Genomic DNA, 115343 nt, shown 5'->3' with positions numbered 1-115343 from the left:
CAGCCATCAAATCAGCAAAAAAACACGCCGGTCTGTTCATGATTTGTCACAAAAGGGCATCCCTTTTATTTTAGTTTCCGCGCGCATGCCGGACGGAATACTTCCTCTGCAGCATGAACTTGCCATTTCCGATCCGATCATTTGTTACGGCGGAGCGCTGATTCTCGGTTGCGAAAAATCGGACGGTCTGAGAAATGTGATGCTCAGCAGGCCCATCGAGCCGAATATAATCTTTTCTATTTATGACTTGGTCCATAAGCATTTCCCCGCTATCAGCGTGTCCGCCTACAGCCCGGATAAATGGTTTGTTCCGGAACCGGATAATGCCTGGATTACACAGGAACAGGCGATCACAGGTACCCGGACCCATCTTTTGCATTTTGCGGACGACGGCATGAATAAAGATTTCCCCGCAATCAACAAAGTCCTGTGCATGGGACCTCCCGCGGCCATCGATTCTCTTGAAACGGTGCTGACGGAAAACGGGATTAGTGCTTCGTTCTATAAATCGAAACCTTCTTATCTGGAGATCATTGCGAAAAGAGCCGGCAAGTCGGCAGCCGCGGCTCTGCTGATGGAATCCTGCCATGTTAAAAGGGAAGAAACCATGGCGTTCGGCGACAACTTCAACGATCTGGACCTGCTGCGTTTTGCCGGCGCCGGCATCGCAATGGGCAATGCCCCGGATCAAGTCAAAGCAGGCGCCGATGCGACGACGCTGTCCAATGACGAGGACGGCATTCCGGCCGCACTCGAAGCATACGGTTTAATCTAACCGGCACTTATTGCTATTGCGGTCCGCCGGCCGATGCTCCCTTTAAAAATTCATCGAGGAAGCGGAATAACAGTGTCTTATTTCTTTCAATTTTATCCGGCCGGCCGGTCATCTCCCGCTTCTTCTGAATAAAACGCCCGCCTTCCGGCTCATCTTGAGACTGAGCGATCAGACGGCTGATAGTTTCCTCGTTCATTTCGATGTGGAACTGCAGGCCGGCGGCGCGATCGCCGTAGATAAAGGCCTGATTTCTGCAGGCAGCGCTGGAAGCCGTCCGCACCGCGCCTTCAGGGAGCGTGAAGGTATCGCCGTGCCAGTGGAACACATCCAGTGTGCCGGGGAAAAGCCGAAACGGGCCCTTCCTGTTTTCCGGGAAAAAGACCGGAAACCAGCCGATCTCTTTTTCTTCCCCCGGATAAATTTTCCCGCCAAGACAATCGGCAAGCAGCTGGGCACCCAGGCAAATACCGAGAACCGGCAGCCCGCGCTCCAGAACGTCCCGGATAAATTTTTTCTCTTTGCGGAGCCAGGGATACTTTTCTTCCTCATAAATATTCATCGGCCCGCCCATAATCACCAGCAAATCGATATTTTCTGCATCCGGAAGCTTATGCGATTCAAAAAAATGCGTCCCGATGAACGAATAATGCCTTTCTGCCGCCCAGACGGCAATGTTCCCGGGCGACTCAAACGGAACATGCTGAAAGTAATGAATATGCATTTTGCGGACAACTTCCTTTCATTCTGTTTTATACCCTCGGATCTGCCGATAAATTCTCGAATGCGCCGTTTCCGGCACAAAGAGCATGTACTATCATTATATAGGATCAACGAATAAGGCCGTGCGTCTGCCGGGCTTTTCTCAAAAAAATACGCTATTAAAAGCGAACAGACAGGTTAATAAAAACAATCTCTTTAACTTGCCCGGGACGCCATCAGCTCTGCTGCGGAAGCTGGCCGCACGATCGTGCACCGGAAAAATTCCGTATCATCACGGACGGAACAAAAAAAGATTGATCATCAACGTCGGGCAGCGGTTGCCGTTTAGGACAGGGGGGAACGGCGTCCCGATGCCGGGCAATCGCAACGCCTGAATCGCCCGCCGATAAAAAAATCCGCTCATTTTCTTACTTTATACAAAAAAATCCGTTCGAAGAGAATCCGGACGGATTTTATATTGTCAAAGCATTTATCAAAGAATCATTCAATCAAACATGTCCCCCAGCATATCCAGTACGGATTTCTTCTTTTTCTTCCGGGGATACTCCGAATGTCTGTCATCGTCCCGATCATGATGCTCGTGATCGTCATGTCTGCGGTCGTGCCAATCTTCATATTCCCTGTCGTCTTGTTCGTACCATTGATTAAACGGCTGTCGGATTTCTCTTACTCGCTCCGTAATTTTTTCCAGCTCTCCGCGGTCCAGCCAGACTCCCTTGCAGCTCGGGCAGATATCGATGATCACGCCGTCCCGCTCCATTTCTTTCATTCGCACATCTTCGCATGCCGGACAATTCATCTTCATCGCTCCCCTTCTGTATAATTCCCCTTATTTTATTATAACAAATTTTTTTTAGCGGTGATGATTTAGACCAAATGCCGGTGATGGATGCGCCCCATTTCCGGAAAACGCTTAAGATACTTCTGAAAAAGCCGGGTTCAACTATTGTGAACAAATTGTCACAGATGGAATGAAAGCGTTTTCTAATATTGAGCTATAATGATGGGAGAGTAGATACATTTACTCTACACGAAGGAGGATGAAAAACCATGGAAGCCGTAATGGAGAGAAATAGCGCAGCGTGGGACGGATTTGTCGACGGGAACTGGAAAAGAGAAATAGACGTCCGTGATTTTATCATGAAAAATCTGACCTCCTATGACGGTGACGAATCCTTTCTCGCAGGGCCGACCCCAAATACGGAACGGCTTTGGAAACAAGTGATGCAGCTGTCCGAAGAAGAAAGAAAAAAAGGCGGCGTGCTGGATCTGGATACTGAAGTCGTATCCACGATGACATCGCACAAACCCGGTTATTTGAATAAAGACATTGAAAAGATAGTCGGCGTCCAGACCGATCAGCCGTTCAAACGTGCGCTGATGCCTTTCGGCGGCATCCGCGTGGCAAAGCTGGCCTGCGAATCATACGGTTATAAGGTCAGCGACGAAATGGAAAAAATTTTTACCGATTACCGAAAAACGCATAATCAGGGTGTGTTCGACGCCTATACGGATGAAATGAAACTGGCCCGTCACGTCGGTATTATCACCGGCCTCCCCGACGCGTACGGACGCGGAAGGATCATCGGCGACTACCGCCGCGTCGCACTTTACGGAGTCGATTACCTTATTGAACAGAAGAAAATCGATAAAAAGAATACAGGCAGCAAAATGACGGAGGACGTCATTCGGCTCAGAGAAGAACTGACGGAACAGATCCGTGCGCTGAGGGATATGAAAACGATGGCGGCTGATTACGGCTTCGATATTTCCAAACCGGCAAAGAATGCGAGAGAAGCTTTTCAGTGGCTGTATTTCGGATATCTCGCTTCGGTAAAAGAACAGAACGGGGCCGCTATGAGCCTTGGCCGTACCTCGACATTCCTTGACATCTATATTGAGAGAGATCTGGCCAAACATCTTTTGACAGAATCGGAAGTCCAGGAACTGGTCGACCACTTTGTCATGAAACTTCGTCTTGTGAAATTCGCCCGCACACCGGACTATAATGAATTGTTTAGCGGCGACCCGACATGGGTAACAGAATCACTGGGGGGCATGGCTGTCGACGGCCGTTCGCTGGTGACCAGGAATTCATTCCGTTTCCTGCATACTCTTGAAAATCTCGGGCCCGCGCCGGAACCGAACCTGACCGTTCTCTGGTCCAAACAGCTGCCCGAAGCATTCAAGAAATACTGCGCCAGGATTTCGATCAAAACAAGTGCGATTCAATATGAGAACGACGATCTGATGCGTGTCGAATACGGCGACGACTACGGCATTGCCTGCTGCGTGTCGGCGATGCGCATCGGCAAACAGATGCAATTCTTCGGCGCCCGGGCAAATCTGGCCAAGACGCTGCTTTATGCGATCAACGGCGGTGTCGATGAAATTCAGAAGGTTCAGGTTGCGCCTCCTTACGCCCCGGTGACAGACGACGTGCTGGATTATGACGATGTGATGGCTAAATTCGACCGGATGATGGATTGGCTTGCCGATCTTTATATCAACACGCTCAATGTGATTCATTACATGCACGATAGATACTGCTACGAACGCAGCGAGATGGCGCTTCATGACACGCATATCCTGCGTACGATGGCGACGGGTATCGCGGGACTGAGCGTCGCCGCGGATTCCCTGAGCGCGATCAAGTACGCGAAGGTTCATGTTGTTCGCGACGAAAACGGCCTGGCCGTAGATTTTAATACGGAGGGCGATTTCCCGAAATACGGCAACAACGACGATCGTGTCGACTCTATTGCCGTTGATCTGGTGAAACGGTTCATGACGAAGCTGAAAAAGACCGAAACCTATCGCGAGTCGGTACCGACTCTGTCGGTTCTGACGATCACGTCCAATGTCGTTTACGGAAAGAAAACGGGAAACACGCCGGACAGCCGCAAAAAGGGCGAACCTTTTGCTCCGGGCGCCAATCCGATGCACGGACGCGACACAAAAGGAGCGCTTGCCTCGCTGACTTCTGTCGCCAAGCTCCCGTACCGCTATGCACTGGACGGCATTTCAAACACATTTTCGATCGTGCCTCAGGCACTCGGAAAAGGAAAAGAAACGAGAGTTGCAAACTTAATAGCCATGCTTGACGGCTATGCCGAGAAAGGGGGTCATCACATTAATATCAACGTGTTTAACCGCGAAACGCTGCTTGATGCCATGGATCACCCTGAAAAGTATCCGCAGCTGACCATCCGTGTGTCCGGTTATGCCGTTAACTTTATTAAACTTACTCGTGAACAGCAGCTTGAAGTCGTGCACCGCACATTCCATGAATCGATATGAGCGGCTGTATCCGGCCAATGAAGATGATGAGCCGGGAGGAGGGATAACATGGTTGCGGGCAATATCCATTCGATTGAATCTTTCGGCACGGTTGACGGACCCGGCATTCGCTTCGTGGTGTTTCTGCAGGGCTGCCCCCTGCGCTGCAAATACTGCCATAATGTCGATACCCGGGAAATCGGCAGCGGAAAATCGATCAGCGTTGAACAGATTGTCGGCGAATTAAAAGATTACCTTCCGTTTATTCGGTCGTCCGGCGGAGGCATAACGGTCAGCGGCGGAGAGCCGCTGCTGCAGATGCCGTTTCTTACGGAGCTGTTCAAAGCGTGCAAAGCAATCGGCATCCATACAGCAATTGACACATCGGGAGGCTGTTATGTCGATGCGCCTTTTTTCCACAGAGCTTTTGATCAATTGGCGAACTACACGGATCTTATTCTGCTGGATCTGAAAGAAATCGATTCCGACAAGCACAAATGGCTGACCGGCCTGCCGAATAAAAACATCCTCGCTTTCGCCCGGCTTCTGGCAGACAAGAACATTCCGGTCTGGATCCGCCATGTCCTCGTCCCCGGAGTGACCGATTCCGAGGACGACCTCGACCGGCTCGGCAAATTCATCAGCACACTCGATAACGTCGAGCGTGTCGAAATTCTGCCCTACCATAAGATGGGTATCTATAAATGGGAGGCACTCGGACTCAATTATGAATTAAAAGAAGTCCAGCCTCCCTCCGACCAGGAACTGAAGAGGGCCTATCAGTTGTTTCGGCGGAATCTTGAGGAAGGTCTTGTTGCTATTCCCGAATGAAGCAGAACATCCTGCCGCTACAGGCAGGATGTTTTATTTTTTTCAGCCGGTAAAATTTTACGAGTATTCCTTTAGCTCATTGTCCTGCTGTGCCGTCAATTGATGGCCGGCGCCTCCTGAAACCATCTATGAAAGGTGGAAAGCGTTTCCACGATCCATAAACTTCTGCAGCAGTCAATAAACGTCCTGCCGCGGTTGATAAACCGGGTGTACCTGCTGAAGACTGATAAAATCAATGGCGACCGATACCCCCCCGGCGATGGTCGATAAGCTGCGCCTAATGACCGATGAACCGGACTCATGACCGATAAACCGTACCTAATGACCGATAAGCCGCTTTTAACGACCGAGAAATCTCAGCAACGATCGATGGAATGTCCGCGACATCCGATAACCCCCCCGGCGATGACCGATAAGCTGCGCCTAATGACCGATAAACCGGACGTCATGACCGATAAAATCCCGGCGACCGATAAAACGTGCCTAATGACCGATAAATCTCAGCAATGATCGATGGAATGTCCGCGACATCCGATAAGCTGCCGATGCAAAAAGACCGGCGCTAAAATCGGTTTCCTGTATTCGTTATCCCCTTTCTGCTTAGCATTTGACAACGATCTCCGCCGCCCGGGCAACGCGGAACTGAACGCCGTTTTCTACTCTTTCGAACGCAACAGGCTTCCCGTCTGCGGCCACTTCGGACGGCCTGATATTATTGAGAATGAATTTAAAAGATCGGTAAGCCTTGTTGTAACCTGAATGTTTTTTATTTAAAGCAATTTTTACCGTCTTTCCCGTTCCGTCCTTTCGAACGGTAATTTGATAGAGATTATAGGCGCCTTGACGATACGCGAATGTCTCGCCGTCGTCCTGATAATGTTCATAATAACTGTCCGCGCCGCCGTCCGGAAGATAGATGTCCAGAGCCAGCTCCTCAATCTCTATCTCACCGACATAATGTTGAACCGGATAATTCGGGATGATGCTTCCCGTTTTTATATAAACCGGACATACGTCAAGGGGCGTCTCTTTGATGACATACCGGCCTCCCTTGAACTCTTCTTTCGTCCAGTAGTCGACCCAGCCGCTGCCCGCGGGCAAATAAACGATCCGCGCCTTTGCGCCCTGTTCCACTATCGGAGCGACCAGGATATTTTCACCGCAGAGGAACTGATCATTGATCTCATAAGTTTTCGGATCGTCCTGATAGTGCAGCAGCAGCGGACGGATCAGCGGCAGGCCGTTTTCTTCCTCGCGATGGAAAATATCATAGAAATACGGAAGCAGCCGATAGCGCAGTTTGATATATTTACGGTTAATGCTCGCCGATTCTTCATCGAATGCCCAGGGCTCCTGATCCCTGGTGAATATGCCGGAATGATTGCGGAAAAGGGGCGTGAAGCAGCCGACCTGAATCCAGCGTGTGAGCAGTTCCGCCGTGCAGTCGAATCCGAATCCGCCGACATCGGCGCCGCAGAAAGCCATGCCGCTTAATCCGAGATTCATCAGCATCGGCAGCGACATTCTCAGGTGCTCCCATATGCTTTGATTGTCGCCGGTCCAGACGGTCGAATATTTCTGTGTCCCGGCGTAGCATGCCCGTGTAACAACAAACGGCCGTTTGCCGGTTGCCTTTTTTATACCTTCATAAGTCGCTTTCGACATGTAGTGTCCGTAGACATTATGAATTTCTCTATGATCGGCAGGCACGCCGTTATCATTGAAAACGACATCGCCGGGAAGAGGCCCGTTGAAGCTTGCCGGTTCATTCATATCATTCCAAATGCCCGCAACGCCGGTGTCTGTCATGATTTTCTGATTGTCCGCCCACCATGCCCGGACCTTTTCATTTGCAAAATCGGGATAGAGCGCGTCTCCCGGCCAAACCCGATTGACGTAGGGAATGCCGTCCTTGTCCGTGGCAAAATAGCCGTTTCTGATTCCCTGATCGTAAATGGTATAACCCTTGTCCTTCTTGATCCCGGGATCGATAATCGTAACGACTTTAAAGCCTCTGCTTCTGAGATCGGCCAGCGTTTTTTTCGGATCGGCAAACTTCGCTTTATCCCAGGTAAAGGCCCGATAGCCGTCCATATAGTCAATATCGAGGTAGAGAACGTCGCACGGAATATCCTTTTCTCTGAAAAGGCCGGCAATTTCGCGCAGCCTTTTCTCCGGTGTGTACGCCCACCGGCACTGCTGGTATCCGAGTGCCCAGAGCGGCGGCAGCGGCGTTGTTCCGGTCAGATAAGTATAGCCGCCGACAACTTCCCCGACCGACGGCCCGTAGATGAAATAATAATCCAGATTGCCGTCGACGGCGCCGAATGAATAGTAGCCGCTGTTCTCTTTGCCCATATCGAAGACAGATTCATACGTATTGTCGAAAAAAATGCCGAAGGCCTGTTTCTCTTTGAGCGCAATAAATAAAGGAATCGATTTGTACATTGCCTCGAAACTCTCAACATGAGGGCTTGCATCATCCGTATTCCACATTTTGTAATGGGTGCCTTTTTTATTCAGATGGCCGGTTTTATCTCCCAGTCCATAGAAGTACATCGCTTTCTCCATCTTTTTAAGCACTTTTATTTTCAGCCGCTGTTTCTCGGCCGCGAACTTGTGCCCTTCTTCAGCCGCAAGATCCAGCCCTTCCCCGGATCCCCTCCTTGCGAACGGCTGATCGCCGCCCCTGTAATCTTCGCATAAAACGGTTCCGTCGGCGTTGAAAATATCAACCTTAAACTCATCGTAGATATTCACGACTAACTTTTCAGTCCTGACAACAATTTTTCGATGCTCATGTCTGACGGAAAGGCTGCCCGGCGCAGCCCTGAGGTTCTCCACAGCCCTGGAAATGCCCTGTTTCGCCGATAAAGGCGCGAAAAAATGAATAATCGAAGGTGTGATCACTTCAGCCAGAACGCTGTTTTGTTCAAATTCAATCATGATTTTATTGTCCTGCTGTTTAAAATGTTTTATCAGGCCGAACATATAATCTCCTCGCTTTTCCGATAGAATATTGAACAGACAGTCGGACATCCGTTTTATCTTTTTCTTAATCCGGCCGGCAGTGACGGGTCAATGCCCCTCAAAGAATTAAACCGCTTACGTAAAAATGCTTCACTCGCGAAGGGCTTCGGCAGTATCAATCATCGTAAGAACCTGCCAGGACAAAGAACCGATACTTTTTCATAATATTCAGCTAAAGATTAGCTTAGCATTGTCATCAAGCATTAACAACGGTCCCCCGGCACAGAACAGACGACGGACTGCGGACGGATAGAAAAAGATCAGCCGCAAAGCCTCAAAAATTTTTTTCTGCCCAGCCGCATGATTTTCATGATAAGTATTTCCAGAGAGTATCCCTTCAGTTTAAATCCGGCCGAACCGCAGCATGAATCGGTGACATCTCTAATAAATATGGATATTCTTTCCCGAAAAACGATATAATTTGAAGGCAGGCGATCGATTTCCATAGGCGGATGATAAATTTTGAAATATTTGATATTTTTCTGCCCCTATTTGCTTATGCACACAGTCCGCAGTTATCGGTCGTTAAGCACAGTTTTTCGGTCATAACGTCCGCTTTTTCGGTCGCCGCCGACGGTTTTTCGGTCATTAAGCGCAGTTTTTCGGTCTTCACTCATTTTACCGGTTGTCGCGGTCGTTAGGCGTAGTTTTTCGATCTTCACTCATTTTATCGGTCGCCGGCAGGATTTTATCGGTCGCTAGGCACGGTTTTTCGGTCATAACGTCCGCTTTTTCGGTCGTTGCCGACGCTTTTTCGGTCATTAAGCGCAGTTTTTCGGTCTTCACTCATTTTATCGATTGTCGGCAGGATTTTATCGGTCGTTAGGCACGGTTTTTCGGTCATAACGTCCGCTTTTTCGGTCGTTGCCGACGCTTTTTCGGTCATTAAGCGCAGTTTTTCGGTCTTCACTCATTTTATCGATTGTCGCCGGGATTTTATCGGTCGCTAGACGCAGTTTTTCGGTCATAACGTTCGGTTTATCGGTCGTCGCCAACGCTTTTTCGGTCATTAAGCGCAGTTTTTCGATCTTCACTCATTTTATCGATTGTCGCCGGGATAATCATTTTATTCTATTATAACGGAAACAGGTGTAAGCGATGACAAATCGCCGCTATGTTATTTTATTCAGCACTTTTTACATTATTTTAATGGCTCTGGTGGCCGTCTTCAATTTCGTCTCCGGAAACGCTTTTTTCGGATCGATCGGACTGGCCGGCATGCTGTGCGGGGCCGTTCCTGCCCTGCTGACTGTTTTTAAACGTTTCATGCCCGATCTGCCGCTCGCCATCACCTATCTCATCTTTTTGTTCGGATCTCAGTTTCTCGGATCGGTTCTAGGCTTTTACCGAATTCACGGATGGGATAAGCTGGTGCATGGACTGAGCGGTGTCGTTCTTGCTTTTGCAGCCATTGCTCTTTACAGGATGTTTGTCGGCCGCCGGGATGCGGGACAAAGGATCTCCCCGTGGTTCCTTTTTCTCTTCATCCTGTCATTCTCAGCGCTTGGCGGGCCCTTTTGGGAAATCTATGAATTCAGCATCGACCAGCTGTTCGGTACAACCATGCAGATCGACAATACAGATACGATGACCGATCTAATAGCAGATGTGGCCGGCGCACTCGTGATCGCTCTGTGGATCAGAATCCGGGCAAAAAGAAATTAAGCGGGCATCGGCAATCTGTCAGACTATGAAAAATGGCCCGGAGCCCGGACCGTGATCGCACGCTCATTCATGGTCCGGCACTTTTCTCAGGATCAGAGCGCCAATAATAAAGAGAATGGTCACACTGAGCACACCGACATTCGTCCGCCCCGACAGCTGAGTCGCCGCAGCGAGCAGAAGAGGACCCAGGACCGTTGAAAATTTGCCGAAGATGCTGTAAAAACCAAAGAATTCATTGGCCGACTCCTTAGGGACCAGCCTCGCAAAATAGGAGCGGCTGATCGCCTGAATGCCGCCCTGCGACGTGGCGACGAGCATGGCCAGTATCCAGAAATCAAGAGCTGTCTTCATGAAATAGGCATAGGCGCATACGACGATGTAGACGGCGATGCCGGCGTAAAGCATTTTTTTGGCACCCAACCGCTCAGAAAGACGGCCGTAGAGCACGGCAAACGGGGCGGCCACCCATTGAGTCACAAGCAGAATCAACAAAAGCTGAGCCGCTCCGATTCCGAGATCGGTCCCGAATGAAGTGGACATTGTGATGACAGTGCCGACACCGTCAATATAGAAAAAGTAGGCCAATAGGAAAAGGAAAACGGCAGGATAGCTTTTTACCGATTGAATAGTATGAAACAGGCGCCGGAAACTCGCTGTGACCGGTCTCGACACGCGCTCAATAAAATAGCGCTGCCGGACGTTTTTTAAAAAAGGAATGGTGAACAGCCCCCACCAAAGTGCCGTCACCGCAAACGACAGTCTGCTCGCCGCTCCGACAGTCATCGGAATTCGGCCGTTCTGGGCAAGCATGACAAGCGCTATGCAAAAAATGAAGGGGATGGAGCCGCCGATATAACCGAGCGCGAATCCCCTGGCAGATACTTGATGCATCCGTCCATTTGACGTGACATCGACAAGAAAGGCATTGTAAAAAACATTCGCCCCGGCAGATCCGATTAAGGCAATAAAATAGAAGACGAGTACCGCCGTCCACTGTGACGCCGGGATCAGGGCGAGAAGAGCGGTGAACAGAACGCCGAGAAAGAAAAAAACTGTAAAAAAACGTTTTTTATATCCCCTGAAGTCGGCAATCGTCCCCAAAATCGGGGCAAGGAGGGCAATGATCAGCGTGGCAAAAGAATTGACATAGCCCCATATAGCGGTCGACTCAGGCCCGCTCATGCCTGCTTCCGCCGCTGCGGATTTGAAATAGATCGGGAGCAGCGCCGTCATCATGACAACAGAAAAGACCGTGGTTGCCCAGTCATAAAATATCCAGCTAGTTTCCTCCCGGGACCATTTTTTCATCGGACACGCTCCGTTCCCTTTTTGGTTAAGTGCAGGAATACTGGAAGGTAATCTTTCAGCTTCTATCGTCTATTCTATAGAACGCACGGCTGTTTTGTCTGAAAATGATCGATTATTTACAATAACTTATCATTGATCCGGGTAAAAAATCCCACTGCCTCTTTCATGCACATTGAGTGCAACATCCGGACCCCGCCGTTATAATGAATACGGATGTTATCATGATATCCGACACAGAATTCAAAATCGGGAGGAACAGAGAATGAAGACAGTCGTTGTCTCAGATTTTGGCGGTCCGTCCGTCTTAAAAGTAGCCGAAACGGACATCCCTTCTATAGATGCAAGGCAAGTGCTGATCCGCATTATCGCAACCAGCGTCAATTTTGCCGACATTATGTCACGGCAGGGCCGCTATCACTCGGGCGGCAAGCCGCCTTTTATTCCCGGCCTGGACGCAGCCGGCATCATTGAAAAGGTCGGGTCTGATGTGCACCGTCTTAAGCCCGGCCAGCGGGTCATTGCGCTTCTTAAAAACGGCTCTTATTCGGAATATACGGTTTCCGATGAAAATCTGACTTTCCCGATTCCGGATAACGTTGATTTTGAGACAGCCGCGGCCTGTCCGACCGTCTCCTTCACCTCGTATAAGCTGCTTGCCGACGTGGCGCGCCTTGCTCCCGGCGAGACGGTGCTGATCCACGCTGCGGCGGGCGGAATCGGCACAACGGCCGTCCAGCTTGCCCGGATCATGGGCGCAAAACAAGTGATCGGCACGGTTGGAAATGATCGGAAGCGCGACGCTGCTCTGGAAGCAGGCGCGGACCATGTCATTAATTATCAGACTGAAGACTTTGCAGCAAAAGTCAAAGAATTGACTGACGGAAAAGGTGCTGACGTCATTCTTGATTCGATTTCCGGTGATGTCGCCGAAAAAAGTCTTACCTGCCTCGCCATGTACGGAAGACTTGTCAATTTCGGCAGTGCAGCAGGAGGAACGGGACATTTCAAGACAACGGATCTGCATTCAAGCTGCCGTGCCGTTCTCGGTTTCAGTCTCGGAACAACAATCAGGAACCGGCCGGATCTTCTGAGCAATGCTTCCGCCGACATTTTCCGTTATTTAAAAGAGGGACGCCTGAAAATGAAAGTCGGGAGACATTATCCTCTGGAAGACGCGGCAAAAGCTCATGAATGGATGGAGAGCCGCAAAAGTACAGGAAAAATCGTTCTGGATGTGGCGAAGTAAAAGGAGGCGGCCGTTAGGCCGTCTCCTTTTATTTTATATGAGTATCCCCTTAGTTCATTTTTCTGCTGTGCCGTCAATTGATGATCGACTCTTCCTGAAACCATCTCTTGAAAGGCGAGAACGTCTTCACGATCCATAAACTTCTGCAAGGGTCGATAAACTTATTGTCACGGTCGATAATCAAGACGTAACAGCCGATAACTCTAATGCCTGCCACGGTCGATAATGGGCTGAAATCCAATCCATACAGCCCGGCCGCCGGCCAACATCGGTCCGAGAATTCTCTCCAAAAAAATTGCTAATCGCCCTGAAAAAGGAATGAATCGCCCTAAAACAGCGAACTATCGCCCTGAAATGGGCTCGATTCGCCCTGTTCCGGCGGAGTATCGCTCCGTTAAGAACTAATCGCCCTGAAAAAAGGATGAATCGCCCTAAAACAGCGAACTATCGCCCTGAAATGGGCTCGATTCGCTCTGTTCCGGCGAAGTATCGCTCCATTAAGAGTTTATCGCCCTGAAAAAAGGAATGAATCGCCCTAAAACAGCGAACTATCGCCCTAAAATGGGCTCGATTCGCCCTGTTCCGGCGGAGTATCGCTCCGTTAAGAGTTTAAACCGAAAGTAACAACCGATAAACTGTCTGCCACGGTTGGTTAAATCAATCGGGTACAATCTTGGTGCTTCGATTATTCACACTTATTGATCCCGGTCTGTTTACTGATACGCCGACGTTTCCCGGCGATTTTCACCACGATTTACATGGGTACGCGGCAGGCCAAAGAAAAAGATCAGGTGTTTCCGCCAGGTTAATGCCTGTCCGTGCCGGATATCCTCCTTTTCAGCGGAATAAACCGTTGTCCGCATAAACATTTGGAGCTATAGACTGCCGCTCGTGCCAGCCGCTCGTTTTTCGGAAGAATCGACGGCGCTTTCACGCCGCGGCCCAACTAGATATATGAGTTGGGGGAATACCCATTTTACTTTATTCTGTTCAACCATGATTACTTGCCGGACGACGCGTTTATTTTTCCCGTCTGCACGCTCTTATTTCTCGTAAACAGGATCATGACAACAACCAGATAAATGAACCACGTCGCGCCCTGCAGATAGGTCGGATGGTCGGAGTAGCCCACCAGGGCATTGAGCACCGCGCCGATCGCATCATGCTGATTCAGAACGCCGCTTAAATTATATATGTAGCCGGTCACCGGCAATATACCGGTCTCTGTTAACGCGGCGACGGCACTCCCAAGCAACCCCGCTGCAACGACAATCAGCAGGGAGCCCATTATTTGAAAGAAATAAGACAGATTCATTCGATAAGTACCGCTGTAGATACCGTAACCGATCAAAACGGCGAGGACAAGCCCGATGGCCGTACCCGATACGATGGGCAGCGGATTTGCAGACCGGCCGTTAAGGATGGCAAGAATAAACATCACAAATTCGGCGCCTTCGCGGATGACGGTGATAAACGCCAGAAAGACGAGCTGAAACACGTTTCCGCCGTGCAGTGCGTTATTGATTTTATCTTTGATGCCGGCGTTCAGCGACGAACCGTTCTTCTTCATCCAGAAAGTCATGTAAGTCAGTATCGTTACAGCCAGGAAAAAAATCGTCGCTTCAAGATAGGCCTGATACGCCCATTCACCGGGGCCGTTAAAGCGATAAATGATCACTGCAAAACCAATGGATACAAGTGCTGCTAAAAAAAGGCCGGCCCAGATATACGGTTTTTTCTCTTTCTCGCCGATTTTACTTAGATAGGCAAAAATGATACCGGCGATGAGTGATATTTCAAGACCTTCCCTTAGAGCAACAAGAAAAGCGGCGTACATAAGGATCGTCCCTTCATATTCGAAATTGATAATCATTATCAATTGTTTTCACAAATATTTTAGCATGTGAGCCCGGTTCGTACAAGAAAAAAATGAAAAAATTCTTCTCTTTTGATTTAAACATTTCTTTTTTGCCATTCGCAAAGATCGCTGCAAAATGGAATATTCATTCAGAACCTATCTTTTCCGATATGAAACGGGAATTAACTTTGTCATCACACTGAAGCATCGGCTGATTGCCGGAACGGTCATGATCGGTCGAAAGCCGGAATTTGTTCAATGATTCATATTTGTTGATTTTCGTTTACTGAGGCGGGTTCGCCATTTACTTGCAATCAACGACCGTTCATTTTTTATTCGCATCTATCGATTCCCGTAACAGAGAATCAGGCAGTTTCCTTTAGAGCAGGAACGGATCGATTTTGAACGCGTCTCCTGCAGATTAAGAGCTGAAAAATACAAAAAAACCGGAAGCATCCTCTCCCGGTCACTCGATTTAAAAATCCGTTTTCGATGGCGGCCGGCCGATCAGAGCGATCCGTGCCGGCACTATTTTTCATAGATGACTAAGATTTAATTCTTATTCACTTTGCCCGGCCGGACCTGTTTGCCTGTCGCCGGGTCAAGAAACAATCTTTGTGCTTTCGGGCCCTGTTTGAAATTGAACATGCTATTGAGCGAACCAGCTATCGCATCAAATGAATGATTGCCGATCTTTCCCAGTTTCCAGTTGTCCTCGATAAAGCGCAGGATTGAAGTCTGGTCAGTCAAGGTATGGTCAACATAATTTGTTTTCGCATAAGACGAAATCACGAGAAGCGGAAGACGCGGGCCGTAGCCGGCGCGGTCGAGATAGTTTCCGAGACTCGGCGTTCCGCTGTTTCCGAGGCCGAACAAGGCATCGTTGCCCGGGTCGTTTGAGCCGTTGACCAGCGGACCCGCCACGTGATCATACCAGCCGTCCGAATCGTCATAGGCAATGACGACAGCCGTATCTTTCCATTGCGGCAGTTTTTGCAGTTTGTTAATCGTAGTCACAATAAAGTTCTGTTCATCAAGCGGATCGGAATAACCCGCATGGCCGTCCTGGTACATTCCCGCCTTCAGAAAGCTGACGGCCGGCAGACTGCCTTTATTTGCCGCGGTCCAGAAATCGGTCAGGTCGTATTGATGATTAGCCCGGTCCGTATAACCGATTTTACGGACGGATGACGGAGCCAGATGATTCGGGTTGGCCGTCGACTGATAATATTGGAAAGGTTCATGATGCGGACTGTAGTCGGTGACCGCAGTGCCCGCGATATTTACATGGGTTGCAGACGGATTGCGAAATCCTCCCTGAAACCAGCCCCAGGTTATTCCTTTGCTGTTAAGCAGATCGCCGATGTTCTTGCCGCTCGCGGAAACGCGCACCGCTGATTTCGAGGCCGAATCATAGTAGGGATCCGGATCGGCAATGACCGTGCCGTTTGCAACCTGGCCGGAAACGCCGGAAACGGCTTGTCCATTCTGATAGGCCGTCATGCCGTGTGTCTGGCCGGATACGAGATTAAGCGCGCCGGGTGTCGAAGGTCCGAAGGTTGTATTGTATGAATTGTCGCTCATTGAGAAGTTCTGCGCGTAGTTCCACAGAGCGGTCACCGTATTGCCGTCATAGTAGTTCATAACAACAGGATTACCGTTCCCGGCATATTGGACAAACTGATCCATTTTGCCTCCGTCATAGGCTTTCTGTTCCGCGCTGTAACTGTGATTCATGTCGGGAGTCATCGCCTGTGAGCGTGACAGCCGCTGCGGGTTGCTGGAATTCGGGTTGTCGGACAAAAGAGCACCCGTTAATCCATTAACGCTCGGCGTATTTGCCTTAGCGCTAAATGTCGGCTCGCCGGGCGTGCTGTTGGCTGCGTTCGGATACGTCCCGAAATAGTGATCAAAAGAAACGTTTTCATCAAAAAGGACGACAATGTGCTTAATTGGCGTTGCTGTCTGTGATTTAGCCGTTTTCACCGTCTGTGTCCGATGGTCAGTACTTTTGCCGAAAACAGAATCAGGAGCCGCCGCACTGAAGACCGCGCTCACGGCCAGCAGCGTGCCGGCAATGCTTGCTGCCATTCTCTTAACTCTCAACTTTTTCAACTCCTCTTAATCAGATTATCTTTTCGGAATAGGTTACTTTTTTAGTATAGCGTGCACAGCGTTAAGCAGATTTTAAGGTTTTATAATAATCAGGCGAAATATGAGTGCATCCGAATAGTTCGAAAGGTTCAAAAAAATGAAAAAGAGCGCACACAAAAAAGGCCTCAAAAGGCCTTTACCGGCAGATGCCGTGTTTTTGCTTTCCTTAAGAACTGCTCTCTTTTCCCTGCCGGATGGCCCCGGCAGAACGGGCACATTTTCCAAAAAAGCAGGCGATCAATCCAGCCTCTTGCGTTTTATCTCATCCTTCTCGAAGCTGAACAGAGTCGGACGGTCCTCAATAACCGTCTGCAGATGAACGGGCCGGCCCCAGAGCCGGACGAGATATTTCAGCACCCCTTCCATGTCCCTGACATCGAGCTCTATGCCTTCATAGCGATGTTTCAGCAGCAGTTCTCCGTTGCTCTGGTAGTCCCCGTCTTCGACAACAATATACGGGAAACCGCCGTTGACTCTCATCGACACGAGCTGATCGCGGACATTTTTCCAGTCTTTATCCGTGATTGTATACTCATTGCCCTTTTTTTCAAACAGAAAGAGATCCTCCCGATAAACCAGTTCTTTAGTCAGATAATTGCGGATAAACGACTGATCGGACTCCAGTTCGCGGACCTCGAATATTTTTTCAGAACCGGATCCTTCTTTAATGCCATGCGCTCTCATCGTCTCGCTCGGATGATTATACCGTTTCTCAATATCCTCGAACAGCTTAAGCCCGAGATAGTAGGGATTGATGCTTTGCTGCGAAGGCTGCACCACCTGGGCATTCAGTTTCGCAAACTCAACTGCTTCGTCGGATGTCAGATCCAGTTCGCGGATGATCCGTGCGTGCCAGTATGAGGCCCATCCTTCATTCATAATCTTTGTCTCGAGCTGCGGCCAGAAATAAAGCATTTCTTCCCTGAGCATCGTTAAAATATCACGCTGCCAGTCTTCAAGGACCCGGCTGTACTCTTCAATGAAAAAGAGAAGATCTTTTTCGGGACGCTTCGGAAATTTGTTCTTTTCTTCTTCTTCGCCGCCCTTTTCTTCGACGTCATCGAGATCAAGCAAATCCTGGTACTGGGACAGCGGACGTTTCTTCTTCCTGGTCGGCTTTCCGGGCTTGCTGTCCAGCCAGTCTCCCTTTCTTATAATACGCGGATCCACATGTTCCTGAATAGCGAGCACCGCATCGATGAACTTTTCCACTTTTTTCCTGCCGTATTTTTCTTCGTAATCATGAATGCGTTCCGCAGTGGCGCTCATGCTCTCGACCATGTCCCGGCGGGTATTGACAAAGCGGACATTGTTTTTAAAGAAATCGCAGTGGGCAAGCACATGGGCAACAATCATTTTATTCTGAATCAGCGTGTTCGTATTGAGCAGAAAGGCGTAGCATGGGTCGGAATTAATCACGAGTTCATAAATTTTACTGAGGCCGAGATCGTACTGCATCTTCATTTTGTAAAACTGTTTGCCGAAACTCCAATGGGAAAAACGTGTCGGCATACCGTAGGCACCGAATGTATAAATAATGTCCGCAGGGCAAATCTCATAACGCATCGGATAAAAGTCAAGACCGAAACCTCTCGCGATTTCCGTTATTTCGTCGATGGAACGGTCAAGGGCTTTGAACTCTTCCTGATTCATTGGAGCGCCAGCCTCCTTTCCAGGCCGATTTCGCCTCAGGCAAATGCTTTTTCTTCATCCTATGAACAAACCCCGTCATAATATACCGGACAATGGTTCAAATCACGCGGCACCCGACGGTTGCATTGCGGCGGAAACGGTCCGGCGGCTATTGCGGACGCCCGGCCGAATTTGCGGCCGGATTCATTTTTTCCACAATGGCCGCGCACAGGTCGTCAAGCAGCGTGCTCTGGCGCTCGGAAACCGTATCTTGATTTCCATAGATAAAGCGTTCGTAGTACTTCGTCAGCTGCAGCATGCCGTTCCCGGAAAAACGGCGATCGACTGTTTCGGCGAACTCCCGCAGTGTCTGCGTATCGCTCCGGTCCAGGCCCTTCAGGCGCAGCAGCCGGAACAGGTTTTTGTAGGCGCGGTTGAAGCTGTCTCTGTCCCTGATTTTGATACGCCGCTGTTTCCGTACGTAAAATGCCGTCAGCCATCTTCTCCACGTTATCAACGCTAACAGGAGCCCGGCCGCAGCCACACCGATGAAAATCCGCCCGACCATGCCCCAGTCGACGGCCGGCCCGTTCTGATTGCCGGAAGAGGCGGCCGCTTTTCCCGTCGCATTGAGGGACCGGTTTGACTGCGGCGCCGGCTTTGACTGCGGTTCTGTTTTCTGCTGCCGATTAGGCTGTGCCGCTTTTTGCGTCTGAGCCGGCAATTTGTTTTGCATGCCCTTTCCCTGAGCGGCGCTGGATGAAAACGGCTCCTTTCCGGAAGAAACGCTGCTAAATTTGTCCGGCCCGCTGAAAGACGGTGTCGGTTCAAAGGCCACCCAGCCGCTGCCGGGGAAATAGACTTCTACCCAGGAATGGGCGTTGGCATTGGTAATCTCGGAAACATATCTCGGCACTTTCTTGCCGCCGATCGTTTCCGTTGTCTGCCCGACATATGTACCGGAAGAAAATCCCTTGACCCAACGGGCGGGAATACCGACAGAGCGCAGAAGAACGGCCATCGCTGTTGAAAAATTATCACAATAACCGATCTTTGAGCGAAACAGAAACTGATCGACATAATCCTGATTTCCTGTCGGCCGCGGCACCCGGTCTGTCGAATAGCTGAATCGGGAGGATTTCAAATAATTGACCACCGCCATCACTTTATCGTACCGATTATTCTGAGAAGCCGTGATCCCGCGCGCAAGCGACCGGACACGGCCGGGCAGCGAATTCGGGAGCTGCAGATCCTTCTCTCTGACCGACAGCGGGTCTTCACCGTTTTGCACCTGCCTGAGCCGATCGATCCGGAACGTCGGCTGCAGATAACTGATTCGCTCCGTCTTCGCCTTTTTACCGCTGCTGCTTTGAATCTGGCCGGTCTCCTGATCCAGTTTCAGCCTTCCGCCCTGTACCTGCACAGCAGTCGGCTGTCCCGAATAGGGGAGTATCGCCGGGCTCTCATTCGTAAATGTAAGCGTAGCGGTCTCTTCAGAAACAGCCGTATTCCCCTCATACGGGTTAAGGATAGAAAAACGTCCGTAAGAACCGGAAAGCGATGCGTAAGAATCACCGCTGCTCTTCCACCCTTTTCCGCTATAAACATCCTTTACGGCTACCTTCCAATAGTCATTGCTTCCGCCGGAACTGGCTGTAAAAAGCACCGTCGTGTCCATCGCAAGCGAGCCGCCGAGGCTGGAATCATCTTCATCGTAACCGATCCGCTGCCCGGCCGAAAAAAAAGAGCCGTTTTTACTTAAAACGGGAACACTGACTTTCTGAAAAAGAGATGAAGGGCTCGGCCATTGAGCGGCAGGCTTAGGGCCGGCAAGTCCCGCGGCAAGCACCAGAACAACGGTCATACCGATGGTGAGGAACCAGGCAGAATACAGCTTTTTACCTCCCGGTTTCACACCGCTTTCCTGTACCCTCATCAATTCCTGGATACCGAGAATCATCAGCCCGGAAACAGCAACAATCACAATGGACCGGCGGGCATCATAAAACGTAAACGTGTTCAGCGCACAAAGCAAGGCAAGCGCCAGGAAGAAAAACAAAAAGAAGCGTCCGGCCCTGATCCAGTGCTGCAGGACCTGGCCAATCAGCCACAGCAGAACGAAAAAGATCAATGTACTGAACAGGTCGGACAGATTCACCAGTCTGCCCTGCCACAGTATTCCGAAATTCTGATAAATGTTCCGGGCCGCCTGCCGGATCCATTCTGCACTAAGCAGCGCCTGATTCGAAAAAAAGAAATAATGCAGGCTGTACAGAAGCATCAACCCGTTCCCGGCGGCCTGCAGCCATCCCGGCAGCCGCAAATAGGAAAGCAGCATCGTCACGGCAATAAAGGCAAGAATGATCGGTTCCGACTGTAAAACGGTCAGTTCGGTAACCGGTCGGGCACATTCCCACAGTATAATGGAACCAAGGAGGTAAAGCACGGCAGTCAGAGACTTTTTTGCGGCCGTCTCCATTTTCATCCACCCGCCTTTAAGAGTCTGTCGAATTTTTCATTGATCGACAGATAAAGTGAAAAATACGGAGACGCAGAAGGTTTTAGCCTGTTTCTTCCGGCGGAATCGGCCACAAGGAACAGGATCTGCAGCTGTCTGGCTGAACGGGCGAATTTGCTCACAAACGGCGCCAGTGCCGGGTCGGTCGTCACTACAAAACCGATTTTTTTCTTGTTGCCGGAGAGCCGCAGATCATCGGCCTTTAAGGCCCCGGCCTTTGATAACCCCGCCATCGCCTCATTGACGCCGGCCATTGCGTGAATGGCACTCCCCTGAAGAAAAAGCGGTTTAGCCGTGCTGCTCCAGGTCAGGTGCACGCTGAAGCCCGTTTCGATAAGCATTCTGACCAGAGAAGCGGTAAAAGCCACTCCGCGTTCAAAAAGGGCATCCGTGTCCCTTCCGCGTGCCACGAAAACGACGGAAGCCTGTCTTTCTCTTTCCGGCTCAAACTGTTTGGCCACAAGCCGGTTCGTCCGCGCCGTTGATTTCCAGTCAAGCCACGACAGACGGTCGGTCGGCTGATAGGGACGGATACCCGCGAACTGCGAAAGATCTCTCTGCCGGATCAGATCGTCCAAAGCGCTTTTCCCGAAACCAGCCCCGGGTATCCCAAGCGGCTGTGTTTTGGGATAGACAAGCCACGTTCCTTCGCACTTCAATCGGACGGTTCTGTGAAAAAAGCCGAAGGAATCTCCGGTTTTCAGCCGAATTTCCCGGACTGTATAGTTCCCCCGCACCATATTCGGAAGCGAGTAGGACAGAGTGGCGGAGCGCCGCAGCCAGAACAGCCTGACCGCATCTCCCTCACGCACCTGTCCGCCGGAGCGCGGTGAAAAAATGTCCTGAACGGTGACCAGAAAAAAAGGGGCCGGCCACCTTCTTTTCAGCATAATCCGGACATGCATCGTGTCGCCGGCAAACAACTCTTTCTCTTGAATCGCTCTTTTCGCTTCAATCGATCGGAATGGGTAGACGAGTAAAAAAAACATGTAAAAAACAAAGGGCATAAAGGCGTAAAAAACAAACCAGCCGGCAAAGCCGCCTTGAAACATGGCGAAAACAAACATGCAGGCAAAAACAAGGAGTATGACCGCACAACGGCAGAACGCACTTTTTCTGAATGCGAGAAGACGATGGAGGCCGGTTTTCATTTAACCGATTCCTCACGCATAACCGGGACTCCGATTTTATCGATGATTTCATCGACAATCGCAAGCGCAGTCATATTTTCATAGGAAGCCTCCTGTTCAAGAACCAGCCGGTGCCCAATGACAAACGGAGCCATCGCCTTGACATCGTCCGGAACGACGAAATCGCGCTGTTCGACAAAAGCATATGCCTGAACGGCTTTCAGCAGACCCAGCGTTCCTCTCGGACTGACTCCAAGATAAACCATCGGATGTTCGCGCGTTGCCGTAACGATATCAAGAATATAATTTTTGATACTGTCCGAAACGAAAACCGAATCTGCACAGCGGCGCAGCTGCAGAATATCGGAAACCGTCAGAATCGAGCGGAGCTCTTTCAGAGGATCGCGGCCGGCCGTGCGGTTCAAAATGGCCAGCTCGTCTTTCCTGCTCGGATAGCCTATGGACAGTTTGATCAGGAAACGGTCCAGCTGAGCTTCGGGCAGGGTATAAGTTCCTTCGTACTCAATCGGATTCTGGGTGGCCATGACAAAAAAGAGATCCGGGAGTTCCCGGGAAACACCGTCTACAGTCACACTGCCTTCCGCCATTCCTTCCAGAAGAGCGGATTGCGTCTTCGGAGACGTCCGGTTTATTTCATCCGCTAAAATGATATTGCCCATCAGCGGTCCCGGTCGGAATTCAAATTGCAGAGTTTTTTGATTATACAGGGAGAGGCCGGTAATATCGGAGGGCAGAAGATCGGGCGTAAACTGAATCCGTTTGAATTCCGCCCCGATTGTCCGGGCGATGGCACGGACGAGGAGCGTTTTGCCCACACCCGGAATATCTTCAATCAGAACATGTCCCCCGGCAAGCATGGCAACCGTGATCAGTTTAATGATTTTCCTCTTGCCGACTACGACGGTTTCAACATGATCGATCATATCAGCGATTAGTTGATGTTCAGCGCCATGGTTCATTTTTTTCCCCGCTTTGTTCTGATTATTTCAACCATTTCAATTCTATTGTACAGACTTTCCGGCCGTAATTCCATTCGGGGCTCCTCAGAACGCCGGCGGGGCACAGACCGGGCGACAGGTTTAAATACTTTATATGGATTCTTCAGCCCATTTTCCTGCTGTATCGCCAAATAATGAGGATCGGCTTTTCCTGAGACTGTCAGTCTCTCGAACGGCAGAGAGCATTTCCGCGATTAATAAACTCGCACAACGATTTGACAGATCAGGTGCCGCGGAATCGGGCGCAATGATCGATAAACGGCTACTGATGACCGATAAACTCCCGATGACGACCGATAAACCCGGCACAACGGACGATAAACTCCCGGCGACGGCCGATAAAATCGGGCCACACCAGTTGATAAGACCCCGGCCGCGGTTGATCCATCAATCAGGGATGATCTTGCCGTTCTGATTATTCGCACTTATTGGTCCGTTTGCTGCTGATTTTTTGACTGTTTCTGTCGATTTTCCGCCGGCTGCTTGATAGGAACGAAACTTTCAATAGCCCCGCTGACCTTTTTGGAAACGCTCCTTTTTGGGCAACTTTAACCGGAAGGACGTTTCCCGGTGATTTTGGCTGCGATTTACAGGAATCCGCGGGCGGTCAGGAGAAAAAGAGCAGACATTTCCGCCATGCAGCGCCTGCCCATGCGGGATCTGCCGCTTTTTCAGCGGAATCAAGCGCCGTTCGCCTGAACCATTCAAAAGAATAAACTGCCGCCTGTGCCAAGCGATCGCTTTTCGGAAAAATCGCCGGTGTTTTCGCGCCGCAGCCCGACTGGATGCATGAGTTGAGAAGATGCCCATTATACTTTATAAAACTGTCACCGCCCGGTCCGTCGGACATAGCCGTTTAAAAAAGCCGATATTCTTTCTTCCAGAAATAAAAGGAGGAAGCACGTCATATTTTTCGCGTGATTTCTCCCTTTTCGGTCCTGCCTGTCCATTGACGGACCAGCCTTTTTTACAGACTGTTTTTTAACTGATCCACCGAAACGGATAATGTATCGGTTCCCGTTCCCAATTTTTTCGTGATGCCGACAAGTTCATCCATACTTTTATTGATATCCTCGGAAAGCTTGCTGTTCCGGTCAACCGATGAAATGATGTCCCGGAATTTGTCGGCAGTCTGCTTCGATTCTTCCATTCCTTTTTCTATGATTCCCGTCGTTGCGTTCAGAGAACCGACAACGCGGGACGTGACGTTTACAGACTTGCCTATAAGATCGGAAATCTGCACCATGGCATGATTGGTTTCTTCAGCCAGTCTTTTTATCTCCTGTGAGACGACGGCAAATCCCTTGCCGTACTCTCCCGCCCTGGCCGCCTCGATTGCCGAATTCAGAGCCAGTATGTTCGTCTGCTCCGAAATTTCTTTAACGAGAACGGTCACGCGGCCGATGGCCTGTGACGATTCTTCCAGTTTTCCGACCATCCTGCCCATTTCTTTAATGGAGTGATTGGCCGCCGTAACCTGAGAAAAAAGCCGTTCCAGCTGGGCCTGTCCCGCGGAAGCCTGTGTTTTGGCAGTCTGTGTCTCCCGGCTGCTTTCGGCCGAAGACTCCCTGACGAGTTGAAAATGTCCGGACAAAGCGCTGACCGTCTCCCCGGTCTGATCCGTCAGAGCCGTCAGACTGTCGCTGACGTGCGCTATGGCCGATCGGAGATCTTCCCGGCCTACTTCATATTCCCTCTTCAGGTTCTGTGAGTATTCCAGATCGTAAGCTTCAAGAACAATCTGCTGCTCAAAGCTGATGATCTTATCAATCGCCCGGACCATTCGCTCGACAGCAGAAATATCGCCGACCGTTCGGAAAACGATCCGGCACAGGCTGCTCTGCAGATTTTGAAAAGCTCCCATGTAGTAAGACGGACTCAGAGCAATCGTATAATGTATTTTTCCGACCCTGAGCCGCCTTTCAAGAAAGGATTCATCAATGATTCCTGAAAAGAGTTCCATAACATGTGCCGCCAGCGTCCGGCTCAGCTTTTCAACGGTGCTGTGCTTGTCGATCATTTGTTTCAGCGGCTCGATTTCATAGACACTGCCGTAGAAATCTTTTGCGATGACATTGATCTCTTTCTGCACAAAAGGCCGCAAGAGCTTCAGCAGCTGCAAATCTTCATTTGTCAGATCAAGCATTCTCAGTTTTTCAAGCACCTTGCCGTCTTTGACCGTGACAGAGACTTTCTCGGACTTTGCCCTCTCCAGCCAGTCATCAACCGCTTCCTCACCTTTTTTAAAAAACACCCGGTCTCCCCCGCTTCCGTTCGCTCTTTAGTCCATGATCGGCACGCTGATCCATTCAGAATAGGCCTCACGATGGATTTATCTACATTATAACAAAACCGGTTATAACGGAACCTGGTGACTTTTAACGGATTTTCAAACATATGTAAGGGTGCATGCTTTCTTTTCGAACAGGCTTTCTTTAAAACGGCCGAAGAAATTTACTCTGGAGATCCATCTGCCGATATCAAACCGTATCGGCCGTTTGCATTTTCAATTGACGCGGGAAATGTTTCGTGCTAAAATTTCTTTAAACTTCATTATGAAAGACTCTTATTGAGAGTGGCGGAGGGACTGGCCCAGTGAAGCCCGGCAACCTTTCAGTGAATTTGAAAAAGGTGCCAATTCCAGCAAAACTTCGATCAGCGGGGTTTTGAGAAATAAGAGGGTGCGGATGATCATTCAGGCCTCTCTGCCAAAGCTGGAGAGGTCTTTAATTTTTCCGCTTTTTTATTTCCCGCTCATAGATAAGGCTTCTTTCAAAGAAAGGAAACGGGAGGATGAGAGTATGGCAGAAGTGCTGAGTTCCAATCTTGGCTATCCGAGAATCGGTGAAAAACGGGAATGGAAAAAGGCTCTGGAGCAATTCTGGGCCGGCAAAATTTCAAAAGACGTCTTTCTTGCGACGGTTAAAAAGCTTCGCCTGAGTTATCTGAAAAAGCAAAAGGACCTGGGTGTAGATCTGATACCGGTCGGTGATTTCAGCCTTTACGATCACGTGCTTGATACGGCCGTATTATTCGGCCTGATTCCCGATCGCTTCAACAAGGGAGATAAAAAGATTCCGCTCGAAACCTATTTTTCTATTGCCCGCGGAGACAAAGAAGCAGAAGCTTCGGAAATGACAAAATGGTTCAATACCAATTATCACTATATTGTCCCTGAAATCAGCAATAAAACACGGCCTTTCATCACCGAAAACCGCCTGCTTACTCTGTTCAACGAAGCAAAAAACGAGCTCGATATTATCGCTAAGCCGGTGATTGTCGGTCCGGTCACTCTGCTCCGGCTGTCCAAGGGTTATGATCGCGATCATTTCAGGCCGCTTCTTGAATCACTGATCCCGCTGTACGTCCGGGTATTTAATGAACTGAAAGATGCCGGAGCCGAATGGGTGCAGATCGATGAACCGGTATTAGTCGGAACGCTGTCTCAGGAAGATCTGGAAGTATTCCGGGAAACGTATCGCTCGATCAGAAACGGTGTCCGCGGATTAAAGCTGCTCCTTCAGACTTATTTTGAAGCCATCGACGGCTACGAAGAAATCATCAAACTGCCGGTCGACGGCATCGGCCTCGATTTTGTTGACGGCAGAGAGGCGAACCTCAGCCTGCTTCAGACTGCCGGATTTCCGAAAGACAAAGTACTCGCGGCCGGCGTGATTGACGGACGCAACGTCTGGAAAACCGATCTGGCCGCGACGTTCGACCTTCTTTCCAAGCTGCTCGGTTATGTCGGCGGAAAAGATAAACTGTTTGTCTCACCGTCATCCAACCTGCTGCATGTTCCTGTGACCGTCAGGAATGAAGCATCGCTCGATCCGCTATTAAAAAATGCGCTTTCGTTCGCCGATGAAAAACTGACGGAAACGGTCACACTTGTCAAAGGACTGAATTCGGGAAAAGCGGCAATCGAAGCAGACATCAGGAAAAGCCGGGACGACCTGCAGGCGCTGCAGCAGTCCGATCACCGCAACAACAAGAATGTACAGAGAGAACTGCGGCATCTCGGATCCGAATTGCCGTCGCGCCCGGGATCGTTCAGGCTGCGCCGGCAGATTCAGAAAGACGCTTTTCAACTTCCGATCCTTCCGACAACGACGATCGGAAGCTTCCCTCAGACCCCGGAGGTCCGACAGGCACGGCGCAATCTGCGCAAGGGCGAGTGGTCGGAAGAACAGTACAATCAATTTATCAAAGACGAAACAGGCAAATGGATTAAAATTCAGGAAAACATCGGCGTCGATGTGCTTGTCCACGGAGAATTCGAACGGAACGACATGGTGGAATATTTCGGAGAGAAACTGGCGGGATTCGCCTTTACACGCTTCGGATGGGTGCAGTCCTACGGCTCGCGCTGCGTCAAGCCGCCGCTGATTTTCGGCGACGTTGCCTGGCAAAAACCGATAACGGTAAAAGAAAGCGCCTATGCCCAGTCGCTCACCAAACTGCCGGTTAAAGGCATGCTTACCGGTCCGGTTACTATCTACAACTGGTCCTTCGTCCGCAACGACATCAGTCAGGCCGATGTCTTCAACCAGATCGCGCTGGCACTGAAGAAAGAAGTGCACGCGCTTGAAGAAGCGGACATCCGCATGATTCAGGTGGATGAACCTGCGCTGCGCGAAGGCCTGCCGCTTAAGGAAAAGAAAAAAGCCGGGTATCTGCACGATGCGGTTTACGCGTTCCGGCTCGCCACTTCGTTCGTCAACAACGATACACAGGTCCACACCCATATGTGTTACTCGGAATTTGACGAAATCATTGAAGCCATTGATGCGCTCGATACCGATGTCATTTCGATCGAGGCCGCGCGCAGCCATGGCGAAATCATCTCGACCTTTGAAGATTTTAAATATGAAAAAGGAATCGGCCTCGGCGTTTACGACATCCACAGCCCGCGCATTCCAAGCGTCGATGAAATAAAATCCTATGCGGAACGCGCACTGCAGGTGCTTGATCCGAAACTGTTCTGGATCAACCCGGACTGCGGCCTTAAGACACGTAAACCGGAAGAAGCGATTCCAGCACTGAAAAACATGGTTGAGGCTGCCCACGAAGTCCGGAAGGAACTGGAGAGCAAAATCGGAAAGTAAACAACACCGTCTTAAAAAAGAACGCCTATGAGGCGTTCTTTTTTTTACGCAATGGGCCGCGATTATTTGAAGAATCCAGCCACGCTTTCCTTTTATAAGCCGGAGAAACGGCAGCAGCCTGGGAAAACCGATATCCTAACCGGTCGGCAGCCGGATTTGGTGGATCTATCCCGCACTCCGGTCGATAGACCTTGCAATTCCGCCGGTACAGCCATGATTTTGGCCGATAGACCCGCGATTTCGGCTGGTAGACCTGCGATTCCCGCCGGTAGACCTCCGATTTCGGCCGGTAAACCCGCAATTTCGGCTGGTAAACGATTCCGTCCGGCAGGCAGCCGGATCGGCCGGACGGCCGCTCTGCGAATCATTTTTTCCGAACAAAAAGCCGGGCTTCTTAATGCCCGGTTCAGCCGCTGAGGCTCCTTTGTTTCCGTTCAGGACTGACTATGATTACATATTATGACTTGAATCCCGCAATTCGATATCGGGATGTTTTTGCTGAAACCAGCGCAGCGAAAAATCATTTTCAAAAATAATAACCGGCCGATCTTTGTAATCGGTCACAATCAAATTGTTTGAGTGGCGGCGCAAGTCTTCGGCATCTTCCCTCTTGGCGATCCATTTCGCCACCTGATGGGGCATGTGTTCAATATCAAGATCGACGCCGTATTCTGCCTGCATTCTGTAGACAAAGACATCGAACTGCAGGGTGCCGACAACGCCGAGAACGGTCTCTTCAAAAGGCGTCTTGTAAACCTGAATGGCGCCTTCCTGAGCCAGTTGGCTGACGCCTTTGAGGAAATGTTTTTGTTTCATTGCATTTTTCGCCCGGACCTTGGCAAAATGCTCCGGCGCAAACTGCGGCAGCGCTCCAAAATTGAACGTTTCCTTGGCTTCGCAGACCGTATCGCCAATCTGGTAAAATCCGGTATCATAAAGGCCGACAATGTCGCCCGGAAAAGCCTCATCGATCAGTTCCCTGCTGTCCGCGAAGAACTGCTGAGGCTGAGCGAGCTTGAGCTGTTTGCCGGTGCGGTCGAGATAGACCGTCATCCCCTTTTCAAATCGTCCCGAACAAATACGCAGGAAGGCGATACGATCACGGTGAGACGGATTCATATTGGCCTGGATTTTAAAAACAAATCCGGAAAATTGCTTGTCGTCCGGATTGACAAGGCCGCCGCTCGACTGCCGCGGCTGCGGATACGGCGCCATTTTAAGATAGTGTTCCAAAAAAGTCGGAATGCCGAAACTTGAGATGGCGCTGCCAAAAAATACAGGCGTCTGTTTCCCTGACCTCACCTTCTCGAAATCGTAGGTGCTTCCCGCCTCGTCCAGCAGCAGAAGATTTTCTTCAAGCTGACTGAGTGTATAGTCATCGACGTTCTCTTTAAGAATGGTGCCCAGTTCCTCCACTTCGCCGAGCTGCTGCACCTGCCGTTCACGTTTGTCGTTATACCACTCGATCCGATGCTCCAGGCGGTCGTACACTCCGCGAAAAGACTGTCCCATACCGATCGGATAATTAATCGGGTACGTTTCAATGCCGAGCACATCTTCAATTTCTTCGAAAAGCTCAAGCGGCTCTTTCCCCTGGCGGTCAAGCTTATTGATAAAGGTGAAGATGGGAATGCCGCGGTCGCGGCAAACCTTAAACAGTTTGATCGTCTGCGGTTCGACCCCCTTCGCCGCATCAATGATCATGACGACGCTGTCGACAGCCATCAACGTCCGGTACGTGTCCTCACTGAAATCCTGGTGCCCCGGTGTATCAAGAATATTGATCTTATAGCCTGCATATTCAAACTGCATCACACTGGAAGTTACCGAAATGCCTCTCTTTTTCTCCAGTTCCATCCAATCGGAGGTCGCGAACTTTTCCGCCTTGCGCGACTTGACGGCTCCTGCCGTTCGAATGGCCCCGCCAAGAACAAGCAGTTTTTCCGTCAGCGTCGTTTTTCCGGCGTCCGGATGGGATATGATGGCAAACGTGCGTCTTCTTCGAATTTCCTGTTGTAACTGATTCATTTTTTCCTCCTAAAAAAACACTGATCGTCTGCAACTGCCCGATTATGATTCACGCCGCGAGTCACCTAAAGAAAACCGGCCGATCGGCAGGCCTTCACGCGAAGACAAAGGCCCGATTGTGACGGACTGATACCGAACACGCTGCAGAGCCTGCGCCTTTGTGCAGCTGACGGCCGGTCCTGATGCCAGCATGCCACAGCGACTATGTCCGGCCGGCGATCCCCATGCCGCAGGACAAGCGCTTGCGTTCGACCGCTTATACGATATTCCGATAAAATTCATACCATCTTATAGTACAAGAAAAAGGCATTCGCCGCCACTCTACGAGTCGGATGCCATTTCCCGGCGGCCCAGAATGGGATGATCCCTTCCGAAAAAGCCATCGTCTCGCCCTGCGAATGCCCTTCTATCATTTTATCCCGGTATGTTCAAATAGTTACATGAAATCTCTCAGCAAAAAACTTTTGTCAAAAAACAAGCGAATCTTATCGCAGACATGCCCCCGGGCCGATCAGGAAACCGTTCCGGCCCGGCGTCAGTGTCTTATTTTTTCACGAGCGCGTGTACACGTTCCATCACGGCCGTTTTCAGAGCGGCAAATTTGCTGTCCCGCGTCTCTTCGTTTTTGCCTTTGACACCGAAATAAAATTTAATCTTCGGTTCCGTTCCGGACGGCCTCAGGCAGAACCATGAACCGTCGTCGAGTTTATACTTCAGTACGTTGGAAACCGGCAGGGCAATCTTTGTTTTGGCAGCCGTTTTCACGTCGATCGCTTCGGATTTTTCATAGTCTTCGATAACAGCAACAGAAACTCCGCCCATTTCCACCGGCGGATGCTTTCTGAAATCGGTCAGAATCGCCTCAATCTCCGCATTGCCCTCAATTCCTTTCAGTGTCAGAGATTCAAGCCCTTCCCTGTAATAACCGTACTTTTTGAAGACATCCTGAAGCGCATCGTAAAACGACTTCCCTTGAGATTTAAAGAAGGCGGCCGCCTCGGCAGCGAACAGGGCGGCCTGAACCGCATCCTTGTCGCGGACAAAAGAACCGATCAGATAGCCGTAACTTTCTTCATAGCCGAAGAGGAACGTGTGCTCGCCGCTCCGTTCATATTCGTGGATTTTTTCACCGATAAATTTAAACCCGGTCAGTGTATCGACAGTCGGGATCCCGAAAGCTGCGGCAATCGCCCGGCCGATCTCAGACGTGACGATGGTCTTAACGACAACGCCGTTGGCCGGCAGTGTGCCTTTTTCCTTCTTCTGGGAAAGCAGATAATCCAGTAAAACCGCTCCGGTCTGGTTGCCGGTCAGAACCACATATTCACCCTGATCATTTTTAACGGCAACACCGAGTCTGTCGGAGTCGGGATCCGTCCCGAGCAGAATATCCGCATCGATTTTCTTTCCGTATTCAATGGCAATTTTAAAGGCCGCATGCTCCTCCGGATTAGGCGACTTGACCGTTGAAAATTCAGGATCGGGATCCGCCTGCTCCTTAACGACCGTTACATTGGTAAAGCCCCAGTTCTTCAGGCCGTTCACAATCGGATGATAGCTGGATCCATGAAGCGGAGTAAAGACAATCTTAAGATCGGACCCGACCTGTTTGATGATTCCGGGATTCAGCGACAAGGTTTTCAGGTTTTCCTGATAGGCCTGATCCACCTTTTCACTAATGACTTCAAGCAGCCCCTTTGTCTTCAGTGCCTGTTCATTCCCGACTTGTACCTTCAGTTCATCCTCAACCGAAGCCACATATTTAATCACGTCATCTGCTTCAGCCGGGGGCAGCTGGCCGCCGAATTCATTGTAGACCTTGTATCCGTTATATTGCGGCGGATTGTGGCTCGCCGTGATCACGATCCCTGCGAAAGCGTGCAGATAACGCACGGCAAACGAGAGTACCGGCGTCGGACGGAGCGTATCGAAGATAAACGTTTTGATGCCGTGGGCACCCAGCGTTTTCGCGGCTTCTACCGTAAATTCCGCGGAGAAGTGGCGCGGATCATGCGCGATCACAACCCCGCGCCTGACGGCATCTCCGCCCGCATTCAGAATATATCTTGCCAAACCTTCCGTTGCTTTTCTGACGGTGTAAATATTCAGCCGGTTTGTTCCCGGGCCGAGTTCTCCGCGCATCCCGCCGGTACCGAATTCCAAATTTTTGTAAAAGCAGTCTTCCAGCTTGACCGGGTCATCTGCGATTGCATCCAGCTGCGTTTTCAGATCCTCATCCAGGCTTTCATCCGCCTGCCATTTTTTATAAACTGTTTCCCAACCCAAACTGACCACCTCGTGTTTATATGGTTCTTCATACCTTTTTGCCGAAGTTTCATTCCTTATTATAGCAAAAAAACGCTGTCATTCACATGTCAATCAAACAGCCGCACATCGTAAATAAGGTGTGCGGCTCCACTTTTTATTCTAAGATTTGCTGACTTTAGGAGCGAAATACCTGATCAATTTCTCGAGAGACACATCCAGGAGAGAATTAAAACAGCCGTCAACGTGTCCGAACGGCATCTGCTTCGTCACAGCGTTCGGGACAACAATACAGTACAGTCCCGCTTTTTTCGCAGCAAGCGAGCCGTTGAACGAATCCTCGATGGCGATGGCTTCCTTCGGCTGCACGCCCAGGCTGTCAATCGATTGAATATAGAGCGCCGGATCGGGTTTCACTTTTTCGACATCGTCACTTGATTTGATGCTGAGAAAATAGTCGGACAGGCCGAGGCGTTTCAGATGCCTGCGCGTCCATTCGCCCCTTGAACTCGTGGCAAGGCCGATTTTCAATCCCAGGTTTTCAGCTTGGGTGAGCAGCGATTTTACGCCCGGGAGCACCTCTTCCTGATCGACAAGTCTGTTAAAAAGTTCGTATCTTTCTTTCTGAAAGGCTTCATGGTTAATTTTGATATGCCCCTGTTCTTCCAGATAGCCGAACGAATCAAAACCGTGCTGCGTCCCGACGGACTGGCTCCACACACTCAGAGGCAGATTCACATGATATCTCTGAAACATTTCCTGCATGACTAGATACATAATTCGTTCACTATCCAAAATCACACCGTCAAAATCAAAAACTATGGCTTTAATCATTTCAAACAACCCTTCTCAGTGGCTTCACGATTCATTTTAACACGATTGCTGCAATTTATTTAAGAAAAAAAACCAAGGCGGCCCTTCTGTCCATTTTTGATAAAACGGCGGCATTGAAAAAATTTAAAAGCAAATCGTTTACGAGGGAGAGCGTCATTTATGAAGCAGCCGGTTATCGTGCCTGAAAAAAATCAAATTTCAGCGGTTGTTCGGGGCTGCATGCGAAGCGCCAATATGTCTGAAGGCACTGCGGAATGATTGGGACGGATCTTGAAAACGGAATCAATTTTTTTGATCACAACAACAGGGTCCATGAAGCCCCATCCGGGCAGGGGCCGGCAAAGCGGCCCGGCTTAAGGAAACAGGATCAGCCTGCAGACAAAATGCGGCCTTATTCACGGCGAAGCTGCACGTATGATGATTTTTTCTGGAGACAGCCCACGGCAGCCTGACGCGCCGGCAGACGAATCAGCTCGATTGGCCTGGATTCTGCGCCATTCGGCAGACGGACAGGTCATCCTCGATACGACCAGCCCCAAACGAAACGGGCCATTGAATCTGCCAAAGGGGCCGGCATCAGCTCACCCGCCGGGAATGGCAGGAAATTTATCCGGCCGCCGGCAGCAAAACGCCATGATCCGCGAAAAATAAGGAGGTTCGAAAGCAGAGGAAGTTTCGAACGAATATGGATTTTAGGAGATATGGAAATGATCCGCTGCCGCCTGACGGCATGCGGATTATTTTTTAATAGGGCGCCGTCTCAAAAGAAGGGAGCGGCCTGTCTCAGGTTCCAAATCCGCTCCGTGCTTTCGACGATCGGCACATTCATGAGCGCCCCGCTGGCAAGCCCACGGCGCGGACAGAGCCTGAGCCGCATGGATACAATCCGCTGAAATTTTATACTTAATAGTATAAAAAGAGTCAAGGTTTCAGGAAGCGCGCATACACTAAATTAATCAACCTCATAAGCGGCCGCACTCTATGGTACCCGGCTCATCTTTAGTAAGGAGGGATTCTTTTATGGCGGACTTTTTGATTTCCGAAGAACAGTGGGACCTTCATCAAAAGGGCTATCAGGACCAGCGCCGGCATGCGGAAAAAGTCAGGGAAGCAATCAAGAACAATCTTCCTGATCTGATCAGCAATGAAAGCATCATTCTTTCGGACGGTCAGAAGATGACCCGGATCCCGATTCGCTCATTGGACGAGTATAAACTGCGTTACAACTTTGAAAAAACAAAGCACGTCGGCCAGGGAAAAGGCGACAGCAAAGTCGGCGATGTCATTGCCAAGGCACCCGGAAGACAGGCGGGCCAGGGAACGGGCAAAGGAAACGGCGCAGGCGACAGACCCGGAATCGACTATTATGAAGCCAATGTCTCGATTATGGAAATTGAAAATCTCTTTTTCAAGGAACTGGAACTTCCCCACCTGAAACGCAAACTGGAAGCGGACGTTGTCGTCGACAGCATCGATTACCGCGATGTCCGAAAAAAAGGACTGATGGGCAACATTGATAAACGGCGGACGATCCTGCAGGCAATCAGGAGAAATGCCCGCTCCGGAAAAACACAGATCTATCCGATCCGCGAAGAAGATCTTCGCTTCAAGACATGGGAGACCGTTATTAAACCGGAGAGCAAGGCCGTCGTGCTTGCGCTGATGGACACCAGCGGATCGATGGGCGTCTGGGAGAAATATATCGCACGCAGCTTCTTTTTCTGGATGGCACGCTTTCTCAGAACCAAGTATGAAAGAGTCAGTATTCAGTTTATCGCCCACCATACTGAAGCGAAAATTGTCACGGAGGAGGATTTCTTTTCCAAGGGTGAAAGCGGCGGCACCATCTGTTCATCAGCCTATGTAAAAGCGCTGGAATTGATCCGGACGTCCTACCCTCCCTCAAAATATAATATTTATCCATTCCATTTTTCAGACGGCGACAACCTCTCATCGGATAATCCGAAATGCATCCGCCTGGTCAATGAAATTATGTCGCTGACCGACTTTTTCGGCTACGGGGAAATCAATCCCTATCACAGATCGAGCACCTTGATGAGTGCCTACCGGACGATTAAAAACGATGCCTTTCGTTCATTTATCTTAAAACAGAAGAGCGATGTCTATCATGCGATGAAATACTTTTTTCATAAAGAGCCCGAAAGCACTGCCATTTGAACGGCCCGGCGGTCTTAGTCTCTCCCCGCAATTTCAGGGGCCCAGCCTTTGATCGGGGCCGGGGCTTGCCGATCTTCTTTAAAAAAGTGCCCGAATGAGGGCTTTTTTAGTTGCCGTGTATGATTCCCAGGCGATTAAGCGGCCAATAGCGAACATCTACTTTCCCGACCAGTTTCTTCTCACTAACAAAGCCGAATATGCGGCTGTCCGCACTGTTCTGCCGATTGTCGCCCATCACCCACAATTCGCCCTTCGGCACGCGCATCTGTCCCGTCAGCCCTTTTAACGAGAAATTCCCGGTCAGCACCCCGCCTGCCAGCTGCTGCTTATAGCGGTCCAGGAAGGGCTCGCTGACCTTTTTATCATTTATGTACAGCCGATCATTTGAATAAGTAATTTTATCTCCGGGCAGGCCGATCACTCTTTTTACATAATCGTCCGTCGCTGTCGCATGGAAAATGACGACATCAAAACGCTTGGGCTGGGTGAACCTGTAATCTATTTTATTCACAACCAGCCTGTCGCCGTCATAAAGCGTCGGCATCATCGAGGGCCCCTGAACGATATAGTTCCCGATAATGAATGACCGCACAATCAGCACAACGAAAACGGCCAGTCCAATTGCCAGAATCCACGTAAATGCTTCATTTTGTTTTTTTTCTTTCTTCATCGGCCAACGACTCCTCTGTCTCTATAAAAATAGTCCCGTCGGCGCAGCTTCAGCCGGCAGATTTTCCTGCGTCCTCTTTAGCGTACACGAAAAGCGCTGTTCCCAACCGGACGCAGCGCTTTTCAAAAATAAGCTCATTGATTTTCCAGTAAATGGATTGTACCGAATTCCGGAAGGGGCCAGTAGCGAACGTCCACTTTGCCGATAATCTGTTTTTCATCTACAAATCCGAAGAAGCGGCTGTCCTCGCTGTTCTGGCGATTGTCTCCCATGACCCAGATTTTTCCTTTCGGAACACGGAGCACCCCGGTTTTTTCTTTAAGATTAAAATCGGGTGTCAGAAGCTCCCCCTTCGGCAGCTTTGCCTTATACTTATCCAGGTAAGGCTCCTGTACCGCTTTCCCGTTCACATAGAGCTGATCATTTTTATAGGCAATCGTGTCGCCGGGCAGCCCGATGATCCGTTTGACATAATCATCCGTCGGCGTTGCATGAAAAACAACAACATCGAAGCGATGCGGCGTCCCGAAAGAATAGCTGATCTTATCAACGATCAGCCGGTTGCCGTCCTGAAGCGACGGCATCATCGATTCGCCTTTGACTACATAATTGTCAAAAATAAAATAGCGGATAAGAAGAGCAATAATTACGGCAATAGCAATTGCTCTTATCCAGCTCCAAAGTTCTTTTGTTGCTGCCTTCATTTGTTTTCCCTGCCCCGATTGACATTCCGTTCCGCGCCCGGAACGACCGCCTGCGGCAGTCCGGATCATGCCGCCGATTTTCAGCGATTGAGCAGACTGCCTACATATCTTAATAATTCGTTCGCCGAAGTGGTATTATAACCGTACTCGTCGACGAGTCTTGCAATTACCTCGTTAATTCGTTTAAGCTGCGTTTCATCCGGTGTTTTGCTGGACGTCGTGATTTTAACGACATCTTTTAAATCAGCAAAAAGTTTTTTCTGTATCGCTTCTTTCAGCCGCTCATGCGACTGATAATTAAATCTTTTTCCCTTGCGTGCATAGGCGGAAATCCGAATCAGTATCTCTTCCCTGAACGCTTTTTTCGCATTCTCGGAAATACCGATCTGCTCTTCGATCGAACGCATCAGTTTTTCATCCGGATCGACTTCATCCCCTGTAATCGGATCAAATATTTTATTGCTATTGCAATAAGCTTCGACATTATCCAGATAATTGTCCATCAAAGTCTTTGCCGATTCTTCAAAAGAATAGACAAATGCTTTCTGAACTTCCCGCTTCGCCAATTCGTCGTATTCCCGGCGCGCGATCGCCAGAAATTCGGTATAGCGCTCACGGTCTTCATCGGAAATCGACGGATGCTGATCAAGTCCTTCCTTGATCGAACGCAGGATATCGAGGGCATTGATCGAAGGGACTCCTTTTTTTATGATCGCCGAAGAAATGCGATTGATCACATAGCGCGGATCAATGCCGCTCATTCCTTCATCCGAAAATTCATGTCTCAATTCTTTAATATCGGCCGTATTGTAACCTTCCACCAGTTCTCCGTCATACAGCCTCATCTTTTTCACCAGATCGATGCCGCGGCTTTTCGAGTCTTTCAGCCGGGTCAGGATAGAAAAGACGGCGGCCGTTCTCAATGCATGCGGAGCAATATGGACATCGGCGACATCGCTCTCGGAAATCAGCTTTTTATAAATTTTTTCCTCTTCGCTGACCTTCAGATTGTAAGGAACGGGCATGACAATCATACGCGAGTGCAGCGCCTCATTTTTTTTGTTGCTGATAAACGCCCGGTACTCAGTTTCATTCGTATGAGCGATGATCAGTTCATCCGCCGAGATCAGAGCAAAACGGCCCGCTTTGAAATTGCCTTCCTGAGTCAGTGAGAGCAGATGCCAGAGAAATTTCTCATCGCATTTCAGCATTTCCTGAAATTCCATGATCCCGCGGTTGGCTTTATTCAGCTCGCCGTCAAACCGGTAAGCACGCGGATCGGATTCCGAGCCGTATTCGGCAATGGTTGAAAAATCAATGCTTCCCGTCAGATCGGCGATGTCCTGAGACTTCGGATCCGAGGGGCTGAACGTGCCGATGCCGATACGCTTGTCTTCCGACAGAAAAATGCGTTCGACCGGCACATTCTCGATTTTCCCCCCGTAATCCTTTTCGAGCCGCATCGCATTGAGCGGTGAAAGATTGCCTTCGATGCGAATGCCCGTCTCCTGATAAAAATCCTCGCGCAGATGAACGGGAATCAGATGCAGCGGATCCTCATGCATCGGGCAGTCTTTAATCGCATAGACGGCCCCCTCATCAGTCCACGAATACTGCTCAAGACCCCGTTTCAGCAGGGTCACAATCGTCGACTTGCCGCCGCTGACCGGCCCCATCAGGAGCAGGATACGTTTTTTTACATCCAGGCGCTTGGCCGCCGGATGAAAGTATTCTTCAACCAGACGCTCAATCGCTTCTTCGAGCCCGTAAATTTGTCCATCGAAAAAACGATAGTTCTTATGCCCGCCCTTCTCGGAAACGCCCGACGAGACGATCATCTGATACACCCTGGAGTGCGCGGACTGTGCAATCACCGGGTTCTTTTTCACCAATTCCAGGTAGTCTGTAAATGTCCCTTCCCACTTCAATTGTTTCTCATAGTCGCGGAATTCTTTTAATTTCTCCAGAAAGTCCATAATATCCCCCCAGAAAAGATTAACCCATGTAATAAAGTGTATGCACAGGTCCCCCAATCTTTCATGAAAACTCCGTTCTCACATTTTTCGTATAGTAAAAATATGATTAGAGAAGACTTTTTCAGGAAAGAAAAAATCGGACACGGGGGAATCTTAGAATCTTTCTGAACGGCGGCCGTCACTTCAGCAGGGGAAAATTCTGCTGACGGAGCGCTTCGTAGACAATGATGGCCACACTGTTCGAAAGATTGAGCGAGCGGATGGCATTCGTCATAGGCAGCCTCAGGCACCTGTCTTTATGTGCGGCAACAAGATCTTTAGGAAGCCCCGTCGTCTCCCGCCCGAAAAAGAAATAATAGCTGCGGCCGGGGTCGCTGAAATCAAAATGGCTGTACGGGCGGCTGCCATCGGTTTCCACAAAATAAAATTCTCCTTCATTATGTTTATTAAAAAAATCATCCAGAGAATCATAGTAATGAATATCCACGGAAGGCCAGTAGTCCAGCCCGGCCCTTTTCAGGTGCCTGTCGTCGGTAGAAAATCCGAGCGGCCGGATCAGATGAAGCGAACTGTGCGTGCCGGCACAGGTTCTGGCGATATTGCCCGTGTTGGGAGGAATTTGCGGCTGGTAGAGAACAACATGAATGGTCATGAAACGTGTACACCTCGAAAAAATCAGGATTCCGAATGCGCTTTCGCGCCCGGCCGCCTGAAGAAAATCCATTTTATTATAACATGATCCGGCTCAGCCCACATCACTTTCCATCGCGGATATGAAAAAATTTATACTGAATCCGATCCGTCCAGGCGGGCGAATCCGTGTACGCCCAGTCGCGATGACGTGCGTCGTACGTGTGAGCACTGACGAGCGGCTGACCGGAAGGAGCAAGAGCCGTAACGAGGGTGTTGTGATTCCAGCGGCCGTCGCCTTCGAAATCGTAGCAAATGACATCGCCGGGTACCAGTTTGTCCGGTTTGTCTGTTTCCACAGCGCCGATCAGATTGCCGCTCCGGCTCAGATACCAGCGCAGATTATTAGCCACCGCCCAGCTGAAACTCCAGTTCGAATACTGCTGCCACCAGCCCCTGTTCCGGATCGGCTGGCCGTTCATTTGAATGCCGCCGGCAAAAAGGCACTGCGAAATGAAGTTGGTACAGTCATTTTCGATTTTCGGAAAAGCGGGGTTGCGCCTGTTCCACCAGACTTCGGCATAGCGGACAGCGTTAAGCCGATTATAAGATCCTCTGAAATGCCCTGCCTTCGGATCTTTTCCCGATGCAGAAGGCGCTGAAGCCGGTGTGCCTTCCTCTTTTTTTAAAGAAGGTGTCCGCAGGCCGTCGGCCACGATGCTGCTTCCGCGCAGAACGGCCTGTCTGTCCTCGATCCTTTCTTCCAGATAGAACCGGCCGCTTTGTTTGATCAGCCATTGCATGTGCAGACGATAGTCGACCACCTGATCCTCTCTTTTTTCTTCGATCCGGGCCACTCTTGTCCGGCCGATTGCTTTTTCAATCTCACAGTTTGTACTTTTCAGCCGTAAGCTCCTTCTCTGCAGCCGCAGCCGTTCGTCGGCGTTCAATACGATATCAAAATCGGCCGGCCGGTTCACCCACCATTCACACAGCTTCCCGACATGTGCCTGAAAAGATGCTTCCCAGTCTATTTCGATCACCCGCCGTTGACGTTTTTACGTCATACCTATGCAGGGGCCATGAAGTTCATGCTCCCCGAAAAAAAAAACGTCAAACGGCCAGACGTTTTAAAATTCCCGCAGCTGCCAGCGAAGCAGCAGGCGCTCTATATCGTTTCGGACTTTTTCATCAGTTTCTTTCTCAAGCAGCGTTTGCAACGTTCCAATCATTTCTTCATACACGCCGCTTTCTAAAAGGTTCCGCATTTTCCCAAGCGACCAGACGGCGGCCCGGCGAATGACCGGACGCGGATCTTTTTCAAGCAGATGAAGCAGCTCCGGTGCGGCAGTCACATCCTTGTAATTGCCGAGCGCAAGAACCGCATTGCGCTGAATCGGTTTCTTCCCCCGCCAGGATCCGGATAATTTCCCGAAAGTCTCTTTAAAACTGCGATTGGAGAGTGTAAGCAGCGGCTTAAGAAGCGGCCGCGCCAGTTCCGGATCAGGCTCCATTTCATCATGAAAGTGGCTGTCCACACCGCAGTTGTAAGGACAGACCTGCTGACAGGTATCGCATCCATAAACCCGGTTGCCGACGGCCCTGCGGTAGTATTCAGGAATATCCTGTTTCGTCTGGGTCAGAAAGGCGATGCATTTGTGACTGTTCAATTGACCGCCCTGAACGATCGCCCCGGTCGGGCAGCGGTCAATGCAGATCGTGCAGTCTCCGCACAGATCTTCGGCAGGCCTGTCCGGCGGAAAAGGAATATTCGTCAGCATTTCACCGAGATAGACGTAGGAACCGAATTCTTTTGTGATCACATTCGTATTCTTTCCGGACCAGCCGATGCCCGCCCTTTCGGCAACCGCCCGATCGGACAGTTCCCCGGTATCCACCATGTTTTTGAATCGGGCACCGGGAATTTCATCGATCAGGAATCTGCCCAGCTTTTCCAGGCACTCACCGACAAGCTGATGATAATCCGTCCCCCATGACGCCCGGCAAAATGCGCCGCGGCGGTTTTCCTTTGTATTTTCAGGGCGGACGGCCATCTTCTTCGGATAGGCGAGAGCGACCGCAACGATCGACTGCACGCCTTCCATCAGCAGCGACGGTTCCGCCCGCTTCTCAATATCTTTTTTCTCAAATCCGGACTGGTAGCCGAGCTCCCGCTGCAAGTAAAGTCTGGCCTTCAGCTCGGTAAACGGTTCCGCTGTCGTAAAGCCGATCTTGTCGGCACCGATTTTTTTGCTGAAAGCAATCAGTTTCTGTTTCAGAATGCTGTAATCCGTCATGCCGCGCACTCCTTTCCAAGGCGGCTTATCTGCCGGAGACCCGCCGGAATTGTGGTAAACTGAAAAAAGAATGATATTCAGGAGGCGTGTCATGGTCGATATCTCTGTTTCCGCAAAGCTTAAAAATCTTATTCCCGATTTCAAAGCCGGTATCATTAGTTATCATCATATCGTGATTGCCGACCTGCCGCAAATTATTTCCGAACGGCTCCCGCTTTTTTATGAAAACATACGCCTTTCTCTGGAAAGCCACCCGATCAGCACTATTGAAGGGGTCGAGGAATGGCATCGGATCTTTAAAAGGACAGGCACCGATCCTTCCAGATACCGGCCTTCGCAGGAAGCGCTGCTTCGCCGTATCCGAAAAGAAGGACGTCTGCACACGATTCACTCGGCTGTCGATCTCAACAATTTTTTCAGTGTCCAGTACAGCATTCCACTGGGGATCTACGACCTTGACCGTTTGGAAGAACCGATCCGGATCACGATCGGCACTGCTGAAGACCGCTATGAAGCTCTGAACGGCAGAACAATGAATATGGAAAACAAAATTGTTTCCGCCGACCGCGAAGGCGCGTTCGGAAGCCCGATCGTCGACTCGCGGCGGACCTGTATCACGGAAAAGACAACCGGTGCGCTGCAGATCGTTTATATCCGGCCTTCGATGACGGCCGAAGAGAGCCGCAGAATGATCAGAAAAATAGCCGCGATGTTCACACAAATTCACGGGGGAGAAAACGAATGGAAGATCATTGAATAGAATATGATTTAATCATTCGAAGCCGGAACAGAGGTTCCCGCCCGGTCTTCACATATACTAATTTCTGGCAAGGAGTGAATCTATTGAACTCAGATCTTTTCAGTATCGATTATTTTAAACAAGCACTGCGCCTTCAGATTGAAAAAAACAGCGACGCATTCACACCCGTTCAGGCAATGAACAGCTATTACCACACGGTTGTTTCGGCAATCATCCAGGACCGGATCAATAAAAATTTTGAACTGATCCGCCGCATCCGCAATCTCGAATCTGCGTATAAAGCCGTTAAAACCGAAATTGTCCAACAGCAGCAGTAAAAATCGCCGAAGTGCAAAAAGCAGAAGACAGACGGTTTCTGCCTTACGGACCGAAACCGTGCACCGATGCGACGCAAAGCCGTCTTAAAAGCTTTCCGAGCTGAAAACGGCGCATGGATTGCCGAAAATGTGACGGGGCTGCCCCAGAGTCGAAAAATCACGATAGGGACAGCCTCTTTTTCGTCTTTTACTTTAATTAATCGATTTTCTCAATTCGACCTGGTGATTGGAGCCTCGGTGTTTCTAAATTGGTTCACGCTTTTTTTGTAGAGCCGTTTTGTCGGCCGGAATCGGTATTTTGAAGCAGGCCTTCGCTTTTGTTTTCTTATAGTGGGGTCCGACGTCATATGATAGATTTTTTTCGAACTCGGATATATCTTCTGACTGCCCCGCAGTTTCCCGATTGTACAATCCAGTTTGATTCTGAGCCTTCGTAAAGTCAAAAGTCACTGTCACACTGTTGCCGCCCTGATTTACTCCTATGTGGGCAGTCAAAAGCAACCTCCGAAACACGAAGTAAAGCGCTGCCTATCTTAAACAATTGTTCAAAGTGTATTTTTTATACTTAAGGGACTATTCATATGGCTCACCCACATACAGGAATGTATGTTTGTGTTTCCTGTATAATAGTGATATATTGACAATAATTAATAAAATATTCCCTTGAAGACGAAGCCAAGACATGCCTTCAGCTAGTGACATAGAAAATGCCCAGTTAAACGCCGCTCAATCATTCATCCAAAAGATTACAAATTTGGAACAATACTTTTCCACGACAGCACTGACGCTAGAACAAAAATTTGTCGTTGCCGATACCCCCTTCTTGGAAGTGGATTTTAATGTTTCCGGCACGATCAAGACTAAAGGATCAAACGCCGTTACAATAACTGTTGAAAATGGAGAAACATTAGCAACAGAATTTGATGTGCTGGGCGGACTCACTTCATTGGGAGCAACTGCTAATGTAGATATGACTAATCCGAAGCAAATGATCTCTTCACTCGCTGCCTCTGTAAAAACTGGCAGTATTCAAGTCGAGATTGAACAGCCAGATTCTCCTGAAGGGGTTCTCACCGTTTCACCCTCAGCTATATGGGAAAATATCCCGGTAACAACTTCATATAACACGGAAGCAGAGGTTAAACTGACCTTTAAGTACCGTAATAGTATCAGTTTTCCCAATGTTGCATTACCAAATACCGAAGAAATTTATGCGTTGAACCAAAATATACAAGAAATTAATGTGCCGTCTGCGATTGCTTATCAAATATTAGGCTCAATACAAAATGTATACGGAACTGTTGCGGATGATGCAGCTACCCTTGGAACAGGAGAAAATGCAGGTAAGGCTATTGCAGCAGTTATAACTGTTCTTTTTATTGTTGTTGCAGCAGCAGCTTTATCAGCAGCGTAAAAATTTGATTCATGATAGTTCTCTATGATTGAATTACATCACTCAAGGGACTATCATGGATATACATATTTGCAAATTAAATAAAGATACCTATTTACAGTTTATATATATTGGAACCTCATATAAAAATCAGACCACAAAATTTAATTAATTCATATATGGACAAACACATTAGAAATAGGGGACAAAGAGAGCAGCACAGCAAGGAAGTGCACAGGCGATGATTGGATATTATATTTTTTGTTTTTTTTGGATTTTTTGTGTAGTTATTTCGGCAGGTGTATTTCAAGCAAATTATAACAATATTCCTCATTTTCTGCAGGCTGTTCCCTATATTGGTACAATCATTTTTTTTATTTTTGATATTGTTCTACTTAAAAAACGAAAGTTAAGGCCCTCCGTTTTTAAATCACTTTTAGTTGCTCTACTAGGTGGAATTGCTGCTGCAATCACAGAAGTTTTTATTAAATGAGTGGGCTGTCTTTATCTTCCTTTGTGGCTATATCCATAATTTACGATTAAAACAGCAATGATAAAAAGCATCCCATAAGGTACAAATACCAGTGCAAATGATGTTAATTTGACAATGTGAAAGCAGGCTTCAATCAAAGCGGGAATGAATCCAGTAATTATAAATACACTGAATATATAAGTTAATAGTTTTTTTTGTTCATATTTTAGTATTCTCCTTAGTTCCTATAAATTGGACTGTGTCACTGTTATGTAAAAATACTTACGAAAATTGTGACTAACACAACAGCTCCATCCAAAAGAAGACTATCTGAATATAAAAAAATGAGCGAGGGTTCTGTGTCGGAGTCTATGATCTCAGTTATAATAAAGCGGACTAAAACCAAATTCTAAAGCAGAGACTCAAGGATGGCTCAATTCCCAATTACTCTAGATGAACAAACTTCTGCATCAATTATTTTTTGGCGGCGCAAAAAATTCAGGCATGAACGCGCTTTCGGAGGCGATTTTAAATCAAGTGATAAACTTAAAAGATGCACAAGTATTCTAATCCCTTGCTGGTTTTGGATTTTTCCCGAATAGTTTGGCTCAGGGCGCTGCATTTGTCAGCTATTTACGATAGCTGACAATCAATTTTTCAGGAAGTCTTTTGACAATCTTATCGATGGCTTTTTCAGACAGAACGGGTCGTCCTCGGATGCTTCTTGAAATAAGCTAATAAGCTGTTGGACCGCTTCGATAAAACTCATATCAGCGAGTTCATCGACCATCAGATAAAATAGCTTGCCCAAGGTTCGATCGTCCTTGTTTTGAGCGGCATTGGCCGTCAAAATTTGTTTGATCAAAAGACTGCCACTGCAATACGAGCATTAAAACCGGACGTCCGTTTTCCAGAACAGGACCGACTATTTCGAGTTCAGTCCATTTTATAGTATCTGTTTGTTCAGTACACCCAGCGATGGTTCAAATCCAGTGGCAAAAAGTAACGAAAAATAGCCAACGACCACTTGAACATTATTAAAATACATGTTCAGAGTCGCACAGGTCAGAAAAAGTGCATGTTTTCTTGCCAATTTGTGATTTTCTAAGCACATATTATCAAAAAAGGTATCAACCGTTGATACAACAAGTTTTTTAAATGAACTGACAAATCCTGAATAACATTTGGGAAGTGACGACTTGACTAAAATTTATGGTTCCTTATTCTTTATTGTATTCTTTCTCGCGCTCCTTGCAGGCATTTTACAACGTTTTTACGCCTCCATTCCTCATTTCTTACAGGCCATTCCGTTCGTACTGTTAAGTGTGATGGTTGGATTGGGTTATCATGCAAAAAGGAAAAAAATTTTAGATTGCCCTTATTAAGATCGCTTCTTGCTGCAGCACTCGGCGGTATTGCTGCATTAATAATCATATTACTCTTTTTTTAATGGCCCTTCTCCCTCTTCTTTTTATTTCTGTGATATCTAATCTTAGGTATAATAAAAGTCAACCAAAAAATTAAGACCAAGAGAAAAAAGATCCATAACCAGACTAGCAGATGAGTAACTACTTCAATAATTCCCGCAATAATCGTAGCCCACAAAATTAAATGAAGAGTCATCCCGGATCTTGGACGTTCTTTATTTTCACGCAATGTGCTGTTTTTCTGTTTATTCATAAGAGATATCCCCTCCTTCGTTCCTATTTTCAAGTTTAGCCCAATGTTGAGTGCCAAAATTTTTATTCTTATAACACTTTTTTAGTATTCTTTGAAGAATTCTCTTTATGCTTTTCCCCGCACCGATGGCCTAAAACTCGTTAGAGCCATCTTCCCCCTCAGGCTAAGAAAGATTTGAATAAGAACGATAAGCTGCAACGGCCGCATAACTGCTGAAACTCTACAAATTTGACTTAATACCCCTTTCAATTGCTTCAGCCAATCCCTGCGGATTCTCCCATGCCATGGAGTGGCCTGCCTGCTTAACAATTTCTATATTGACTCCGCGCGCCGCCAGTACCTCCGAATCTGCATCAGGCAGCGAATATTCTCCGAAGATAAAGGTTCTGGGGCATTCAAGCGAGTATAATATATCTCTCCACGATGGACTGGCTCCGTCTGCAGCTGATTTCGATATAAGATATGCGGCCTTTGGCGACCACAAGGACAGTGACGCTGCCCACATCGTGTTTCCATTTGTTCTGCTTTCCCGGATCAGCTTGTTAAAGCCGTCCCGCAGAAATTCGTTCATATTAAAATCTGCGATATACTTGCTTGTCGAGCCTGCACTGCTTTTATCCAAATTCGATTCACTTAAAATGATCGTTCTAATCCTTTCCCGGCACTTGGCAGCTAAAGAAAGGGCCACAGCCCCGCCTAAACTATGACCGAACAGGATAAATGATTTGAGCCCCATCGCATCAATAAAATCGCGCAGGTATTCCGCGTGCGCATCGACTGAATAGCTAAAATTCTCCGGTCTATCACTGAATCCGGCACCCAAAAGATCGACCAGCAAGCAGCGATGCCTTTCCAATGCTTCCTGTGCGGCCACCTGCGGATAATCAAACGAGCCGGCACATCCAAGCCCATGAATAAATAAAATCGGTACATCTTTTCCCGGAATATCATGATAGCGAAGGATAGCATTCGCTCTCCGGACAAAATATTCGTTCAAAAGACCACATCCTAATGATTTCAATATAATAATTACGGTAATTATAACAGGATGAATAGTAAAAAAACATGTGTACCGTACTATAACATATGTTTTTCGAAATTCTCAGCATGAGAAAAACTGAAACCTTTTTATTAACCCGGAATATGAGAACTCAAGTAATTTGTGCAGTTCCTCGCGCAATATTTTCGCTGCCGTTAATAGAACCGGAATCCCTCAGGCTAACGGAGAGGACAGGTAAGGTTGTTCAAGAACGTCGGACGGTGCATAAAATATCGATAGGAATGAAGTAAAAAGCTGAAAAAAATTGGGAATGGACTTTTGTTGGCTCGCCCGGATTCAACTTGAATTTTCGGCGCGACATTTTGGCGGTTCGGTGCGACTTTGACCTGATTCGGTGCGACCGCTCTGGTTTGGTGCAACTTCCTAACGTTTCGGTGCGACATTTGGGCATTTCGGTGCGACTTAAACCTGATTCGGTGCGACCGCTCAGATTTGGTGCGACTTAAACTCGATTCGGTGCGACTTAAACCTGATTCGGTGCGACCGCTCTGGTTTGGTGCGACTTCCTAACATTTCGGTGCGACATTTGGGCATTTCAGTGCGACTTTGACTTGATTCGGTGCGACCGCTCTGGTTTGGTGCAACTTCCTAACGTTTCGGTGCGACATTTGGGCATTTCGGTGCGACTTAAACTTGATTGGGTGCGACATTTTGGCGGTTCGGTGCGGCTTAGACTTGATTCGGTGCGACCGCTCTGGTTTGGTGCGACTTCCTGACGATTGGGTGCGACATTTGGGCATTTCGGTGCGACTTAAACTTGATTCGGTGCGACCGCTCTGGTTTGGTGCAACTTCCTGACGATTGGGTGCGACATTTGGGCATTTCGGTGCGACTTAAACTCGATTCGGTGCGACCGCTCTGGTTTGGTGCGACTTCCTGACGATTGGGTGCGACATTTTGACATTTCGGTGCGACTTAAACTCGATTCGGTGCCACCGCTCAGATTTGGTGCAACTTCCTAACGTTTCGGTGCGACATTTTGGCATTTTGGTGCGACTTAAACTCGATTCGGTGCGACCGCTCTGGTTTGGTGCAACTTAGGCCGCATTCGGTGCGACTGATCAGGTTCGGCTCAACTATGTTTCAGCGCAATCTTCTCTGGCTTGGTTTCAGCTATTCTAAATCTGATCGGACTGCTGCACAGTATCCGTCAATTGCACTTTTTCTAACAGTTTATCACAGAGCGGGAAAGGACATTTTTTGTCATGAAACGTCAGACTGAATCACGGAACGACCGGAACGGCGAGTCAACGGCTATTTTTTACATGGCAGATTCAACAGAAGCATGCTGCCTGTGCTGCTTCGTGTAAACAACTTTTTTGTATTTATCAGTCTGCACAAAAAAAGAGCGGCTCCCGGACGAGAGCCGCTTCATTAAAATTTTTCATGGATCACAGGCGGCAAATGTTCATTGGACAGCGATCTTCACAATGACAGATCGCTTTAATGTAATTTACATCCTTGATCACAATTGATCCGTGATAATAGCCGATAGCCCCGTCATTTTTCCATGACTGAAGCATACGGTTGACGGTTTCCCGGGTGGAACCGATCAATTGAGCCAGGTCGGAGTTCGTCAGGCCGATGGTGTAGTGAATGCCATCTGCCTCCTTTTTCCCGAACCCATGAGCCATTCGAATCAGTGTAGAGGCCAGTGCCCCGTTTTTCCCGTAAAAAAGCAGGTCGCGCATCTTGATCTCCGTATATTGGTTCATCAGCCCGATCCATTTCATGAACTCAAAGGAGAGGCCGATATTTCCTGTCAGCAGCGCCTCGACTTCTTTCTCGGCAATCACACCGATTGTACAGTCTGTGACACAGTTAGCGGTAAACGAATATTCGTCGTATCCGAAACAGCCGAGTTCTCCGAACAAATCATCCGGAGTAAAATAGTGCAGGACGAGATCTTTTCCATCGTATGCAGATTTAAAAACCTTCACGCGGCCTTTAATGACATAATAGAGCTTGTCGGAAGGATCCCCTTCCCAGTAAATGCTCATGCCCTTTTTGAATTCGGTCTCGACCATTACGTTTTTCAACGCTTCCAGACTCTGTTCCGAAAACATGGCCGTATTGCTCATCTGTTCCTGTAAGGCAAATGCCGCACTTTCCATACGGATCACACCCTTGCCAATCAATGAATTTTCTTGTCTTCATTATACAAGATAAATTCCATTAATTTAACTGCTTGTGTGACAAAAATCATACAAATTTGCTAATTCGGCAAACTTATCCCTCAAGCAGCAATGTTTCGGGATCTTCCAGCAAAGTTTTGACCTTAACAAGGAATTGCACTGCTTCACTTCCGTCGACGATCCGGTGATCATAGGAAAGTGCGATATACATCATCGGCCGAATTTCAATTTTATCTCCTTCCGGCGTTGCGACAGCCACGGGGCGTTTTTTGATTCCGTGCATGCCGAGGATGCCGACCTGCGGAGCATTGATAATCGGAGTGGACATCAGAGAACCGAATGTTCCGCCGTTCGTAATCGTGAACGTCCCTCCCTGAAGATCGCCCAGTGTCAGGCGGTTCGTTCTGGCTCTGGTCGCCAGATCCTTGATCGAGCGTTCGATTTCGGCAAATGTCAGGCGGTCCGCCTCGCGGACAACCGGGACGACAAGCCCCTGATCCGTTGCAACGGCAATGCCTATATCGTAATATTTTTTGACGAGTATGTCCGTTCCGTCGATTTCCGCGTTCAGGAGCGGGAAACTTTTCAATGCGCCGACCACGGCTTTTGTAAAGAAGGACATGAAGCCAAGTTTTACGTCATGTTCTTTGATAAAAACTTCCTTGCGGCGCTTTCTGATTTTCATAATAGCCGTCAGATCCACTTCGTTGAAAGTAGTCAGCATGGCCGCCTCGTGCTGGACAGAGACAAGCCGGGAAGCAATGGTCTGCCTTCTGCGCGACATTTTCACACGGTCAACCGGTTTCGTCGGATCTCCGGCCGGGGATAGTGATTGTTCGGCAGGCTGCCGGACCTTATTTTCGGAAGCGCTCTGCCGTGCGACGTCATCGAGTCTGACACGTCCGAGCGGATCACTGGTCGGAACGGTGTTCAGATCGATTCCTTTCTCCCTGGCCAGTTTCCGCGCAGCCGGAGAAGCCGGACGCAGATCGGCGCCGCTCTTCCGGGCAGGCTGCTGCTCTTCCTTGGCCGGGGCAGGTGTTTCTGCAGGAGCCGGCGTTTCTGTCAGAGTCGGTTTCTCTTCCGGAGCCGGTTTCTCTTCCGGAGCCGGCTTCTCTTCGCTCTTCGCTCCCGAAGCCTGGCCTGCCGGTTTCCCCGTTCCGGAACTTTCATTTTCATCAAGCAGTGCAATGACCTCACCGACTTCAACCGTATCGTCCACGTCCTTCTCAATTTTTTTCAGGACTCCGGAGTGTTCCGCGCTGATCTGTATGTTGACTTTGTCGGTTTCAATCTCAGCGATGTCGTCCCCCTGGTTGACTTTGCTGCCGACATTGACCAGCCACCTCACGATCGTTCCTTCCGTAATGGACTCGGCAAGTTCCGGTACTTTAACTTCGATCAATCTGATCCCCTCCAAATGAGCACAATGTTAATTTAATGTTTTTTGCAAAGTTTCTGAGATGATGCGTCGCTGTTCCTGTTTATGAAATTCGGGTTCGCCGGTCGCCGTGCTGGAACGTTGCGGGCGGCCGATATAGCTTAAATCAATTCCTGCCGGTAAAATGCTGCGCAGCCGCGGTTCAATATAACTCCAGGCGCCCATATTCTTCGGTTCTTCCTGGAGCCAGACAATTTCTCTCAGTCCAGGATATTTGCCGAAAAACTTCTTCAATGTTTCCCCGGGAAACGGATAAAGCTCTTCTACGCGCAAAATGTGGAGCCATTCAAGGTTGGCCGAGCCGGCTGCGATCTCAACCTCAAGATCGACCGCGACCTTTCCGCTGCAAAGCGCCAGCCGCCGCACTTTTGCAGGATCGCCGCCTGTCAGCGGCTCTTCAACGATGCTGCGGAAGTGGCCTTCAGACAGATCTTCCGGAGAAGAAGTGGCTTTCGGATGGCGGAGGAGGCTTTTCGGCGTCATGATCACGAGCGGACGGACCACGTCGCTGTTCAGAATCGAAGCCTGCCGGCGCAGAATGTGAAAGTACTGGGCGGGCGTCGTTAAGTTGGCAACGACCCAGTTATTCTCCGCCGACAGCTGCAGGAATCTTTCCAGACGTCCGCTGGAGTGTTCCGGCCCCATTCCCTCATAGCCGTGAGGCAGCAGGATGACCAGCCCGGATTTCTGGCCCCATTTCGCTCTTCCGGCAGTGACAAACTGGTCGAACATTACCTGCCCGACATTGGCAAAATCTCCGAACTGCGCCTCCCAGATGTCCAGAGTCTCGGGAGCGAACACATTGTAGCCGTATTCGAAACCGATAACGGCCGTTTCCGACAGCGGACTGTTACGAATATCAAACGAGGTGCGGACGCCATTAAGATAATGGTAAGGCGAATAGGAAATGCCTGAATCGACATCGTGAAGCACGGCATGGCGGTGGGCGAACGTGCCGCGTTCAACATCCTGGCCCGTAAACCGGATCGGTGTTCCGTCCTTGAGGATCGAGGCGAAAGCGAGCGATTCACCGAGTCCCCAGTCAATTTTCCGCCCGCCGTTGAGAGCCGTTTCACGGCGCTTCAGGATTCTGGCAAGTTTCGGATAAACGTGCAGTTCTTCCGGCCAGTCAAGCAGCTGCCTGTTCAGATCCTTCAATTCGTCAATCGGCACTTTTGTCTGGATATGGTCGAGCGGCTCCGCCAGTTTTTTCGGAAAAGGCGTTTCCTTCAATCCCTTTTTCTGTTCTTCACGTGATTTGTTGTAAATGAGCTGCAGTTTGTCCACGAGATGTTTTCTGTACTTTTTCAGTTCTTCCCCATTGACGACGTTTTCGTCTTCCAGTCTTTTTTCGTAAAGGCTGCATACGGTCGGATGATTGTGGATCGCATGGTAAAGGAGAGGCTGCGTTGCTTCGGGATCATCGGATTCATTGTGCCCATAGCGTCTGTAGCCGCACAGATCGATCAGAAAATCTTTCCGGAATGTCTTGCGGTACTGATAGGCCAGACGGATCGCGCTCAGGCAGGCTTCCGGATCATCGGCATTGACGTGCACGATCGGTACTTCAAATCCTTTGGCCAGATCGCTGGCATAGGCCGTCGACCGCCCGTCCTCCTGATCCGTCGTGAATCCGAGCTGGTTATTGGCAATAATGTGGATTGTCCCGCCGGTGTTAAAACCTTTCAGCCGGCTCAGATTGAACGTCTCCGCAACGACGCCTTCGCCCGGGAATGCGGCATCGCCATGGATCATAATCGTAAATGCCTTCTCGGTATCCTGATCCGGATACCCCTCTTTCTCGCGATTATCCTGTGCGGCGCGTGCATAGCCTTCGATTACCGGATCGACAACCTCCAGATGGCTCGGATTGTTTGCCAGGGTGACCTTCACCTGAAACGGACCCTGGGCCGCATTTCCATCTCCCGTATACTGAAGCAGGTACTTTTTGTTTCCTTCCTCAATCGACCGGGCCGCACCCAGGTGGTATTTCACGTCGCCGGTCCAGCCGTAGTTGATCCCTTTTGATCCTTCCGAAGGAACCATACTTTTGATCGGCGCATGGACAAATTCCGCCATAATTTTTTCATAAGGTTTGCCGAGAATGTGAGCCAGCACACTCAGGCGTCCGCGGTGCGCCATACTAATCATAATCTGCTTCGTTCCGTCGGCGACGCCGCACTGGATCAGTTTGTCAAGCATCGGTACGAGCACATCCAGCCCTTCAATCGAGAACCGCTTCTGCCCGACGAATGTTTTATGGAGAAAATGTTCAAATGTTTCAACCTTGCCTAATTGCTTCAGTAAAATTCTCTTTTCGATATCGCTCATTTTCGATTGAAAGCGTTTTCTTTCAATGGCTTCATTCAGCCACTTTTTTTCCTTTAAATCCTGAACGTGGCTGAACTCGTAGGCAAGCGAACGGGAATAAAGATCACGCAGATAATTGACGACGTCCAGTGCATTGCGGACTTCATCGGGTGCCTCGGCCCAGACAACGCGAGAGGGAATCGCTTTCAATTTTTTTGGCGATAAATTAAACGCGGCCAGGTCCATCAGGTGCGTTTCGACAATATGATGTTCACCGAGCGGATTGACATGGGCCAGCAAGTGGCCGTAAGTCCGGATCCGTTCGGCAAGCCGGACGGCCCCCACCGCCTGATCTAGATCAAAGCTGTTTTCAGCCGCACCGTATTCAGGGTTGGGATGAACTTTAAACGGGTTCTCAGCGATGCTCTTCGGTCTTCCCCATTTATCGAACAGATCGCGCAGTGTAGGATCGACCGTATCGGGATCTTCGAGAAATTTATCATACTGTTCATCGACATAACCCAGATTGAGACCGGAAAAACTCTGCCACGGGTTTGTCTTGGCTAACGTTTCATTAACGGACACTTTGCATCGCTCCTCATTATGATGATTCCAAATAATTCTTAATTCTGAGATTTTAAAAAAACAACCGATCCTCATCCCAAAGCGTCTGCTGTTCCCTCTAAAAAATACTTGTTCTTTTCTTGCAAACTCATTTTAGCACATTGAATTTGAAGTTTAAATTGTTACGATATAGTGAAATGATGATTTTTTGTAATCGTTTCTATGCATTTTCTCAGTTCGGAGTCTTGACATATTTTATCCTATGTGGGTAAAAATAACCTGAATGGGACAGCCGCCTTGATGCTTTCTTTTTTTGAAACGGCCTGTCATGTTATAATAGATAGTTGAATGCCCCGGCTGTCCGCGTGTGAAAACGGACAGAATACGGTACATGTTTTGAAGAAAGAGGGTCGGGATTTTGGAAGCACTGAAAGCAGGGACGGTCGTCACTCTCGAGATTGCCCACAAATCGCCGTTCGGTTATTTTCTGACCGACGGCGCTCTCCAAGTACTGCTTCACGAAAACGATATAGTTCAGCCGTTTGACGAGCACGTGCCGCAACAAGTTTTTCTCTACCAGGATCATCAGGGGAGACTGGCTGCGACAATGCATATTCCGGATATCCGGCTGGGCGTTTACAACTGGGCAGCGGTTTCCGGCATGCACAAGAAATACGGTGTGTTCGTCGACATCGGCATCAACAAGGATATTCTTCTGTCAAAAGACGACCTGCCGGACGAATGGCAGGACTGGCCCGCCGCAGGCGATCATGTGTACTGCAGCCTGAAGCTCGATAAAAAGGACCGGCTGTTTGCCAAACTTGCCGATGATCCGATCATGCACATGCTGTCCGTTGCTGCTCCCGAGGATCTTTTTAATCAGGAACTCGATGCCGACGTATACCGGCTTCTGCTTGAAGGAGCCCGCGTGATCACGGATAAAGGCTACCTTGGTTTTATTCATAAAAACGAGACAGAAGGCAGGCTACGTCTCGGACAAAACGTCCATTGCCGGGTGATCGATGTCAAGGAAGACGGGACAATCAATCTCTCGATGCGCCAGAGAAGCTATGAATCGATCGACCAGCATGCCGCGGCGATTCTCCGGTACATGGACGGCCGGGGGGGCGCCATGCCCTATTCGGACAAAAGCCTGCCCGAAGATATCCGCAGCAAGTTTTCAATCAGCAAGGGCGACTTTAAAAAAGCGCTCGGTAAATTGATGAAGGAAAATAAGATCTACCAGAAAGAAGGCTGGAGCTACATCCGGGGAGCTGAAAAGGAATGAATCGCTGCGCCTGTGCCAGGCTGAAAGAGGGCGGACAAAAAAAGGCCTGTTCGGAAGATACGAACAGGACCGGACCCGGACGTTGAGGCTATCGATTGAGACAGTTCAAAAATTGCCGGACGATACTTTGCGGATCCGGGCTTCTCGAAATGGCAGAAATGACGGCAACTCCGTCGGCGCCCGCCGATAGGATCGCGGGTACATCGGCCGGAGTAATGCCGCCGATCGCGACAATCGGCAGCGGATAACGAGCAGCGCCGAGCCGCCGGATCAGCGCGGTGCCGATCGGCGATTCAGCGTCCGGCTTCGACTGTGTGGGTTGGTATGGACCGACGCCGATGTAGTCCGCACCTTGCTCACGTGCACGTTCTGCCTCTTCAAACGAATGTGCGGAAACGCCCAGCCACATTTTGCCGCCGATTTCCCGGCGGACGGCCCGAGCGCTTCCGTCTTTCTGCCCAATATGGACACCGTCCGCTTGCAATCGAACGGCCAGATCTACATCGTCATCTACGAAAAAAGGCACATGATGGGAACGGCACAGATTGAGTGCATTTTTTGCGAAATCAATCCGTTCCTGTCCCTTTAACGACCGGGGTCCCTTTTCACGCCACTGAAAGCAGGTAACGCCGGCTTCCAATGCCAGATTGATTGTTTTTAAAGGATCCTCTCCGCACCCGTCCTGAGAACCCATGATGAAGTAAAGAGACAGGGCTCTTCTTAATGCTTCCCGTTCTTTCGTCATGATGACACCCCTTTTCTCTGCGCCGGCCGATATCCTGGTTTCATGGAACCGCGACCTCCTCCAGGTCAGCGTATTTTTGAATTTTTTCTTCGCTAAGCGTGTACAGCTCATCCATCAGCAGCTGGCGGAAAGTTCCCGGCCCCCCGCTTTTTTCACCGGCAATCTGGCCGGCGATCGCATAATTGGCCGAACCGGCAACCGATGCTTCCAGAAAATCGCCTGAAACTGCGGCATAGCCCGCCTGAATCACACCGTTCAGACAGCCTGATCCCGTCATAACGGGAAAGAGCGGATGGCCGTTGTGAACGAGACAGGCCTTTGCCCCGTCCGTGATCGTGTCGGTCTTTCCGGATACGGCAACGACAGTGTGATAGCGCCGGGCCACGCGGACGGCAAGCGGCAGGATATCGCCGCCCGTATCTCCGGCGTCGACGCCCTTCGCTCCCCAGTCTTCCCCGGCAATGGCGGCAATTTCACCGGCATTGCCGCGGAGAATGGCAATGTCCAGCTCATCGAAAAAGTTCCTGACCGTACTCAGGCGAAACGAAGTTGCGCCCGCCCCGACCGGATCAAGGACAATCGGAACGCCGGCCCGGTTCGCTGCATGCCCGGAGATCATCATACTTTCTATTGAATAGGGTGTTAAATTGCCGATGTTCAGTTCAAGTGCATTGCTGCCCGCTGCGATTTCGGCGACCTCCTCATGAGCTTCGGCCATAATCGGCGAAGCGCCGATAGCCAGCGCGCCGTTGGCCGAATCGTTGATCGCCACCCGGTTTGTGATCACATGCAATAACGGATTCTGCCTGCGGACCGCGTTCATTTTTTCAATCAATAAGTCAGGTTCGATCATGAATATCCCCCTCCGTACATCGTTGTTGTTATTTCCGATTCCAATCGTCCATGCCGTAGCTCATATCCCAGAAGTTCAGTTCGTAATAACTGCTCTGATAAAAAATATGAAGCATACGCTCCTTCTCATGATCATCCGCGCCGCGGCTTAACTTGTCCCAGATTTTTCTTTCAACCGCCACATTTTTTTCCAGAGCGTCGGAGCTGTATTCCGCAATCCAGTTTTGAAAAATTTCCCGCTTCGGTGCGGCATTTTTCAATCTCTGTCCGATCTCGGAATAAAGCCAGGGGCAAGGCAGCAGAGCAGCCATGGTGCGGCAAAGCCTGCCCTGGCAGACCACACAGTACAAGTGGGCAATATACGCATAAGCAGCAGGTGCGGGACGAAAAGCCGCCCACTCCTCGCCGCCGACTTGCAGATCCGCAAAGAAGCGGCGATGCATCTGCAGCTCCCCTTCCGCCAATCCGACGGCGATATCGGAAAGCGCCGCCACAATCTTCGGATCATCTGCCTGCGCTGCCGCCAGTCCGTGGATCTTGGCAAATTCCCTGACATAATACGCATCCTGTTTCACATAAAAGCAGAATTTATCAAGCGCCAGCGATCCATCCCGAATCTCCTGGACAAAAGGATGGTTGAAGCTTTGTTCCCACAAAGACTGATTGGCCAGTCTTGCTCTTTCTGAAATCTCCACTCTCTAACCTCCCGACTTCAAAATAAGAAACCTGAGTTTAATTGAACGGCATCGTCCGGAGAAGGGGCCGCTCGGCTTTGCTGTTTCGGTCCCGGCGATTTTCGGGCGCAGAAAAAAACCGCTTTCTGATAAAAGCGGCGGATAGATCTATGTAGTTAAATCAAGCATTCTTTATAGATCAAATCGAAACCACTTTCCTACGCCAGCATCGCCTGGATCAGGTTCAAAGGGTCTTGACATTGTCAATCTCAGCAAAAAGCTCCCCCAGTGGACAACATTATTCAATTAACTTCACCCTATCACAGATGTTTTCACCTGACAAGATTTTAGCTTCCCGCAGGCAGCATAATACATATTTTGTTTCCGGCGGTCAGGCCGCTTCCCTGCGGACCATGAATCTTTGAAATCCCATACCGATAAAATAGACGGCAGATTCAAAGCTTGTGATAAAAAAGCTGACCGGCGCGTTCGTATAGTAACCGAGCACCAGTCCGACCCACACCCCGGCAACGGCAAGCAGCGAGGACAAGAGGATCATGCCGAAAATAGACTGCGTATAAAAACGGGCGGCTGCGGCGGGGACCGTCATCAGTGAAAAAACGAGCAGGGCGCCGACGATCTGAACCGTCACGCTGACGGCAATGGACATCAGCAGAAGAAATCCGATTGAAATCCAGCGGATCGGGAGTCCGGCTGCCTGCGCGCCTGTCTGATCAAAAGAATCAAATTTCAGCCAGCGGTAGCCGGCGGCCATCACAAAAATAACCAGTACGGTCAGAGCGATGATCAGCCATACATCCCGCATGTCGATACCTACGACACTCCCGAATAAAATGGTCTGCAAAAAACCCGATTGCGCATTTGAAAGCGACAGGAACAAAATGCCGATCCCAAGAAAGAAACTGAGCACAACGCTGACAGAAGCGTCGCGCCGAAAGATCCTGACGCCAAGCTGCCCGATGCCGAATGCACTGAGCAGCGTGAAGAGCAGCAGCCCGGCAAGCGGGTCGATACCTGTATATACAGCAAAAGAGGCGCCGGCAAAACCAATATGCGAGAACGTGTGCGCAATGAAGGAGAGGTTCCTCGCAATGACAAAGACACCGATCGTTCCGCACATGATCGCAATCAGAGTTCCCGCTATGAACGCATGCTGCATAAAATCATACTGAAACATCGTCGGACCTCCCGAATACATGACAAATTTTCATAGTACAGTCTTCTCCATCCCTGTTTTTCTGAAAGAGGGCTCCGTTTATACAGGCTGCTTTCCCAACCGTTTTTTCCGGTCTCCGGACGGATGAATACCGGCAGGCAAACGATAGACGGAGTTCAGCGTCTGCGCGTCCGGCAGTTCATCCGCACTCACGATGTCGTAGCTCTCGGGAGAGAGAATCATGATCCGGTCCGCGTATTTCTTCACAAGGTGAAGATCATGGCTGATAAAAATGACGGTCAGCTTTTGATCCCGGTTGATTTTCCTGACAAGCTGCATCATCTTTTCCTGCGCGTACGGATCAAGATTGGCCGTTGATTCATCAAGCAGCAGAAGATCAGGATCGCGGATAAGTGCCTGTGCAAGAAAGGCCCGCTGCCTTTCACCCCCGGACAGCCTGCCGACCGTTTTTCCGGCGATCCGCTGCGTATCTGTCAGCATCATGACCTGCTTCAGGTGCTCCCTTTCTTTTTTCAGAAGCCACGGAAAAATGCCGGACAACTGGCCAAGTGAGATGAAATCCCTTGTTTCGATCGGCGTTTCTTCATCAATGGTCCTGGACTGCGGCACGTAGCCGATCACCGCTTTCCGCCTGTCTGTCTCCAAAACAATCCTGCCGTCCTGAGGCGCGATCAACCCGAGAATCGCCTTAAGCAATGTCGTTTTTCCCGCACCGTTCGGACCGATTATCGCCAGCATTTCCCCGGCGGAAACATTAAAGGACAGATTGTTGAGAACGTGTTGCCCGTTAAAGCTGACTTGCAGATTGCTGATCCGGACATCGCGAAGCACATAGATGACCCCCCGCAGATTATAGATTAATAGTTTCAATGATTCTCAATTTCCTTCAGTTCACCGATTATCCGGCATTTGAACCCTCTCCGTGGGGCGGCTTCACCATAATCCCGACGGCCGGCTGTTTGATCTTTCGGCAGACAGACGATTGCGGAGCTGCACGCCGGAGTCTACTTTCCACTTCTGCCGCAAATAAGTGAATACTTTAAATCGTAATTATTACGGTTTAGGCACTTAAAAAGTGTACCCGCTGTTTATTATTTTGTCAAGTCCTTACCCTGTTGACGCAGGCAAATAAAGTTTGCTTACAAAAAAGGTGCTTACTGAGAATAGGCTGTTGCACAGCCGCAGCGAACCGTTCCTTAAATTGATAGGAATGAAATAAGGAGCCAACAAAATAGCGGATGGAGAATTTTTTTCATGCTGACCTCAGCCAAGTGCAACTTGAATTTAGGAGCGGCCTGGCCCGATTCGGTGCGAGTTTTCAGTGATTCGGTGCATCTTAGGCCTGGTTCGGTGCGACCGCCCAGGTTCGGTGCAACCGCCCGGGTCCGTGCGACTTCTCAACGATTCGGTGCGGCTTAAGCTTGGTTCGGTGCGACTGTTGCTTGATTCGGTGCGACCGCTTTTTTGGGTGCAACTTTTCAACGATTCGGTGCGACTTAGGCTTGGTTCGGTGCGACATTTGGGCGTTTCGGTGCGACTGTTGCTCGATTCGGTGCGACCGCCCAGGTTCGGTGCAACTTCTCAACGATTCGGTGCGGCTTAGGCCTGGTTCGGTGCGACATTTGGGCGTTTCGGTGCGACTGTTGCTCGATTCGGTGCGACCGCCCAGGTTCGGTGCAACTTCTCAACGATTCGGTGCGGCTTAGGCCTGGTTCGGTGCAACATTTGGGCGTTTCGGTGCGACTGTTGCTCGATTCGGTGCGACCGCCCAGGCTTCCAATTCAATCGGATCGGATTGTTTGCGCAATCCGTCAGCTGCACTATAGTCCCTTTCTTAAGCAGAAAAATATTTTCAGATTAAATGCATGAGTAAACAACTTTTCTACACGGAAACGATAATTCAATGAAAATATGCTGCCTGCGTTGCTCCGTATGGACGACTTTATTTTCATTTATCACTGAAATGCATCTTATGATGATTCTTCCATTTATCTAAGCCGGCAGAATACGTCTCTCATTTTTTGAAAATCGCCGGCTGAAGTGCAGCAGCAGCCGAAATAAGGTATTTTTTTGATAAAAAGAGGCACTCGGCACCGTTATGAAATTCATTCACGCATCCAGCGGAGCCGAACATGGCGGAATAAAAGAAGACGTTTCAACAATCGATTTTTCGACCGTGAGACGCCCCTTGCCTTTATAATGAATCCAGAGATTTGAATATGGCGCTGGCGCAATAACGACTCCGCCGGAACAGACGCGCTTTAAACTGTCGGTTTTTTTAATTTCCGAACGGCAAAATTCGAGTGAACATCTGCCGAAGAGCCGACCTTCCGGAACTGTTACCGCGGCAGGCCGGCGCCGATCATCGGCCGGCTGTCTTTTGGCCTAACCTTTATAAACATAGAGCGTCTGTCCGCCCGCCTGCTGCGAGTTCCCCGAAGACCACTCGCTGGCCGGCACCTTGCTGCAGTTTTTCTCAATCCACTGCAGGACACTCTGGTTCGATCCCATGCGATTCCCGCCGGAAATCAGAAAATACTTCACTTCGCCCGCCCTGGCCATTTTGGCAAGTTTGGCAGCATCCACGGCCGGATCGCTGCCCTGAAATCCGCCCATCGCCATAACGGCGTAATTGGTATTCAGCATGATCGAATAAGCGGACTGGGCACTCTGGACGGCCAGAATGAATTTTTCACCCTTATCATGTTTTTCAAGATAACTGAGCAATTTCTTGTCCACTTGTCCGTTCATTCCGCCTCCCTGGGGAGAGCCGAACCGCATCTGCCGCACTCTGTCTGCCGATAAAGCCGGCAGTCCGGACCCGGCAGGCCGTTCGCCATTCTGGAATTGTCCGCCGAACTCGCGGTTCTGCCGGGCAGCGAACTGAGCCGAGCCGCCTCCGTTCCCGCCGAATTGAGATGAACTCGGGCCCGCGACAGGAATCGAACTGTTTGTCTGATTAAAGGTCGACGGCAACGTCCAGTAAATCGGAGCAACAAGCAAAATAATCAGACCCGCCGCAGCGGCATACACCTGGCTGCTCCGTCTGTCCTGGCCGCGGAAAGCGGCGGAGACCGCAAACAGGATCAGGCCTCCTGCAACCGCCAGATAAATCCATTGATTGGGCAGACTGTTCTGATAAAGAATCAAAGCTTCAAAAAGCATCGTCACAAGAAGTGCGGCCGGAAGCAGCCAGCTCGTCCAATTTTCCCGTTCTGCTCTGTAAAATTTCCACAGGACTGTAAAAGCAATGCCCGTCAGCGCGCCGATTGCCGGACCCATTATGCTGAGATAATATTGATGGAAGAAACCGGCCACGCTGAAAAAGGCCATCATCGGAATGAGCCATCCCAGCCAGAAAACGGCAAACTGACCCTGTCTGGTCAGCTTGCGCAGGCGCAGGAACGAGACAACAAGACCGACGATTCCGAAAAGAATAAAGGGCAGCAGCCAACTGGCCTGACTGGAAAGAGCCTGCGAGAATAAGCGAAACAGCCCTGCCTGGCCGGTGTTAAACATTCCGCCGGCCTGCCCGTTCCCTGCCATCTGTGCCGGCCGGTCGGCAGACCCGCCCGTTTGTGCAGACTGGGACCGGCTGTTCTGCGACCCGTTTGCCGTTGTGCCGCTCCGGCTGCCGAACGTACCGGTTCGCTGTGCATCGCTGCCTGTCTGCTGCCCGCCTAAATCAGGCTGCCGGGAACCGCCGGCCTGATTTCCATGTCCCTGCTGGCCCGTGAGACGGGATACACCGTTATATCCAAAAGCCAGTTCAAAAACCGAATTGGTCTGACTGCTGCCGATGTAAGGACGATCGTTTGCGGGAATCAGCTCAACAGCCGTGGCCCAGGAAAAAGAAACGGCAAGAAGAACGACGGTGGCAACCGTCAGATGCAGGAGACGTTTTCGCCAGGTCGTTTTCATTGCAATCCAATAATACAGATAAATGGCCGGAAGCACCATGAAGGCCTCAAGCATTTTCACGTTGAACCCGACTCCGACCAGAATCACGCTGACCACCAGCCAGCGCATCCTGCCTTTGTCAACGGCCCGCATCAATGCCCATGCCGCCGCCAGCAGAACGAAAATCAGGATGCTGTCGACGTTGTTCGTACGCACGATAGCCACGAAGATCGGCGTCGTTGCCAGAACCAGTCCTGAAATAAAAGCAGCCGTTTTTCCGAACTTATCTTTTACAAGGACATACAGCAAAGCCACGGAGGCGACTCCGGCCAGGGCTTCCGGAAACAGCACGCTGAAATTGCTCAGTCCGAAAATTTTCGCGCTTAAGACCTGAATCCATAAAGCAACAGGCGGTTTGTCAACCGTGATAAAGCCGGCCGGGTCAAATGAAGCGAAAAAGAAGTTATGAAAATTTTTCATCATACTCTTTACGGCAACGGTGTAGTATTCATTCGAACTCGCATGGTTCAGAAGATACAGATTCAGAAAAGCCGAGAGAGCCACAACTCCAAGTAATAAGAAATCAAAGTGCCCGGTCTTTTTTTTCAAAGACTATTCCTCCAAATCTTCGCCCCGGACATTCGGGCCGTTCCGGATCGGGCCGCCCTGTCCGCTATCGTCGGCGCTATAAAAATCATAGAATCATTATCATGCTTGATTCTTAATTTTTTCTTAAGCGGCCGGAAGCGAAAATTTTCGGAACTTAGACTTGAGCTTTTTTAATAGTTGGTCACAAGGACCTCATCAATTCTCCCTCTCTTGCTGCCGTCGGCATTGATCAGACGGCTCGTCGAGGAAAAAGTAATATGATAATTATTGTACATCTGCTTAATAAAAGGCGTCGCCGAATTACTCATCAAAACGAGAGTCCCGCGGCGATCCAGATCCGCAAATAAATCATGCAGCCTGATCTGATCTTTTTTGGTAAATCCGTCATTACTGTAGCTTGTGAAGTAAGATGTTGTCGAAAGCGGATCATACGGAGAATCCAGATAGACAAAATCTCCTTCCTCTGCATCTTCCACTGCTTCAGCAAAATCGGTCGCCATTATTTTCACGCGGTTTTCGCGGAAATAGCGGCTGACCCCTCTCAATGTCCTCTCATTGACAATATTGGGCCGGCTGTACTTTCCGAAGGGAACATTAAAATGCCCTTCCTTGTTGACACGAAACAGCCCGTTGAAACAGGTTTTATTCAAATAAATAATACGCGACGCCTTTTCAAGATCGGACATTTTCTGATAATCTTCATTCAGATCCAGATCGCGGATTTTATAGTAGTAGCTCTTTTCATTGCGGTGTTTCTCCAAATCCTTGATCAGGCCCTCGACGTCGCTCTGTATCACCCGATAGACATTCATCAGCTCTTCATTAATATCGTTAATCACTGCATCGGCGGGCTGCAGATCGAATAAAACCGCTCCCGCTCCGACAAAGGGTTCGTAGTACCGGCGAAAATGCTGAGGGACACAGCTGCGGATATCGGCAAGCATTCTCCGTTTGCCGCCCGCCCATTTTAAAAACGGTTTGACACGCTCGCTATTCAATCTCTTTTGCCACCTTAATTTCTCAAACGCAGCCTCGTACATGTCAATGCGACTCCCGCAACATCGGGGCACATGCACGCGGGGAAATCTGAATGCCCGTTCACATATCCATGGCACGCATTGCGGAAAAACAATCGAAAATCGGATTATAAAATAAAAGATCAAAAAAAAGCGTCATCCAGCGCTCTTCCAAAAAGGTATGTATCGGCGGTCGGGGTCGAATCTCCTACATTGGCGGAAGCCGATTTTGAATCCCGATTTTAACCCGCCCGTTCACAAAATCAGCTATATGCCAGCCGTTTCGACCGTTCGGAGAAAAACGTTTCACAAGACTATGACTAATTATGAACATATTGCATACCGCTGTCAATCACCAAATTTTAGCGGCTATTGCCTGCTCTTTCTCCTGTATACCTGTACCGGTGCCCGTTTCCGGGCCGGCAGCGCCGCATAAGATCGAAAAGCCGAGCGCGGTTTCCCGGGTAACCGTACAGACGGAGGAAGCGCAGAATTAAATTCTGTACAGAAAAGCAGCGAATAAAAATGATACGGGCAGGATTTTCGGCTGATCTTGCCGAATCAACAATTAAAAAGGCTCTGAATATAAGGAGGCATAACAGGTGCTTGCTGCTGTGCAAAAAGTTAACGACAGGTATATTGCCCGTTTTGATCGTCTGCTTCATCATCCGCTGCAGGAAGTATGGGCTGCCCTGACACAAAATGAGAAATTAGAGAAATGGATGCCTAATTTGAAAATAGCCGGCCTCCGGAGCGGAGGGATGATTCAATTCAATATGAATGACGGCACGGGAGCTTCTTTCGCAATCAAAATAACGGACTGCCGGGAAAACTCTGTTTTAGAGTTCGAATGGGGCGACGGTCGCGTGCGCTTCGAGCTGTACCCTGAGGCAGACGGCTGCTTACTCGTGCTGAAAGAGTCTCTTCCGGCAATTAACGAGCATACTGCAAAAGATCTGGCCGGATGGCACGTCTGCCTCGACATGCTGATCGATTTGCTGAACGAACACGTCCATGCCGATTTTCCAAAAGAAAACTGGGAGAAACGGCATACGGAATATGCGGCCTTGATTGAACAGGTAAAATAAAAACGAAAAGCAGCCATTGCCGTTAACCTGCGCCGGCGAATGCCGAAAACGCCTCATGCCGATAACTGCCCGCTCATCGGCAAAGCAGAAAGAGAGACCGGCAATCATGTGTTTTTCGCGCCTCTTTGGCACATTTTTCAAAAAAAGCAGGCAGTAAAAAGAGCCCGCCCCAACCATCGGTGCGGGCTCCGTCGCCCCGGCTGATCTGAGTTTCAGCCGTACAGATCACTCAACGGACACCTTCGTTATTTTCAGCCAGCGTATAGACTTTTTCACCTTTGCCGAAAACGGATTCCCAGTCCGCGGTGAAATCGTCGACCGCCTGCCTGATTGCCGGCAGGCCCAGGGCGTTGGCAAGAATATCCGCACCCATCGTCGCGGCCTGAGCGCCGGCTTCAAATGCCGCGTTTACCTGACCGACATTTTTAAAGCTCGCCGCCAGGATTTTGGTGCGGCTGTGCTGCCGTTCAATTGCTTTAGCCAATTCGGCGATGACTGCTTTTGAATCAATGTTCATGTTTTCCATTCGGTTAAAATACGGTGCGATGTAGTCGGCACCGGCTTCAAGCGCCAGATAGCCTTGAAATTTCGAATAAACGGCCGTGGCAGTGACATTTATATTTTCCTTTTTTAACCTTTTTATAGCTGTCAGGCCGGCCTCGGTGACGGGTATTTTAATGAATACACGATCGTCGACATTGTCGAGAATGGCATGAGCATCCCGGACGATGCCGTCGGGATTGTCGGCAACAACCTGAACGTGCAATGTCGCATCGGCTCCGATGAGCGAACGGACTTCATTTAAATGCCTGAATAAGTCGATTTTGCCTTCCTTTTTTACGATCGACGGATTGGAAGTCACGCCGGCCAGCGGAATGATGCCGACGTATTTTTTTATTGAAGCCAGATGAATTGAATCCAACAGAAATTCCATTTGCAACACTCCCTTGTAAGATAATGCACAATTGTGATTTATCAGGTTCAGCCTGCCCACAGCTAAATAGTAGCACGAAAACACAGTTTTTACAGACATATCACTTGAAATAATTTCAGATATCATTCAGAAATGCCGATTTGAAAGGAAAGATAAGCTATAAAAAGAAGCAGAAATTGCACATATGTAGTTCATTTTAATATCTCCCGTACTGTTTCATCGTCCGTAATCAGTGTGTTCATAAAATCGGTTTTTAACAGCGCACGGATGGACGGTGCCTTAACTTTCGAGCGCGCTACACCGACCGAATACGGAACTTTTGCCAGCAATTCCGGTTTAATGCCAATGGTACGGTTATATAATCCTTCTTTTATAAGACGGCCTTCCGAATCAAAAAATTGGCAGCAGCAGTCGCCGATTGCATGACGGTTAATCAGGCTCTTCTGGTCGGCCTGTGTCATAAAATTGCGCCAGCTGCTCGTGCTGCTTTCCAGGGGGCCGCCGATACCGAACATCGCAATGTCCAGGCGATTCCAGTAATCCCTGAATTTCTGAAAATCGCGCGATTTCATGATGCCGTCGCGCAAAAGCCGGGAATCCTGAATCGCCCCCGCATTGATAAATACGCACTCTCCGCCAAAGTGGCGGGACAGATCGTAAATGATGGCGTTGACGTGATAGCGTGAATTAATATGGCTCGGCCCGCCGACCAATGGGACAAACGTCGCGTTTGTTTTTTTATTTCCCTTCAGTTTGCCGATCATGGCTGCCAGATTGGAGCCCCAACTTAAGCCGATAATTTCATCATTCTTGATTAGATGCTTTAAATAATAGGCAGCCTCCTCAGCCAGCTTGTCTTCTTTTTCTTTTTCTGTATCATCGGCACCGGTCGGAATCACAACAGCATCTTTCAAAGCAAATCTTTTCTGCAGCTGAACTTCCAGTTCAAAGGCCTGCGGATCAAAATCGCGGATCTGAATGTCGACAATCCCTTCGGACCGGGCCTTTTTCAACATGCGGCTGATTGTCGTCCGGTAAATACCCAGTTCGCCGGCAATCTCGTTCTGCGTTTTTTCCTTGATATAATAGAGATAAGCCACTTTGGTTAAAAGCCTTCTTTTATCTTTTTCCATAGCGCCCTCCTTTAATCCCCCAAATCAGTCTGCACAATTGTGCTCTCCGTCAAACACTTTAATGCTGGAATATACCTTTATTTAAACGATGTTTCATGATTTTATCGAAAATTAAAGATCGCAGATACCGCCGGTTTAAATCCGGACCGTCAAAGATACGGATGACCGCCGCTTCCCCTGCCAGGCATTTTAAAAATCGGCGGCCGTTCCTGGACTGTAACAACCTCTTTGAAAAAGCGGATCACCCTTCGAAGCGGGGAAAAATATCAGGCAGGAAAAGCGGCAGCCGTTTTTCCTGCCGATACTTTTCACGCCGGGCTTTTTTGGCTTTTTATTAATCGGCCTCATCTTCAGGATCGGTAACGGGAGCCGGACAGCACTTTGCCGCACAGGTCCTCTCCGAATCGAGTCATCTGACTGCCTGGTTCTTTACAAAGTCAGCTCCCGACTTCATTCTGTGTTTCTTTCGAAAGGGCGGCGAAGAACGCCGAATAGCCTGCCGCGCCGACAACCCAATCGCGCTGGTTCCCGGGATGTTCTGCGTGTTGATCAGCTTTTCCCGGGAAGAAAAAATAGTGTACCGGTGTGATCGCTGTTCGTTTTTTATGCAAGATGCAAAGTTACGCCTTTGTCGGCAATAAACCGGTTCGTATCTTCATCCAGCTCACGATCGGTATAAATCTCCTGAATTTCATTCAGGCTGAATTGTTTGACCAGACTTTTTTGATAAAATTTGCTTGAATCCGTGAGAATGATCGTCTTCCTGCTGGATAGGGCCATTGTCTGTACCACTTCGGCCCTCATAATATCGTTTTGGAAAAAGCCGATCTTTCGATCAAAACCGTCTGTCCCGATGAAGAGCTTGTCGACAAAAAATTCTCTTAAATTTTGTTTCGTAATCGGCCCGACTGTCACCTGTGAATCTTCCTGATACGTTCCGCCAAGCAGGATAATACGAACACTTTGATGTCTGCCGATGTAGGAAGCGATAAAGAAAGAATTGGTGATAATAGTTATGTCCTGTTTTGTCGCCGCGATCTCCTCGGCCAGCAGAGCGCAGGTTGATCCGGATTCGATCATGATCGTTTCATTATCATGAATCGATTGGGCGGCAAGCCGGGCAATCCTTTTTTTGACATCGTACTTTTTGGCCAACCGATAACCGACATTATCGGCATTGTTGATCACGGCATATCCGTGTTTCCTTTGAAGCAGTCCTTTTGATTCCAGACGATCCAGGTCTTTTCGAATGGTCACTTTCGATACATTGAGCAGTTCGGCCAGCTCATTGACATCTATTTTGATCCGTTCATTAACAATATTCAGCAAATCGTTTTCGCGTTCCGTTAATCCCAAAGCCAAAATGAAGATCTCTCCTTGCTTCGTTTTTTATATCACTATTTTATCATACAGAGATCAAACAGTCGCGCCGTTTCGCTTCTTTCACAGCTTATTAATGTTTCTAACGAAATTGCTATGTTAAAATTAAGAAGAGGTGGGTTATTTGAAAAGAAACACATTTCCGCAGGATAAAAATAACCGGACACGTTCCGGTCCAAAAGGTCTCATCTTCAATATTCAGAAATTCAGTATCAATGATGGACCCGGAATACGGACCGTCGTTTTTTTTAAAGGCTGTCCGCTGCGCTGCATCTGGTGTGCCAATCCCGAATCTCAGAGGGCCTGCTCCGAACAAATGCGCGACGACGTTCGCGGCGGTTTCACAACCGTCGGAGAATATAAAACCGTTGCGGAAATCATGAAGACGATCATGCAGGATCGGGACTATTACGAGGAATCCGGAGGCGGCGTTACTTTCTCCGGAGGGGAAGTGCTCAATCAGGCCCCGTTTGCAATCGAACTGGCAAAGGCCGTTAAAAAAGAGGGAATCCATCTCGCCTGTGAAACATCCGGCTATGCACGCCCGGAAATATTTAAAGCATTGATTCAGTACATGGACTTTATGTTTTTTGACGTCAAACATTGGAACAGTCAGAAGCATTATGAAGGCACCGGCGTTTATAACGAACTGATTCTTAAGAATCTGCAAATCGCACTGGAAGCCGGCAAAGATCTTCTGGTCAGGATTCCGGTCATCCCTCATTTTAACGACTCACTGGCCGATGCTGCCCAATTCGGCCGGCTGTTCAATCAAATAGGTGTCAAAAAGGTTGAATTGCTGCCGTTTCATCAGTACGGACTAAAAAAATATGCCGAACTCGGCCGTGAATATGCGATGAAAGATACCGCGCAACTGCACACGGAAGATCTTCGGGATTATAAAAAAATACTGAACAGGGCCGGGCTTGCAGTCAAACTGAACGGATCGTTCTGAGCCCGAAAGAATCCGGACCGCCATTCACATAGAGCAGATTCCGCCGTTGGCCATTTATGCTGCTGCGTCCATTTGTTGTGCGGGCGGCGGCCTTATGAATCAGGTTCCTCGGCAATCTGACTGACCGCTTGTCATTCGTTCTCACATAAAGGGTATAAAATAGTTGCTTTTGGCAACAAAATAAAACTTTTTAATATTCTTTTCTATGAGAAGCAATCAATGAATTCATTTATTTTTAAAAAAGGCGTTCTCACAACAGATATAATCATTTCGTATCAATTCGTATCAAATAGAATGAATAGCCTGCAGCTGTACAGTTCCCTGAAATCACAGCCTAAAACATCATTGACAACAAAAGAACGGCAGTCGGATGATTAATAATCAATTTCATCAGGAATAATTCCAGATTCAATGATTTCGATAAAGTTCCCGATTATCATCTGATAGCTCACACTCTCCACACCGGGTAGAAATAATTGAATATTACTTGTCTCTTCATAGTCCGTTTTAAAATAATTATCTTTAATTATTTTTTTGCACGCGTCAAGTAGTCTAAAACCTTTCACTGCTGAATGAGCATGTTCGCTTTTTGATCGTTCTTTAGCTACTTGTATAAATAGTGGCCTGATTAAATCTCGTGTGAACTGCTGCCTGTATGCCTTATAAATCATGTATAGATCATAAAGATGACGAGAATTTCTATTATACTTTCCATCGATAGCATAATCGCAAAGAGCAAAAATTTTATCGATAAATGTGCGCTCAATATCTTGTATATCAAATGCATTTATTTCATATTTTTTTAAAAAAGCAGTTTGTTTCCGCTGTAGCAGGTAATCAAGAATGTAATTTGTGACCTGCATTTTATGAGTCGGAAAAGACTTTAATAAAATATACGTCTCCACATAAGATCAGCTTCTGTTATACTTGAGTACGAAAATTGATACCTGTTAAAATCTCTTCTGCTTTTAATATCGTCTTCGTTTTCCAGATGCATGCCAATTTCGTTGGCTGAATTCATTATGGCTTGCTTCAGTTTACGTTTTTCTGTCCCCGTTTTATTGACATCTTGCTGGAAATTGATATCAATATCTTCAGAAAAACGATTGATCAAATGATAGCATTTGCTTAATGACGTGCCACCCTTAAAAACAATTTCAGGAAAATTCGTCTGCACTTTTCCGAGCAGCAAAGATACATAATAATCTTTTTCAATATTGAACCTTTCAGTCCGCTTTCTTCAGATACAGCATCAATGAGTTCTTTAAAAAGCCGGTTGTTTTGGTGCAAGTTCATAAAGCAAGTCACTCCTGTAAATGGCTAACTGATCCTTCTCTGGATAAAATGACAAACACTTTTTAAAATCTTCCTTAGAGATTCTTACATTCTTTAAATAATCGATCATTTTCTTCATTGATTCATCCAGTGTGAATTCACTATAAAGATCGAAGCTGCTGATTAAATCAAAAACCTGTAAAAGCTTATAATTTGCGTTATTGACCATAACTCTAGGTTTTTTCAAAAAAACGTACGTTTTGCCATAAAGAACCTTTCTGGAATGCATGCTTTCCTTATTCGTAACCAGTTCATAAGCCAATGCATTTTGCGCCGTCAACCCTAATTCGTTTGCAAAAGATAGACCGGTAATATAGCCAATTCGATTATTATTTAGATCAAATAAATATTTTTTCTTGATGACATCATACAGATTTAAGGAAGATCGAAATATTGCCTTTGGATCAGGCCTGTAATAAACGCCATTCTTCAATGCGTAACGAACAATAAAACCGTTATCTGCTGCTTTTTTCAAATACTGGCGAATCGTATTTGGATTGATATCCAGTTTATCCAGGAGTTCTTCAGTGAGAATAGGTTCTTCATATTGGAAATTCCGCTCCAAATATTTTTGAAAATCCATAACCGACACCTCTCCCTAAAGTATAACTTATTATAACGATTTTATACACATTAATTATAAATTTGTTATTATAATAAATTCTGGGATAATTCTAGTAAAAATACAAATTTGATGATTACTATCAAACAGCTATTTGAAAAAGTACACCAAGTGTCCACAACTTGGGTTCCCAAGGTTCGCACTCAAGCTACAAGGATCAGCAACATAAAATGATCCTGCGCTTTAACATAAAACAAATATTGGTTTTGTAACGTATACGTTATAAAATAAAAAGGCAGGGATGTGAAAGGAGTGAGGGAAGCGTAATTGAGCAAATCAAAAGGGCCACCGGACTTGATTCACCATTTTTGGATTTTCATAGCGACCGCCCCTGCGATAATCAAACAGCAGGCAAAAAGCGGCGACGCAATCGGAAACATCCATAATTTCCCAGAGGAAGCAGATTTCCGGCTTTTGTTATGCTCAATCACATGACCATCATGAAAAGAATAAAATCGATTGATTCTGTACTGATCCTGGTTACAATTGTTTGGCTGCTCACCGCCAATTTTAGCCCGCTTTACATGAAAGTAATTGGTCTGTTTGCAGGCAGCACTTGGGTTGTTTTGTTAATTGTCCGCTTTATTGATAAGGACGGATGAAGGCATGGTCAGAAAAACAAGCCATACTCAGGTGAGAGCCTCAAGGAACTGGGAAGCCAAAAACCGCAGAAAGGCAACTATTGATGCGTACAGACGGCAGGCAAGAAACTTTATCCGCAACCATGCCGGCCTGGAAGATCTGATGGAACTGAAAGAATTAATCCGCAAGAAGGAGGAAACTTTAATGCATCACAATGGGTAAATAAGCCCTTCAGCCCCGCTCTGCCGCTAAAGAATGGATTGGAAAACTTTTTATTTATGGTCATTTTTACCCGTCTCAAACAAACAGCGATCGGAACCACTGCTTAAGGTAGAATGGTCAAGTGACGAATTTGCACCTGATGACCATTACAGAATTATTTATTTTTTCAAAGCATTAAGCATTAACAGCTCTCCGTTTAACATGAGGATGGCGTTTTCAACAAAATGACTTTCCTCGTTATGCATCATCCTCATTGCGGGTATATGGATAGCGTTATGAAATCATCATTCATCAAAATTGCATTTTACATGCATGGCAAATGTTCCTTTTGTTTTCAGGCATTTGCAGCCGCTATCATCCTGTCCGGATATTGCTTCGTTAGTGAGTGTTCGTCGTCATCATCCGGCTAGCGCCTTGAAACAGCCTGTTTTAAGAAGGCAAATACTAAAGTTTTGCTGCTTAAATCTATTGTCCTCGGCTGAATAAAAGCTTTGAAACATGGCATCCGCAACACCACCCCTTTTATGCATATACAAAGGACTCCGACTAACGCAGACATGATATAAATTTTTATTTTTCACCTCAGAACACATCCTGCTACAGAGAAAAACTTTCAAACATAAGTCTTTAAAATTATGCGTAATTTCCATTGTAAGCGTTGACAAAATGTTTTTCTCATGCTATTTTCTACTTGAGTACTCAAGTAGTCAAGAGGAGGTATTATGGAATTTAACAGTGTCCAGGCGGTTTATTTGCAGATAAGCCACGATATACAATCTGATATTTTCAGGAATTATGGCATACATGATAAGATACCGAGCGAAGCCCAGCTGAGCAAAAAGTACAACGTTACCCGTTCTACTATCCAGAAATCTCTAAAAGAATTGGAGGAATCCGGTGTTATCTACAAAGTGCATGGAAAAGGCAGTTTTGTAAAAGCTAAGAGCCCTAAGATTAATATGTTCACCTTTAGCGGATTTTCAGATTATGTCCGAAAAATGGGCGGTGATGCCGTTACAAAAGTTCTATCACAGGAGGTGCTGCAGCAAAAAGGAAAAAAAATCTTTAAGCTGCGCAGATTAAGGGGAGTAAAGATTAATGGGGCCATTACCTGGATGACAATCGATCTGTCGTTGCTGGATCTTCATCACTTTCCGAATCTGGATAAAAATGATTTTGCAACTCATTCTCTTTACGATACCATTCGGACAAATTATGATGTCTATCCTTGTACCGCGAACCTAAGCGTGCACGCGTTTCTATCGACCGAAGATGAAAATCGGATTTTTAATATGGAAAATTCTCAGCCGCTGTTAATGGTAGAAAGAATCGTACTTTCCGACCGTGGAACTCTGGTAGAGCAAGTAAAAATCATTTATAGCAATGACGCTAATTTTAAACTTGTAACAGGAATATAGAAATTGGAAGGTGTTCGTTATGGATAAAAGAGACAAAATTTTAGGTGCTTTATATGGGCAGGCAATTGGTGATGCGATGGGAATGCCCTCAGAACTTTGGCCGATTCAGAAAATCCAGGATTATTTTAAAGGAAAGATTACAACTTTTTTAGACGGCCCGAAATCAAACGATATTGCCTTAAATTTTACAAAGGGGCAATACACAGATGATACAAATCAGGCCTTTGTTATTTTAGATGCTTTAATCGAAAACCATTTCGTACCTGACACACAAATCATTGTGAATCATCTCCAAAAATGGGCAAAAGAAATTGGCGCGTTCGAGAATAATATCTTGGGACCAAGTTCTAAAGCTGCCCTCCTTGCTATTGAAGAAGGAAGAGATCCGCTTAATATTACAAAAAAAGCAGAAACAAATGGTGCAGGAATGCGCATTTCGCCGATCGGCAGCCTATTTGACACACTTCATGGCGACCAATTGGTCCAGATGGTATTTGACATTACAAAAGTTACCCATTCATCAGACGTTGCAATTTCCGGAGCTGCGATAGTTGCCGGAGCTGTTAGTGCAGCCGTCGAAGATAAAACATGGGATGAAATCATTAAATATGCACTATCAGTCGGCGATCAGGCTAAAAAACTGGGGGCACCCACTTGGAACGCCTCCTGCAAAGAAAGAGTTAAGCTTGGCATAGAACTCGCCAAGCGGTATCAATACGATGAAGAGGGATTTTCTCAAGCAATTTACGATCTAATCGGCACCGGGACAATGGCTAGTGAATCTATTCCGGCCGCGGTTTCAATTGCCTATTATACACGTAATGTTCATAAATGTGCTTTGTTTTGTGCCAATCTTGGCGGCGACACAGACACAATTGGAGCAATGGCAACAGCTATCTGCGGAGCAAAGCAGGGATTTTCTTTAATACCTCCAGAATGGACAGGATTAATTGATTCAAAAAACCCGCAATATCACATTTCTTATTATGCGGATCAAATCATGAATTTTAGAAACATGACAAACTAACAAATTCTAAAATTAGAGGGGAAAAAATGATGGATAATGAAGAGCAAATCATTGTACCGGAATCTGAACAAACCGTAAAACCATGGGGCCTGTTCTTTAACTGGTTCGCTGCAAATATTGGAATCATGGGAATCGTATACGGAGCCTTAATCGTAAGCTATCATTTAAGTTTCTTCCAGGCATCGCTGGCATCATTAGTAGGGGCATTTTCTTTCTTAATAGTCGGATGGGTCGCTTCGATCGGCAAAAAAACTGGAATTACGACTTTTAAAATGTCACGGGCAGCCTACGGGATTCAGGGAAATAAAATTCCGAATGCCATTGCCTGGGTCAATATGGTAGGCTGGCTGGCTGTAAATGTCGTTACCGGTACTCTGCTGCTGGTCTCTATGTTTAGTGTCCTTCACATTAAATCAAGCGGATTATCTATGACAGTTGCACTCATCATATTTGCAGTTTGCGTCCTACTGTCAGGATTGGTTCAGGAAGATACATTGCAAAAAGTACAAACGTGGATTTCCTACATTTTCGGCATACTGACGATCTTTATTATGATTTTTTTTGTTACCGAAACAAACTGGCATCAAGTATTGACAATGCCCAGCGGAAACTGGATAAGCGGTTTCCTGCCTGCCGTTTCGATCGTCGCTGCAGGCTCCGGAATCAGCTGGTCCATGGCTGCAGCGGATTGGGGAGCTTATGTAACACCGAAAGCAAGCAATCGGGCTGTGTTCTGGAGCACAACTTTAGGAGGAGCTGTCCCTCTATTCGTCCTGATGTTTGCAGGTGTACTATTAAGTTCTGTTGAACCGACTCTTGGAACATCTGCCAATCCAATTGACGTTATGTACCATGCACTTCCTTCATGGCTGGGCGTTGTTTACTTTCTCGTCGCTGCAGGCGGGCTTGTCCCGCAATGTATTGTGAGTCTTCGTTCTGCAAGAATTAATTTAAAAACAATCGGGATCCGTGTTTCACAAAAAACTTCGCTTGTTTTTCATGGGATAATCGTAATATTGATTCCAATCTATATTCTGTTTGTATCTGAAAACTTTCTCACTAATTTTCAATTATTCCTTGGTTTTCTCGGAATCTGTTTAGCAGCCTGGGTTGCGATATTTCTCTGCGATTCTGTGTTTAACCGTGAGAATGGCAGAGCATACGATGTAAACATCCTGAAGCCGGGCTCAAAAAACCAGGTAAACTGGCGCGGCGTTTCTTCATGGATCATTGCAGTTATTATTGGCTTCTTATTCACAAATAATGCAGTCTGGACAGGACCCTTCGCAAAGGGAATTTTTAAAGATAACTCGTTGGGCGTTTTTTTAAGCGGGATACTAGCCATCATCGTGTTCTGGGTTATTAATTCAATTGGCCGGGAGAAGTCAAATCATGAATAAACTTACTTCAGAAAAAAAGATATTAATTATTGGCGCAGCTGTAATTGACGTACTCGTAAATGTACCCGTCCTGCCAAAAAGCGGTGAAGATATATCAGGAGAATTGCAAGGAACTGTTGTTGGCGGATCCGCTTATAATGTCCGTCAGGCAGTCGAAAGTTTAGGCATTAAAAATGTGCTTTTCGTGCCTGTAGGCAATGGAATTTTCGCAGAAATTATAAAAAAAGAGTTTGCAAAAAAGCGGATTCCAATTGTATTAAATGTACAAGACGGTGAAAATGGATGGGATGTATCATTTGTGGAACCAAACGGAGAACGCACATTTCTGACCATTCCCGGAATTGAAACAAAGTGGCAGTCCGATTGGTTTGAACAAATAAATATTAAAGATTATGATTATTTCTATGTATCCGGCTACGAACTTGAAGGAAAATCCGGTGAAGTAATTCTGGATGCGCTGTCTATGAAAAAGGCAGGGAGCAAAATCCTATTTGACGCCAGCCCGAGAGTTCGCTATTTGGAAAAATCAATAGTCCAAAGGTTACTTACAAGGGACACAATCATTCACTGCAATGCTGATGAAATAAAATTATTGGCACCGGAATGCGATAATATTGAAAGCGCCGCCAATAGGCTGCAGAAGAAAACCAATGATATTGTACTGGTTACATTAGGGGCAAACGGCACTTATTTTAATGACGGAGCGAATGGCGGAATTGTTTCCGGAGAAAAAGTAAAAGTTGTTGACACCATTGGTGCAGGAGATTCACATAGCGGAGCTTTCCTATGCGGTTTAGCTGCAGGAATGACAACATTTGAAGCTGTACAATTGGCAAATCGCCTTTCTGCAAAAGTAGTCTCCCAGAGAGGCGGCGCAATTGAACAATAAAATCCGGCTTTTAATCATCATCTCTCATGGTGCATGCTCAGCAATTGCCGGAGAGTGAAAAGCGCTCCGCAAATAAAAGATAACCCTTTATGGGGATCTTATCATATTCTACTTTTTTCATCTGAGTCAGGGGGAAAATGCAAAGTAAGCGTCAAAACAACCACTCCTCTCGCTATTTTGTTTTCGGTTGACGGCCGAACTCCATTATAGCGCTTGAGGAGGTTTTTTCTGGTACAATTCTGGAAACTTCATTTTCACACAGGCAGAGCCTGTGGTTTTTAAGACCATTAATCAAAGCTGCAGCGAGAATTGTGCAGATAGATGATTTCATTAATACCCCTCCCGCAAAAAGCATGAAACGATGGTTGGTGAGGCCGGTTATTCGACGATGAGAGACAGCGAATCTCCATTGCCAGAGCATTTTGCGTCGTCACAGATTCTATTATTGGATGAACCTCTTCAGCACTTGATGCCAATACCGAGCAGGCTATACATCAGTATGTAGAAAAGCTCATCAAAGAGCTAGGCAAACAAAATGGGAAAATAACAACTGATGCATTTGAAAAGATGTTATTGGATTGTGTAAAAAATGTGTAAAATGGCTCGTGATTCTATCGTTTTCTATCGCATTCTCTGAAAAAGAAAAAAGCTCATAAATCCCATTAAATCAAGGATTTACAAGCTCTTTGAAAGTCTATATCTTCACCAAAAACGACCAAAAAATACCGGTGGTCGGGGTCGAACCGACACTCCTTGCGGAACACGATTTTGAGTCCCATTTTTTTCCATATACTTTTCTTACTTTAGACATAGGGTTTCTAATTGTCGCCGTTCTCCGTAATATAACCTACAGAGATCATACAATAATTCAGAATATTTGGCAAGGGGGTTGTTTCTGTTTCTTCTTTCTTTTCTTAAGTAATAATCAAATTTATAGCAATTTTATTAGTAAACATATTGATCTATTGGGATACATGTAATACAATATATTTGTAGAAAAAAGGGGGTATTTAAAATGATATTAATCGACGATGAAAAAGCTTACAGCCAGAACGAAAAAGAAGAGGTAGCCGGACTCGGAAAAGGGTTTCAGATGTTATTTAGCGATCATCAGTTAAATGAAAAAGGAATGGGCATCCTGAAACGGTTTCATAAAATAGAAGATCGGGTTCAGGAAGACGATACGGAATACTTCTTCAAACTAGCAAAGTATTATTATAATGAAATGAGAGTCAGCTAATGGCTTTCTTTTGTTATAATGAAAGTATCTTAGGAGTTGAATATATTGCCTGCAGATAATAGGAAAAACATCAAAATAAACGATCAGACTTTTCAGATGCTGCTTAGCCTGCAAACCGAAATGACCCAGCAAACAGGAAAACGGGTTCCTTATGATGAAATAATACAAAAGGCAGTGACGCTACTTAGAAAAACTATTGGGGGAAAAGATAATGGAAAATGAACTTTTAAAACAAATTATTGACAAACTGAGTGCTATGGATAATCGGTTCGATACTATTGATAAACGACTCGACAACTTTGATAAACGTTTTGACGCTATGGATCAGCGATTCAATGCAATAGATGAACGATTCAATACAATGGATAAGCGATTCGATACGCTTGAACATAAAGTGGATCATATTTCAGAACAAGTAGGGAAAAACTCAGAAGACATAACGCAGATTAAAGAAAATCAGACGTCGCTTATTGCTGGTCAACAAAGACAAGACAAGATTCTTGAATCCTTAGCGATTCGTTCTCTTGAACAGGAGACTGACATTAGAAATCTGAACCGAGTGAATTGGAAATGAATAGAGATGAAAAATAATGGGGTTTCGTTATAGAAGGTCTATTAAGCTATTCCCCGGAGTTAAGATTAACTTTGGCAAGAAAACACATTCATGGACAATAGGCGGTAAAGCAGCACGGACTACATACAATCCGACGACTAAAAAAGTAACCCAGTCTTACTCTACTCCGGTAAAAGGATTATACTGGCAGAAACAATATTCCACTAAGTCTCAGGATAGTCCAAAAACAGCTAGAAAGGTTAATGACTATGATTACACCGATCATAATGCAGAACCGTTTGTGGGGGAATCTGGAACGCCTAAGCACGGCTTTCTGCATAGCGTCTCTCTGTTTTTTGAATCGTTAGGACTTATTGTAAAAATCGGATGGTTATTAATTCAGCTTGCATTTTATGGACTAATCGTCTATTTTTTTATTAGGATAATCATAGCGTTATTTTAATTTATAGACCGGGAGAGATGTCAATATGGCGGAACAATCTAAGAATGAAACTAAGCCTATTAATAATGAAAAAGAAAAGAAAAATGATCTTACCAATGTTCCTGAAGAATTTAAACCTGTTGTTGACATGCTGAATGTCAGAAAAATTGATAAGAAAATGTATGGATTCTATTGTGACCCAACGATTATTCGCCGCTTTGATAAAATGTTAAAAAGAAAAGGATTTAAACGGAATCGGTCAGAAGTTATTTCAGGTCTTATTGAATCGTTTACGAACTTTATGGAAAAGCGCTGATGTATAATTTACTTGAGTAAAGCATACCCCTGTATGTATATTTTATTGAAGTAAAGGATACATAGGGGCGTATATTTTACTGCACTAAAGTATATGTTTTAATTAAATAAAGTATACGGGGTAGTGTATAATTTATTACATTAAACTAATAAAGTTTACCCCATAGTGTATACTTTACTGTGATAAAGACTCTATGTATTAAAAAAGCACTCCGAACATTTTTGCTGCTCAGAGTGCTAATTTTTCATCTTTTTTTAATATAGGCGGCACTGACATAAACCTGGTTATTGTTACTCTTGATCTTAGCCCATCCATTCGTGATGCTTTCGACTTCAACCTGGTCATTCCTATTCAGCGTCCCGAGTATTTTTCCATTCATGCCAGGGCTCTGACGGATAAATAAACGGTCGGCCGTAACGAGATAAGGCGTTAATCCACTGGAATTCTGAACTGGTGCTGGTTTAGCCTGTATCGCTGCTGACGGTTTCGGTGCTTCCGTCGGTGCGACAGACCCGATTCCAATCACACTTAATTTTTGATTCGGGTAAATGGTGTCTGAAGTGAGATGGTTCAATGATTTTAACTGATCAGTAGTCATATGGTAACTATTGGCTATTGCCCATAGGCTGTCTCCGGATTTAACGACGTATTGGCGAACGGTAACCGGTGCGGGCTTAGGGGCAGGAGTTGATTTAACCGAGCTGACTTTAGTGAATAGTCCGGCATAATCAATAGAACAATCAAAAGTTCCGCTGATCCCCCTTAGATGAAGCTTGTCCGTGTACTGCCAGGCACCGCAGGAGCCGACAGACGGATGTTTAAAATCGACATGAGCAGGATAACCGGCCAGCCATTTATTCGGAAACTTTGAAGCGTCCAGATGGGCTTTCATAAACGGAACATAAGTATAAATAGCGACGTTCTTAAATCCACCCTTGTTCACTACGGAAAAGAAAGCCAGGCTATTCGCCGTCATATTCCCAGCTAAAGGAACTTCAATATCTAGAACCATACGGGTGCCTGAACTCAGGCCTAGTTTCCTAGCTTCTGAAACAAAATGGCCGGCTTCCTGCGCTGCTTCTGAAGCATTATTAAACCGTGCGAAATGATAGGCACTGACTACTAGCCCAGCAGATTTAGCATTGCTGACATCACAGCTTGCCGTAGGATTGACATAGCTGGTTCCTTCCGTGAGCTTAACGACAACCCCATAAATGCCGTCCTTCTTAGCTTGAACAAAAGCTGATTTGCTCAGATAGCCTTGAAAACTTGAAACGTCCAAAAATAATTTATCAGAAAAACTCATTCTTTCATTACCTCTGTTCAACCTTTTTGACTAAGTCAGAAACATCTTTTTTGAGTGGTGAACGATCGAATGCAAATTGAACGGCTGCCTGGATCTGTTCAGGTGTGAACTTTGTGTGAAGTTTTCCATTAACCTGACTCGCAACAAAATCAACAGCCTGGCTTAATTTTTCGGCACCAATCACTTTAATGTTTGAGTTGTTGGCGTTTTGCTCAATAAAGGAAACAGCCTGCCCCGCTAATCTGTCCAGCTCCTGTTTCTGTTGTACAGAAAGCCTGCTGTAAACGCCGATAAAGCCAGTCAAAGAAAACACAAGGGCTGCAACAGCCATGACAATGATTGTAACGTTAATTATCATTTTTATCTTCTTCCTTTAATTGTTTAATTTGTTCTTCATGAACGGCAATGCTTTTTTCAGTAAGCTTAATTCGTTGATCATCCATATCCAATTCTTTATGAATGGATTTAAATTCATCTTTTGAACTTGCATTCAGCTGGTCAATGGATTCTTTCAAACTGTTAATTGAATCATTCAACGGGTCAACCATTCGGCTAATGAGCGAGGTCAGAGGGTTATATATCATATATTTAAAAATGAAATAAACAGAAACAATCGCCCCTGCGGTATAGCTGAGTATTTGCCAGTTTATCATCCTTAATCATCCTTAAAAAAGTATAGAAAAAAGGAACCCGCTGTCATTGCAGATCCCTGATTACCAAATTAGATTAGAAAAAGGACGCCCTGTTACTCAGCGTCCTCTTCTTCATCTTTTCCCTTATTTAATTCTTCAATCTGCTGTTTGAGCTGCTCGATCTGCCTTCCCTGAGCCGTATTGACCGCCTTTAATTGGACATTTTCAAGCTCAGAATTGCTTAATTTTTGCTGAAATTCCTTGATAAGATCATTAATATCTATATTCATAGACTGTTTATCCTCCAATTTTGGCCTGTAAAGAAGAAACTTTGGAAACGAGGTCATTATTCGTATTAATTAAAGTAGTGATTGTCTGCTCATCCGCAACAACCTTTTGATACAGCTCCTGCATCCCTTTTGTTATAATTCCGTTCCAGTTATAAAGGTCTACAGCATCATTTTCATAGTTCAAAAGGGAACTCGGTGTTTTATAATCAGGGCCAATAATCACGCCGTATTTTAAATTGGCTTTTCCTTCCTCGACATCGCCGATATAATGAAAGTTATAAATGTCTGTATTATTGACAATATCCAATCCACTAGTAGTCATCGGAGTAATATCCTGTTTCAGATCAACGGAAGATTCAACATTGAATGCGGACGCCGCGATAGCGGCCCATGCACTGTTACTAGAGTTGCGGACGTTTGCTCCCCCAAACAGTCCAAGTGCACCCCCATTTAAACCAGTTATAGATTGAGTATAAAGCCAGTGCGCTACATAAACATTTCCGTCACGAGCACTAACAGAGAATGCCGGTTTCCACTGAGAAACAACCGGATTATTGGGTGAAGACGGACAAACACTAAATCCATTATAGGTATCAATGTTCACATTATTTTTTGCACTCAGACCGTTTGTATTCGATCCATCAACGCTTAATTTATTGTAATCTCCATTCCCACTACTTCCAGGAGCATTTGGAAATCTGACTCCTTTGGTACTACCAACATCAACCGTACTGCCGGATGAAATAATTCCCGATCCATAAATGTTTCCTCCAGAGTCTATGTTAATCGCGTTTTTCCCTTGGCTGTGGCTGTATAGTGTAATGTTTGCTCCCAGTCCAAGAGTATCTCCAGAAATACTAACTGTATCTTTTGTGGTATCCGATTCCCATATTGAAATGGATCCTCCCATAATGTCCGTATAGCTCTTAGTATCCTCAACAGTGACATCATTAGCACTAATTTGTGTTGAATTACTGCCATTATTTAAGTCAAAACTTCCTGCCATAATTGATGTGTTTGCTCCGCCACTTTTATACAGGCCAATATTTGTAGAAGTAGCATTAACACTGACACTTGTGTCAGACTTACTGGTAATAATGAGAGGATCTACAGATGTTCCCTGACCAATTTTAATAATATCGTCACCAGGATTAGACGATGTTCCGCCGGTCGCTGTAATCGTTCCCGTAAACGTGCCGCCTGTCGCGTTAATCGTACCTGTAATGTTCGCGTTGGTTGTGGTCAGGTTTCCGTTGCTATCTATGGTCGTATTGGGTAGATTTAAACTGCCTTTACTGATCGCAATCCCATTGTTATTGATGACAACCCCACTACTTGCTGCTGAAATGGAGCCTGTGACATTCAATGCACCGGATAGATTCAGGTTGTTTCCTGTAAAGTTGACTCCTGAGATATTCCCACCAACGATATTTCCGCTAACAGTTACATTCCCCGACCCGTCGACAACGAAGGTATTAGTTGAACCGTTTTTTACCGTCAGCCCGTTCAACGATTGAATTTTGGAAGCGGTGATGGCTCCGTCTACAATTAAATTGCCCGTCATCATATGCCGAAGGACAATATCATCCAGCCAAATAGAGCCAGCCGTAGCATTATTAGGCAGGCTAACATAGATGTCATCGGTATTACTAAAATATAGAGTTGCTGTAACTTCTTTCCATGTGGTTGAAGCAGGCCCAAAAGCCACAGCATACAATAGACTTCCATTTGTCGCACTATAAAATCTAACTTTTGAATTATCAGACGTTCCATTATAATCAGATGTTGTTATCATCCAAAAATCTAAGTATAATGAATCTCCTGCATTGACGTGAATCTTTGAATTTGTTTGTGCAATATTAGAAGTTGGTACAATTTTTAACGAATGGCTTCCGGAATGATGTTGAGCAGTATCTATTGAATAACCTGTTGGCATATTCCATGGGTTAGCGTTTGGATCTTCAAAATCCGAACCAGCTACAATATTCGTGAAATCGCCAATAGCAATACTGTTTGCGTAAACAGTATTCGTTGCAATCATTCCACCATTGATTTCTGTCGTTCCGCTTTTCCAGCTATTCAATAAGCTGGTTGCTGAGTTCCATGTACCGGAAGAAGCAATCTGAGAATCTGAAATCGTACCATTTAATTTAGATGTGTTCCAAGTACCATTTGCATTAATATTAGAAGCCAGATTCCAAACCGCTTGATTCGCTGTGACCGTTGAATAAGCACTTGTCCAATTTGACTGATTCGAAGAAACGGTATTATTAACGCTTGTCGCCGTACTGTTAGCTGTGTCCGCTGTTTGTTGGGCGTTATAGGCGTCATTATTCAGCAGATCGACCCAAGCAGATCCATTCCACCGATAAGGTTGATAAGAAGTTGTCCCGTCAGCATTATTAAGGGTTTTGTACCATATATCCCCAACTTTTATTCCGGTACCTGTAGGCTGCGCGGTATCATAATAGTTTTTGTTCATCGAGTCTGCAGTACTTTGAGCCTGCTGAACAGCTTCATCTGTAGGGTTTGTCCAAGATGAACCATTGTATACGTAGAGTTTGGTTGTGCCGTCAGAATTAACCTTATACCAAAGGTCATTTGTTGTGCCTGTGGTGGGCTGAGCAGACTGATAATATACGTGGTTCTTTCCATTCGCTGTATTTTGAGCATTCGACGCTGCTTGAATGGCGTTATTCGCCGTACTTTGAGCGGTACCGATTGCCTGATATGAGCTAGGATCAGAGTTTGACAAGGCCAGCGTCCCGTTTACCCAAGCTGTGCCGTTCCATGTTTTAAGGGTTGCCGGGCTTGTTGTAGAATCTAAGTAGGACAGACCGACAGACGGATTAGCCGGAGGATCACTTCTAAACGCAATCCCATCTGACAGATCTGTAATCGTAATCTCGCTACTTGATACAATCGCCATGAAATCATGCGCTCCTTTCTTTTGTATTAATATCCGTGAGAGTCAATTTATAGATTGATTGAGCAGGTGAACGTCGCTTCCCCGTATACATCTGAAGCATTAATCATTACGGTATTTCCGGATTCTGTATGTGCCTGTTCCCAAGCTGTGTCATGCGATCCATCCGCCTGAACTTTATTCCAGACAAAATTACTCGGCTGTAAATCCGACGTGATCGAAGTCTTCCCGTTATAAACCCTAGCAATCAAATCTGTTGTTCCTTGGCTATTCTTGAAGATGCTGCCATTCGATGCGCTGATCTCAACCTTAATATTGGTCATGTCAATTTTGCTCAGAGCATCGCTCACCTGAGCCTGAATTTTGCTAACCAATGTCGGCGTTATATCCTGAATCGGTACATAATCACCCAAAACAACTTTATCCGCTGTGTGATCCGAGTAGGAGACATCCATTTCAATGATGCGAGCCTGTACCGTCAGTGTCGGATTCATATCTTTATCAATGACATTAACGGTATCCCCTAAGCGGACAGCCTCATGTTCAAATCCTGCTATCTGTTCAAGTAGAAGCACCGAGCAGTCATAGGTTGTCTCCGGTTTGCTGACGATGGCGAGCTGTTTTTGGGCATCGGCTAGGAGCGCTCCGGGGGTCGTCATCTTATCGTTGGTGTAAAGTTTATAGATGTACTTGTCCGAAAGCGGATTATAGAGCTGGTTGGCTTCATCGTTCGCAATATAATCAAGCCCGCTATTCACAGAGGTGATATTAATCGGGTTTCCGGCGCTGTCATTAGCCCCTTGGGGAATCAGTGCGGTTGCAAAATTATCGGTTATGTTGATCGTGCGCTGAACGCCTTGCAAATCTTTGCTGTATTCAAAACGCTTGCCGCTGCTCGTCCCTCTTTGCTTCAGGAAGTCAATATACTGATGCGAAATCTGATTCCCCGACAGTTCAATCCGAAACTTCACATTGCCGTTATAAGCATCCACCACCGAATGTAAGGCCGCCTGAGCCGTTGCGTAACTATCTATGGAAGGCGTCTGGCTGTCGATCACGTCACAATAGCCCATTTCCCACCCGGTGTCCTGAAGAATATAGGCAAATTGATCTTTTGCCATCATGCCGCTGAAGTCATGGCCGGGCCGGATAAGTGTTCCATTCAGATCGAAAATAGCAGCATTTTCACAGGTCGCTATAATTGTTTTTCCGTTATTGTCGAAACCATCATCCGTATTTGTGATTCTGAAAAGTTGAATCTCATTGTCTAAATCCAAAATAGCCGCATAATTGCCGACGACAATAGACTGGGTTTGGTCATATTCAGTGGGACTGGTAAAGGTATAAGTAGAATCAAACTCTATTAACTGCTCCACGTGCAGATCATTGTAAAAAGGGCATGACAAACCGCCGTCGTTACTCAAAACCGTCACGACTTTTTTATCAGGTGTTAAAATGTAGATCATGGTTAGGCCCCTTTACATGAACTTTGGCCGGTACGACAAAGCAAGGTTGATTTTATCGGCAGGAGCATAACCAATGACCTCAGTACCCGCGGCAAGATCAAAGAATTTAGATCCGATTAGAAGCTGATCCATAAACTCTTCACCATTTTTAAGAATATTGCAACTTTCACAATCAATCATAATCTCGTCTCCGGCTGACGCAATGACGGGAACTTCTGTTGTCCCCGGAACGCCGCCGTCTAGTATCTGATAGATTCTTATTTCCGCCTGCTGATTGTGCGTCATAACCGGAGCCGTGCCATAAGCTGCATTATAAATAGCGACACCGGAAAGTTTTCCGGTATACTGGTTATTTGAATCCATCCATTTATACGAATACGTCCATTGTGGCATATTGTTGCTATCCCACTTTGTAATCGAAGCTGTCCAAGTGTTTCCGATTCTTTGAAGCGAAAGAATGCCATAGAAATTATTAAAGATGTTGGTTTCTGCAATATTGACCGGCTGTGTGTACCAAACCCAGCGACCCCGGACTTTTTTCTTAAGCGTTTCATTCTTCTTGATCATCTGATCTTTCTGTCCGGTGTAGCAGATATCATGGCCGTTAGATTCCGTCCCGGCTTTAGCTTGAAAGATAGCAAACGGATTCACATTATCATTATCTTTTATACAAATATAACCAATTGAATTATTATTTGCGTCGAGTAAATATATCCGGCAAACACCCATACTTTTATAATCCAGAGAATCAAACCAGACAACAGCGTTCATCCGGAAGTCTTGAAGCTGCTCGGAGCCGGGGATAAATTTCTTTAAGCTCGGACCGTGCCAAGCAGAACCGGATCCATAGTCGGATGAAGTAGTTAAGAATGCTTGTGCACTTACTTCAAACTGACCGGCAACGGTTCCGTTGATATAATTTTCATCCGTGTTCGCTGCCCATGAACTTGAATCGGTCATCGGGTCCATAAACACTAACGGTGTCTTATTCGCTTGACTCTGCCCCTGATCCGGATCAACCGGGTTTCCCAAGAAAATATAATCATTATTAGAATTAGTTAAAGCTAAACTCGTAATATCGGAATTAACTTCAACATTAATAATGGGTTTAGTAGGAACTTGGGAATTGACAGAGAACGTCACCGGAGAAGCTGTAAATGTATTTGTATCCACCTGTTCTTTATAAGCAAACGGATCTGAACAGGTGAAAGTTAAAGTGGTTGATCCCCAATCCATTAAATCAGTCATATTGGAAAATCCGACAAAATGCCCATAATAAGACTTGTCCGGCTCTTCGTCAAAGATCATTTCATATTCCTGATAGTTATCAATCTGAAAGAGCCAATTTGCCACGATGCGGGTATTATTAATTCGTTCCGTTCGCGAATCTCCTATAATCGTTAAATCTATAGAAAAAGAAATAGACGAGTTATGATTTCCCATCCATACGTTGCCGCTCATTCCCTGAACTTCCTGGACAAGTTCACTTGCATTCATCGAAAAAGGCCGTGTAATTGTATTTATAATAACAGGCATATCTTGGGAATGAATGCCAGCAAAAGTTAAACCTAATTCTGCCAACCTTTAAACCCCCAATGCCCGATTAAGGCGTAAATTGATACCAGATTGTTCTTGATTTATATACGGTGTAATCTGTTTGGCAAACTGTGTAGGGTTAACATTGAATTGTTTTCCCTCAAGCACTTGAATCAATGCTTTTGTCAAACTGTTATTCTGCTTCTGAAGAACAACCATTTGATTCATTAAGTTCGTGTTTTCACTAGAAGAAGCTGACGGGTTAGAAACTTTATTTCCATCCTGCTTATTGGTCAGATAGTCTAATGCTTGATACATGAGCTGTATGGATCGGTTCTGATCGGTCAGGGGAATAACAACTTCGGGATTGTTCCCTTCAGCGATCTTGGCTATCTGTTCCGTTGTGACCAGGCCACCGTTTGCATAGCCATGCCCTTGTCCAAGATAAGATAAGCTCTTTCCATAGCGATGCTTGGCATAGTTTAAAGCAGCAAGCAGGTTATCAAATCCGTTTAAGATATTGTTATGCCCCGGAAACTTGTATGCGTTGAAAGTTGGAGGAATCACCTGCATAAGTCCGCGAGCAAGGTTGCCGGTTAAAGTATTGATGTCCGTGTACCCGTGTTGTGTGACACCCGGATTGCCGCCAGATTCAGTTTGGATCTGACGCAGCACTTTATTAACCATGGATGCGGAAGTAGAAAGACCGTTCATCGCAAGCGCCCGAATCACTTCTGGACGCCAACGCTCGACACCTTTTCCCGGAGGATTACCCATAGCACCGAATTGATTAGACAGCCATTTACCGACCCCGTTAATCACGGTTTTAACAATGCCGCTTGCGACTTCCGCAACCGTTCCATTCAGCTTATTAACTGCCGATCCTGCAAACCGATCTATAACCGTCCCTAGCAGCTGTTTCGGATGTGACATCGCGTTCCATATAGCATCCGCCGATGAAGTCAGGGCATTCCATCCACCCTTGATAAAGTCCACAGCCGAACCCAGCCAGGTTCCTAATGAAAACTTAAGTCCGGATTTGAGTAATTGTTCCGTCTTATCGCCGCCTAGTATGGAATCTCCTTTGCGAACGATAACAATCGTATCTCTAGCCGGCGTTTTTTCAATCGTTCCGTTTGCGTGCTTAATTAATTCAGGTTTGTTCCCATCCCCTACATGAACAATCGAGTCCTGAAGGAAACGGCCCATGCTGTCTACCGAACCGTTGGCAAAGTAAGGGACATGACCCAGGCTAACATGGCCGATCGTCGGCATACTCACTTTTTTAAGAATCCAGTTTATGCCATTAATGACTCCGTTTATGACGTTACGGACACCATCAATCAGCTTGTTTCCTATATAAATGCCGGAATTGCCTAACGCTCGGGCACCGTTACGAATGCCGTTTGCCATATTGCCCGGCAAAGCTTTAAAGAAATTAACGACTCTTCCACCCCATGAAGAAATGGAACTCCACATTCTGTTTAAGGTATTTCCCACAGCATTCTTCACATTATTGAGTCCTGAACCAAAATAACTGGAAATATGGCTCCAGGTTCCGGAAACGACTTTTCTTGTATTATTGCCCCATGACCCGAAGGTACTGAGGATATTTCCTAGCCGGCCACCTGTGAGTTTATTCAGCGTATTATATCCGGACTCGAAATAGTCTCCGGCCATTTTCATAGTATCTGAGGAAGTTTTCCGAATGTCTTTCCCCAGATTGCCCCAACGGCCGTTTACAAAGTCGGAAAAGGTTTTCGTCCGGTCCTGAATGACTTTATGTCCGTCTTGATAGGTTTTCTTCAATCCGTTGAACATCGTCCTGGCTGCACCGTTGGTCTGTTTATTCAGCCAGGAATGAGAGTTAGCTACCTGATTGACCATTTTATTCGTAGCGGAAACAGCCCAGTTTCGGGCATTGTTAAAACCAGATTGAACATTCTTTGCCAGTGAATTAAAGGTGGACCTGGCAGAACGAGTCATACTGTTCCATCGGCTGCCGACTCCATTTACAAAGCTTTTCACTCCGCCGGTAATGCCGTTCCAAATTCCGCTGAACCATTTGCCTAACGGTGCAAAGAATTTCTGAACCTGTTTCCAGTGTTCGATCAATAAAGTAGCAGCAATACCAATGCCAACCACGGCAGCCCCAATACCTGTAGAAATGAGAGCCACACGCATGGCCTTAAAGTCAACCGAAGCTAATTTAGCCGCTACAGAAAGCCCGACCATGCCTACACGGATTGCACCAATGCCCGTAGCGACCCCAATTAAAACTTTAGGATTGTCGAGAAAGAAGGTTAACAACGGCTTGGAAAAATTCCAAATACCTTTGACTGTATTGCCGATCGTTCCTAGAAAACTACTGATCTGCTTGGAATGATCCTGAAGATAGCTTACAACTTTAGGAATCTCCTGAGAAATAGCACTGGCCACATTAGCTATGACTTTCCCTAGTGCCGTAGCTCCGTTCTGTATGACCTTGGACTTCATCATGTTTTGCAATGCGCCAAGCCCGGACTTATCCGTGCTGAACAGCGGTTTCATCATTTTGCCGGCCAGTTCGTCCCAGGAAGTTTTCATACTCTGCGAGAATCCGGCCCACGTATGGTCATAATTTTGAAAGGCATTGGAATTAGATTTCCCCATGGCAAGCATCGTATTTTCAAAATCTTTAGCTGTAATCTGGCCTTTCTTGCCCATCTGAATAAGCTGGTCAGAAGAAACACCCATATTCTTAGCCATTGCTTCAGCAAATCCCGGCAACAGCTTGTTCATGCTGGTCACGTTAGCGTACGTAATATGTCCGCTGGTTCCTATCTGTTGCAAACGTTTAGAAATCGTCATCAGCTTGTTTTCGTCCAGGCCCTTGGCCCGTCCTACTTCCATAATCGAAGTCGCTAAATCTTTCATGCCTTTCTGGTTGCCGGTTAATCCGTACATGGCTTTAGAAAGACCGGAAACAGCATTCAAGGAATAGTTGGACTGAACGTGCATTTCTTCAATGGTTTTAGTAATCGCATCGCCCTTGCTTGCGGACTTTGTAATGTTATCCCAAACATTCCGGATTGAATCCAAAGTTTTATTTTCAGCAATGCCGGAATTAATGACTGAATGAGCTGCTGTATCAATTCCTGAACTAATTTTATTGAAGACTGCAGAAACCGCATTGGCAGACAGAGTGCCGAAGAACGAACCCTTGAACACGTCATGGGCTTTCTGAGCTGATTCACCGAAAGACTTCATTCGTGCAGTAGCTGAAAAAGCTGATTTATTCAGGTCATTATACTCATTCTTAGCCTTGGCAATGGAAGAAGAAAGTTCATTGACCCGGATGGATTGTTCCCTATAGGCAGTGGAATCTTTACCTTCGTCGGAAGCAATGCTATTTAAAATGTTCTGCTCTTTACCTTGAACCTGGGTCAGTTTATTAATTTCATCCGTCAGCCCTTTGGCTTTGGCTCGGCTTGCTTCCTGCTCTTTGCCCTGGTCCTGATACATTTTAATAGTCGCTTGCATTTCCCGCTGCAGAAGATTGAGTTCTGACCGATCCTGCCGAATTCCAGATTGTTCAAATTCATAAGAATGTTTAGCCTTTTCCTGCTGGGCATTTAAAGAGGCCAGCTGTTTAACGTTATTGTTAATCTGTGCGGCCAGTTTATCAAAGTCGGAAGCATTCTGTTCGGTCCGCGTTCCCATTTCAGTAAGCTGCCGCTTCTGTGCTTCAATCAAATTTTGCTGGGCTTTGATGGAATTAGACAGCCCTTCATATTTGGCCTTAGTGGCTGAAAGCCTGTCACCTAAAGTATTAAAAATAGAGAACTGCGCCCGCCATTCGCTGGTTGCGGCACGTACAGAATTTTTTACCGCAGAAAGACCCCGTGTCACGTTTGTGTCGTCTAAGCCGACGTGGACAACCAACGAAGCCAGTGCTTTCTGATTTTGAATAGCCAATCGTTATCCCCCCTTTCTTTAGTTCTTTTGCATAGGCAATTTCTTTAAGAAGTCTGCTAATGGAACCATGTTTTCTTTCTTATTGGCGTATAGTTCGCAAAGGTCGAAGTAATTGGTATCGTCAACATGGTCCAGCGTCCATCCGTTCTCTTTCATGAGCCGTCTTCTGAGTTCATTCAAATTCTTTATTGATTTTGCTGGGCTGACTTGCTTTCCGGTTTTTTTTCCTCATTGTCTACATGAAGAATCTTGGTAATCAGTTTGTTGACTAATTTTCCAAACGTGTCATAACTCAGGTTGTCCAGTAAGAAGTCGGTCGTTACTTCCGGATCATCTATACAATCCGCAATATAATTAGCCATTTCATCAATGCCTTCAATATTTGCATTCACGGCAGAAAGAATGTCCTCATTCGTTGCATCTTCCGACTGGCTTTTTGAAACGTCTTGATCCAAATTCATAAACTTTTTCTGCATTTCAAATGTCTTTTTTACAATCCGAACTGTTTCTTTGACAACATATTCTTTGCCGTTTATGTGAATCCGTAATGTCAATTTTTAGCACTTCCCAAAAAAAGAAGGACTACCAGCCGTTTTGCTGATAGCCCCCTATATTTATTTTTTTACTTTCCGAATGGCTTTAACATATTCATAACTGCATTTATTTTTATTAACAAAAGAAAGATTTTCATTAAAAGGATCCTTATTTACGTACTGACCTTTAAAAAATAAATCCTTCTTATCTTTCGTTACCCCGGCATTATGCAGAATCTTCACCTGATGGAATCTTTCTCTGTCATCCGTCGCAAAAGCAAAATCAAGTTCATGAGATATAGCCGGCTGAATGCCAAACCGTTTCATATTCCATAGTTGCGCCCACATCTCCGCTGTCCATTTTTGGATAGGAACGTAATCATTCCCGTGCTTTTGCTTATAGTGGGCTTCAACACGGCTAAACATGCTGTAGAGCTTGCCACAGTCTTCATAAACCTTTTCCCAATAATCAGCGTAAGGATCTTTAATGATCCACTGGGCACCGGCCGAGCAACCCTTGAAACCGTAAGCATCCTCTTCATTGATGCCAATAACGTCAGCCATGAGTTTCATGTAATCCTTATCCTTCGAACAAATGTAATCCGGAGAAAGATAAGGATTACAATCCGACCCGGCCCATAACTTTGAATTAAAATGAATCTTGTGAAAGTCGGGAAGTTCACGGAATATAACATCAGCGTCCAAATAAAAGTAAGTCCCTTTTTCCGCTGATGGGTTAGCCTTTAAAAACTTCATCCAGAGGTAAGGCTTGACGGATGGAATATAGGTTTTGTCTAATCGGCTGTCCAGATAAACGAAACAGTCTGCCTGATATTTCTTCTCAAAATAAACGGGGATTAAAGGGTCATGCTGAGTAAACAACAAGATAATATCATCAATTCCATTCTCTTTAAGGTTAGTCAGGCAGACATCCAATTCCCACTTAAACCTGTTGATGGCCGGCTGACACAGGATAAACTTCAAGATTAACCAGCGACTGTGGTTGTAGTCGTTGTCGAACCAGTCGGAGCAGGGAAAACAAACTGTGTCCAAGACGCTTCCTGGAAACTGCTGTCCGCTTCAAATCCTTCAGCGAATACAAGATCATCTGACTTCCTGTTTAAACAGGTGAAAGTTAATGAATCTGTGAAATCCACTTCAGCAGCATTATTCGTCTGAGGGTTCAAAGCAGGAAAGCCAAAAACGCCCTTCAGCAAGGCCAGGTAAACTTTTTTGGATGGTACGCCGGAATCCCCGCTAATCATTTCCAATGCACAATAAGGCGCTTGTGTATCCCGGCCAATCGTATAGATGCCATTTTCATTTTTAGTCGCACCCGTAATCTGGTAAATAATATCCATCGGAATATCTTCAGTCGTTAAGGTACAAGTAGCCGCACCCGTACCTTTGCCCGATACGCGATAAGCAATATTACTTGCATAGTTAATAGTCGGTGTATAGTTTAGGTTGCTAATGTTCGCCCCGAGCGTCCCGCCTTGCTGTCCATTGATTGTGAATATCTTAGCAGGATCTACCTGTTCATTATCGTCAAGAATCCCAATGCGGGCAGATTCAAAACCGACTAGCATTGCCATTTTTTCATCATTTCCTTTATATTTAAAGATCAAGAAAGACCGTTATCTTCATTATGTGAATTTTTCGTGTACTGCGTTGTAAAATAAAATTCTGACGTGTCGGGATCCATATCAAAATCAGCATCGTAGGAATTATAGTAACCGATGGCTTCGCAGGCTGTGTTAATCAATCTTCTGACCTTATCCGCTCGAGTATCTGCGGGATCAAACCAGCCTTGAATTTGAACGGTTCGATAGGCCCCATAGGCATGGTTACTTGCAAACTTGTTATAGAGCCCGCGAATGGAAGTAACTAAAAGAACCGGATGAACAGGTTCCACGGCTTGTTTGGTTACTTCAAGCGGAAGTGTGAACGCGTAAATGTTTTCAGCGGGGACAATATCCGTGAGCTGTGATAAAGAGCGTAATCCCTGTTGCACTTCCTGAACCTGCAACATTATTGATCGCCGTTCCTTAACGTGTCTTCCATGACTTTCTGCATCTCGTCTTTCGCCTGATCGTAAGAGTGTTCCATGAAATGTTTTCCATGGATATATTTGGTCCCGTTATTTACGAAACGATAATACCAGCCATATTTGTTGAAACCAACATCCACCGAACCGTCCGGGTACTGGTCCTTTTTAAACGTCACGTCATCACGCAAATGATTTTTCTTACTGTCCGGCGACATCGGCGTGTTGGCAATCAATCGGTTGCCATAGACATCGGCCGCAGCGTCGATTGCTTTTCTTTTTATTTCTTCTGAGATTCCCAACTTATCAACAAGTTCACTTAGTTTCTGCTCGCCATCAATAGAAACACTCATTTTGTCACCTTCCTTAACGTCAGCAGATCAAAGCTAACTGGGCTTGGCGATTCGTCCGGCTGATCAGAAATGACCCGATAGGTCACACTGTCAATCTGAGCCAGTAACGATTTATAAACAGCCGTGTTATGCCGGATAATAACTGTTATATCGCTATCATGTTCAGTTCCGGCAACAGCAAACTTTTCAGCCAGTGATTTATTCCAAATTCCGCACCATAAAGAAAAGGACTCCTGAAAGTTAGAGTCCGCTGAATTGACTGCTATTCCGTTTCCGTTTTCCTTCGGTACGGTTGTTCCAAAACTAATCCGTTTATTTAAACGAGAGGGATCTGATGCCAGAGCCATTAAGTACCACTCCCGGTCGTTGTAGTCGTTGTTGTAACGATCATGATTCCTCTCAGTTCACTGATAATTTCATCGACGCCATACGGGATGTTAAGAGGCAGCATCCGTGAAGCTGTATAACTTTGCTGACGGTTAAAATACCAATGTCCGACAAGTAAAGCGCAGGCTCTATCAAACATCGGATGGGTTTCATAAACATCAATAGTTTGCGAAGAATCAACGGAATGCATGACATAATCCTGGGCTTCAGAAAGCAACTCTTGAATAAATATATCGTCTGCAGTGCCATCTATGCGAAGTTGATTCTTCAGATCATCTGTGGTTAGTGGCATAATCCGTCACCTTCTTATTAACCAGCGGTTGTGGTTGTCGTCGTTCCGGCTGTAGTGGTCGTTGTCGTGCTAGTACCTTGAGCTAAAGAATACTGTGTCGTAAAGTCGTCACCGATCAGCATGGAAACACCCGCTTCATCGTCTGCAATCTGAAAATCAGCACGATAGAACGCGTAAAGCTGAACTTCATAATTATAGCCGGCGAACCAGCGAGCGGTCGTATCCGTCTTATAAAAATAAGCGATATAGGATTTCGGATCCCCAAGCCATAAATGCTTCTCGCCAGCTGCTCCCATGGCGACATCCTGAACAATAATCAACGGATACCCGAACAATGAACGTTTCGTTGCATCAACTAAGGAACCCTGAACGATCGGACGGCCCATAGCATCTTTCACCGTATCCAAAATCTGGAATGCAGATTGTGTCGCAACAAAATAACGGCTGGTGTAAGCGATATTCAAAGCCACATTCGACTGAAATTTAATATCATCAATGCTGTGAACGGTCACAGGATTTACAGCATGTGCAGTAGACCCGGCTGCCAGTAAGCTTCCTATGGTGTATTGTTCCGTCAAGTATTTCTGTTCATTAATAAAGTCCGAAATTTTTCCAGTAATATCTACATTCATATCGTCAATAGATTCTTGAGCAATATTAACTTGCTGCCGATAAGTAGCCAGATCATAAATGCAATCAATAATAGAAGGGTTATTGGTCACGGCGTTCGGATCAAGCTGGTTTACTTTAGTCATGCCTAATGTCTGGCGTTTAAAAATCGGATAATGACCTGTACGGAAATTAACAGAAATTTTATTAACAATTGGAGCCAGAGAATTAGGCGGAAGTGGCTGGTCACTTGCATTCAAATATTGTACAGGTACGATCGCTCCAAAGCTGGCGTCCGTGCTGGTAATGCCAGGATCTGCCCGCACTTGTCCTTTCCCACGAATGTAAGATTCAAATGCTTTAACATTAGGAAGGCTGCGTTTTTCATTGACTGTTACATTATGCATTTTATTAATATTAATTCCTCTTTCTTCCGCTGTTAGGACCCTGCTTCTTGCCTTAACATTGGGATCAGCGGCCGGAACTTTGGCAGCCGGAGCCTTCGCACCTTGTGCCGCCGGAGCCTGTGAACCATTGGCCGGGGCAGCTTGTTTACTCTGATCGGCGTTCTGCTCCTGATCTGTGGAACTATCAGAATCCCCGTCGTCCGTTGGATCATTCAGAAGCGGGCTGATCTGTTCGAGAGCATCAATATCTGCAGCACACTGTTTGCAATCATTTTCAATCACACTGATCTGTTTCTGTGCAGCCTGAATTTCATCGGCAGACAGCGTATTTGAACCGTCCGAGCCGTCAGAAGTTACAGAAGCCCGTGTTTCGGTGATTTTTGTTTTAAGTTCGGCACGTTTTTCTGCGAGTTCTTTTTTCTTTCTTGCAATTTTTTCTTCTATCGTCATTGCATTTTGTTCTCCTTTTCTGTTAAATCAAGCCATAATAAAAAGCGTTCCTTTTCTTGCGAACGCTTGTATCTTTCATAGGATCTCTGTGCTGCTACCGATGTTTCCGGATAAGCCGGGATACAGGTCAGGGAAACTTCAGTAATCCTATCAAACTTTAAAATAGTTCTCGTTGTATTGCCTTCTGAATCCTCGCTCCATTGATCTTTTTCCACGGTAAATCCAAAACTCATGCCTTGAACATTTCCATTCCGCACATTCTCAAAAACGTCATTGCCGAGTGTGGTTTCAGGAAGCTGACAGGTGAATGCCAACCCACGTTTATCAATACTCAAAGTCAATGTCTTTGTATCCGTTCGGGCTAACACGTTTGAGAAATCATGATTATACAAGCAGAAGACTTTTGATAAATCCACATCTTCCAAGGCTCCAGGGTCAATGGTTTCAACGAAGCCCATGTATTCGCTCGGCTGATTGAATACAATCGCATATCCTGAAATCACATGGTCGCCGGTATCATCACTCGCTCGTATCTCGAACGTCTGATTAAATGTTCTTTTTTCTTGTTCCTGCAACCTTACCATCCCCCTTTCTGCTGAAGAATGGATAAAGCCGCATCGGAAGTAATAACACCGTTCTTCACGAGATTGGCCATTCTATTTTCAATTGCTGAATTATCAGGATCGGTAATGGTGGATGTATCCATCGTCACGGTTTCATTAGGAAAATCACAAAGTTTGTCTGTAATCTCGGAAGTAAGGGCATTCATATATCGGCTTAAGCATGAAGCATAATAAACTAAAATTTGTTGAATATTCGAATGCTCCGATTCCATTTGCAGTAAATCTGTTGGAACGCCGAATGCCTTGCAGACCTGCTGCCGGGTCCAGTCTGTTCCTTTGAGTAATTCCAAAACATTGGGATCAATTGAAACGGATTTATAAGAGGTCAGGGGATCCAGAATCATAGGACGGCCGGCATTGGTTCCGGTATTGGCTTCTTCAAAGTCTCTTCGAATATTTTCTTTTTCAGATTTTCCAGGAAGCCCTTTGTTAAGTGTTAATATTCCGGATGGATTCACTGATTTCATCAATGACGTTAACGTTAGCTTGTTGGATTGTTTTTCAATTTGATTTTCATCAGCAAGGGCCATTAAAGGACTCACGCCCATAACCATCAGCTGAGTGGTAATATTGGTGGGCATAAGCCGAAAATGAAGCATATCTTTTGAAGAAACCTTCATCTGTGGCCGGTCATCGAAAAAATTAATCTGATAAATTAATTCCTGTGAGTCATCTGTCATCAGGACGTTTGTTTCCATATTGATAAGCAATTCAAGTTTTGTTGCCCGTAGTGTCACAGGATCACGCCAGATTAAAACAAAGCTGTTCCCATTTAAGCAAAGGTTACATAAGACTGTCTGCCAGAATGTATAGGGTGAAAACAAATCGTTAGGGTGCCTGGAAAGAAGGTAACTGAGATTACTGTCCGGAACGTTGATTTTAAAGTTGGCAGAAGCAACATCCGAAGCAATCAGATTTACGACTGAATAAATATCTGAATTCAGAACTGCTTCACTAGCATTAACGCCGGACTGAACCGGCTGAAGCTGACCATTAACCAATGCTAGTTGAATGTTATTAGCCCCGTTGCCAAGATTCAGGTTACGCTCCTCTGTTCGTTTTCTTGATTTAAAAAACAAGGCTCAGTTAACCTCCTCCCTTACCGTCATCCTTTGGGTTAAGTAAAAGTGCAATAATGATTAAAACAATGGATAGAGTAAATAATCCTGCTATTCTATTAACCATGAACATAGAAAACACAAATAGACCTAAACCCAAAATAAATAAGATTGTATGAATATTATTAATAATAAAGTCATTTATTTTATTCAGATTCATGTTTTTATTAATATCCTCTCTGTATATATATAGCGGGAAAATCAAAATTTTGATAAAAAAAGAGCACTGGTAACTTGTATCAGTGCTTAATAGAAACCTAGATAGAAATTAGGGAGGTATGAAAATGTCATCAAATTTTCAAGCAGGGAAGGAAAAAAGAGGTGAATCAAAAAACCTTTACCCTGTATTCTCTTACATACTTATTAAAAGGGAAGATCAATAATTTATGATTAAAAAAAATAGTTATTTATGCTTGTCAAAATATTCTTGGCTGACTTTCAATTGATGTTTTAGAATTTCTTTCCACATTCCTTTGCCATACTCTTTGTAGCTTCTTGATATTTTTGTATAATCATACGTTCCGTCTTCATTTAACTTTCTGTAAAACCAGTGATCTCCGCCCTTGTATAATTTCCATCCATTCTTATCACAAAATCTCTTGTGATCACGGGTATTGCACATCAGTATACTTTAAAAGATTTTCAACGTCATTAATAATTAATGCTTTCATTACAAGGGGGAGTTGTGGTCTAAGGTTTGGAGCGCGATAATTTGAATCAAACTCATTAAAATAGTCTTTTGACCAGTCAATAAAACTCGTTAAATAATTTTTAATTGCTTCTTTTTCTGTCTTTCCAGACTCAACAATCCATATGTCATCAATGGTTGCAATATATTCCTGTGCTTCTTTATCGTGCTCAATATTAATTTCAAAACGGTATTTTTCAAGTAAATCCTTAGCAACATGCAAATTCATCATAAGAAATATATCATTTGATTTATGATTTCTCTGAACAAATTTTGGTGACTTATAAATAACAGCATCAATAAAAGTTGACCATTGATCACGGACATCACTTGATTTTTGAACTATTGCTGCCGGCATTTTTTTCTCCACTCCTTCCACCTCCTTATTATAACACATTCGTACGAACTGTACGTATCGTACGTACAATATTTATATTATGGTGAAAGTTGATTTATGATATACATAAAAAAGCATCTAAGAAAAATCTTAGGTTGATATGTTCAAAAAGAATATTCATTATTAAAGAAATTATTCCATTGTTCGTTGGTCCAGTTAGGCAGTCCATTGTCATCTTCATTGTCTGAATCAAAATAATAAATGGCCCGTGAAAAAGCATCCATAACAGCGTCCGCTGCGTCAATTTTATTATTGTTATGACTCTTATCTAATTTAATTCCATTATTATCTTCTTTAACAATGGCATTCATAAAATTAGATTGTAATATTTTATTATCCGAATGAACGATCTGTTTATTGATTAGTTTTTCTCTGAACTCACGAGTCGGTGTGTTCAAAGAATAGGTCCCCTGACGAACGGCAATCATGGCCCAGTCCTGATGCTTATCGACTTTGGCTAAAAAGGAATTAAAATTCCAGCTATCATAGCAAACGGAAATAACATTCAATTGATGATCGTTAATAAAATTTACAAGCCATTCGTAAACATAGTCGATATCAATAATGCCTGAAGACAGCTGACTTATGGAACACTGCCCTTGCTCTTCCAATTTCCTATAAGGAATTTCGTCCGTTTTTTCCCTTGCTTCAATTCCCCCGCGAGTAGCGATGAAGGAATGTGAGTCAATATACCAGCAGAGATTGCCTTCATTTTTAAAGGGAAAAACAAAAGCTAAAGCCGTGCTGTCATTGGATTTAGACAGGTCAACGCCAATATAAACGGATCGGCCTGTTACATCAAAGTCTGTTTCCAGAGTGTCATTCCACTCATCAATGTTCAGGTAGCTTCCGGATTCTTCTTTACTTCTCCATATATTCATATTTTTAACAAAGACAGAATTAATGGTGCCCTGCTTCAGGGCTATATCCCGATCCTGTTCGATTCTTTCTGTCAATATTTCCTTCTTTTGGGGCATACACATTAGCGGGTTACTTTTTATCCAGGTTTCGGGATAGCTGATCTCTTTTTCATCGTCCTGTTCCCAACAGAGGAATAAAATACGATCCAGTGCCGGATTATCTTTTTCAAGCATTTCAGAAAACAGAGTATAATCTTCATACATCGGGTAGTTTGTATGAAACCCTGCTGTTGAAATAGAGATTAATTGGGCGTCCGGATTCTGGATCATTCCGGATTGAAGCGAATTAATAACACTTCGGTCTTTCATTTCGTGCAGTTCATCAACGACCGCAACAGAAGCATGAATACCGTCCAGTGTACTGGCTTCAGAAGCATAGGCTTTAATCCAGTTGTTATTGCTGTCTCTAATTTCAGTCGATAAAACATCAATTTTTTTCTTTAAAAATGAACTCTTGGCCCTCAGCTTGTTTAAAATCGTCTGAGAATATCGGAAGGAAATACTGGCCTGTTTCATTGCCTTAGCAACAATAACAATCTGTTTGTTGTATTTTGGTTCACCAAAAAGGAGTTCGTATACACAAATATAACTAGCAAGGGCAGTTTTACTGTTGGTTCTCGCCATGGAAATTAAGGCTTTATTGAATCGTACATGATCGCCTTTTCTAGTCCGCCAGCCAAAAAGCATGGACAGGATGAACACCTGGAAGGGTGCGGGCTTTAAAATCTTCCCTGTATTCACGTCCGGCATCATGGAAACAAACTCATTTATTTTCTGTGCTTGCTTCATCGAATAATAAAACGGGTAATTTTTACCTTCTGCTTTTTTCAAATCGTTTAAATGCCGTTTGCAAGCGAGTCTTATTTTTTTACAAGCCAGAAGTTCCCCGCTAACAACATCCTGAGCATATCCTGTAGCAGTGTCAACCATCTTCCATCATCTTCTTGAACGGATCTTCATCTTCGTCGGAATGATCCGGAAGCATTAACCGCATACGACTGTCAAAAGTTAGCCCAATCAGGGCTGCGGATTTCCGCATTTGCTGGCCGGAATCAGAAAGAACGGCATAAGCCGGATTTTTTCTATTTCCTGTTGTAATTCCATTCTTTTTAATCTCTTTAGCGGCTCTTATCCAACAATCGTAAAATTCGCACATTTGTTCCAGCGTTGTCTGATCGAGCTGTTTAATAGACTTCAACGTTTTAAGCTGCGGAACAATCAATTTCCATAGTTTTTTCCCATAAATCGGAAGATAAACAGGCGGTTTTTCAGGTAAATCGTTCAGTTTTTGTAACTCGTCCTCTGCTTTTTCTCGGGCTTCCCGTTCTTCAGTTCCGATATGGCTTTTTACCCGTTCTAATGGCTTAAGTCTTCGCCCACCTCCATTGTTGCTTCCTAAACTTGCTGGCATTCTAATTCACGTCTTTCTTTAATTCGCTTATTAGCCACATCAAAATAATGTTCATCGAGTTCAAAACCAATAAAGTTACGTTTTGTATTGATAGCCGCTATAGCTGTTGTTCCTGAACCTATACAGCTATCCAAGACTAAGTCTCCTGGATTCGTATAAGTCTTTATCAAATATTCAAACAGTTTTACCGGCTTCTGTGTCGGATGCAGTCCTCGTTCTTTGTTAAACCTGATAATAGATCTTGGGTATCGCGTGCCATTATTTAATTTTTTTATCTTTGGAACTTTCCCGGTGACTTCTCCGCTGGTTCCTTTTCCGCTACTAATATAAGGCTTTCCCACAGTCATCTGCGGATTATAAACAGGAAGATGTTTATAAAAAACACAGACATCCTCATGCACTTTTAACGGCTGTTTCTTTGCATTTAAAAAATTGACGCCCTGATCTTTTTCCCAAACCCATGTATAACGGAACATTCTTTTATTTGAGTAAATAAGCTCGGTCGTAAATGGTTGGGAAGCCGTCAAAACAATGGCTCCATCGGGTTTAATTAGCCGATTATACTGACTCCACAGTTTATCAAAAGGAATAACTGTATCCCAGCGGCAGCCAGTTATGCCATAGGGTAAATCCGATAAAATCATATCAACGGAATGATCATCTATCATTGGCATTCCGCGTAAACAGTCCATATTATAAATTTTGTTTCGTTCAAACACTGTATGTCACCCATAAATTGTAAAAAACACTTAGAAAACAGAAAAAACTCAACAGTTACCTCCCGGCTACACGTTCCCCAGAAATAGAAAATAAGGCGGGGGTAAAAAAATAAACAAATATCGCTGTTTTTTTAGGTTTTCTGCAACTTTTTCTATTTTTTTTAACAAAACTTCATTCACTATATTTATAGCGGAAACATCAAAATTTCAACCACCGTCACATTGGAGGTGGTTCATAAATTATTTTTAAAATTTTAGAAATTTTATTTTCAGATTTTCAGAATTTGGAATTTAGATTTTCAAATTTCATTTTGTTTTTCATTTTGATATGATAATGTAACGTTCTTTATTAAACAATCATTCACATTAATTAAGTTATTGTTATTATCAACGATATATTAATGTGTCTCACTGCTATCATATTCTGCTGTTTGCATTTGTATCATTCAGTTCTTCCTTTTCATTAATAACAATCAAACAAATCAATAAACAAAACTCATATAAAGAACAATGATTAATGAATGTGCTTATCACAATCCTATTTAACTGTATATAAACAGACAATAGTAAATACATTCATCAATCTATTAAATCTAATCTGTTTGACTAAACAATTAAACTTAATCATGTTTTGAACAAATCATCTGATTTTATTATCATTCAAATATTAACCGATAAAATTTCATTGCCGCTTATATAAAACTTATGCCTTGCTTTTTGTTGCCCTTGTTTTTCTTGCCGTCAATTTTTTAACCAGCTGTTTTTTAGTCGGCTTATTTTTAAAGTATTCCGCTAATGTTTCAAGCCTTACATTTTCATCAGGTATCAGAATATTATCCACTTTGTGGATCTGTCCATACGCTGAAATATATAGACCGTAAGTTGTTAACTGCTCATAGAGATCTGATAATTCTTCTTCTGTATACTGACGATCAATGGATATTCCGTCCGTAAAATAAATGAATATCATTATTTTATCTTCCATTATTTTCACGCTTCCTTTTCTTTTGTTCTTCTACGGTTTTCAGTGAATGACATCCAGGACATAAACTTTGCAGGTTATCCATATTCCAGAATAGATCCGGACGCTCGACAGCCGGAATGATATGATCGACATGTTTGGCCGGTTTAACATAGCCGTTCTTCAAACATTGCTGGCATAAGTAATGATCTCTGATTAAAACAGCCAATCGGGTTTTCTTCCACGCAGCAATGTGATAGTTGGCCGTCAGCGGATTCTTCTCATAACGTGTTTTATTATATTTTTTTTCATACCCACCTCTACGCTTCTGTGCCTTTAATTCAGCGGGTTTTTGATGTTTCGAACAATAACGCTGATCGATGGGGATTAATTTATGACACGTGCTCCAGGCACAAACTTTCATCTGTTTCATGCGCTAAAATCTTCTTTAAATGTTCATATTCTTCGTATAATGAATTGACAAATAAATAATCAGGCTTTCCGTTATGCCCGAAGTTTTCTAATTGATAGCGAACACGAGTATAAGCATCGGAAGCCATGTTATTAATCAAATCATTGTCCAAATGACTCATAATCAAATCCGAAAATCTGGAATCTGTGTAATCAGGGTCAGACTCAAGATAATGAATCAGTTTCTTCAATAACAGATAATTTTCAAGTTTTTTCTTGTATTGAACGGAAAAAACCCGGACATCGACATGCTTTCTTTTTTCATTCATGATCTTGCCGATATTTTTAATTCGCTGATTCAATTGACGGGTTGAATAACCATAAAATTTCTTTGTTTCCTGTTCACCGTTAAGAAGCAGAAACATGGCAAAAGTAGCTGTATTTTTTCGAAGTGTTTTAAAACAAAAATCAGAAACGTATTCATAGTCTACATTCAAATAATGATTGTCTGGCTGCGTCATATATTCTTCATCGAATTTAACGGTTTGAAGTTTGTAATTGTAACCGTGTTTATTTAAACAATGGTCATCAATGAATGCTATTTCACGCAGCGCAGAATTATATGAATTATAAACTGTATAATTGATGAAATTTCGATGATTGCTATTGTTTTTATTAACAATAATATTTTTTAATTGATCAAGGGTGCAGCATGATTTCTTCTGATATTTGGTTACTAACTTAAATAAAAAGGGTGACATCGTGCCTTCCGCGTCAGAATAGCTTATGTTACGAATAAAGCATAGTTTTTTAACGAGCAGCTTCCATATACCCAGATTCATGATTTCTCTATAAATGTCTTCAAAATTCAACTTCATCAAATCCTTAAAATGCAGCCCGCTATTAGGATTGGCCGCTAATATCCGGCTGGTGTTCACATTTATAATTCAATTCTTTAAGATCTTTTTTATCTTTTTCAATGTCTGTCTTTAATTCTCTTATATCTGTTTCAAGTTTTTCTATTAAGTTTTCATTATCATTATTCATATGTTCATTCTTCCTTCAATAATTCTTGCTTAAAAACAGTAACAGTTAACAATATCCGTCCTATTGATTTTTATTTTATGAATAAACAAATTTATTTTTAAAATTTTCCTTAATTTTTTTACTTACATAATCGACCTGTTGTTTCGTGTATTTCGAATCCACATAAGCATATTTTTTCATGCCGTCGTGATGTGAGATAGATTGAATTAACAAATGAAAAATTTCCTTTTCTTTCTGGTTTCCTAATTGACTATCAATTGAATGAATGATTTTATGCATTTCTATATTATCCAGAGACAATTTCTCTACATCATCAGAAAAATTATTATCCGGAATTTCATTCCATAGATTTTCTGAACCTTCATCATTTACAATAATGTCAGGGTGAATTTCATTGTTGTGATGGTCCATCTTACGATGCCCGGATAATCGAATAGACTTTCGATGAAGAACCCGGTGTAGCGACTTTTTAAAGACGACATCAAATCCCTTTTCGTCATCCTTGAAAAAATAACGGCGATAACAGTCGAACAAAACGTCCATTCCGATCTGATTCAAATCATCGAAAGTAATAGCATAGTCATTCGTCATGCAGCTGCAGGAAAAATTGTAATAACGCCTTGCACACCAAAAAATATAATGCTTATATTTAGCATAAAGATTATTAAATTCATCTTCATTCATATTAATACCCTCTTTATATTAAAAGATATTTTTTTATATTCAGGAGTATATATATGTAACGGCCCGTTTAACGGACCACGGAATCAGGTCATCCTTCTTCAATTTCCTTAAGATCTTGACTGACTTTATTTAAAAAGTAAATTTGACCTTTTCCGGTAATGGCCGGAGTAAATGATGTCCCTGTACGTCCATCCCGTCTTTCAAATTTCTTCATTCGATAAGTCATTAAGCCTAACTTCATAGATTTTCTGGAAGGTTTATTGTGATTCTGGCCTCTCTTCAACAGATAATGGCCGTCTCTTAATAAACGGAACAGGTTGTTCTGGTTAATGTCGAAGTCTTCAAATGTCGAAGTCAGTAAATCAGCTAACTCTTTCACAGAAATTTCATCTTTCTGCATACGCATTTCTTCCATAATCTTTAATTCGGGTATTTGCAATTCGAGTTCTTTTTCTTCTTTTTCAGCCTTCCTGCGCATGACATGTTCAACCCTCTTTTTTGTTCTTTCAGATTCAATCTGTTTATTTTTTATGGTTAACAATAATTTCTGATTTTCTATTACATCATTCTGATCGGCTGCTAATCTCAGAGCTTCGGAAAACGTCTGAGGAACAGGAAACTTTTTATGCTCTTCGCGTAATTCAAAATATCCATCAAGCAATTGATCGTACAATTCCCATGACTTATCATCACCAAAAATTTTAATCAGTTTAGCATATCCTCGCTCAGAAAGCAGATAGATATTTTTGCTTATTGCAACATCTCTCTTAGTAAAGCCTAACTTTTCAAACGGTAAATCAAATTGACCGTTCTTTAAGTCAATAACATCAACACCATTTTTAAATCTTTTCCTGTTCATGTTAATAGTTTGATTTGTTTGTTTTAGCGTTTTTCCATGAATCTCAGCAATCTGTTTTGCCAGCATCGACTTTTTATCTTCACCGAATCCACCGATAATATTCGGAATTTCAACTCCTGCTACTGTGGAAGTTCCACTAATTACTAAATCGTTTTTCATTTTTATTTCACCCTTTTTATTTTTTTCTCTTATCTTTTCTTACCTTATTTGACTAGCCTTATATATTTTGGCCTTCTCTTATATTCCTTCACGGGGACTGAACGGCCGTTTTCATCAATCATAAACTTCTGACCATTGACGCCCTCATGAATCTCAATAGGTTTCAATTCCTTTCCTTCTTTTTCAGCCCATTGCTCGATAAGTCCTTGTCCAGTTTTCTTCCTTAAAGAATCAGAAAGAGCCATCATGGCATCCACCATAAAATTATCAATGTCAGGATTTTCATATTTCATTAAAAATTCATCAATATGTTCTGACGATATTGGTTTATCCTGCGGAAGGGATTTAACATACTCCATCGTTGAAAAATAATCACGAATGCAAAACTTCGATCCGTTAAACTTCTTGGTCACAGGAAATAAATTCATGAATTCTTTGGGTGTAAAAACGGAAAGTTCGTTTATTATATCTCCATCTGCGTGTACCAAATCATTAGGATCGTCATAAAGCACTTCAGCATAATCTTCATAATCGGTTGTGCTGTGTTTCTTTACTTCAAATAGCACCGTTCGACGAGCAAAGTCAGCATAGAATTCATCTGTATCTTCACCTTGTCTTTTTTCAAAATCACTCAATAATCTTTCTTCTGCTTTCTGCAAATTCATAAATGTAAATTCCAATTTAACAGCTTCCTTTCACCTTTTTTATTTTTTGGAACCAATAAACAATGTAGGAATTAACAAGCGATTATTTTATATTTTTGCTATCCGTTTAACAGATAACGATCTGATGTTACCGCTGTTTCATTCATCCGTTATTTCCTCCTTTTTTTGAGCTTACATATATAAAGAGAAGACCGAGACTGTTCTCTGTGTTGAAAATCTGAATCATTTTTTTAACTAACACTCTCTTCCATTTATCATCTATTCAATCTTTCTATCAATTCCAAAAGCCATTATAGGCCACTTCAGAAAACGTTTCAACTATTAAAAATCCTATTACAATAGGTATTATAATAGATAATTTACCTTGCAATATATTTATTGCCCATTTTTTATATAATATTTGTTCTAAATAAATTGATAGGTTATTTATTATTGATAAAATAAAAAATTATAGTGAATCAGCAGCTACGCACGTTCTGAAGGGTACTGTCTTTAGTCCGGACCCATTGTTATTCCCAGCTGCTGTATACCCGTATACTGCAGGCATCTTGCTATAAGGAGGTGCGAAAATTCTACCCCCCCCCTTTATGGATGTCGGCACTGCCTATCCCCCTTCAAAGATGCAGGAAATAACTACAACCACGACCGGTCTTTGCGACTGACAATATGTCAGTAACAAATGGACCCCGGATACAATGTACACACCTTCATTTAATATAGATAACAGGCGTGGCACGGTCTTTAAAGTAATCTTGGACGCCCAATTCTACTTTTAATTTCTTAGTCAGGCGAACCCGCTTGTAGCCACGCTTAATTAAATATGGCCTAGCCTGCTTCATTTCCCTGCTAGCCTGCGACTGGGTACATGCCTTTTCTTTCATCAGCTGATCCGTAACAGTCCGTTCAATAGCCACATGAAACTCATCTAAGTTCTGATCAATCAATATTTGGATGGCTGCCAGATAGCCCTTCGACTTTAAGGAAACAGTTCTTGCAACATCTTTGCGCTGAATAAATACCTGACTGGAAGGCAGTAAACCGTCCATATGAAAGAGCGCTTCTTTGGTTATAGCCGTTCTACAGATTCCATGATCCCGAAGTTTTTGACATTTAGCCTCGATCCTATCCAATGTCCGATCATCAATCCGGCACAGCTCATAGCAGTTTGCATGACGGGCATACTGTTTGGCCTGCATTCTACTTAACAGCCATCCAGGGATATGCCGATCGTTTAATTGCCTGATCAGTCCTACATAGGAAAGCAGAACCAAAAGGCTGCTCGCCCGTTTATGCTTATTTGCATCTCCGTATAAATCGGCAGCTAGAGTTCGGCTGCTCATGAAAAACAGATGACTTATTTTATTTTCTTTCATCCAAACACTGGATCCGTGCTTTTCAAACAGTTCAAAGATACGGTTTATATCCGTTAGAATCGGATTAAAATAATGATAACTATCAGGATATTCTTCCTTGAATCGCTTTCCGTTCATTGTCCTCAGAAGCCTCTGAACAGCCTGTATCTGATCCTTAAAACCATCCGTTATTCGGGAACCCGTTAACCATGAAAGTTTCTCCAGCGATTCACCAAGCGTCAATCCGGACAGTTTAGCGAACACTTCCATATTGTTACCTGTAAAGAAACAGCTTTCGGAAAAGCAGTGATATTTGTAAATTCCTTCATCTACATAAACATTGGCGCTTGGATGGCTTTCTTCATGAAAGATATCTATAAAAAACCTTTGATTTAACGGAAGCCCGTACAACTTTCTCATACTTAAATGCACGAAGGACTGGCTAAAACTTTCTTCCGTACAGCTTTCAGGTAAATTCAAATCCTTCCATGCTTTCTTTAATTCATCCCATTTATGAAACCGGATTAAGTCGGTCACATTCGAAACGAATGGTTTTAGGGCTTCGCCCTGGCTTCCCTTTCGGTCAGCACTGTTGATTCTAACTTGTTCATTTTGAAGTGTTTCAGGATAACTGTTAAACGGGTTTTTACTGTTTAAAATGTCCTGTTTTCCTTGATGTAATGGGATTCTTTGAACATTTGTCATGACTGTTGGCAACCCTAATCCCATATAATACTGAAATATGGGTAACCAACTGTTATTTTTAACGTTTAGGAAGTTCCCGAAGTTAATGACATGGACGTGTTTACCACCGAAGAATAAGCGAGTCGGATCTTGTGTCACTGTATCGGCATGATAGTATTGAGTAAGTTTTTCACAGATGGTTTGAAATTCGTTTAAATCTGTAATCGTTTTGTCTAAGTGAAAGATAATCCGATAACGGTTCCAGTGTTCAGTTGAAGAGAAAGTTTCATAGATGAAGGCAGCATAAGTTTGTGTGAAGGGATCTGCCAGGACTTTTGATAAAGGTAGATAGCGATCTCCTGTGAATTGAATTTTCTTTCCGTTGACCTTGTGTCCGTTGTCGATGTCAATCATCAGTAGCTGAGTGGATTCAAAGTTAGCCTGTTCCCGATGTGAATGAGTCAGTGTACAGGGAACAACAGTTTTTCCGCATTCGCCTATCTGAAAGGCCAGTTCATCCATTGACAACGTGACGGGATGGCGAATGATTTGTTTGGAGATTTTCCCTGTTTCGTTAGCATTGGGTTTCGTCCTCCGGTGTTCAGGTGATAAATAAACGTTAACGCTTGAATAAAGGTCTTTTTCTGCTAAAGCCAAAACAAAACTTCTTTCCTGCTTGAAATTTTTAATGACATAAGAGAATATCCGGATCGGTTGATCGTTGTTTTATCCTCTCTTTTTTTTGAGCTTACATATATAAAGAGAAGACCGAGACTGTTCTCTGTGTTGAAAATTTAAGAAAGAGCTTAGGGCTGAAAAGGACCTAACCTATGAATAAATTTAACAAGTCTTTCAAACTGACTGGTGGCCTGCTGGGACTTCCGTTAAATCAATACGCCGACAGATCGGCTCCCATAGCCTCTAGTTCATCAGCAAACACAGCATGGGCTACTCCTTTGCACGTTGCTGTCCAGTACGCGAGTTTATTCTTAATCCGTTTAATCTTCATCTGACCCACCATCTGTTCCAAAGCGTGAACCGCAGCGGTTTCATAGTGACATTTCTCAATGTTGGCCTTCCAGAATTGTTTGTGTGCGATTCTATAAAGCCGGTTGATAGATTGTACCCTTATCGGAAAATAGCGCTTATACGCCCTTCTGAAGCCTTCAGGGATAGAGTCAGGAATTTCACCTATTGAATCAGATATTTGATCAGCCTGACGATCTTTACTAGAATCTTTGAATAATTCTTTGGGTAATGCATAGGTAGAAACAGTTTTACCGCCTTCTGCCACCGTCTGTTCGGCGTTTTCAGGGATGCCAGTATGAAAGTAAGGAGAATAATAGGTTTGAAAATAGGGGTGCTGAGAGAAGAAAAGAACGGCCTTTCCGGGAAGGTTGAAATGACCCAACCGGCGATGGGCAATATAGATAATCTGATGTTTTCTTAGATACCTGACAGCCGTTCTAACGGTTGCAGGGGTAATGTCATATGCGGCTGCAAGATAGTTAGCAGAGGAGTAAACAAAGCCCTTTTCGGCACTCAGGAAAACGATAAACGAAAGCATGTCACGGGTTCCCTGCTTCAGACGAAACCACTTATCCCCGTAAGAATTTTGAATGATGTTCATGAGCTGATTTTTATAGGATTGTTTTTCATTCTTTTTCGTGTAGAGATCCGGGAAGCTCATCAATTTTTTAAATGTAGAATGTTCGACGATTGTTCGTGTTTTCATGTTTGTACGCCCCTTAAATCAATTTTTTGGGCATACTCAAATAAGCCTAAAGGTTGACAAATTCTTTTCCGAATGTTAGACTACGGTTACTTTAGGAATAACCGTATTTATTTGAGCATGCGGGATCACCTATTTGTGGTAGGTGGTCTTTTTCATTGTCTGAAATTTTAAAATGAGTGTTCTTTAAACAGTTTCAATAGATCGTTCACGGCATCATCCTTGCTGTAATGCTCGTCCGCTGCCAGAGAATGAGCGATAGACAGGCACTGGTTCAGCATTTCCGCCCTTTCAATCATGTCTTCCAGTTCATTGATTGAAATGGATCGGTCGTCAAACGGATAGATCTTTTTTAAATCGTCCGGTTCAGCGTTCATGATTTTTCCTTTCAAAATTTATTTCAATAGCTTTGCCTTCTGTTTCTCAAATTCATCTTGAGTAATTGCCCCTTCATCCAGTAACTTTTTAAACTTGAGAATTTCATCAGCCGGATTCATTGAAAAACCGGGTGCTTCAGGCTTTGAAATTTTACTGTTGATGTATTCCATAGCTTGATTGAAATTTATTTTCATTTTCCCCTTGTGAAAAACGATGCAGTTTCTAGCAGCGTTGGGCCAGTTTGCTTTTTCATGTACACCAGCCGTTACAAGTTCAAGATGTCCCCAGAAGATTCCGGTGGTTGCATTAACCGCATCCAGTCGGTTCAATTGAATTTTGAATAGGCTTGTCTGAAAAATATTTCCTGTCCAGAATCCCTTTTTAACGATGTAAGCCTTTTTGTCCGTCACAATCAGCCATTCTTTGAAGACGCCGCGAGATAAAAATTTAATCTGTTCTCCGGATTCAACATACTTTTCAACGTGTTTCAATTTTTTTGACATGAATGTCAGTCCTTTCTTTTTAAATTCATCAGCGGGCTGCTGGCTACGGCTTTGTCCAGAATCTGGCTATCCTGCAACGAGCGACTGTACGGCAAGGAATTCAGTTCAGCATCCGTGATCAAAACCTCTTCTCAATATTTTTCAGTGGGCTGAACTCGTCATGATGTTTGCGTATATCGTCCGAAAATAAATGTACATAGGTTTTAGCCATCTCAAGATTTGAATGTCCCATAATATTCTGAAGATCAAAAATACCGGCTCCATTCATCACGGAAAGGCGGGCGAAAGTATGCCGGAATGTATGCGGGCTGCATCGTACCTGATCCGCTATACCGGCTTGGTTACCGTATTCGGTAATTTTATGTTGGTAATCACTCCTAGCCATCCGTTTTCCGACCATAGAAACAAACAGCGCATTTTCTCCGGTCACGTCTCCCCGAATACGGATATAAACTTTAAGCTGCTTAATCATGCGGTCTGTAATGGGAATAAGCCGTTCCCTGAACCCTTTTGTATTTCTGACATGCAGGCGTTTATCCGTCCATAAGATGTCTGTTACGTCCGTTCCGTACAGCTCGGAAAGCCTGATTCCGGTATCTAGGAGCAGCATCATAAAGGTATAGTCCCTTAAGCCCGAAAACATAGATAGGTCAGGCTGACGCATTAAAGCGTTAATTTGAGAGTCGGTAAAAGATTGAATGACTTCCTGCCTGTTCTTCAAGAGCCTGATCCCGTCATAAGGATTAAATTTAATTTTCTTGTCGGCATACAGAAAGTTGAAGAAGGCCCGGACCGCTCGGAGCCGGTCATTAATCGTAGTGATTTTCAGACCTTTTTTCTTCATAGGGAGGATAAAATTTTCACGAATCATATCTCGGGTAATTAAACTGGGTGAGGTTTCAAGTTTCTGTTCACGAAGAGCCCTGTACAGATAAGAAATTTCTCTGCGGTAATAGTCTACTGTAAAGGGTCTGAGGTTACGGATCTCACAATCCATGAGGAATAAATGTAGGGCTTGCTGGAAGCTGATAATATCCGGTTCCTGAGTAGCAGAGGAAACAACCTGCATTTCTTGTTCCGATAAAACATTCTTACGTTTCGTCAAAGATATTCACCCCTTTGTCGGTGTGGCAGAATTGGTAGACGCGCACGACTTTTTATTTAGAGGCTATATACTTGAAGACGACCTTATCCCGAAAGATTGTTTCCATAAATAATAAAAAAGGCTTCCTGAACAATCAGGAAACCTTGTTATTAAAGGGAAAAGTAATACCGGTGGTCGGGGTCGAACCGACACTCCTTGCGGAACACGATTTTGAGTCGTGCGCGTCTGCCAATTCCGCCACACCGGCACAGAAAAAAGTCAAAAAAATAAAATGGAGGCGACACCCGGAATCGAACCGGGGATAAGGGTTTTGCAGACCCGTGCCTTACCGCTTGGCTATGCCGCCTTATATGATTGGAGCGGAAGACGGGATTCGAACCCGCGACCCCCACCATGGCAAGGTGATGTTCTACCACTGAACTACTTCCGCATTATTACTGGCCCAGCTGGATTCGAACCAGCGCATGACGGCACCAAAAACCGTTGCCTTACCGCTTGGCTATGGGCCAATTTTATGGGGCGGTTAGTGGGGATCGAACCCACGCATGCCGGAACCACAATCCGGTGTGTTAACCACTTCACCATAACCGCCATAACAAAAAAGCAAACAGGGGTAGTAGGAATTGAACCCACACTAGAGGTTTTGGAGACCTCTGTTCTACCTTTAAACTATACCCCTACATTATGTAATGGAGGGAGAAGGATTCGAACCTTCGAACCCATAGGGAACGGATTTACAGTCCGTCGCGTTTAGCCTCTTCGCTATCCCTCCATATTTTATATGTCAAGGATAAATAACAGCATAGAAAAATGGTGCCGGTCAGAGGACTTGAACCCCCAACCTACTGATTACAAGTCAGTTGCTCTACCAATTGAGCTAGACCGGCACACTATAATGGTGGCTCGGGGCGGAATCGAACCACCGACACAAGGATTTTCAGTCCTCTGCTCTACCGACTGAGCTATCGAGCCATAAAACAAATTGATTGACAATCATCCCATATGTCCTTAGCACATATAAATAAAACAGCCTTTTCATTTTCAAGTATTAGATATCAAACATATTAAATAAAAAATANTCATCCCATATGTCCTTAGCACATATAAATAAAACAGCCTTTTCATTTTCAAGTATTAGATATCAAACATATTAAATAAAAAATAAATGGCGGATCCGAGCGGACTTGAACCGCCGATCTCCTGCGTGACAGGCAGGCATGTTAACCACTACACCACGGATCCATTGGTTGCGGGGGCAGGATTTGAACCTGCGGCCTTCGGGTTATGAGCCCGACGAGCTACCGGACTGCTCCACCCCGCGACAACAATAAAAACCAAGAATTGGTGGAGGATATAGGGTTCGAACCTATGACCCTCTGCTTGTAAGGCAGACGCTCTCCCAGCTGAGCTAATCCTCCATAACAACAGTGTTGTTTAGAAACACCATTATATTTTATTATATGAAAAACAAAAAATCAAGAAAAATTTGGTGACCCGTGCGGGATTCGAACCCACGAACCCACCGTGAAAGGGTGGTGTCTTAACCACTTGACGAACGGGCCATTGAATAAAAATGAAAACATTATTTATTAAAAATAATGGCGGAGAGCGAGGGATTCGAACCCTCGAGACGGCCTTAACCGTCTACACGATTTCCAATCGTGCTCCTTCGGCCTCTCGGACAGCTCTCCAGCAAGCTTCTCAGCAAAAACTCCGCGAGCATGCCGCAACAATAAAAGCCGCTGCTGACTGATCGGTTCATACATTGCATTGAAGCCCAGTAATTTATTTCAATATCAATTAAATATTGCCTGGCAGCGACCTACTCTCACGGGGGGACAGCCCCCCACTACCATCGGCGCCGAAGAGCTTAACGACCGTGTTCGGGATGGGAACGGGTGGATCCTCTTCGCTCTGACCGCCAGACGTGC

Annotated in this window: 102 protein-coding genes, 14 tRNA genes, 1 rRNA gene and 2 riboswitches (1 of these 119 running past the window's edge); of the genes, 27 read left to right on the top strand and 90 right to left on the bottom strand. The window is 45.7% G+C overall.

What is annotated here, in order from left to right:
* Window positions 1-775: the 3' portion of a Cof-type HAD-IIB family hydrolase gene (locus OYT88_RS12775; protein ID WP_274400528.1), read on the top strand. Its footprint begins 50 nt before the window's first position; only the last 775 of its 825 coding nucleotides appear in the window; its start codon lies off the left edge, out of view; it ends in the stop codon at window positions 773-775.
* A gap of 13 nt (window positions 776-788) precedes the next feature.
* Here the strand turns inward: OYT88_RS12775 and OYT88_RS12770 are convergent, their stop codons facing one another.
* On the bottom strand, window positions 789-1496 hold the full coding sequence (locus OYT88_RS12770; RefSeq protein ID WP_274400526.1) for a type 1 glutamine amidotransferase: 708 nt from the start codon (window positions 1494-1496) through the stop codon (window positions 789-791).
* A gap of 483 nt (window positions 1497-1979) precedes the next feature.
* Window positions 1980-2294 (bottom strand): TFIIB-type zinc ribbon-containing protein, encoded by a 315-nt coding sequence (locus OYT88_RS12765; RefSeq protein WP_274400525.1) that lies wholly within the window; start codon window positions 2292-2294, stop codon window positions 1980-1982.
* Window positions 2295-2545: 251 nt separating this feature from the next.
* Here OYT88_RS12765 and pflB point away from each other — a divergent pair, with 251 nt between their 5' ends.
* Both pflB and pflA read left to right on the top strand, forming a co-directional pair.
* Window positions 2546-4795 (top strand): formate C-acetyltransferase, encoded by a 2250-nt coding sequence (gene pflB, locus OYT88_RS12760; protein ID WP_274400524.1) that lies wholly within the window; start codon window positions 2546-2548, stop codon window positions 4793-4795.
* Between the two features lie 48 nt (window positions 4796-4843).
* Complete coding sequence (gene pflA, locus OYT88_RS12755; protein ID WP_274400523.1) at window positions 4844-5605, top strand: pyruvate formate-lyase-activating protein; 762 nt, start codon at window positions 4844-4846, stop codon at window positions 5603-5605.
* A 600-nt stretch (window positions 5606-6205) separates the two neighbouring features.
* Here pflA and OYT88_RS12750 read toward each other — a convergent pair.
* Entirely contained in the window at window positions 6206-8596 is a 2391-nt protein-coding gene (locus OYT88_RS12750) for a glycoside hydrolase family 31 protein (protein WP_274400521.1), read from the bottom strand.
* A gap of 851 nt (window positions 8597-9447) precedes the next feature.
* On the bottom strand, window positions 9448-9669 hold the full coding sequence (locus OYT88_RS12745; RefSeq protein ID WP_274400520.1) for a hypothetical protein: 222 nt from the start codon (window positions 9667-9669) through the stop codon (window positions 9448-9450).
* 64 nt (window positions 9670-9733) lie between these two features.
* On the opposite strand from OYT88_RS12745, the gene OYT88_RS12740 reads away from it, so the two are divergent.
* Window positions 9734-10300: a DUF2238 domain-containing protein gene (locus OYT88_RS12740; RefSeq protein ID WP_274400519.1), complete on the top strand. Its 567-nt coding sequence runs from the start codon at window positions 9734-9736 to the stop codon at window positions 10298-10300.
* A gap of 63 nt (window positions 10301-10363) precedes the next feature.
* Here the strand turns inward: OYT88_RS12740 and OYT88_RS12735 are convergent, their stop codons facing one another.
* The gene (locus OYT88_RS12735; protein WP_274400517.1) at window positions 10364-11608 is read right to left on the bottom strand and encodes an MFS transporter; all 1245 of its coding nucleotides are present in this window, start codon (window positions 11606-11608) and stop codon (window positions 10364-10366) included.
* 262 nt (window positions 11609-11870) lie between these two features.
* Between OYT88_RS12735 and OYT88_RS12730 the strand changes: the two genes are divergently transcribed.
* Complete coding sequence (locus tag OYT88_RS12730; RefSeq protein ID WP_274400516.1) at window positions 11871-12854, top strand: quinone oxidoreductase family protein; 984 nt, start codon at window positions 11871-11873, stop codon at window positions 12852-12854.
* Between the two features lie 1000 nt (window positions 12855-13854).
* On the opposite strand, the gene OYT88_RS12725 is transcribed toward OYT88_RS12730, so the two are convergent.
* Entirely contained in the window at window positions 13855-14727 is an 873-nt protein-coding gene (locus OYT88_RS12725; RefSeq protein ID WP_274400515.1) for an FTR1 family iron permease, read from the bottom strand.
* 121 nt (window positions 14728-14848) lie between these two features.
* Between OYT88_RS12725 and OYT88_RS12720 the strand changes: the two genes are divergently transcribed.
* Window positions 14849-14974, top strand: coding sequence for a hypothetical protein (locus OYT88_RS12720; protein WP_274400513.1), 126 nt, complete (start codon window positions 14849-14851; stop codon window positions 14972-14974).
* A gap of 290 nt (window positions 14975-15264) precedes the next feature.
* On the opposite strand, the gene OYT88_RS12715 is transcribed toward OYT88_RS12720, so the two are convergent.
* From OYT88_RS12715 to OYT88_RS12690, 6 genes are all read right to left on the bottom strand, one after another.
* Entirely contained in the window at window positions 15265-16818 is a 1554-nt protein-coding gene (locus OYT88_RS12715; protein WP_274400511.1) for a phospholipase C, read from the bottom strand.
* A gap of 285 nt (window positions 16819-17103) precedes the next feature.
* The gene (locus OYT88_RS12710) at window positions 17104-18519 is read right to left on the bottom strand and encodes a SpoVR family protein (RefSeq protein WP_274400510.1); all 1416 of its coding nucleotides are present in this window, start codon (window positions 18517-18519) and stop codon (window positions 17104-17106) included.
* Between the two features lie 148 nt (window positions 18520-18667).
* Window positions 18668-20977, bottom strand: coding sequence for a transglutaminase TgpA family protein (locus tag OYT88_RS12705; RefSeq protein ID WP_274400508.1), 2310 nt, complete (start codon window positions 20975-20977; stop codon window positions 18668-18670).
* A gap of 2 nt (window positions 20978-20979) precedes the next feature.
* Window positions 20980-22167: a DUF58 domain-containing protein gene (locus OYT88_RS12700; protein ID WP_274400506.1), complete on the bottom strand. Its 1188-nt coding sequence runs from the start codon at window positions 22165-22167 to the stop codon at window positions 20980-20982.
* A complete protein-coding gene (locus OYT88_RS12695; protein WP_274400505.1) occupies window positions 22164-23126 on the bottom strand; it encodes an AAA family ATPase in 963 nt (320 codons plus the stop codon). Before OYT88_RS12695 ends, OYT88_RS12700 begins: the two co-directional genes overlap by 4 nt.
* A 1006-nt stretch (window positions 23127-24132) precedes the next feature.
* Window positions 24133-25419: a globin-coupled sensor protein gene (locus OYT88_RS12690; protein WP_274400504.1), complete on the bottom strand. Its 1287-nt coding sequence runs from the start codon at window positions 25417-25419 to the stop codon at window positions 24133-24135.
* A 309-nt stretch (window positions 25420-25728) separates the two neighbouring features.
* A riboswitch (SAM riboswitch) is annotated at window positions 25729-25845 on the top strand.
* A 121-nt stretch (window positions 25846-25966) separates the two neighbouring features.
* Here OYT88_RS12690 and metE point away from each other — a divergent pair.
* Window positions 25967-28273, top strand: coding sequence for a 5-methyltetrahydropteroyltriglutamate--homocysteine S-methyltransferase (metE, locus tag OYT88_RS12685; protein WP_274400503.1), 2307 nt, complete (start codon window positions 25967-25969; stop codon window positions 28271-28273).
* Window positions 28274-28723: 450 nt separating this feature from the next.
* On the opposite strand, the gene OYT88_RS12680 is transcribed toward metE, so the two are convergent.
* The 3 genes from OYT88_RS12680 to OYT88_RS12670 form a co-directional block, all read right to left on the bottom strand.
* Window positions 28724-30301: a peptide chain release factor 3 gene (locus OYT88_RS12680; RefSeq protein ID WP_274400502.1), complete on the bottom strand. Its 1578-nt coding sequence runs from the start codon at window positions 30299-30301 to the stop codon at window positions 28724-28726.
* 543 nt (window positions 30302-30844) lie between these two features.
* Window positions 30845-32587: a phospho-sugar mutase gene (locus OYT88_RS12675; RefSeq protein ID WP_274400501.1), complete on the bottom strand. Its 1743-nt coding sequence runs from the start codon at window positions 32585-32587 to the stop codon at window positions 30845-30847.
* Between the two features lie 141 nt (window positions 32588-32728).
* Entirely contained in the window at window positions 32729-33400 is a 672-nt protein-coding gene (locus tag OYT88_RS12670) for an HAD family hydrolase (RefSeq protein WP_274400500.1), read from the bottom strand.
* A gap of 414 nt (window positions 33401-33814) precedes the next feature.
* On the opposite strand from OYT88_RS12670, the gene OYT88_RS12665 reads away from it, so the two are divergent.
* From OYT88_RS12665 to yhbH, 3 genes are all read left to right on the top strand, one after another.
* Window positions 33815-34051, top strand: coding sequence for a hypothetical protein (locus OYT88_RS12665; protein ID WP_274400498.1), 237 nt, complete (start codon window positions 33815-33817; stop codon window positions 34049-34051).
* Window positions 34052-34107: 56 nt separating this feature from the next.
* Window positions 34108-34293, top strand: coding sequence for a hypothetical protein (locus tag OYT88_RS12660; protein ID WP_274400497.1), 186 nt, complete (start codon window positions 34108-34110; stop codon window positions 34291-34293).
* 127 nt (window positions 34294-34420) lie between these two features.
* Window positions 34421-35578, top strand: coding sequence for a sporulation protein YhbH (gene yhbH, locus OYT88_RS12655; protein WP_274400495.1), 1158 nt, complete (start codon window positions 34421-34423; stop codon window positions 35576-35578).
* A gap of 106 nt (window positions 35579-35684) precedes the next feature.
* On the opposite strand, the gene lepB (OYT88_RS12650) is transcribed toward yhbH, so the two are convergent.
* The 6 genes from lepB (OYT88_RS12650) to queG all read right to left on the bottom strand — a co-directional run bounded on the left by lepB (OYT88_RS12650) (window position 35685) and on the right by queG (window position 41855).
* Window positions 35685-36248 carry a signal peptidase I gene (gene lepB / locus OYT88_RS12650; RefSeq protein WP_274400494.1) on the bottom strand — a complete coding sequence of 188 codons (564 nt, stop codon included), beginning with the start codon at window positions 36246-36248 and terminating at the stop codon, window positions 35685-35687.
* A gap of 134 nt (window positions 36249-36382) precedes the next feature.
* Window positions 36383-36952 carry a signal peptidase I gene (gene lepB, locus OYT88_RS12645; protein WP_274400492.1) on the bottom strand — a complete coding sequence of 190 codons (570 nt, stop codon included), beginning with the start codon at window positions 36950-36952 and terminating at the stop codon, window positions 36383-36385.
* 80 nt (window positions 36953-37032) lie between these two features.
* Complete coding sequence (gene prkA / locus OYT88_RS12640) at window positions 37033-38928, bottom strand: ATP-dependent protease PrkA (RefSeq protein ID WP_274400490.1); 1896 nt, start codon at window positions 38926-38928, stop codon at window positions 37033-37035.
* Window positions 38929-39106: 178 nt separating this feature from the next.
* Complete coding sequence (gene trmL / locus OYT88_RS12635) at window positions 39107-39580, bottom strand: tRNA (uridine(34)/cytosine(34)/5-carboxymethylaminomethyluridine(34)-2'-O)-methyltransferase TrmL (protein WP_274400488.1); 474 nt, start codon at window positions 39578-39580, stop codon at window positions 39107-39109.
* A 103-nt stretch (window positions 39581-39683) separates the two neighbouring features.
* Window positions 39684-40601 (bottom strand): amidase domain-containing protein, encoded by a 918-nt coding sequence (locus tag OYT88_RS12630; protein ID WP_274400486.1) that lies wholly within the window; start codon window positions 40599-40601, stop codon window positions 39684-39686.
* 87 nt (window positions 40602-40688) lie between these two features.
* Window positions 40689-41855, bottom strand: coding sequence for a tRNA epoxyqueuosine(34) reductase QueG (gene queG / locus OYT88_RS12625; protein WP_274400484.1), 1167 nt, complete (start codon window positions 41853-41855; stop codon window positions 40689-40691).
* A gap of 91 nt (window positions 41856-41946) precedes the next feature.
* On the opposite strand from queG, the gene OYT88_RS12620 reads away from it, so the two are divergent.
* The 4 genes from OYT88_RS12620 to OYT88_RS12605 all read left to right on the top strand — a co-directional run bounded on the left by OYT88_RS12620 (window position 41947) and on the right by OYT88_RS12605 (window position 44818).
* Window positions 41947-42615 carry a B3/B4 domain-containing protein gene (locus tag OYT88_RS12620; protein WP_274400482.1) on the top strand — a complete coding sequence of 223 codons (669 nt, stop codon included), beginning with the start codon at window positions 41947-41949 and terminating at the stop codon, window positions 42613-42615.
* A gap of 74 nt (window positions 42616-42689) precedes the next feature.
* On the top strand, window positions 42690-42932 hold the full coding sequence (gene yvfG, locus OYT88_RS12615) for a protein YvfG (protein WP_443217514.1): 243 nt from the start codon (window positions 42690-42692) through the stop codon (window positions 42930-42932).
* A gap of 682 nt (window positions 42933-43614) precedes the next feature.
* Window positions 43615-44346 carry a hypothetical protein gene (locus OYT88_RS12610; protein ID WP_274400479.1) on the top strand — a complete coding sequence of 244 codons (732 nt, stop codon included), beginning with the start codon at window positions 43615-43617 and terminating at the stop codon, window positions 44344-44346.
* 220 nt (window positions 44347-44566) lie between these two features.
* Window positions 44567-44818 (top strand): hypothetical protein, encoded by a 252-nt coding sequence (locus OYT88_RS12605; protein ID WP_274400478.1) that lies wholly within the window; start codon window positions 44567-44569, stop codon window positions 44816-44818.
* Window positions 44819-45446: 628 nt separating this feature from the next.
* Here the strand turns inward: OYT88_RS12605 and OYT88_RS12600 are convergent.
* From OYT88_RS12600 to OYT88_RS12575, 6 genes are all read right to left on the bottom strand, one after another.
* Window positions 45447-45662, bottom strand: a complete 216-nt coding sequence (locus OYT88_RS12600; protein ID WP_274400689.1) for a hypothetical protein — start codon at window positions 45660-45662, stop codon at window positions 45447-45449.
* Between the two features lie 81 nt (window positions 45663-45743).
* The gene (locus OYT88_RS12595; RefSeq protein WP_274400477.1) at window positions 45744-45890 is read right to left on the bottom strand and encodes a hypothetical protein; all 147 of its coding nucleotides are present in this window, start codon (window positions 45888-45890) and stop codon (window positions 45744-45746) included.
* An 807-nt stretch (window positions 45891-46697) separates the two neighbouring features.
* Window positions 46698-47474, bottom strand: a complete 777-nt coding sequence (locus tag OYT88_RS12590; protein ID WP_274400475.1) for an alpha/beta fold hydrolase — start codon at window positions 47472-47474, stop codon at window positions 46698-46700.
* 1454 nt (window positions 47475-48928) lie between these two features.
* Entirely contained in the window at window positions 48929-49651 is a 723-nt protein-coding gene (locus OYT88_RS12585) for a Crp/Fnr family transcriptional regulator (protein WP_274400474.1), read from the bottom strand.
* Between the two features lie 115 nt (window positions 49652-49766).
* Window positions 49767-51077: a 2-oxoglutarate dehydrogenase complex dihydrolipoyllysine-residue succinyltransferase gene (odhB, locus tag OYT88_RS12580; RefSeq protein WP_274400473.1), complete on the bottom strand. Its 1311-nt coding sequence runs from the start codon at window positions 51075-51077 to the stop codon at window positions 49767-49769.
* A 27-nt stretch (window positions 51078-51104) separates the two neighbouring features.
* Entirely contained in the window at window positions 51105-54008 is a 2904-nt protein-coding gene (locus tag OYT88_RS12575) for a 2-oxoglutarate dehydrogenase E1 component (protein WP_274400472.1), read from the bottom strand.
* 397 nt (window positions 54009-54405) lie between these two features.
* Here OYT88_RS12575 and OYT88_RS12570 point away from each other — a divergent pair, with 397 nt between their 5' ends.
* Entirely contained in the window at window positions 54406-55275 is an 870-nt protein-coding gene (locus OYT88_RS12570; RefSeq protein ID WP_274400471.1) for a CvfB family protein, read from the top strand.
* An 88-nt stretch (window positions 55276-55363) separates the two neighbouring features.
* On the opposite strand, the gene thiE is transcribed toward OYT88_RS12570, so the two are convergent.
* The 7 genes from thiE to OYT88_RS12535 all read right to left on the bottom strand — a co-directional run bounded on the left by thiE (window position 55364) and on the right by OYT88_RS12535 (window position 64293).
* A complete protein-coding gene (gene thiE / locus OYT88_RS12565) occupies window positions 55364-56020 on the bottom strand; it encodes a thiamine phosphate synthase (protein ID WP_274400469.1) in 657 nt (218 codons plus the stop codon).
* 40 nt (window positions 56021-56060) lie between these two features.
* Window positions 56061-56873, bottom strand: a complete 813-nt coding sequence (gene thiM / locus OYT88_RS12560; RefSeq protein WP_274400467.1) for a hydroxyethylthiazole kinase — start codon at window positions 56871-56873, stop codon at window positions 56061-56063.
* Between the two features lie 28 nt (window positions 56874-56901).
* Window positions 56902-57567, bottom strand: coding sequence for a thiaminase II (gene tenA / locus OYT88_RS12555; RefSeq protein WP_274400466.1), 666 nt, complete (start codon window positions 57565-57567; stop codon window positions 56902-56904).
* A 177-nt stretch (window positions 57568-57744) separates the two neighbouring features.
* A riboswitch (TPP riboswitch) is annotated at window positions 57745-57843 on the bottom strand.
* Between the two features lie 94 nt (window positions 57844-57937).
* The gene (locus tag OYT88_RS12550) at window positions 57938-58744 is read right to left on the bottom strand and encodes a metal ABC transporter permease (RefSeq protein ID WP_274400464.1); all 807 of its coding nucleotides are present in this window, start codon (window positions 58742-58744) and stop codon (window positions 57938-57940) included.
* A 78-nt stretch (window positions 58745-58822) separates the two neighbouring features.
* Window positions 58823-59614, bottom strand: a complete 792-nt coding sequence (locus tag OYT88_RS12545; protein WP_274400462.1) for a metal ABC transporter ATP-binding protein — start codon at window positions 59612-59614, stop codon at window positions 58823-58825.
* Window positions 59615-61129: 1515 nt separating this feature from the next.
* Window positions 61130-63253, bottom strand: coding sequence for a glycosyltransferase family 39 protein (locus OYT88_RS12540; RefSeq protein WP_274400460.1), 2124 nt, complete (start codon window positions 63251-63253; stop codon window positions 61130-61132).
* Window positions 63254-63423: 170 nt separating this feature from the next.
* A complete protein-coding gene (locus tag OYT88_RS12535) occupies window positions 63424-64293 on the bottom strand; it encodes a DNA adenine methylase (RefSeq protein ID WP_274400447.1) in 870 nt (289 codons plus the stop codon).
* A 578-nt stretch (window positions 64294-64871) separates the two neighbouring features.
* On the opposite strand from OYT88_RS12535, the gene OYT88_RS12530 reads away from it, so the two are divergent.
* The gene (locus tag OYT88_RS12530; RefSeq protein ID WP_274400445.1) at window positions 64872-65357 is read left to right on the top strand and encodes an SRPBCC family protein; all 486 of its coding nucleotides are present in this window, start codon (window positions 64872-64874) and stop codon (window positions 65355-65357) included.
* A 229-nt stretch (window positions 65358-65586) separates the two neighbouring features.
* Here OYT88_RS12530 and OYT88_RS12525 read toward each other — a convergent pair whose 3' ends face one another.
* The 4 genes from OYT88_RS12525 to OYT88_RS12510 form a co-directional block, all read right to left on the bottom strand.
* Window positions 65587-66291 carry a fructose-6-phosphate aldolase gene (locus OYT88_RS12525; RefSeq protein WP_274400443.1) on the bottom strand — a complete coding sequence of 235 codons (705 nt, stop codon included), beginning with the start codon at window positions 66289-66291 and terminating at the stop codon, window positions 65587-65589.
* A 191-nt stretch (window positions 66292-66482) separates the two neighbouring features.
* Window positions 66483-67424 (bottom strand): sugar-binding transcriptional regulator, encoded by a 942-nt coding sequence (locus OYT88_RS12520; protein ID WP_274400442.1) that lies wholly within the window; start codon window positions 67422-67424, stop codon window positions 66483-66485.
* Window positions 67425-67861: 437 nt separating this feature from the next.
* Window positions 67862-68035, bottom strand: a complete 174-nt coding sequence (locus OYT88_RS12515; RefSeq protein WP_274400441.1) for a hypothetical protein — start codon at window positions 68033-68035, stop codon at window positions 67862-67864.
* Window positions 68028-68786: a DeoR/GlpR family DNA-binding transcription regulator gene (locus OYT88_RS12510; protein ID WP_274400440.1), complete on the bottom strand. Its 759-nt coding sequence runs from the start codon at window positions 68784-68786 to the stop codon at window positions 68028-68030. Before OYT88_RS12510 ends, OYT88_RS12515 begins: the two co-directional genes overlap by 8 nt.
* A gap of 142 nt (window positions 68787-68928) precedes the next feature.
* Between OYT88_RS12510 and OYT88_RS12505 the strand changes: the two genes are divergently transcribed.
* Entirely contained in the window at window positions 68929-69759 is an 831-nt protein-coding gene (locus tag OYT88_RS12505) for a glycyl-radical enzyme activating protein (RefSeq protein WP_274400439.1), read from the top strand.
* 374 nt (window positions 69760-70133) lie between these two features.
* On the opposite strand, the gene OYT88_RS12500 is transcribed toward OYT88_RS12505, so the two are convergent.
* The 3 genes from OYT88_RS12500 to OYT88_RS12490 all read right to left on the bottom strand — a co-directional run bounded on the left by OYT88_RS12500 (window position 70134) and on the right by OYT88_RS12490 (window position 71677).
* Window positions 70134-70664, bottom strand: a complete 531-nt coding sequence (locus OYT88_RS12500; RefSeq protein ID WP_274400438.1) for a nucleotidyl transferase AbiEii/AbiGii toxin family protein — start codon at window positions 70662-70664, stop codon at window positions 70134-70136.
* Window positions 70643-70936, bottom strand: coding sequence for a nucleotidyl transferase AbiEii/AbiGii toxin family protein (locus tag OYT88_RS12495; RefSeq protein WP_274400437.1), 294 nt, complete (start codon window positions 70934-70936; stop codon window positions 70643-70645). Before OYT88_RS12495 ends, OYT88_RS12500 begins: the two co-directional genes overlap by 22 nt.
* A gap of 87 nt (window positions 70937-71023) precedes the next feature.
* Complete coding sequence (locus tag OYT88_RS12490) at window positions 71024-71677, bottom strand: helix-turn-helix domain-containing protein (protein ID WP_274400436.1); 654 nt, start codon at window positions 71675-71677, stop codon at window positions 71024-71026.
* A gap of 645 nt (window positions 71678-72322) precedes the next feature.
* On the opposite strand from OYT88_RS12490, the gene OYT88_RS12485 reads away from it, so the two are divergent.
* The 10 genes from OYT88_RS12485 to OYT88_RS12440 all read left to right on the top strand — a co-directional run bounded on the left by OYT88_RS12485 (window position 72323) and on the right by OYT88_RS12440 (window position 79805).
* The gene (locus OYT88_RS12485) at window positions 72323-72520 is read left to right on the top strand and encodes a hypothetical protein (protein WP_274400434.1); all 198 of its coding nucleotides are present in this window, start codon (window positions 72323-72325) and stop codon (window positions 72518-72520) included.
* A 722-nt stretch (window positions 72521-73242) separates the two neighbouring features.
* Window positions 73243-73938 (top strand): GntR family transcriptional regulator, encoded by a 696-nt coding sequence (locus OYT88_RS12480; protein WP_274400433.1) that lies wholly within the window; start codon window positions 73243-73245, stop codon window positions 73936-73938.
* 19 nt (window positions 73939-73957) lie between these two features.
* Window positions 73958-74965: an ADP-ribosylglycohydrolase family protein gene (locus OYT88_RS12475; RefSeq protein ID WP_274400432.1), complete on the top strand. Its 1008-nt coding sequence runs from the start codon at window positions 73958-73960 to the stop codon at window positions 74963-74965.
* A gap of 29 nt (window positions 74966-74994) precedes the next feature.
* Window positions 74995-76365 (top strand): purine-cytosine permease family protein, encoded by a 1371-nt coding sequence (locus OYT88_RS12470; RefSeq protein WP_274400431.1) that lies wholly within the window; start codon window positions 74995-74997, stop codon window positions 76363-76365.
* Window positions 76358-77254, top strand: a complete 897-nt coding sequence (locus OYT88_RS12465; protein WP_274400429.1) for a PfkB family carbohydrate kinase — start codon at window positions 76358-76360, stop codon at window positions 77252-77254. The genes OYT88_RS12470 and OYT88_RS12465 overlap by 8 nt, the downstream gene beginning before the upstream one ends.
* A gap of 1015 nt (window positions 77255-78269) precedes the next feature.
* Window positions 78270-78494, top strand: a complete 225-nt coding sequence (locus OYT88_RS12460; RefSeq protein WP_274400426.1) for a hypothetical protein — start codon at window positions 78270-78272, stop codon at window positions 78492-78494.
* Between the two features lie 45 nt (window positions 78495-78539).
* Entirely contained in the window at window positions 78540-78716 is a 177-nt protein-coding gene (locus OYT88_RS12455; RefSeq protein ID WP_274400424.1) for a hypothetical protein, read from the top strand.
* Window positions 78706-79068, top strand: a complete 363-nt coding sequence (locus tag OYT88_RS12450) for a hypothetical protein (protein WP_274400423.1) — start codon at window positions 78706-78708, stop codon at window positions 79066-79068. Before OYT88_RS12455 ends, OYT88_RS12450 begins: the two co-directional genes overlap by 11 nt.
* 16 nt (window positions 79069-79084) lie before the next feature.
* A complete protein-coding gene (locus OYT88_RS12445) occupies window positions 79085-79510 on the top strand; it encodes a DUF4236 domain-containing protein (RefSeq protein WP_274400422.1) in 426 nt (141 codons plus the stop codon).
* Between the two features lie 25 nt (window positions 79511-79535).
* Window positions 79536-79805: a hypothetical protein gene (locus OYT88_RS12440; RefSeq protein ID WP_274400420.1), complete on the top strand. Its 270-nt coding sequence runs from the start codon at window positions 79536-79538 to the stop codon at window positions 79803-79805.
* 244 nt (window positions 79806-80049) lie between these two features.
* Here the strand turns inward: OYT88_RS12440 and OYT88_RS12435 are convergent, their stop codons facing one another.
* The 49 genes from OYT88_RS12435 to rrf all read right to left on the bottom strand — a co-directional run bounded on the left by OYT88_RS12435 (window position 80050) and on the right by rrf (window position 115338).
* Window positions 80050-81111, bottom strand: a complete 1062-nt coding sequence (locus tag OYT88_RS12435; RefSeq protein WP_274400419.1) for a GH25 family lysozyme — start codon at window positions 81109-81111, stop codon at window positions 80050-80052.
* A 7-nt stretch (window positions 81112-81118) separates the two neighbouring features.
* Entirely contained in the window at window positions 81119-81469 is a 351-nt protein-coding gene (locus OYT88_RS12430) for a phage holin family protein (RefSeq protein ID WP_274400418.1), read from the bottom strand.
* Window positions 81459-81764 carry a hypothetical protein gene (locus tag OYT88_RS12425; protein ID WP_274400417.1) on the bottom strand — a complete coding sequence of 102 codons (306 nt, stop codon included), beginning with the start codon at window positions 81762-81764 and terminating at the stop codon, window positions 81459-81461. Before OYT88_RS12425 ends, OYT88_RS12430 begins: the two co-directional genes overlap by 11 nt.
* A gap of 92 nt (window positions 81765-81856) precedes the next feature.
* Complete coding sequence (locus OYT88_RS12420) at window positions 81857-82033, bottom strand: hypothetical protein (protein ID WP_274400416.1); 177 nt, start codon at window positions 82031-82033, stop codon at window positions 81857-81859.
* Between the two features lie 7 nt (window positions 82034-82040).
* Window positions 82041-84962: a tail fiber domain-containing protein gene (locus tag OYT88_RS12415; protein WP_274400414.1), complete on the bottom strand. Its 2922-nt coding sequence runs from the start codon at window positions 84960-84962 to the stop codon at window positions 82041-82043.
* A gap of 47 nt (window positions 84963-85009) precedes the next feature.
* On the bottom strand, window positions 85010-86425 hold the full coding sequence (locus OYT88_RS12410) for a phage tail spike protein (protein WP_274400413.1): 1416 nt from the start codon (window positions 86423-86425) through the stop codon (window positions 85010-85012).
* Window positions 86426-86437: 12 nt separating this feature from the next.
* Window positions 86438-88006, bottom strand: a complete 1569-nt coding sequence (locus tag OYT88_RS12405; RefSeq protein WP_274400411.1) for a distal tail protein Dit — start codon at window positions 88004-88006, stop codon at window positions 86438-86440.
* 3 nt (window positions 88007-88009) lie between these two features.
* On the bottom strand, window positions 88010-91918 hold the full coding sequence (locus tag OYT88_RS12400) for a tape measure protein (RefSeq protein WP_274400410.1): 3909 nt from the start codon (window positions 91916-91918) through the stop codon (window positions 88010-88012).
* Window positions 91919-92103: 185 nt separating this feature from the next.
* On the bottom strand, window positions 92104-92472 hold the full coding sequence (gpG, locus tag OYT88_RS12395) for a phage tail assembly chaperone G (protein WP_274400408.1): 369 nt from the start codon (window positions 92470-92472) through the stop codon (window positions 92104-92106).
* Window positions 92473-92532: 60 nt separating this feature from the next.
* Entirely contained in the window at window positions 92533-93024 is a 492-nt protein-coding gene (locus OYT88_RS12390; protein ID WP_274400406.1) for a hypothetical protein, read from the bottom strand.
* Window positions 93025-93437: 413 nt separating this feature from the next.
* Window positions 93438-94079 carry a phage tail protein gene (locus OYT88_RS12385; protein ID WP_274400404.1) on the bottom strand — a complete coding sequence of 214 codons (642 nt, stop codon included), beginning with the start codon at window positions 94077-94079 and terminating at the stop codon, window positions 93438-93440.
* Window positions 94076-94483 (bottom strand): hypothetical protein, encoded by a 408-nt coding sequence (locus OYT88_RS12380; protein ID WP_274400402.1) that lies wholly within the window; start codon window positions 94481-94483, stop codon window positions 94076-94078. The genes OYT88_RS12385 and OYT88_RS12380 overlap by 4 nt, the downstream gene beginning before the upstream one ends.
* A complete protein-coding gene (locus OYT88_RS12375) occupies window positions 94483-94851 on the bottom strand; it encodes an HK97-gp10 family putative phage morphogenesis protein (RefSeq protein WP_274400400.1) in 369 nt (122 codons plus the stop codon). The genes OYT88_RS12380 and OYT88_RS12375 overlap by 1 nt, the downstream gene beginning before the upstream one ends.
* Window positions 94848-95198: a phage head closure protein gene (locus OYT88_RS12370; protein ID WP_274400398.1), complete on the bottom strand. Its 351-nt coding sequence runs from the start codon at window positions 95196-95198 to the stop codon at window positions 94848-94850. Before OYT88_RS12370 ends, OYT88_RS12375 begins: the two co-directional genes overlap by 4 nt.
* Window positions 95198-95530, bottom strand: a complete 333-nt coding sequence (locus OYT88_RS12365) for a head-tail connector protein (RefSeq protein WP_274400397.1) — start codon at window positions 95528-95530, stop codon at window positions 95198-95200. Before OYT88_RS12365 ends, OYT88_RS12370 begins: the two co-directional genes overlap by 1 nt.
* Window positions 95531-95547: 17 nt before the next feature.
* Window positions 95548-96996 carry a phage major capsid protein gene (locus OYT88_RS12360; RefSeq protein WP_274400395.1) on the bottom strand — a complete coding sequence of 483 codons (1449 nt, stop codon included), beginning with the start codon at window positions 96994-96996 and terminating at the stop codon, window positions 95548-95550.
* A complete protein-coding gene (locus tag OYT88_RS12355) occupies window positions 96993-97571 on the bottom strand; it encodes an HK97 family phage prohead protease (protein WP_274400394.1) in 579 nt (192 codons plus the stop codon). Before OYT88_RS12355 ends, OYT88_RS12360 begins: the two co-directional genes overlap by 4 nt.
* Window positions 97572-97573: 2 nt before the next feature.
* A complete protein-coding gene (locus OYT88_RS12350; protein ID WP_274400391.1) occupies window positions 97574-98698 on the bottom strand; it encodes a phage portal protein in 1125 nt (374 codons plus the stop codon).
* Window positions 98699-99342: 644 nt separating this feature from the next.
* A complete protein-coding gene (locus OYT88_RS12345) occupies window positions 99343-99795 on the bottom strand; it encodes a RelB antitoxin-like protein (RefSeq protein WP_274400390.1) in 453 nt (150 codons plus the stop codon).
* A 131-nt stretch (window positions 99796-99926) separates the two neighbouring features.
* Window positions 99927-101492 (bottom strand): terminase large subunit, encoded by a 1566-nt coding sequence (locus OYT88_RS12340; RefSeq protein ID WP_274400681.1) that lies wholly within the window; start codon window positions 101490-101492, stop codon window positions 99927-99929.
* A gap of 172 nt (window positions 101493-101664) precedes the next feature.
* Window positions 101665-102153: a phage terminase small subunit P27 family gene (locus OYT88_RS12335; RefSeq protein WP_274400389.1), complete on the bottom strand. Its 489-nt coding sequence runs from the start codon at window positions 102151-102153 to the stop codon at window positions 101665-101667.
* Window positions 102138-102845 carry a DNA-methyltransferase gene (locus OYT88_RS12330; protein ID WP_274400680.1) on the bottom strand — a complete coding sequence of 236 codons (708 nt, stop codon included), beginning with the start codon at window positions 102843-102845 and terminating at the stop codon, window positions 102138-102140. Before OYT88_RS12330 ends, OYT88_RS12335 begins: the two co-directional genes overlap by 16 nt.
* A 730-nt stretch (window positions 102846-103575) precedes the next feature.
* A complete protein-coding gene (locus tag OYT88_RS12325) occupies window positions 103576-103857 on the bottom strand; it encodes a hypothetical protein (protein WP_274400388.1) in 282 nt (93 codons plus the stop codon).
* Complete coding sequence (locus OYT88_RS12320) at window positions 103847-104266, bottom strand: HNH endonuclease (protein WP_274400386.1); 420 nt, start codon at window positions 104264-104266, stop codon at window positions 103847-103849. Before OYT88_RS12320 ends, OYT88_RS12325 begins: the two co-directional genes overlap by 11 nt.
* A complete protein-coding gene (locus tag OYT88_RS12315) occupies window positions 104226-105116 on the bottom strand; it encodes a hypothetical protein (RefSeq protein WP_274400385.1) in 891 nt (296 codons plus the stop codon). Before OYT88_RS12315 ends, OYT88_RS12320 begins: the two co-directional genes overlap by 41 nt.
* Window positions 105117-105147: 31 nt before the next feature.
* Window positions 105148-105291: a hypothetical protein gene (locus OYT88_RS12310; RefSeq protein ID WP_274400384.1), complete on the bottom strand. Its 144-nt coding sequence runs from the start codon at window positions 105289-105291 to the stop codon at window positions 105148-105150.
* 75 nt (window positions 105292-105366) lie between these two features.
* The gene (locus tag OYT88_RS12305) at window positions 105367-105975 is read right to left on the bottom strand and encodes a hypothetical protein (protein ID WP_274400383.1); all 609 of its coding nucleotides are present in this window, start codon (window positions 105973-105975) and stop codon (window positions 105367-105369) included.
* A gap of 88 nt (window positions 105976-106063) precedes the next feature.
* Window positions 106064-106993, bottom strand: coding sequence for a phage antirepressor KilAC domain-containing protein (locus tag OYT88_RS12300; protein WP_274400381.1), 930 nt, complete (start codon window positions 106991-106993; stop codon window positions 106064-106066).
* 44 nt (window positions 106994-107037) lie between these two features.
* The gene (locus OYT88_RS12295) at window positions 107038-107673 is read right to left on the bottom strand and encodes a hypothetical protein (protein ID WP_274400379.1); all 636 of its coding nucleotides are present in this window, start codon (window positions 107671-107673) and stop codon (window positions 107038-107040) included.
* 692 nt (window positions 107674-108365) lie between these two features.
* The gene (locus OYT88_RS12290; RefSeq protein ID WP_274400378.1) at window positions 108366-110351 is read right to left on the bottom strand and encodes a hypothetical protein; all 1986 of its coding nucleotides are present in this window, start codon (window positions 110349-110351) and stop codon (window positions 108366-108368) included.
* 232 nt (window positions 110352-110583) lie between these two features.
* Window positions 110584-111429 carry a hypothetical protein gene (locus OYT88_RS12285; protein WP_274400377.1) on the bottom strand — a complete coding sequence of 282 codons (846 nt, stop codon included), beginning with the start codon at window positions 111427-111429 and terminating at the stop codon, window positions 110584-110586.
* A gap of 167 nt (window positions 111430-111596) precedes the next feature.
* A complete protein-coding gene (locus OYT88_RS12280) occupies window positions 111597-111803 on the bottom strand; it encodes a hypothetical protein (protein ID WP_274400375.1) in 207 nt (68 codons plus the stop codon).
* An 18-nt stretch (window positions 111804-111821) separates the two neighbouring features.
* Window positions 111822-112214: an SHOCT domain-containing protein gene (locus OYT88_RS12275; protein WP_274400374.1), complete on the bottom strand. Its 393-nt coding sequence runs from the start codon at window positions 112212-112214 to the stop codon at window positions 111822-111824.
* Between the two features lie 211 nt (window positions 112215-112425).
* On the bottom strand, window positions 112426-113412 hold the full coding sequence (locus tag OYT88_RS12270) for a tyrosine-type recombinase/integrase (protein ID WP_274400373.1): 987 nt from the start codon (window positions 113410-113412) through the stop codon (window positions 112426-112428).
* A gap of 165 nt (window positions 113413-113577) precedes the next feature.
* A tRNA-Leu gene (locus OYT88_RS12265) sits at window positions 113578-113659 on the bottom strand.
* A 25-nt stretch (window positions 113660-113684) separates the two neighbouring features.
* Window positions 113685-113758: transfer RNA gene (locus OYT88_RS12260), tRNA-Cys, on the bottom strand.
* Between the two features lie 9 nt (window positions 113759-113767).
* A tRNA-Gly gene (locus OYT88_RS12255) sits at window positions 113768-113842 on the bottom strand.
* A 7-nt stretch (window positions 113843-113849) separates the two neighbouring features.
* A tRNA-Gln gene (locus OYT88_RS12250) sits at window positions 113850-113921 on the bottom strand.
* A 6-nt stretch (window positions 113922-113927) separates the two neighbouring features.
* Window positions 113928-114003 (bottom strand) — tRNA-His (locus OYT88_RS12245).
* A gap of 17 nt (window positions 114004-114020) precedes the next feature.
* A tRNA-Trp gene (locus OYT88_RS12240) sits at window positions 114021-114091 on the bottom strand.
* 11 nt (window positions 114092-114102) lie between these two features.
* Window positions 114103-114184: transfer RNA gene (locus tag OYT88_RS12235), tRNA-Tyr, on the bottom strand.
* 39 nt (window positions 114185-114223) lie between these two features.
* A tRNA-Thr gene (locus tag OYT88_RS12230) sits at window positions 114224-114299 on the bottom strand.
* 9 nt (window positions 114300-114308) lie between these two features.
* A tRNA-Phe gene (locus tag OYT88_RS12225) sits at window positions 114309-114384 on the bottom strand.
* A 194-nt stretch (window positions 114385-114578) separates the two neighbouring features.
* Window positions 114579-114654: transfer RNA gene (locus OYT88_RS12220), tRNA-Asp, on the bottom strand.
* A 2-nt stretch (window positions 114655-114656) separates the two neighbouring features.
* A tRNA-Met gene (locus OYT88_RS12215) sits at window positions 114657-114733 on the bottom strand.
* 21 nt (window positions 114734-114754) lie between these two features.
* Window positions 114755-114830: transfer RNA gene (locus OYT88_RS12210), tRNA-Val, on the bottom strand.
* A 69-nt stretch (window positions 114831-114899) separates the two neighbouring features.
* Window positions 114900-114974: transfer RNA gene (locus OYT88_RS12205), tRNA-Glu, on the bottom strand.
* 37 nt (window positions 114975-115011) lie between these two features.
* Window positions 115012-115103: transfer RNA gene (locus OYT88_RS12200), tRNA-Ser, on the bottom strand.
* Between the two features lie 118 nt (window positions 115104-115221).
* Window positions 115222-115338, bottom strand: a 5S ribosomal RNA gene (gene rrf / locus OYT88_RS12195).
* Window positions 115339-115343: the final 5 nt, after the last annotated feature.

Origin of the sequence: Sporolactobacillus sp. CQH2019, assembly GCF_028765345.1 — a bacterium.
Classification (GTDB): domain Bacteria; phylum Bacillota; class Bacilli; order Bacillales; family Sporolactobacillaceae; genus Sporolactobacillus.
Note: the sequence above shows the minus strand (reverse complement) of the source record. Positions and strands in the feature narration are given on the sequence as shown.

Coding starts and splice junctions, on each gene's coding strand:
- OYT88_RS12770 (WP_274400526.1), bottom strand. CDS start 1,496: ATGCATATTCATTACTTTCAGCATGTTCCGTTTGAGTCGCCCGGGAAC.
- OYT88_RS12765 (WP_274400525.1), bottom strand. CDS start 2,294: ATGAATTGTCCGGCATGCGAAGATGTGCGAATGAAAGAAATGGAGCGG.
- pflB (WP_274400524.1), top strand. CDS start 2,546: ATGGAAGCCGTAATGGAGAGAAATAGCGCAGCGTGGGACGGATTTGTC.
- pflA (WP_274400523.1), top strand. CDS start 4,844: ATGGTTGCGGGCAATATCCATTCGATTGAATCTTTCGGCACGGTTGAC.
- OYT88_RS12750 (WP_274400521.1), bottom strand. CDS start 8,596: ATGTTCGGCCTGATAAAACATTTTAAACAGCAGGACAATAAAATCATG.
- OYT88_RS12740 (WP_274400519.1), top strand. CDS start 9,734: ATGACAAATCGCCGCTATGTTATTTTATTCAGCACTTTTTACATTATT.
- OYT88_RS12735 (WP_274400517.1), bottom strand. CDS start 11,608: ATGAAAAAATGGTCCCGGGAGGAAACTAGCTGGATATTTTATGACTGG.
- OYT88_RS12730 (WP_274400516.1), top strand. CDS start 11,871: ATGAAGACAGTCGTTGTCTCAGATTTTGGCGGTCCGTCCGTCTTAAAA.
- OYT88_RS12725 (WP_274400515.1), bottom strand. CDS start 14,727: ATGATTATCAATTTCGAATATGAAGGGACGATCCTTATGTACGCCGCT.
- OYT88_RS12720 (WP_274400513.1), top strand. CDS start 14,849: ATGGAATATTCATTCAGAACCTATCTTTTCCGATATGAAACGGGAATT.
- OYT88_RS12710 (WP_274400510.1), bottom strand. CDS start 18,519: ATGAATCAGGAAGAGTTCAAAGCCCTTGACCGTTCCATCGACGAAATA.
- OYT88_RS12705 (WP_274400508.1), bottom strand. CDS start 20,977: ATGGAGACGGCCGCAAAAAAGTCTCTGACTGCCGTGCTTTACCTCCTT.
- OYT88_RS12700 (WP_274400506.1), bottom strand. CDS start 22,167: ATGAAAACCGGCCTCCATCGTCTTCTCGCATTCAGAAAAAGTGCGTTC.
- OYT88_RS12695 (WP_274400505.1), bottom strand. CDS start 23,126: ATGAACCATGGCGCTGAACATCAACTAATCGCTGATATGATCGATCAT.
- metE (WP_274400503.1), top strand. CDS start 25,967: ATGGCAGAAGTGCTGAGTTCCAATCTTGGCTATCCGAGAATCGGTGAA.
- OYT88_RS12680 (WP_274400502.1), bottom strand. CDS start 30,301: ATGAATCAGTTACAACAGGAAATTCGAAGAAGACGCACGTTTGCCATC.
- OYT88_RS12670 (WP_274400500.1), bottom strand. CDS start 33,400: ATGATTAAAGCCATAGTTTTTGATTTTGACGGTGTGATTTTGGATAGT.
- OYT88_RS12665 (WP_274400498.1), top strand. CDS start 33,815: ATGATGATTTTTTCTGGAGACAGCCCACGGCAGCCTGACGCGCCGGCA.
- OYT88_RS12660 (WP_274400497.1), top strand. CDS start 34,108: ATGATCCGCTGCCGCCTGACGGCATGCGGATTATTTTTTAATAGGGCG.
- yhbH (WP_274400495.1), top strand. CDS start 34,421: ATGGCGGACTTTTTGATTTCCGAAGAACAGTGGGACCTTCATCAAAAG.
- lepB (WP_274400494.1), bottom strand. CDS start 36,248: ATGAAGAAAGAAAAAAAACAAAATGAAGCATTTACGTGGATTCTGGCA.
- lepB (WP_274400492.1), bottom strand. CDS start 36,952: ATGAAGGCAGCAACAAAAGAACTTTGGAGCTGGATAAGAGCAATTGCT.
- prkA (WP_274400490.1), bottom strand. CDS start 38,928: ATGGACTTTCTGGAGAAATTAAAAGAATTCCGCGACTATGAGAAACAA.
- trmL (WP_274400488.1), bottom strand. CDS start 39,580: ATGACCATTCATGTTGTTCTCTACCAGCCGCAAATTCCTCCCAACACG.
- queG (WP_274400484.1), bottom strand. CDS start 41,855: ATGACGGATTACAGCATTCTGAAACAGAAACTGATTGCTTTCAGCAAA.
- OYT88_RS12620 (WP_274400482.1), top strand. CDS start 41,947: ATGGTCGATATCTCTGTTTCCGCAAAGCTTAAAAATCTTATTCCCGAT.
- OYT88_RS12610 (WP_274400479.1), top strand. CDS start 43,615: ATGCCTTCAGCTAGTGACATAGAAAATGCCCAGTTAAACGCCGCTCAA.
- OYT88_RS12605 (WP_274400478.1), top strand. CDS start 44,567: ATGATTGGATATTATATTTTTTGTTTTTTTTGGATTTTTTGTGTAGTT.
- OYT88_RS12585 (WP_274400474.1), bottom strand. CDS start 49,651: ATGGAAAGTGCGGCATTTGCCTTACAGGAACAGATGAGCAATACGGCC.
- thiE (WP_274400469.1), bottom strand. CDS start 56,020: ATGACGAAAGAACGGGAAGCATTAAGAAGAGCCCTGTCTCTTTACTTC.
- thiM (WP_274400467.1), bottom strand. CDS start 56,873: ATGATCGAACCTGACTTATTGATTGAAAAAATGAACGCGGTCCGCAGG.
- OYT88_RS12550 (WP_274400464.1), bottom strand. CDS start 58,744: ATGTTTCAGTATGATTTTATGCAGCATGCGTTCATAGCGGGAACTCTG.
- OYT88_RS12535 (WP_274400447.1), bottom strand. CDS start 64,293: ATGTACGAGGCTGCGTTTGAGAAATTAAGGTGGCAAAAGAGATTGAAT.
- OYT88_RS12525 (WP_274400443.1), bottom strand. CDS start 66,291: ATGGAATTTCTGTTGGATTCAATTCATCTGGCTTCAATAAAAAAATAC.
- OYT88_RS12520 (WP_274400442.1), bottom strand. CDS start 67,424: ATGGAAAAAGATAAAAGAAGGCTTTTAACCAAAGTGGCTTATCTCTAT.
- OYT88_RS12490 (WP_274400436.1), bottom strand. CDS start 71,677: ATGGATTTTCAAAAATATTTGGAGCGGAATTTCCAATATGAAGAACCT.
- OYT88_RS12485 (WP_274400434.1), top strand. CDS start 72,323: ATGGTCAGAAAAACAAGCCATACTCAGGTGAGAGCCTCAAGGAACTGG.
- OYT88_RS12480 (WP_274400433.1), top strand. CDS start 73,243: ATGGAATTTAACAGTGTCCAGGCGGTTTATTTGCAGATAAGCCACGAT.
- OYT88_RS12475 (WP_274400432.1), top strand. CDS start 73,958: ATGGATAAAAGAGACAAAATTTTAGGTGCTTTATATGGGCAGGCAATT.
- OYT88_RS12470 (WP_274400431.1), top strand. CDS start 74,995: ATGGATAATGAAGAGCAAATCATTGTACCGGAATCTGAACAAACCGTA.
- OYT88_RS12465 (WP_274400429.1), top strand. CDS start 76,358: ATGAATAAACTTACTTCAGAAAAAAAGATATTAATTATTGGCGCAGCT.
- OYT88_RS12460 (WP_274400426.1), top strand. CDS start 78,270: ATGATATTAATCGACGATGAAAAAGCTTACAGCCAGAACGAAAAAGAA.
- OYT88_RS12450 (WP_274400423.1), top strand. CDS start 78,706: ATGGAAAATGAACTTTTAAAACAAATTATTGACAAACTGAGTGCTATG.
- OYT88_RS12445 (WP_274400422.1), top strand. CDS start 79,085: ATGGGGTTTCGTTATAGAAGGTCTATTAAGCTATTCCCCGGAGTTAAG.
- OYT88_RS12440 (WP_274400420.1), top strand. CDS start 79,536: ATGGCGGAACAATCTAAGAATGAAACTAAGCCTATTAATAATGAAAAA.
- OYT88_RS12435 (WP_274400419.1), bottom strand. CDS start 81,111: ATGAGTTTTTCTGATAAATTATTTTTGGACGTTTCAAGTTTTCAAGGC.
- OYT88_RS12430 (WP_274400418.1), bottom strand. CDS start 81,469: ATGATAATTAACGTTACAATCATTGTCATGGCTGTTGCAGCCCTTGTG.
- OYT88_RS12425 (WP_274400417.1), bottom strand. CDS start 81,764: ATGATAAACTGGCAAATACTCAGCTATACCGCAGGGGCGATTGTTTCT.
- OYT88_RS12420 (WP_274400416.1), bottom strand. CDS start 82,033: ATGAATATAGATATTAATGATCTTATCAAGGAATTTCAGCAAAAATTA.
- OYT88_RS12415 (WP_274400414.1), bottom strand. CDS start 84,962: ATGGCGATTGTATCAAGTAGCGAGATTACGATTACAGATCTGTCAGAT.
- OYT88_RS12410 (WP_274400413.1), bottom strand. CDS start 86,425: ATGATCTACATTTTAACACCTGATAAAAAAGTCGTGACGGTTTTGAGT.
- OYT88_RS12390 (WP_274400406.1), bottom strand. CDS start 93,024: ATGAAACTCATGGCTGACGTTATTGGCATCAATGAAGAGGATGCTTAC.
- OYT88_RS12380 (WP_274400402.1), bottom strand. CDS start 94,483: ATGTTGCAGGTTCAGGAAGTGCAACAGGGATTACGCTCTTTATCACAG.
- OYT88_RS12375 (WP_274400400.1), bottom strand. CDS start 94,851: ATGAGTGTTTCTATTGATGGCGAGCAGAAACTAAGTGAACTTGTTGAT.
- OYT88_RS12370 (WP_274400398.1), bottom strand. CDS start 95,198: ATGGCTCTGGCATCAGATCCCTCTCGTTTAAATAAACGGATTAGTTTT.
- OYT88_RS12365 (WP_274400397.1), bottom strand. CDS start 95,530: ATGCCACTAACCACAGATGATCTGAAGAATCAACTTCGCATAGATGGC.
- OYT88_RS12360 (WP_274400395.1), bottom strand. CDS start 96,996: ATGACGATAGAAGAAAAAATTGCAAGAAAGAAAAAAGAACTCGCAGAA.
- OYT88_RS12340 (WP_274400681.1), bottom strand. CDS start 101,492: ATGCCGGACGTGAATACAGGGAAGATTTTAAAGCCCGCACCCTTCCAG.
- OYT88_RS12335 (WP_274400389.1), bottom strand. CDS start 102,153: ATGCCAGCAAGTTTAGGAAGCAACAATGGAGGTGGGCGAAGACTTAAG.
- OYT88_RS12330 (WP_274400680.1), bottom strand. CDS start 102,845: ATGGACTGTTTACGCGGAATGCCAATGATAGATGATCATTCCGTTGAT.
- OYT88_RS12325 (WP_274400388.1), bottom strand. CDS start 103,857: ATGGAAGATAAAATAATGATATTCATTTATTTTACGGACGGAATATCC.
- OYT88_RS12320 (WP_274400386.1), bottom strand. CDS start 104,266: ATGAAACAGATGAAAGTTTGTGCCTGGAGCACGTGTCATAAATTAATC.
- OYT88_RS12310 (WP_274400384.1), bottom strand. CDS start 105,291: ATGAATAATGATAATGAAAACTTAATAGAAAAACTTGAAACAGATATA.
- OYT88_RS12305 (WP_274400383.1), bottom strand. CDS start 105,975: ATGAATGAAGATGAATTTAATAATCTTTATGCTAAATATAAGCATTAT.
- OYT88_RS12300 (WP_274400381.1), bottom strand. CDS start 106,993: ATGAAAAACGATTTAGTAATTAGTGGAACTTCCACAGTAGCAGGAGTT.
- OYT88_RS12285 (WP_274400377.1), bottom strand. CDS start 111,429: ATGAAAACACGAACAATCGTCGAACATTCTACATTTAAAAAATTGATG.
- OYT88_RS12280 (WP_274400375.1), bottom strand. CDS start 111,803: ATGAACGCTGAACCGGACGATTTAAAAAAGATCTATCCGTTTGACGAC.